The following is a 114,477-nucleotide window of genomic DNA, read 5'->3' as shown; positions in this document are numbered from 1 at the left end:
GTAGTCCGGCGAGACCGGCGAGGCCAGATCCTGTCCGACGTCGACGGTCTCGTCGAAGGTGAACTGGAACGGGATAGTCCGCTCCACTCGCCCCTCGCCGATCTTCTCCTCGCCCGCATAGAGCGACGCGGTGCCCCCCTTGCCCAATCCCCCACCGTCGTAGGCGAAGTGCAGGCGCAGTTCCTTGGTGCCCGCCGGCACCGCGGCCTCCGATCGCACGATGTCGGTGTTGATCCCGAGCAGGTTGTACGCGAACGCGAGTTTGCCGTCGACGGTGTAGAGGGACCACCCGCCGTAGGCGCCGCCCTGCGCGACGATGACCCCGTTCACCGAGTCGTCCGGCAGCTCGACCGCGGCGGTCACCGTGAACGACTTGTTCTTGATGTTGATGGCCGAGTTCTCGGTCAGGCGCTTCATGCCCCGGTAGAGCGTCTGGCTCTGCGCGGTGATCAGCGCCGGACGGCCCGCGAGGTCGGGGTTGAACCGTTCGGCGGTGCGGATGTCGAGCGGCAGCACGTTGAACCGGGCCGCCTGGATCAGGAACAGCCGCTGCAGGTGCGCGAGCTTGTCCGGGTGCTCGGCGGCGAGGTCGTTGGACTGGGTCCAGTCCTTCTCGATGTCGTAGAGCTCCCACACGTCGTCGTCGAGGCCGTGGTCCGAGCCGGCCCAGGGATCCTTGTGCTTGGCGACCGCCGTCCAGCCCTTGTGGTAGATCGCCCGGTTGCCGACCATCTCGAAGTACTGCGTCTCGTGCTGCTCGGCCGCGTCGGCGTCGTCGAAGGAGTAGTTCATCGCGGTGCCCTCGTACGGACGCTGCGTGACCCCGTTGACCATCGTCGGCTCCGGAATGCCCGCGGCCTGCAGGACGGTCGGCGCGACGTCGATGACGTGGCTGAACTGGCTGCGGATCTCGCCGCGCGCGGCAATCCCGTTGGGCCAGCTGACGATGGTGCCGTTGCGGGTGCCGCCCCAGTGCGAGGCCACCTGCTTGGTCCACTGGTACGGGGTGTCCATCGCGTGCGCCCAGCCGACCGCGTAGTGGTTGTACGACTTCGGAGTGCCGATGTCGTCGATGTGCGCGGCGACGTACTCCTCGGTCTCGATGTCGTTCATGTGGTTGATCGTGAAGCCCTCGTTGGTGGTGCCGTGCATCGAGCCCTCGGCGGAGGCGCCGTTGTCGCCGATGATCACGTAGACGAGGGTGTTGTCGAGCTCGCCGAGGTCCTCGAGCGCGTCGAGGAGGCGGCCGACGTGGTGGTCGGCGTAGTCGAGGAAGCCCGCGTAGACCTCCATCTGACGCACGAGGGCCGGCTTGATGGTCTCGCTCATCTCGTCCCACGCGGGGATGCCGGGGCTGCGCTCGGTGAGCACCGCGTCCTGCGGGATGACGCCGAGCGCCTTCTGCCGGGCGTAGGTCTCCTTGCGGAGCTCGTCCCAGCCCTGGTCGAACTTGCCCTTGTACTTGTCGGCCCACTCCTTCGGCACGTGGTGCGGGGCGTGGGTGGCGCCGGGCGCGAAGTAGGTGAAGAACGGCTTGTCGGGGGCGAGGGACTTCTGCTGGCGCGTCCAGTCGATGGCCTTGTCGGTCATGTCGCCCATGAAGTGGTAGCCCTCTTCGGGGGTGCCCCACGGCTCGATCGGCGAGGTGTTCTCGTAGATCGCCGGGTACCACTGGTTGGTCTCGCCGCCGATGAACCCGTAGAAGTACTCGAATCCGTTGCCGGGATGCGGCCAGTGGTCGAACGGGCCGACCGGCGAGGCCTCCCACACCGGCACCTCGTGGCACTTGCCGAACTGGGCGGTGCTGTAGCCGTTGAGCTTGAGCGTCTCGGCCAGCGGCGCGCAGTTGTTGGGGCGCAGCGAGCTGTAGCCGGGTGCGCTGGTCGCGAGCTCGGTGATGGCGCCCATGCCGACGGTGTGGTGGTTGCGGCCGGAGAGCAGCGCGGCCCGGGTCGGCGAGCACAGGGCGGTGGTGTGGAAGCGGGTGTACTTGAGGCCCTGCGCCGCGACCCGCTCGAAGTTCGGGGTCTCGATCGGGCCGCCGAACGCACTCGACGCGCCGAAGCCGACGTCGTCGATCAGGACCACGAGGACGTTCGGGGCGCCCTCGGGGGGCAGCAGCCGGCGAATTGGCGGGAACTTGGTGTCGGGGTCCGTGGCGTCGTATGTGACGGTGCCGGTGTAGGCGAGGTCCGCAATGGGAAGTGCTCCGCGCTGAAGATTATTCGAGTCGTTCGTCATGTCACACGAACCTTCCGTCGTATTTCCGCAGTCGAATCCGAACGTATGAGGAGTGGCACTGTGGGGAATCATCCACAGCGGGTGACTCCGCGGGCGCCGCGTCGGTTCCCGCACCACCTCAGGCGTCCGAATCCCTTTCGGCCAGCGCCTCGCCGACCGTCGGGTACACCCCTACCGCCCTCCCGTCGGACGAGGCCTTCGTCAGCGTGTCCCGGAACTGTCCGATGTCCCGGGCGATGCGCAGCTCTATTCCCCTGCGCCCGAGAACGTCCCGCAATTGGACCAGCATCTGCGCCGCGCTCACGTCGACGAAAGGTGACGTCTCCGCATCGAGCACCACCACTCGCGTCGCGTCGGTGCACAGGTGTTCGATGCATTCCTTCACGTGGTCGGCATTCGCGAAGAACAGACCGGCCTCGACCCGCACCACAACCACGTCAGGTCGAGTCGAGAGATCGGGATGGCGCTCCGCGTCGACCCACAGCGACCCCTCCTTCGCCAGCGCCGCGACGTGCGGGCGGGACGCGCGGTAGAGCAGCAGCAGCATCGACACCCCGATGCCGATCACGAGACCGGGCAGGGTGTCGAACAGCAGCACGCCCATCATGGCCGCGAACGCACCCGCGAAATCCGCCCTGGCGGCAGGTCCGTAGATGCTGCCGAGTCGCTGCGTCCACACACCGTAGAGCCGCTTCATGGAGGAGACGTCGACCAGTTCGACGACAGCGGCTATGACGACTGCGGCCAGCGTTGCTTCCGGAAGGTTCTCGAACAGCCCGGTGAGGAACAGCAACGTCACCACCGTCAGCGCCGCCACGACCAGCCCGCTGACCTGCGTCTTGGCACCTGCTCCACCGTTGACGGCGGTCTTCGACAGGCTGCCGTTCACCACCATCCCGGACATGAACCCGGCACCGAGGTTCGCCGCTCCCATGCCCATGAGTTCGCGATTGGCGTCCACCTCGTAGCCGGCCTTGACGGCGTAGGTCTTGGCCGCACCCAGACCCTCGGCGAAGCCGATGAGCAGCACGCCGACGGCAGGCCCGAGCAGGCCGACGTAGTCGTCGAATCCGACGCCACCGGGCAGTCCGACCGACGGCAACCCGGAATCGATGTGCCCGACGATCTCGACGCCCTTGTCGTCCAGCCCGAACACCGACACCGCCGCGATACCCAGCAGGACCGCGAGTAACGACCCCGGAATCAACGGCACCCAACGTTTGAGTCCGAGGACCACCGCGAGGCTGAGCAGTCCGACGACCAGGGTCCGCCAGTCGGTGTCACCGAGATGTGTGACGACGCCCCAGGCCTGCTCGAAGAAGTTGCCCTCGGACTTGTGCACCCCGAACAGCTTGGGCACCTGACCGATGATGATGGTCAAGGCCAGACCAACGATGAAACCCTTGAGGACCGGTTCGGATATGAACGAGGCGATGAAGCCGAGCCTGATCAGCCCGGCGAGCAGCCCCACGATGCCGGTCGCGATGGCGAGCACCGCCGAGAGCGCGACGTACCTCCCGCCGTCGGCCCCGGCGAGCGGGGCGATGATGGCCGCCGAGAGGGCTGCGGTCGCGGACATCGGCCCGACCACCAGATGTCGCGAACTGCCCACCGCGGCATACAGGATCAGGGACGGAATCGCGGCGTAGAGGCCCACCACCGGAGGGACACCGGCAATGGTCGCGTAGGCCAGCGCCTCCGGCACAAGTACAGCCCAGACGGTCAGTCCGGCAATGACATCTGGCCGGATCCACTTCGCTCGATAGTCCTGCAACGATCCGAACAGAAACCAGGATTCACGCTCGTTCCGCGTCGTGTTCACAGTCCGTTGGCTCCCCTCGATCGCGGTCCGTCCAGTGTTCGACGATCTGCCGCGTGTTCGCTTCACCTGGCGCGGGTGAAGCGACGCCCGGCGTCCGGCGCGACGATCGACCGTGACGGAGTTTCTTACGAGCAAGGAGCGATCGTGGCCAAGGAATTCAAGGGCGACATCAAACTCGACGTCCGCGACTCGGTGTCGGACTGGGATGCCTTCCTCCCCGAGAAGGCGCCGCAGGGCGCACCGAACGTGCTGGTTGTGCTCTACGACGACACCGGTCAGGCGTCCTGGTCGCCCTACGGCGGCCGGATCAACATGCCGACGATGGACAAGCTGGCGCAGAACGGCCTGACCTACTCGCAGTGGCACACCACTGCGCTGTGCTCGCCCACCCGGTCGACGTTCCTCACCGGGCGCAACCACCATCTGAACGGCTTCGCGACGATCTCGGAGTCCTCGACGGGATTCCCGGGATACAACTCGCACATTCCGCCGTCGAACGCGACGATGGCGAACGTGTTGCGGGACGCGGGCTGGTCGACGTTCTGGGTCGGCAAGAACCACAACGTCCCGATCGACGAGTGGACCGCGGGCGCGTCGAAGAAGAACTGGCCGCTCGCGCAGGGCTACGACCGCTTCTACGGGTTCATCGGCGGCGAGACGAACAACTGGTATCCGTCACTCGCCGAGGACAACCACTACATCGAGCAGCCGTACTCGCCGGAGGAGGGCTACCATCTCTCGAAAGACCTTGCGGACCAGGCGCTGAAGATGATCCGCGACGTCAAGCAGACCGAGCCGGAGAAGCCCTGGTACCTGTGGTTCTGCCCGGGTGCGAACCATGCCCCGCACCACGCTCCCGAGGAGTACATCGCCAAGTACAAGGGCATGTTCGACGACGGCTACGAGGCCTACCGCGAGTGGGTGCTCGGCCGCATGGTGGAAAAGGGCATCCTCCCCGAGGGCACCGATCTGACCCCGCTGAACCCGATGCCCGAGGGCACCTTCTCCCCCACCGACGAGGTACGGCCCTGGGCCGAGCTGAATGACGAAGAGAAGCGCATGTTCTCGCGCATGGCCGAGGTGTTCGCCGGATTCTCCGAGTACACCGACGCCCAGGTCGGCCGGATCGTCGACTATCTCGAGGAGTCGGGCCAGCTCGACAACACACTGATCATCTACTGCGCCGACAACGGCGCCTCCGGTGAGGGCAGCCCGAACGGCTCGGTGAATGAGGGGAAGATCTTCGGCGGCTACCCCGACGACGAGGAACAGAACCTCACCATGGTCGACAAGCTCGGCAGCCCCGACACCTACAACCACTACCCCACCGGCTGGGCGGCCGCATTCTCCACGCCGTACAAGATGTTCAAGCGCTACACCTATCAGGGCGGCGTCTGCGACCCGATGGTCATCCACTGGCCGGCAGGCATCAAGGCCAAGGGCGAGGTCCGTCACCAGTACCATCACTCGACCGACATCGTGCCGACGATCCTCGAGGCATGCGGCGTCACATTCCCCGACACCTACAACGGTGTCGAACAGACCCCGCTCTCGGGCGTCTCGATGAAGTACTCGTTCGACGCTCCGGCCGACGGACCCACAGCGAAAGAGACGCAGTACTACGAGATGCTCGGCAGCCGCGGCATCTGGCACCGAGGCTGGAAGGCCGTCGCCGTGCACGGACCGGTCTCGGGGATCAGCAACTTCGACAAGGACGTGTGGGAGCTGTACCACGCAGACGTCGACCGCGCCGAAGCGCACGACCTAGCGGCCGACCATCCTGACAAGCTCGCGGAAATGCAGGCGCTGTGGCTGGAGGAAGCCAAGGCCAACAAGGTCCTGCCACTGAACGACCTGCAGATCATCGGCAACCCGAAGGACTACGAGACCTTCGTGGGCATGGAGTTCCACCAGCCGGTGCCGCCGAGTGGGCAGTTCGTCTACTACCCCGGCACCTCCGAGGTGCCGGAGCGGTCGGCGGCGAACGTGCACGGCGTCTCGTACAAGATCCTCGCCGAGGTCGACCTCACCCCGGACTCGCAGGGCGTGATCTTCGCGCACGGCTCGCGGTTCGGCGGCCATTCGCTGTTCATCAAGGACGGCGTCGTCACCTATGCCTACAACTTCCTCGGCATCCCTCCGGAGGACCGGATCTCGGCGCCGGTGCCGACGTCCGGGAAGCACATAATCGGCGTCGAATTCGTCAAGGAGGGCATGGGCCAGTACCGAGAGGGCATCGGACCGCTGAAGCTCTACATCGACGACCAGCAGGTCGGAGAGCAGAAGATCCGCACCGTGCTCGGCCACTTCTCACTGTGCGGCGAAGGGTTGTGCATCGGCTACGACAGCGCCGACCCGGTGTCGAGCGCGTACCCGGAGCCCCGCTTCGAGTTCCGCGGTGGCGAGATCACGAAGGTGGTCTTCGACATCGCTGACGATGCGTATGTCGACGTCGAGGCGCATCTGGCTGCTGCAATGTCGCGCGACTGACTGACACAGTTGGGGCAATCGTGACCGGCATACCGCGCGAATCCCCTGCGCCGCAGTTACGATCCCTTTACTGGCCCCCGACGGTCCGCCGTTCGGGGGCGCGTCGGCGCACGGGCACCGGCGTGGTCACTCGTGGGGAAGAGGCCAGATGTCCGTAGCGAATTGGGATACGTACCGGGTGCGCGCACAGGTTCCGACCTACGCCCACCCGGTGATTCGACGCCAACGACTCCTCGACGAACTGACTGTCGCGATGACGACGCCGGACGCGACCGCCACGACCGTCGCATTATTGTGCGCCCCGGTCGGTTCCGGAAAGACGATGCTCCTCGCGGACTGGGCGAGGTCCGCCGCAGCCGAGGGCCCGACGGTCGCGTGGCTGACGGTCGAGGAACACGACAATGGCCGGATCGCCTTTCGCGCCGCCGCCCGTGCGGCGCTGGAGAACTCAGGCAACATCCGCGTCGCCGAGGCTCTGCGCGCAGTCCCCCCGATCGAATCCGACCAGTTTCCGGCGGCAGTCGCGGAGGTCCTGGGCGCTCTGAGCGAGCCGATCTGGATGGTGCTCGACGACGCCCATCTACTGCACGATCCCGAAACCTTGGACGAGCTAGGCACTTTCCTGCGGTGGGCGCCCACCACGCTGCGCACGATCGTCGCCGGCCGGTACGAGCCTCCCATTGCCCTGCACCGCCTCCGACTGGAGGGACGCGTCCGCGACTTCTCAATTCACGAACTCGCCTTCACCGAGGAGGAGTCGTCGATCCTGTTCTCGGAACACGGTCTTGCGCTGGATTCCGAGGACCACACCCGAATTCACGCATGCACTCAAGGATGGGCAGCTGGTCTCCGACTGGCCGCAATCAGCCTCGCGCAGCATCCCGACCCGTCCGCCATGATCGCCGACTTCACCGGGGACAGCAGGATGGTCGCCGACTACCTGGTCAACGAAGTGCTCGACTCACTCGCCGACGAGCAGCGCAACTTCGTCGTCGAGACCTCGATTCCCGATACCTTCACCGCCGAACTGGCCGAGCAACTCACCGGAAAAGTGAATGCGCACAGGCAGATCGAAGCCCTCGAGCGTGCCAGCTTTCTGATCGAGCGGGTGCCCGGATCGGCCGGCTGGTATCGATACCACCCACTGCTACGCGAGTACCTGCGAGCCGAGGTGGGACGCCAGGGACGGTGCGCCGTGGCAGACCTGGAGCTGACCGCGGCGGCCTGGTTCGCGGACGCGCACGACTCGGTCAGCGCGCTCGAGCACACCCTCCATGCCGGCGACGGACCCGCACTGATCGCGCTGCTCGAACAGTGCGGCCTACGACTGGTTCTCGGCGGTCGGGGGGACGTCGTCATCGACATACTCGACCGGGCATCTCCGTCCGTGCGCGACGACGCGTCGATGCGACTGCTGCGAGCGGCCGCCGAACTCGCCCGCGGAAATGACGCGGCCGCGACGTCCAGTCTCGGTGTACCGCAGCGCATCAACGACGACCCACCCCTCCAGCATGCGGTGCTGGAGGACTGCCTCCGACTCCAGGTCTCCATTCATTCGGGCGGGATCGAGAACGCACTCGAGGTACTCCAGGCAGATCCGGTCGGCGCGACGGGCAATCCCGAACTCGATGCTTTCGCATTGCTGCAGGAGGGAATGGCCGAGGTGTACCTCGGCAGGCTCGAGCCCGCCCGTCGTCATCTCGAGGACGCCCTCTCCACCGCTGCCGCCGCCGAGGTTCCCGCGGTCACTCTGCAGACCCTGGCCGCGCTGACCGCGGTGGCCTGCTATCAGGGTCGGTTCACCGACATGGCAGACCTCGCCCAGCGCGCAGACGCCTATGGCCGCGACCATGCGCTCACCGGCGACGTCTACTTCTCGCTCGCCCAACTGTTCGCCGCACTCGGCCACTACCTGCGAGTGGAACCCGAGTCAATGGCCCTGCTGACCTCGGAAGCTGTTCCTGCCCTGTTGATCTGCCCCGATCCCACCATAGTCCGAGCCGCGGCGTGCTTCGGCGCGGTCTTCGACTTCGAGACCTCCGGGGACCAGCACTCGGTGGCGAGTACGATCCGCGACCATGCCGGCCCGGAAGGATCGCGACCGATCCCTCCCGGCGCCACCGCCATCGTGGCGCCGTCGGTCCAGCGGGCCTTCCTCCAGGTCGGCGAGACAAGTTGGGCGGGGCGCGTCGCTGCGTTCACCGCGGCCGAGTTGGGCACGTGCGGTGAGGTGGTACTTCTCGACGGTGCCATGGCGCTGCACAACCGGCGCGCCGACGCGGCCCGGCGCGCGCTCGCGCCCGTCCTCAGCGGTGCCGTCGCCTGCGTCGCGGACACCACCAGGATCCGCGCCTGGCTGATGGAGGCACTGATCGCGCACGGGCGGCACGAGTCCGGTTCTGCCCGTGCGGCATTGGCCGAAGCCATGACGATCGCCGAGCCGCAGGAGATCCTGCGACCGTTCCACGACGGCGGCGAACCACTCCGGGACCTGTTGAACCATCACCACGGCCGCCTCGGCGCGCTCGACGACTTTGCCACCCGGGCGCGGTCGGTGATCCCGCATGCGACGGTCGCAACCGGCCTGCTCACCGCCCGGGAACTCGAACTGCTGCTCGAACTCCCGTCGTGGCGTACGGCCGAACAGATCGCGGCGGATCTCTTCGTCTCGGTCAACACCGTCAAGACCCACCTCCGGGGCATCTACCGCAAACTCGACGTGAGCAGCCGGCGGGACGCCATCACCGAGGCCCGGGTCCGCGGACTGCTCTGACCGACGCACCTTTTCACCACCGACGGGTGAGGCGCCGAACACCTCTCGGGCCGAGACTGAGTCGAATACCAGCCGGCGCGTCGCCGGCGATAGTCGACAGCAAGGAGGCTGCGTCGGTGACCCACCCCCAGCCCGCCCGTATCCGGTACGAGTTCCTCGTCCGCGGTGACCTGTCGGAACGCGTCCTGGCCGCCTTTCCCGAGCTTTCGGTGTCACAGGCGCCGCACGCATACACCGCCCTGTACGGGCCGATCGACGACGACACCCAGCTGCGCGGAATGCTCGCGCGATTCGACGCGCTCGGCATCACCGTCGTCGAGATGCGCCGCCTTCCGGATTGACGCGGCCGCATTCGGACCGGTACTTCGGCCAGTTCCAGGTACGCAAGAACTCAGTACCCGCCGACACTCCCCTGTCGTACAGCGCAGACGACTGCTCCGGACTGATCCGGAAGTCGATCGCGCTCACCACGTCGGCGGGCACGAAGACAGTCCGGCGAACGGTGCACGGATCGTCGATGTACGCAGAGTCCTGATTGCTGAGCAGGGTGTCGAGCATCGCGAGCGACAGCGAGAGCGGCCCTCCCACCGGATGAGTGGGGGGCAGGCCGGGTGGAGCGACGAGCCGGATCCCGAACGTCGGCCAGCGCGCCGCCAGGTTGTCCGGCCGGTCGAACAGGTCGATCGGGAAGTTCGACAGCAGACCGCCGTCCACCCACGTGGCGCCTCCCACGCGCACCGGCTCGAACAGGAACGGGATGGCCGCCGACGCCCGCACCGCACGTGCGATCGGGAATTCGTCGGGGTCGAGTCCGTACAGCGGGAGGTCCCAGGGGATCCGGACCAGCCGGCGCCGTGACAGGTCGCTGGCAGTGACCACCAGCGACCATTTGTACCGGATCGCGCTCTCGTCGGTCCGCAGGTCACCGAAGGTACGCACGCCGAGGTCCGCGAGGGTGCCTGCGAGGAACTTCTCCAGGTAGGCGCCCTGGTAGCGACCGTCCCACAGGATCAGTGACAGTGGTCCACCCACGAGTGGGATCCGACCGATCAGGCCCGGGTCCTCGAATTTTCGGTAGTCGAGGGTGGCCATGATGTCGTGCAGACGGGAGATGGGCTCGCCGGCATGCTGCAGGGCCGCGACCAGTGCGCTCACGATCGCCCCCGCACTGGATCCGGCGATGCGCGGGAACGTGTAGCCGGCCATGCCGAGCGCCTGTACCGCACCGACGAGCCCGATGCCGCGCACGCCGCCGCCCTCGCACACCAGATCGGCCCGCAGTGTCGCCGTCACGGGTCAACGATAGGCGCGGGTGCCCGCTGTCCGGGCGGTGTTCGGGGTTAGTTCATCCCGCTGATGTTGGTGGAGCCGGTCACGGCGGAACCGATCAGCGGCTGCAGCGGCGCAGGAACCTGGGCGGTGTTGCCCATGCCACTGATGTTGGTCGAGCCCGTCACGGCCGAGCCGAACAGCGGCGAGTTCGGGTCCCGCTCGGGGGTCGTGGGTGTGGTCGGAGTGCTCGGCGTGGTCGGGTCGGTGGCCCCGGTGATCGCACCGGTCAGGTCCGCGGAGTCTGCGCCCGTCAAGGTCGCGCCGACCACATTGGCTCCGTGCAGGTTCGCGCCCTTGAGCTTGGCACCGGTCAGGTTCGCGTCGGTGAGGGTCGCGCTGAGGAGGGTCGCAGACTCGAGGTTCGCCCCCGACAGGTTCACCTTCGGCGCGTAGGCGAGGTAGAGGTAGGCGCCGGACAGGTTCGCCCCGGACAGGTTCGCGCCGGACAGGGTGGCCCCCAGCAGGTTGGCGCCGGACAGGTTCGCCCCGGTCAGGTCGATCCCGGCGAGACTCGCGCCGGCCAGGTTCGCACCCGCGCAGTTCGTGAAGTGCGCGGCGGTCGGCGCCGAGACGATGGTGCAGGTGCCGACGACGGTGTCCGCGCTCGCGGCCGGTGCCGCCACGGCCGCTGCGGCCAGAGCCAGGCCGGCACCCGCCACTACTGTGCCGATGTGAGTCGCAACGCGACGTCGCCGAGAGCCGATCCGAACTGTGCCGTTCACCAACGCCGACATACACAACTCACTTCCGCGAAAACCACCGGTCAGGGGGCCGAATCCACCCTGACCGGCACACAGTAGCCAACGGACCGGGCGGCTGCTTGTGTTTTGTGAAACAAGCGTCCAGGACTTGGACAATCGCCCAGATCGGACGGTGATCCAGGCTCAGATCTTGCGCACCAGCCGCCGTTCGGCGGCCTCGAAGGCACTGAGCGTGGACTCGCCGAGACGACTCGTCGCCTCGAAGGTCTCGAGGATGACCCCCTGACTGTCGAGGCGCTCCTGGTCCCAGTACGCGAGCGCCTCGGGGGTGAGTCCGCTGAGGTAGAGCCGTCCGCCACGGCGGTCCAACTTCGCGGAGTAGTCGGCGATCACCTTGAAGAAGGTCGCCCCCAGCGTGGTCCTCCCCCGCAGCCGCAGGACTACCTCCGGAGACTCCGCCTCGCCGGGGTCGGGCAGTCGGACCTGGAGGGTCTTGGCACCAGCGTAGAAGAGGCTGCCGTACACGTCGAGCACCACAACCTCTCTGCTGCGCAACATCTTCGGGGCCGCTTCCTCGCCGAGCCCACCGCCGTCTGCCGGCACCAGTCGCACCACCTTCAGGTCCACGGCCTCCTGGTTCAGTTGCAGCAACAGCGACAGCGCGACGCCGATACCCACTGCCGCGGTGACCGGAAGCAAGAGCGTCGCAAGGAATGTGGTGACCAGAGCGATGATCGAACTCGGCCCGCTCCGCAGGATCGACGTGATCTGGGCGGGCCGGATGGACCCGACGGCAGCGAAGATCAACACCGCCGCGAGCGTCGGCATGGGCACCTTGCCGACCAGTCCCGAGAACACCACGAGGATGATCAGCATCCACACTCCGGACAGCACTGCCGCCCAACGACTTCGGGCCCCGGCGGTCTCGTTGAGGGCCGTCTGCCCCACCGACCCGCCGACCGGCATGCCCCCGAACAGGGCGGAGCCGATGTTGCCGATTCCCTGTGCGGAGAAGTCCTGATTGGTTCGTGAGCGGGTGCCGTCCCGGTTCGGTGCCGCCTCCGCCACGCCCGCACCCTGCACCAGCACGATGGCCGCGACCGCCAGCCCGCCGCCGATCAGCGACGGCGAGAGCAGTCCGAGGTCCGGGATCTGCGGCAGCGGGATCCCGGTCGGGATGGCCCCGACGTCGGCCACCCGCGCCACGCCGTCGAGTCCGAACCCGATCACCACGAGGCAGGGCACCACCAGCGCGATGAGCGCGCTGAACAGTGCCAGCCGGGTCCGGGCCAGCCCGACCAACAACAGCAGCGCGAGAACTCCCGTCACCAGCGACGCCAGGTCGATGCGGGTCGGGTTGGTGATCACGTCGAAAGCCTTCGCGATCGCGACCGACCCGCTCGCACTCGCCCCGGTGAAGTCCGCGATCTGGCCGAACATGATGTTGACCGCGATACCGGTGAGAAATCCGGTCATCACCGAATGCGAGACGAATCGGGTGTACCGGCCGAGCCGCAGCAGTGCGGCCGCGATCATGACCAGGCCCGCGACCAGGGTGAGCAGGATCAGCGCATCCGAGCGGTCCGCCTCCGGCACCTCGGCCAATGCCGAACCGGCCGCCAGCGCCGACGCGCTGGTCGTGGTCACCACCATGAGCTTGGTGCTGGTCTGCATGCCCCCGAACAGTGGTCCGGCGAAGCTGGCGTACAGCCCGTGCACCGGACTGACGCCGGCCAGCACTCCCGACGCCATTCCGTCGGGAACGCTGCTGATCGCGCCGGGGATCGCGGCGACCACGTCGGCCTTGAGGAACTTCCGCTCCGGCATGCGGTCGCGGAGCCACCCGACCACCGCGGGGCGTATCGACACCATCGCCTCAGCCTGGTGGTTCGTGCGACGCCGGGCATCATTCGTCGCGGGTGAAGGCCCGGCAGATCGCGGTGGCAGGTAGACTGCCGTACATGCAGCGGGCGCTCCTTCTTCATCGCCGCGACGGGGTCTGATCCAGACTGGCTTCCCGTCGCGGGGTTCAGTCGCGCCGGTCGATTCACCTTTGGACTACCCGTCCCCTCATTTCGGAGATTCGTCAATGTCACCCGCCGACGCTTTTACATCCGGATCGCGCACCATCACGCCGCCGTCCAAGCCCGCACCCGCCGATCAGCCCGGGTGGAACACGCAGAAGAACTCGTCGATGCCGACGTTCCGGTACCGCCCGTTCGCCGAGGAGGTCGAGGCGGTCACGCTGCCCGACCGCACCTGGCCGGACAAGATCATCGACCGTGCACCGCAGTGGTGCGCCGTCGACCTGCGGGACGGCAACCAGGCCTTGATCGACCCGATGAGTCCGGCCCGCAAGCGCCGCATGTTCGACCTGCTGGTGCGGATGGGCTACAAGGAGATCGAGGTCGGGTTCCCGTCGGCGAGCCAGACCGACTTCGACTTCGTCCGCGAGATCATCGAGGACGGCGCCATTCCGTCCGACGTCACCATCCAGGTGCTGACCCAGTCGCGGCCGGAGCTGATCACCCGCACCTTCGAGGCGTGCGAGGGCGCCGAGAACGTCATCGTGCACTTCTACAACTCCACCTCGATCCTGCAGCGCCGGGTGGTCTTCCGCGCCGACAAGGACGCGATCAAGAAGATCGCCACCGACGCCGCCGCGCTGGTCCTGGAGGAGGCGAAGAAGTACCCGGACACCAACTGGCGGTGGGAGTACTCGCCCGAGTCCTACACCGGCACCGAACTCTCCTACGCCAAGGAGGTCTGTGACGCGGTCACAGAGACCCTCGGCGCCACCCCGGACAAGCCGGTCATCCTGAACCTGCCCGCCACCGTCGAGATGGCGACGCCGAACGTGTACGCCGACTCGATCGAGTGGATGCACCGCAACCTGGCGCGCCGCGACTCGGTGATCCTGTCGCTGCACCCGCACAACGATCGGGGCACCGGCGTCGCCGCCGCCGAGCTCGGCTACCAGGCCGGTGCCGACCGCATCGAGGGCTGCCTGTTCGGCAACGGCGAGCGCACCGGCAACGTCTGCCTGGTGACGCTGGGTCTGAACATGTTCACCCGCGGCGTCGACCCGCAGATCGACTTCTCGAACATCGACGAGATCCGTCGCACGGTCGAGTACTGCAACCAGCTGCCCGTCGCCGAGCGGCACCCGTACGGCGGCGACCTGGTCTACACCGCGTTCTCGGGCAGCCACCAGGACGCGATCAACAAGGGTCTCGACGACATGAAGTTCTCGGCGGACGCGCAGGACGCGGACGTCGACGACATCGTCTGGCAGGTGCCCTACCTGCCGATCGACCCCAAGGACGTGGGCCGCACCTACGAGGCCGTCATCCGGGTCAACTCGCAGTCCGGCAAGGGCGGCGTCGCGTACATCATGAAGGCGGACCACGGTCTGGTGCTGCCCCGTCGCCTGCAGATGGAGTTCTCGCAGTCGGTGCAGAAGATCACCGACGGTGAGGGCGGCGAGGTCTCGCCGAAGGAGATGTGGGACGTCTTCAACGAGGAGTACCTCGCCCCGATCGTGCCGCTCGAGCGGATGCGGCAGAAGGTGACAGCCTCCGAGGTGGACGGCGGCACCGACGCCATCACCGCGGTGGTCAAGGTCGACGGCAAGGAACACGAGATCTCCGGCACCGGCAACGGCCCGCTGGCCTCCTTCGTCGACGCCATCTCCACGATCGGGTTCGACGTGCGGGTGCTCGACTACAGCGAGCACGCCATGTCGGCCGGCGACGACGCGCAGGCCGCCGCCTACGTGGAGGCCGCGGTCACCACCCCCGACGGCGGCAGCAAGGTCGTCTGGGGTGTCGGCGTCGCCACCTCGATCACCACCGCGTCGCTGCGGGCGGTCGTCTCGGCGGTCAACCGGGCGTACTGAGCTCACCTGTCCAGTGAGGGGCCGCACCCGTTGGGTGCGGCCCCTCACTGCGTTGCGAACTGGTCCCGTTGACCGGGAAGTCGGCACACACCGTGCACACCTGTCAATAGCTTCGACTCGTGACGACCGGCAACCAGACATACACGCATCTCCTCGCACCCGGCACGATCGGGCCGATGACCCTCGACAACCGGGTCGTCCTGCCCGCGATGGACATGAACCTGTGCGAGGACGGCGAGATCCACCAGGGCGACATCGACCACTTCGTGGCGCGCGCTGCCGGCGGCACCGGACTGATCATCACGGGTTGCGCCGCGGTGGCCTACCCGATGGGCTGCACCAGCCGCAAGGAGCCCGGCCTGTCCGAGGACCGGTTCATCCCCGGACTCAAGGCCCTCGCCGACGCGGTCCACGAGGCCGGCAGCAAGCTCTGCGTGCAGATGGTGCACCACGGCAAGGTCGCCCGCATCGACAACCTCGACGGCCGCCCCCAGCTGGTGCCGTCCAAGCCGAAGCCGCCCGGCGACATGAGCGCCATGGCCGACTGCACCCCCGAGGAACTCGGGAAGATGGCCGCCATCCAGGAGGGCAAGCGGGCCACGTACCACGAGGCCACCCAGGAGGACCTCGACTGGCTGGTCGGAATGTTCGCCGACGCCGCGGGCCGGGTGCTGGCCGCCGGAGGTGACGCGGTCGAGATCCATTGCGCCCACAACTACATCCTCGGCGGGTTCCTGAGCCTCTACTCGAACCAGCGCACCGACGAGTACGGCGGATCGCTGGAGAACCGCGCCCGGCTCGCGTGTGAGGTGATCCGCGCGGTCAAGGAGAGGGTGGGCGACGGCCTTGCGATCATCGTGCGCGTCGCCGGCCAGGAGTACGGCGAGTCCGACGGCCTGACCCCCGCCGAGGCAGCCGCCGCGGCCGCCCTGTTCGAGAAGGCCGGCGCGGACGCCATCCACGTCACGGGGACCGCGCTGAACGCGTTCGCGAACTTCACCGACGGCCCGCTGCCCAACACCGTCGGCTACTACACCGCCAACGCGGCGGTCGTGAAGCGCGCGGTGTCGATTCCGGTCATCACGGTCGGCCGGATGCTTCCCGAGGTCAGCGAGAAGATGATCGCCGAGGGCCACACCGATTTCGCCGCGATGGGCCGCCAGCTGCTGGCCGACCCCGGCCTGGTGAACAAGCTCAAGGCGGGCCGCGCCGAGCAGGTCCGTCCCTGCATCAACTGCTACGTGTGCGTGCAGGAGAACTTCTGGGACGAGGCACCGCTCTGCGCGGTCAACCCCACGCTCGGCAACGAGACCCTGCTGCCGTTCCCTGCGATCAAGGCCCGCAAGCACGTGGTCGTCGTCGGCTCCGGCCCGGGCGGCCTCGAGTCCGCCCGTGTCGCCGCCGAGCGGGGCCACCGCGTCACGGTCCTCGAGAAGTCCGACCGCCTCGGCGGCACCCTGTGGTTCTCCAGCCTCACCACCCCCGACAACGGACGCCTCCTCGACTGGCTGGTGGGCGAGACCAAGCGGCTCGGCGTCGAGGTCCGGCTGAACACCCCGGCCACGGCCGCGTCGGTCCAGGCGCTCGCACCCGACGCCGTGGTCGTCGCGACCGGAGCGGTGCGCGACCGCCCGGACGTGCCCGGCGGCAACCTGCCGCACGTGCAGACCGGCGACACCATGCGCGCGCTGATGACCGGATCCGGTGACGTCTCCGACCAGTCACCGCTCTTCCGGGTCCTGGGCCAGGTGGCCGGCCTGACCGGAATCACCAAGAGCGCGCCGCGGATTCGTGACCTCAGCGGCCGGTTCCTCAGGTTCCTGCCGATGGCCCGCAACGTCGTGGTGATCGGCGGCTCCCTGGTCGGCCTCGAGCTCGCCGAGTTCCTGGCCGAACGCGGCAGCCGCGTCACCCTGATCGAGGAGGGCCAGCAGCTCGGCATCCCGATGGCGATGCCGCGCCGCTGGACCGCCGTCAAGCACGCCCGCGAGGTGGGGGTGAACATCCACCGCAAGGCGACGGTCACGCGCATCACCCGCAAGACCGTCGAGTTCACCGCCGGCGGCGAGACCCTCACCGTGCCGGCCTCGCTGGTCGTGGTGGCCACCGGGGTGTCGGCGGCGGCACCGCTGGCCGACGCCCTCGCCGCGGCCGGCGTCGACGTCCGCGTCGTCGGCGACGCAGGCTCGGTCGACTACATCGAGGGCGCAATGCACTCGGCGTGGAAGGTCGCTGCCACGCTCTGAGCGGCTCCGCCGCCTGTGCGCGCGGTGTACCCCGGTTGGGGTACACCGCGCGCACAGTTCGTTCAGGCCAAGGACTTCAGCATCCCGCCGTCGATCACGTAGTCGGCACCGGTGATGTTCCCGGCCCGGTCGGAGGCGAGGAACAGCACCAGGTCCGCCACCTCCGACGGCTCGCTGATCCGGCCCGTGGTGATCCCCATCGTTTCCGGCAGCATCCGGTTCATGACGTCGTCCACCGTGGTGCCCGCCTGGTCCGCGAACATGTGGGCGAATCCGCCCGGCGCGGTCCACAGCGGAGTACGCACCGGTCCCGGCGAGACTGTGTTGACCCGGATGCCCTTCGGCGCGAACTCCTCCGAGAGGGCCTTGCCGAAGTTGCTCAGGGCGGCCTTCGCCGCGCTGTAAGGCGCGATCATGCCTGCGGGCAACCGGGCGTTGAGCGACCCGATGTTGACGATGGCGCCGCCCCCACGGCCCTCCATGGCCGGGATCGCGGCACGCACCGACCGCACGGCACTGAAGAAGGTGACGTCGAAGATCCGCTGCCACTGCTCGTCCGTGAAGCCGACGATCGACTCCGCCGGTTCGCTGGCGCCGACGTTGTTCACCAGGATGTCGACGCCGCCGTATGCCTCCTGCGCCGCTCGGATCAGTTCCGCGGGTCCGTTCGCGGTCGCGAGATCGACGGGTACCACCGTGACCCCGCGCTCCGCGACGAGCACATCGAGCTCCGGAGTGCTGCCCCGCGATCCGACCACCACGCTCGCACCTTCGGCCGCGAGCGCCGCGGTGATCGCGAGCCCAATTCCCTTGCTACCACCGGTGACAACCGCTGTCTTGTTCTTCAACGTGAGTTCCATGAGAACTAATCTCGCAGCACTCGACGCACCTGTCTGGCGGCTTTCGGACACCGCGTTTCGGCCGACTCCTCAGCAGGAACGATCGCGCGTCGCCCCCACGACCCAGCGCCCTACGGGGTCACGATGGCGAAATCCGGGTCCGGGTCGTCGAGGTAGCCGGCGAGTTCCGCCAGCTTCGCCAGGTCGCCCTCGGCGACGACGCTGCCGTCGCCGATCGCCGTCGGCAGGTCCACGCCGCCTACCAGGACACCGAGCAGCATCGGCCGAGCCAACGTGAATGTGGCGTCGGCAGCGGTGGATTCGCCGTCGACTCCCGCATCGTCGACGTCCCAGTGCACCAGCAGCCCGTTGCGCAGTTCGGTCCGGTGCACGACGTTCTCGTCGGTGATCTTCCAGTCGATGACGATGCGCGCCGACCAGGCCCGCGGTCCGTCGATCCGCAGTGACATCGCGTCGAACACCTGCTCCACCGTGAGCGCGGCTGCGATGTCCTGCGCCGAGGTCGTGGTCGGCGTCCCCACCGGACCGTTGCGCAGCTCGTATGCTCCCGTCAGGAAGAAGTTCCGCCAGGTGCCGTTCTCGGCTCCGTAGCCGAGCTGTTCGAGGGTGTCGGCCTGCAGCGCCCGCGCCTCCGCGTTGTCGGGCTCCGCGAAGATCACGTAGTTCACCACCTGCGCGGTCCAACGGAAATCCCCGGCCGCGAACGACTCCCGGGCCTTGCGCAGCACCTCGGGCGATCCGCCCATGAACTCGACGTGCCGCTTCGCCGACTCGACCGGAGGATGTTCCCACAAGTGTGCGGGATTACCGTCGAACCAGCCCATGTAGCGCTGGTAGATGGCCTTGACGTTGTGACTGATCGAACCGTAGTAGCCGTGCGTGTGCCAGGCCTGTGCCACGGCGGGCGGCAGCTCGAACTCCTCGGCGATCTCGATTCCGGTGTGACCCTTGTTGATCCGGCGCAGCGTCTGATCGTGCAGGTAGCCGTAGAGGTCCCGCTGCACGGACAGGAACTCGGTGAGGCGCTCGGTGCCCCAGGTCGGCCAGTGGTGCGAGGCGAACAGGACGTCCGACTTCGCGGCGTATTTGTTGATCGACTCGGTCAGGTATTTGGACCACACGTGCGGGTCGCGGACGACCGCGCCGCGCAGGGTCAGCAGGTTGTGCAGCGTGTGGGTCGCGTTCTCCGCCATGCACAGCGCGCGCAGGTCCGGGAAGTAGAAGTTCATCTCGGCGGGCGCCTCGGTACCCGGCGTCATCTGGAACTCGATGCGCACCCCGTCGATGGTGTCCATCTGGCCCGTCTTCGACACGTGCACAGTCGGATTGATGAGTGTCGGAGTTCCGGTGGAGGTGGTCTGCCCGAGGCCGGCGCCGATCGCGCCGCGAGGTCCGCGGGGCAGCGCTGCGCCGTACATGTACGCCGCTCGCCGACCCATTGCCGTTCCCGCGTAGACGTTCTCCGCGACGGCATGCTCGACGAGCCCGGCCGGGGCGACGATCACGCAGCGGCCCGCCGCCACGTCCTCCGCGGTGGTGACGCCCTTGACTCCGCCGAAGTGGTCGATGTGCGAGTGGGTGTAGATCACGGCGACGACCGGCCGGTCGCCGCGATGCTCGCGGTAGAGCGCGAGCGCCGCCGCGGCGGTCTCTGCGGAGATCAGCGGGTCTATGACGATGACCCCGGCCTCGCCTTCGACCAGAGTCATGTTCGACAGGTCCAGTCCGCGGACCTGGTAGATCCGCTCGGTGACCTCGTACAGTCCCTGCTTCGCGACCAGTCCGGACTGACGCCAGAGGCTCGGATTCGCGGTCGGCGGGCACGGTTCATCCAGGAATGCGTAGGAGTCGTTGTCCCACACCACCGTTCCGTCGTCGGCCGTGACCACTCCGGGGACCAGCGCAGCGATGAACCCGCGTTCGGCGTCCGCCAGGTCGGACTCGTCGGAGAACGGAAGACTGCCCGCCACTGCCGAATTGCCTGTTTCGATCGCCGTGGTCGCATCGTGAGGAGTCGTCATCGGTGAATACCTCCCGCTCAGGGTGCCTGCGCTTCGAGGAACTGTGCGCGCCCTGCACCCCAGGCGGGGTACAACGCGCGCACGGGCGGCGGAGCCGCGACTATCCGAGCAACTTCGCCTTGGCTGCGGCGAACTCGTCGTCGGTCAGCACACCCGACTGATGCAGCTGCCCTAGTTGCTGCAGCTTGGCGATGAGATCGTCGCCAGCGGGCGCCGCCGTCTCGGGCTCGGGCGGCAAGGGCGGGTAGTTCTGCTGCTGTGCCTGCGCCTGCTGCTGCGCATAGGCCTGCTGCTCCGCCGCCTTCTGCTGCGCCCGACGGTCGACTGCATTCGCTGTCGCACGCGCCGTCCCCGCGACCACCGCGGTACGCGCGACCGTGCCGAGCAATCCGGGACGTCCGACGCGTCCTGCCCTGAAAACCATGGGAATCTCCTGTCGAGAAATGAGTGAGTCGGTGTCGTGGTCAGAGCGCCGCGTCGAGCGCGGCGAGGACGTCGTCCCTCGGGATCTGCACGTGCAGCGCCACCTCCCCACCCGCCGCGCCGACGGCGGTGGCGACGTTGCGGGCCCAGGACTCCTCGTAGACCACCACTGCCGCCGAGGTACCCGGTTCGAGCGAGTCGCGAACCACGTCGAGGTCCTCGTCGCTGATCAGCGCCTTCGCCTCGATCGACAGGATCGCGAGTCCGATGTCGTCGAGGTCCTCGTCGACGTCAACCTGGGTGACGTTCCCAGCCTCGTCCTTGGCGATGTAGACGAGGTCGAGGAGGGTGACGTACCCCTGTGCCACCACCTCCTGGATGGCCTGAATTGTCGCCTCGTCCACCCGGGAGCCGGGAAAGGTCAGTACGACCAACTCCACCGGACCGATGTTCACTGCCTGAGTCATGTGGTCCATTCTGCGTGATTCCGCGGCGCAGGGTGCGGCTAAATCCCACGAACATCGGGTTTTTCACCTCCGAAGAGTGAGGCGAACTCCCCTTCGATCTGCAATCCTCAGGCGAACAATCGAATCGAAACGTGAAGCGAGGACGCACATGTCTTTCTGGGACATCATCTGGTACATCATCGTCAGTTTCGCGTTCATCGCGTACCTGATGCTGCTCTTCTCGATCATCGGCGACCTGTTCCGCGACGAGAAGGCCTCGGGCTGGGTCAAGGCGATCTGGGTCGTCTTCCTCATCTTCGTGCCGTTCCTCACCGCACTCGTCTACCTGATCGTCAACGGCGACAAGATGACGAAGCGTTCGGTGCGAGCGGCGCAGCACGCCAAGGACCAGCAGGACGCGTACATCCGGCAGGTCGCTGGGAAGTCGCCCGCCGAGCACATCGCGGACGCGAAGGCACTGCTCGACAACGGCACCATCACCGAGGCGGAGTTCCAGGCACTCAAGGCGAAGGCACTCGCGTAGCGACCGCCGACCGTCGCGACGAGAACTCCGGGTGCTTCGGCGCCCGGAGTTCTCTCGTTCTCGGTCGCTAACTCGCGGTGGAGACCCCGGCGGCCGCGGACCGGAATGCGTCCAGCACCGCGAGCACGGCCGGCCGCTCGACCGCCGCCGGGCGGGTCGCGAGCTCGTAGATCCGGGCCGCGCGCACACCTGCCAGACGCTTGCTCACCAGGCCGCGATGGGACGGCACGTACCGGGGCATCAGCGCGACGCCGTGACCGCCGAGGACGAGTTCCTCGATCACCCGAAAGTCGTTGATCCGCTGCACGACCCGCGGTTGCACGCCGGTCGCGGCGGCCACCGACTGCAGCACGTCGTCGACGGGGAATCCGCCGCGCACGCTGATCCAGCTCTCCTCGGCCAGCTCGTCGAGGCCCACCGCGGGCCTGCCCGCCAACGCGTGGTCCGGCGGCAGCACCAGGTCGATCGGTTCGCGCAGGATCGGCTCGAGCCGCACCCGCGGTGAGATCAGCGACGGCGCGCGCTCGTCGCGGTGCGTGAGGATCACGTCGAAGTCCGCCAGCAACTGAGGCACCGACGAGGCGGGCTCGTCCACGTCCTGCGCGTCGATCTCGACTCCCGACTCCGCGATCCGGGACAGCACCCGCGGCAGCAGCAGCGCCGCACCGGACGGGAACATCGCCACCCGAACCCGACCCCGCGGCGAGCGGCGGTACGACGCCATCTCCGCGTCCGCCCGGGCCAGCGCCGCGAGCACGTCCTCCGCGCGCAGGACCAGGGCCTGGCCGGCGTCGGTCAGTCGCAGGCGCCGGCCGTCCGGCTCGAGAATCGGCACCCCGGCCTCCCGCGCGAGGATCTTGAGCTGCTGGGAGACCGCCGACGGCGTGAGCGACAGGGCCGCCGCGGTGGCGGAGACGGTGCCGCGATCGGCAAGCTCGCGCAACACTCGCAAGCGTTCGACATCCATGTAGGAACGCTACAACAATGATGTGTGAATATTCGATTGTTCTGACGCTTACGACCACCCACGATGGATCGCATGACCAACCGCGACCGCCTGCTCGGACTCACCGTCGCGCTGCTGTGGGGGCTGAACTTCCTGGCCATCCGCATCGGCCTCGACCACTTCCCGCCGTTCTTCTTCGCGGCCCTGCGGTTCCTGGTCATCGCGATCCCGGTGGTGCTGTTCGTGCCGCGCCCGAACGTGCCGATCCGCTGGCTCCTGCTGTACGGGGTCGGCTTCGGCGTGCTGCAGTTCGCGTTCCTGTTCTGGGCGATGAACACCGGCATGCCCACCGGACTGGCCTCGCTGGTTCTGCAGTCGTCGGCGCCGTTCACCGTGCTGCTCGGTGCGGCGCTGCTCGGCGAGCGGGTCAGCCGCAGGCAGGCGCTGGGGATCCTGGTCGCGATGGCGGGCATGGCGACCATCGGCTGGGACCGACTGCACACCGCCGGGAACGCGTCGACCGCCCTGCTTCCGGTGCTGCTCACGCTGCTCGGCGGCCTCGGCTGGGCGCTGGGGAACATCGGCAGCCGCCAGGCCAGGCCGGACAACCCGATGCGCCTGACGCTGTGGATGGCGGTGATCCCGCCGCTGCCGATGCTCGTGGTGTCCGCCGTCGTGGAGGGTCCGACCGCCGGCGTACACGCGCTGCGCGACTCCCTCAGTGTCAACGGTTGGCCCGCACTGGCCGCGCTCGCGTACATCGCCGTGCTCGCGACCGTCGTCGGGTCCGGATTGTGGACCTATCTGATGAGCCGCCATCCCGCCGGGGTGGTCGCGCCCTTCTCACTGCTGGTGCCGATCGTCGGGATCGCGGCGGCCTGGCTGGTGCTCGGCGAGCGACCCAGCGCGTTGTCCCTGGTAGGGGCGGCGGTCGTGGTGGTGGGCTGCCTCGGCGGGATGGCCCGCGCGACCGTGTCGACCGCACCGAGGCCCACTCCCCCGATCGCCGCCGTGACGCTGCCCACCCCGGTGGCGGCGCGCCCCTGAGCGCCGACGGCCGGTGTGGAAAACTCTGCCCGTGGCACTTAGCGATCATGGGGCGAGCAGCCCGAGCAGTCCTGGGACGACCGGCCCCGGAACCCGATTCTCCGCGCGCGGACGCCTCGCGCTGCGCGTCGCCGCGCTGGCCGCCTGGGCCTCGCAGAAGGCCGGCCGCGGCAAGGGCTCGATGATCGGCGGCCTGATCGCGCTCAAGATCGACCCGACTCTCATGGCCCAACTGGGGCGCGGCAAGCGAACAGTGGTCATCACCGGAACCAACGGCAAGTCCACGACCACCCGGATGACCGCCGCCGCACTGGCCACCGTCGGCGACGTGGCCACCCAGGCCGACGGCGCGAACATGGACGCAGGCATCGTCGCGGCGCTGAGCTCCCATGTCGACGCCCCGCTCGCCGCCATCGAGGTCGACGAGCTGCACGTGCCACACGTCTCCGACGCCCTCGACCCCCAGGCGGTCGTGCTGCTGAACCTCAGCCGCGACCAGCTCGACCGGGTCGGCGAGATCAACATGATCGAACGCAAGCTGCGGGCGGGCCTCGCCCGGCATCCCGACGCGGTGGTGATCGCCAACTGCGACGACGTGCTGGTCGCCTCCGCCGCGTACGACGCCCCGAACGTGGTGTGGGTCGCGGCGGGCGGCGGCTGGGCGGGCGACTCGGTGAGCTGCCCGCGCAGCGGCGAGCCGATCGTCTGGGAGGAGCGGACGGGCGACGCGACGGGCATCGCCTACAACCACTGGCGCAGCACCGGCACCGACTTCGAGAGGCCCACCCCCGACTGGTGGCTCGATGACGAAAATCTGTACGGCCCTGACGGATTGAAGATCCCGATGACGCTGACGCTGCCGGGCAAGGCGAACCGGGGCAACGCCGCGCAGGCCGTGGCCGCGGCGGTCACGCAGGGTGCGATGCCGGCGGACGCCGTCGCAGCGGCTGCCGCGGTCCGCGAGATCGCCGGCCGCTACGCCGCCGTCCAGGTGGGTTCGCACTCGCTGCGCATGCTGCTGGCCAAGAATCCGGCCGGCTGGCAGGAGGCCCTCTCGATGATCGACCCGACCGTCGACGGACTGGTGATCGCCGTCAACGGTCAGGTGCCCGACGGCGAGGACCTGTCCTGGCTGTGGGACGTGCGGTTCGAGCACTTCGAGGGCGTCAAGGTGGTGGCCTCGGGCGAGCGTGCCACCGACCTCGCGGTCCGGCTGACCTATGCGGGTGTCGAGCACACGCTCGAGCCGGATCCGTTGCGGGCCATCGCGTCCTGCCCGCCCGGGCGGGTCGAGGTGCTGGCCAACTACACCGCGTTCCGTGACCTGAACACCGCCATCGCGAAGGAGAACCGGGATGCCTGAGTCCACCGTGCGGATCGGCCTGGTGCTGCCCGACGTGATGGGCACCTACGGCGACAGTGGCAACGCCCTGATCCTGCGCCAGCGGCTGCGGATGCGGGGCATCGACGCGGAGATCGTCGAGATCACCCTGGCCGACCCGGTTCCCGACTCGCTGGACGTGTACACCCTTGGTGGAGCAGAGGATTCCGCCCAGCGCCTCGCGACCCGTCACCTGATCCGCTACCCAGGACTGCAGAAGGCCGCCGAGCGGGGCGCGCCCGTGCTCGCGATCTGCGCGGCCATCCAGGTGCTCGGGCACTGGTACGAGACGTCGGCCGGCGAACGGGTCGAGGGGGTCTCACTCCTCGACGTGACCACCTCCCCGCAGGCGACGCGCTCGATCGGCGAGGTGATCACCCGACCACTGATCGACGGCCTCACCCAGCCGCTGACCGGGTTCGAGAACCACCGCGGCGGCACCGCGCTCGGGCCCGACGCGACCGCGCTCGGCGCCGTCACCCACGGCGTCGGCAACGGGGTGGGCGACGGACGTGAGGGCGTGGTGCAGGGCTCGGTGATCAGCACCTACATGCACGGCCCGGCGCTGGCGCGGAACCCGGAACTCGCGGACCTGCTGCTGGCCCGCGCACTGGGAGTGACGGCGCTCGAGCCGCTGCACCTCGACGAGGTGGACCGGTTGCGGCGCGAACGGCTCGCGGTCGGGCGCTGACGCTCGGATACCCGTTCCCCCGAGCCCGGATCGGTGTAGCTTCCGAAGTACACCCGACTCCGGGAGGACATATGTCAGCACCGAGTCCGTGGCCGGTCATCCACGCCGAACGGGCGGCCCTCGCCGACGATCTCGCCTCGCTCACCGACGACCAGTGGTCCAGCCCGTCGCTGTGCCCGGGATGGTCGGTGTGGGAGACGCTCGGTCACATGACGGCGACGGCGAAGATGACGCCACCGAAGTTCTTCCTGAAGATGCTCGGGACCGGATTCCGCTTCGAGTCGTTCGCCGCGAAGAACATCGCCGCCGAGACCAGCCGCACCCCCGCCGACACCCTCGCGGAGTTCCGCCGGGTGGCCACGTCCACCTCCGCGCCGCCCGGACCGGTCGACTCCTGGCTCGGGGAGACCATCGTGCACGCGGAGGACATCCGCAGGCCGCTCGGCATCGCGCACACGTACCCGCAGGACGCCGTGGTGCGGGTGGCGGACTTCTACAAGGGATCGAATCTGCTGATCGGCGCCAAGTCCCGGATCGAGGGGCTGACGCTGCGCGCCACCGACACCGCCTGGACGATCGGATCCGGCCCCGAGGTCAGCGGGCCGATCCTCGCGCTGCTGCTGGCGATGACGGGTCGATCCGCAGCGCTGGACGAGTTGTCGGGCGAGGGCCTCGCGACCCTGCGCGAGCGGGGCTGACCGGGAATTCGACACCGGCGGCTCGACACGGGCAAAGACTCCCCAGACAGGGGTTCGGCCGGGGATGTAGCGATTAATCGCATCCTCGGCCGGATCTCTGCTTCTCAAGTTGTTCAGACCGTTACCGATCCGCTTTCCTTGATCCGCACCACTCACGGTACGCCCGGGTTGCCACGGTTCGCAATAGTCCTGACCAGCAAAGTCAGCAGAATTTCGGGGCACATCGGGCGCCTCCGGTACCCACCCCGCGCGGAGCCGGGGCGGGTACCGGAGCAAGCCGCCTGAAGGGGGAGTCCTCGGCCGGGCGGACGACGGTAGCTCAGCACTCGTTCGGCGCCGGTTCCCCGCGCAGACGCGCGTCGACCCAGTCGAAGGCGCCCGACTTGCCGGTGATCTCGGCGACGAAGTGCTCTCCGGGAACCTGGCGGTACACCGCGCGCACCCCGTGCCCGCACTGCTCCTCGTACAGGTTGCGCCCACCGAGCGCGGGGATCCAGAACTCCTGGCCCCCGGCGTAGATGTACAGCGGGGTCCCGGATGTCAGGTCGGCCATCTTCAACTTCTGGTAGAGCTCGTGTGCGACAGGGGAATCCAGCGCCTGTTTGACGTTGGCCAACGCCTCGGCCGGAATGCCCGGGATACCGGCGAGACTGAGGACGCTGGAGCATTGATCCTTGAGCTTGGAGACACCCAGTCTCTGCGCGAGGTGGTTCGCGAGGGGGAGAATCTCGGCACGCTCGCGGGAGATCCCGAACAGCGCGGCCAGGAACAACCCACCGGCCAGGTTGCCGTCCATGGTGCGGGTGAGCATCTCGAAGTCGGCGGGTACGCCGCCCAGCGCGGCACCGACGATGTCGCCGGCGAGTTCGGGGGCGTAGCTGTTCATCAGCTTGAACGCGCCGTGGGTGGCGATCGACCCGCCCGAATAGCCCATCATCGCGAGCTTGCTGGTCCCGAATTCCGCGGGATACAGGTTCCGCATGCCACGGATCGTGTCCAGGATCGCGTGCCCGGCAACGAACGGTTCCCCGTATGCCATCCGGGGACCCTCGTGATCGGGTACCAGCACCGCGTAGCCGCGCTCCTCGGCCATCGAGGTGACGGGGCGGAGGAGTTCGATCGGGTTCGTCGACGGCGTCAGGCCGTACGCGAGGGTGTAGGACGGGGTGCAGGCCCGCCCGAGTCCGTTGATCGGGACGTTGTTGACCAGGACCGGTCGCGGCCCCGGGCCCGGCCACGGCGTCGCCGGCACGACCAGGCTCGCCGTCGCGAACGCCGGTGCGCCGACCGCGTCGGTAGTCCTCACCTTGAACTGGCGGACCTCACGCATCGGCGCACGAAGGAGCTGGCGGGCGGTCGCCGTCACGTCTCGAGCCTCGATGACCTGGCCGTTCGCCATACCGGGCAGCTCCGGCGGGTACTCGTCGAAGAACGGCTCCCCCAACGGGGCCGGCAACATCGCGGCCCGCAGCGCATCCATGTCCGGGTTGCCCGACGGTGGCGGCACCACCCCGTCGACCACTGCCGGAATCCAGGACCCCAACGGGGATCCGGCGAAGGAGCCGGTCCCCAGCGAACCGGTGATCAGCGTGGTCCCGTTGAGCGGCGTGCCGTCCGAGGCGGTGCCGTCGGTCAACGACCCCGTGCCGACCGACCCCTCCCCACCGGCGCTACCGGTGGACTGCGCCGCGGCCGTCGAGACACCACCGCCGATCGCGACCGTCACCGTGAGTGCGGCGACACACATTCGAACCCAGAAACCCCCGTGCTGGATTGGCATGGGCGGGACGCTAGCACCGGCGGACCGATACCGCCCGGTGCACAACGGGCACGTATTACGTGTCGACACTTAGGAATTCGAACTTACGAGCGTCGGCAGTCTTCCCGATCCGGTCAGCACTCGTCGGGCGCAGGGAGTCCGCGGAGCCGTTGGTCGAGCCACTCCACCGACCCCGGGAATCCGGTCACTGCTGCGACACCGTGCTCGCCGAGCACCTCGCGGTACACCGCCCGGACGCCGAGACCGCACTGCTCGGCGAACAGGTTACGGGCGCCCTGCGCCGGGATCCAGAACTCCTGGGCGCCGTTGTAGATGTAGAGCGGAGTTCCCGACTTGACGCCGGCCATCGCCGTGGTCCGGTAAATATCTTGTGCAACAGCAGAATCCAATGGATGCGGAACGGCCGACATCGCCTCGATCGGCATGAAGGTGGCGCCGGCCGCGGCGAGGGTGTAGTCACAGTGGTCACGCAGCGGGGACATCGCCACCCGCAGAGCCAGATTGTTGGCGAGGTCGAGGATCTGCGGCCGCTCCCGCGCAATCCCGAAAACCGCACCGTGGAACAGTCCGGTCGCCAAGTTCCCGTTCATGCTCCGCGTGAGCATCTCGAAATCGGCCGGGACGCCGCCGAGTGCCGCTCCGGCGATGTGGTCGGCGAGTTCCGGTGCGTACGAGTCGATCAGCTTCACGGCACCATGGGTGGCGATCGCACCGCCGGAGTAGCCGACCATCGCGATGCGGCTGTCCCCGAATTCGTCGGGAAGCGAGCGACGCATTCCGCGGATCGAGTCCAGTACCGCGTGCCCGGCGACGAACGGCTCGGCGTACGCCATCCTCGGCCCCTCGTGGTCGGGGATCAGCACCGCATAACCATGCTGCGCGGCCAGCGCCGTGGTCGGCGGCACGAAGTCGGTGACGTTGGCTGACGGTGTCAAACCGTGCGAGAGAAGGAAACTCGGCGTGCAGGCGCGACCGAGCCCGTCGATCGGCACATTGTTGACCAGCACCGGGCGCGGGCCGGGTCCCGCCCATGCCGCCGCCGGCACGATCAGCGTGGCTGTCGCGAACGAGGGGTTTCCGGTCGCGTCCGTGGTCCGCACCTTCAGCTGTCGCACCTCCCGGACCGGCGCCCCTACGAACGGTGCAGCGACGCCTGTGACATCCCGGGACTCCAGGACGTCCCCGTTGGCGCTGTCCCCCAACGCGTTCGGCCACCGGTCGAAGAACGGGTCGCCCACGTCGGACGGCATGATCGCGGCTTGCAGGTCGGACGGAGACCCGACCGGTGGCGGCACCACCGAGTCCACGACGGCGGGAAGGTTGTCGGCAGAGCCGGACTCGGCGGCCGAGGCGGTACCGTCCGACTGCGCAGCGGCAGTGCCCACCGCCCCGACCACGCCCATTCCGACCACGCCTGGACCGACCACGAGGCCGAGTGCGAGGCACAACCGAACACACGACCTCCGGTACTGGATCGCCATGGCTCCGACGCTAACAGCGAAGACCGTGGCCGCCCGGGAGGGCGACCACGGTCTCTTCTGTGTTTGCGTTCCGGATGCCTTGCGGGTCAGGCGACGGCGACCTTCTCCTTCGGCCCGGCGGGCACGCTCGCGATCACCTCGGTCTCGATGGCCTCCGGAGCGGAGTCCGGGACCTCCTCGACGGCAAGGGTTTCGAGGACCTTCTGCGGCTCCTGCGCGTAGTAGAAGTGCGGGCGACGGTGACCGAGGAACGATCCGAACCACGACATCACCGCGACGTAGCGGTTGCGGAAACCGACCAGGTAGACCATGTGCACGGCCAGCCACAGCACCCACGCGACGAAGCCGGTGAGCTCGATGCTCTTGACCTTCGTCACCGCGCGGAAGCGATTGATGATCGCCATGCTGCCCTTGTCCTTGAACTGGAACGGAGTGCCGCGCTTTGTCTTGCCGATGATGGTCTTGGCGACGTGCCGTCCACCCTGCATCGCCACCGGCGACTGCCCGGGCAGCTTGTTCAGCGAGGTCATGTCTCCGACCGCGAAGATGTCGGCCCGACCGCCCACGGTGAGGTCCGGGTTGACCAGCAGGCGTCCGGCCCGGTCGGTCTCGCAGCCGGTGCGCTCGGCGAGCACCCCGGCGAAGTCGTTGGCCTGCACGCCCGCCGACCAGACGACGGTCTCGGCCGTGCGCCGCTCGCCGGAATCACTGCCGTGCGCCTTGAAGGTCGCGCCGTGGTCGTCGATGTCGGTGACGAGCGTGTTCAGCACCACCTCGACCCCCGACTTCTCGAGCGAGGCCTTCGTGTACTCGCTGAGCTTGCCGCCGTAGGCCGGCATCGCGACGCCGGCACCCTCGACCAGGGTGACGGTGACATCATCCGCGGTGACGCCGCGGATCGCCTGTTCGAAGTAGCGGCCCGCGAGCTCCTTGATCTGCCCGGCCAGCTCGACGCCGGTCGCGCCGGCACCGATCACGATGAAGCTGAGCAGATTCTTGCGCCGCTCGAGGTCGGTGGTGGTGTGCGCCTCCTCGAAGCAGCGCACGATCTGCGCCCGCAGCCGCTCCGCGTCGTCGACTGTCTTGAGCGCGTAGGTCACCTTGGCGAACTCGTCACGGCCGAAGTACGACTGCCGCGCGCCGGTGGCGGCGATCAGCGACTTGTAGCCGAGGTCGTGACGCTGACCGGCCGCCTCGTAGACCAGCACCTGCTCGTCGGGTCGCACGTCCACCACGCGGCCGAGCCGGACGTCGGCGTTGGGGTACTTGGCGAGGATCGCGCGCACCGACGGGGCGATCTCGCCCGCCGCCAGGACGCCGGTCGCCACCTGGTAGAGGAGCGGCTGGAAGAGGTGTTCGGTGGTCTCGGAGATGAGCACGAAGGGCGTGCCCGCCTTGGCCAGCTTCTTCGCTGCCGCCAGGGCACCGAAGCCCGAGCCGACGATAACCACCTCGGTGCGGTCCAGTACTGCCTCGCCCACAACGACCTCCTGCTCGATCTCAATCAGATGTATGAGAGCAACGCTAAGGATCCGGGGCGTGTTTGCGCCAGTCAGCTGGGATATTCGGAAAACAGTTATCTGGATTGCTCATAAGTAGTATGTGGATATGGACTTCCGTCAGCTGCGGTACTTCCTGGCCGTGAGCGAGGAACTGAGCTTCAGCCGCGCCGCGCAGAAGTGCTTCATCTCGCAGTCGGCGATCAGCCATCAGGTGACCCGGCTCGAACAGGAACTCGGAGCCTCGCTGTTCGAGCGGTCGACGCGAGTGGTCCGCCTGACCAATGCGGGTGCCCGGCTGGTGCCGATCGCACAGGAGGTACTCAGCCTCGAGACACAGGCGTACGCGGTGGCCAAGGAGCCGCGCAACCGGATCCGGATCAGCGCGAACATGAGCTTCGCCCCGCATGCCCTGGACGCGGTGGCCCGGGTCCGCGAGTTGCATCCCGACCTCGACATCGAGTTCGTGATCAAGAGCTTCACCGAGCGCATCGACGCGGTGACCTCCGGCGACGCCGACATCGCATTGATCCGAGGGGCGGTGGACCGGCCGGGACTCGAGACGGTCGACCTCGGCGTCGAGGACCTGCTGATCGTGACCTCGAGCCAGCACCCGCTGTCGGCGTTCTCGACCGTCGAACTCGGCGAACTCGCCCCCTACCCGCTGCTGCTGCCGCCGCGGCACAGTCAGGTCCTGATCCACTCCGTGGTCGAGGACGCGTTCGTCGAGGTCGGACGGCGGGTACAACTCGGACCGCCGATCGCCAGGGACCACACCGCCACCCTCGACGTGATCAACCATCCGCGGGCGTGGACCGTCCTCTACGCCAGCACCGTCACCGGCGTCCCCCGCGCCGGCCTGCGGATCATGCGCGAGGCGCGCGGCAGACTGCGCGTCCCGGTATGCGGCGTGGTGCGCAGCGGCGGCGCCGACTCACCCACGATGGCGCAACTGGTGGACTCACTGCGCCAGACGATGAATCTCGAGGCCGCGATCGGACCCGCGCCGGAGCAGTCCGGATAGTCGGCCACGGCGCTACTGTTCCCGGCATGCCGGGCAGACGACAGCGCGCGCGGGTCGAGGACGTTCACGAACTCGCCCTGGGTATGCCACACGTGACCGTCGTGCCCGGACCGCTCGGCAACCCGGTCTACCAGGTCGGGGGAAAGTCGTTCGTGTTCTTCCGCAATCCGCGGCCCGACGCGTTCGATCCCGAGACGGGTGACCGCTACGACGACGTCATCGTGCTGTGGGTCGGCTCCGAGTCCGACAAGCTGGCGCTGATTCAGGACGCGGCGTCGCCGTTCTTCACCACAGCGCATTTCGACGGCCACCTTTCGGTGTTGGTGCGCGCGAGCCGACTCGATGAGCTGACCCGAGAAGAACTGGCGGAAGTCGTCCAGGATGCGTGGCTTTCCCGCGCCTCGGAGCGCAGGTGCCGAACCTGGCTCGAGGAGCGGGCCGGCGAGTAGATCCAGCCGCTACCGCCCGCCGCGAGCCGGCAGACCCACGGTCGTGATCCCGGTGACGGGTCGCACGCCCACGGTCAATCTGCTGGTGTCGGTTCCTCATTGAGGAGACCGCCCACCGCGTCAAAGCTCCTCGGATACGGTCGCTCCGCGACCACCTGGCGGGATGAAGCAATACCCACCGAGGGGGTGTATTCGGGGCAACCGATTCGCGCGACTCTGGTTGAGCAATCACAGCCGCCGAACCCGGGGGCGTTGCACGAAGTATGACCCGAGAAAGGCAAGAACAATGTTTACTACCAAGAAGATTGGCATTTCGGCAGCACTGATCGCGGCGGGAACGGCCACGGCGGCGGTCGCACTGATCGCAGCGCCGATTGCCAGCGCGGATGTCGCCGTCAGTGGAACGGTCAAAGGGGCTGGAGTCGGAAAAGCCAACTGCGCCACACAACTTGACTTCGACCCCTTGTCCGGATACATAACCATCACGAATCAAACAAACGTTGTCAGTACCGCCGGCCTCAGCGCGGCGAATACGTTCCAGCTTCCCGCAGGGGGGCCAGCTGCGGTCACCAAGGCCGGCAAGGTCGTGAAAGTGACTACCGGTCCGAACCCACCTGTCGGATTCGGGATCGGCAGCATCACCGGCAGCTACACCGTCGTTGGTGGTGGCACCTGCACCGTCAACGCTCCCCTGGTCATCGAACCCTGATCAACGGTCGACGCCCCACAACGCGGCCTCAGGTTCTTCCGACCCTGAGGCCGTGCCGGGTGTCGGATCGGCACACACCCGCGCGTGTACTGGCCTTCGCGATGGCCGGGCGCGCACCCAGGTCATCAGTTGCCAACCTCGGTGGCTTTTTCCGTGCATACGGTCTGGGTCCTGAGCGGTCGCAAGTAGCGCACTACTCCATATCGCACACCCAGTGACCGGCACCCTGAGGGCGCCGCAACCAATTCATCGAATGATGTCATGCGCCACTCGGCCGACGGGCTTGTGGGATGAATCAATTCCAACTGAGGCGATTTATCAGGAGGCCGATAAACGCGACTCTGGTTGGGCAATCACAGCCACCGAACGCAGCTCATTGTGCATCAGAACCGAGAAAGGTACGAACCATGTTTACAACCAAGAAGATTGGCTTTTCGGCCGGACTGCTGGCAGCAGGCGTGGCGACGACATCTGCGGCACTGATCGCCGCCCCCATCGCCAACGCGAACGTGATGATCCCAGGCGAGATCTCGGGAGGCAACGGTTGCGCCACGAAGTTCGACACGACGCCTGGCGGAAAGATCACGATCACGAATCCCGGGCCAGTCGACCCCGCTACCCTCAACGGCATCACCGTGACGCCTCCCTTTCCACCAGGGTCGGCTCCTAGCCTCCCCATGGCAACCGGCGGCGTGATCACCGTGAACACAGGCACGCCCAACTTCAGCGTCGGCGTCGCCAGTATCGGCGGCACATACGACATCACCAATGGAGGTATTCACACCACCTGCACGATCGTCCCGAGTCTCGTCATCGAACAGTGATGCCGCATCCCGGTTCGTGACGGGCACCGAGGCGCTTCCCCATCGTCCGGACGGCCCCAAGCCAGCGAGGCACCGGTCAGTCCGGGGACGTCGCGCAGAACCCGGCCCCTGTAGGTCGACAGCAATGGCTTCGCCCGCGATGCCTGGCGCGTCAGTGTGATCACCTCTGAGACGTCTACCCTGCGTCCTGATGGCAGATGCGGCAGCACCTCCCGCTCCGCAACTGGTCCGAGCCGATGCCGCTCAGGGGGTCCAGCGCGGCGCCGAGTCGGTGGCAGTGCGAATGAACTACTGAACTACGAAATCGGCGGCACCATCAAGTATGGGAATCTGTACCGGCTCACGCAGGGAGGTCCGCGCGCGCCGTGAGGCCAAACTTCGCCTACTGACACGGGTGCGGCGCGGGCCGGCAGTCCCCCAACCGACAGACAGGACGTCGCCGGATGCCCTACCCTCCCGATGACCAATCGACTGAAATGGCGTGAAGCATGATGAAAATGGCGGCTGGACGTCAGCCGAAGACCTTTGCCCTGCTGACCCTGACGGCCTCCGTCGGGGCGGTGCTCGTGTCACTGACCGGCTGCTCGTCGAGCAGCGACCAGCCCACCGACCAGGACCAGATCCGCGACGTCACGAAGCAGGTGACCGAGGCCTACACGGCCAAGGACGTGGACCGGTGGGCTGCCGGGTTGTGCGCTCAGACCGCGGAAAAAGTCCGGGCGACGAAGCTCGAGGAGAACCAGCCCGGCATGAAGCTGGTCTCGATCGACTCGATCACGGTCGACGCCGACAAGGCGACCGCCATGGTGACCGTCGACAAGGGCGGTCAGAACGCCACCGAGAAGGTCGGCTACGTCCGCGAGAACGGCGACTGGAAGTTCTGCACCCAGGAGAAGTGACGCAGCGGTCCGCCCGGCCCGGCCGCCGATCGTCGGCCGGGCCGGGCCCGCTACATCGTTCGGCGGCCCGAGAGCGCGCGTCCGAGGGTCAACTCGTCCGCGAACTCGAGGTCGCCGCCCATCGGCAGCCCCGAGGCCAGCCGGGTCACCGTCAGGCCGGGGAAGTCACGCAGCATCCGCACCAGGTAGGTCGCGGTGGCCTCGCCCTCGGTGTTGGGGTCCGTCGCGATGATCACCTCGGAGACGTCCACCCCGTCGTCCTGATTGCCGATGCGCGCCAACAACTCCCGGATCCGCAGCTGGTCGGGCCCGATGCCGCTGAGCGGGTCCAGCGCACCACCGAGCACGTGGTAGCGACCCTTGAACTCGCGAGTGCGCTCGACGGCCTGCACGTCCTTGGGTTCCTCGACCACACAGATCATCGTGCGGTCGCGGCGCGAGTCCGAACAGATCCGGCACATCTCCTTGTCGGACACCGTCCCGCAGACGACGCAGAACTGCACGCCGTCGCGGACCCGCTGCAGCGCGTTCTGCAGCCGGTCGATGTCCGGCGGCTCCACGCTGAGCAGGTGGAAAGCGATCCGCTGGGCGCTCTTCGGCCCGATGCCGGGGAGCTTGCCGAGCTCGTCGATCAGATCCTGAACTGGACCTTCGTACACGTCTCGCCTCTAGAACGGGAGTCCGGGCAGGCCGCCGAGGCCACCCGCGAGCGGTCCGAGCTTGCCCGCCGCGACCTCCTGCGCCTTGGCCGACGCGTCCGCGATGGCGCCGATCACCAGGTCCTGCAGGGTCTCGACGTCGTCGGGATCGACGACCTTCGGGTCGATCGCCAGGGCGACCACCTCACCGGTGCCCTTGACGGTGGCCGTCACCAAGCCGCCTCCGGCCTGGCCGGTCACCTCGGCCTGGGCGATCTCCGCCTGCGCCGCCATCAGTTGCTGCTGCATCTGCTGGGCCTGCGCGAGAAGTTGCTGCATATCGGGTTGTCCACCAGGCTGCACGTCGATAGTCCTTTCTGCGTGTTGCCCCGTCAGCGTAGACGCATCGGGCTACGGTGGGCGTCGTGCGAGCGACGATGCGGCTGCGCCTGCTGCCTGTCGTGGCGGCCGCGTTGGTCTTGACCGGGTGCACCATCCCCACCGAAGGCGCCGCCGCGGCGGACCGCCCGGACACGTCCGCGCCCGCACCCCTGCTCTCGGCCGCACCGGTCGCGGAGGGCGGACTGCACGGCCGGACGATCTTCCTCGACCCGGGCCACAGCGGGTCGCACGACGCGGCGATCACCGCGCAGGTGCCCACCGGGCGCGGCGGCACCAAGGACTGCCAGACCACCGGCACCAACACCGACGACGGCTATCCCGAACACACCCTCGCCTGGCAGGTGGTCGGACTGATGCGCACCCAGCTCGAAAGCCTCGGTGCCCGTGTCGTTCTCAGCCGCACTGACGACACCTCCGTCGGCAGCTGCGTGGACGAGCGGGCCGCCGCGGCCAACGCCTCGGGCGCGGACGCGGTGGTCGCAGTGCACGCCGACGGTGCCGCACCGGACGAGCACGGCTTCCACGTCTGCTACTCGGCGCCGCCGCTCAATCCCGTCCAGACCGGGCCGTCGGTCGCGTTCGCCACCGCCATGCGCGACGCCATGACGGCCTCCGGATTCACGCCGTCGACCTATGTCGGCAACCGGGGCCTGAAGGGCCGCGACGACCTGGCCGGCCTGAACCTCGCGACCCGGCCGTCGGTGCTGGTGGAACTGGGCAACATGCGCAATCCCGACGAGGCCCGCGCGATGACCGGCGACGACGGCCGGGCGCGGTACGCCCGAGCAGTGGTCGCCGGCATCGTCGGTTTTCTCGGCGGCTGATACCGCCCTAGGTGTAGTTCCCAGGGACGTTGTGAACGCCAACGCGCTCGATGGGTGACTTCCCGCCGATCCCGGTGTGGGGTCGGTGGTGATTGTAGTGATGGATCCACTGTTGATAGGTCGCTGCACGGGCCGTTTCGGACGGGTACGTCTGCGCGTAGGCCCATTCGGCGGCCAGGGTGCGGTTGAATCGTTCAACCTTGCCGTTCGTCTGCGGCCGGTACGGGCGGGTCCGTTTGTGGACCACCGCCCTGAGTGCGATCGCGAAATCCTTTGATCGGTAGCAGGATCCGTTGTCGGTGAGAACCCGTGTGACGGTGATCTGGTGGGCGGCGAAGAAGGTGCTGGCACGGTTCCAGAACCCGGCGGCGGTCTCCTTGCGTTCGTCGCAGAGAATCTCGGAGTACGCCAGGCGGGAATGATCGTCGACGGCGTGGTGCAGGTAGGCGTAGCCCATCCCCGAGCGGTTCCGGCGGCCTGCCTGGCGGCCGAGTTTGCGGTGCCCGCCGCCGTCGGGGATACGGCCGAGTTTCTTGATGTCGACGTGGACCAGGTCGCCCGGCGCCTTGTGTTCGTAGCGTCGGGCGGGATCGCGTCGGATGGGCAGTCCGGTGGCCTGGTCGAGGTGGGCGAGTTTGGGCATCTTGTAGCGCCGCAGCACGGCCTCGACCGTCGATTTCGCCAGGTGCAGGTGGTAGGCGATCCGGTGCGGTCCCCACCGGCGGGTGAAGCGCAGCCCGATGATTCGTCGCTCGGTGCGGGTGGGGGTCTGGTGCGGGCACGAGTGCGGGCGTGACGAACGGTCGACCATGCCGGCTTCCTGCTCGACGCGGTATCTGTCGGCCCAGACTTTCGCCGTCGACGGTGAGCACTGGAATCGTTCGGCGGCGCGGCGGAAGGACCAGCCGTCGTCGACGACGAGCTGTGCGAGGGCCAAACGGCCACGGGGAGACAGGAAGGCGTTAGCGTGTGACACGAGGACCTCTCGGTGGTCGGGGTGTGTGTGGTAACCACACCGATACCGGAGGTCCTCGCCTACTTCGTCATGGCACGCCGTTCGCAACCTGCCTGGGAACTACACCTAGGCCAGTTCGCGGGCCAGGTTCGCCAGTACGGCCGCCTGGATCTTCTTGAGGCCCAACGGCGCAAAGGTCCGCTCGAAGAATCCGCCGATGCCGCCCGCGCCGTTCCACGCGGTGGTCGTGCTGACGGTGGAGCCGGCCCCGTTCGGGGTCACGGTCCAGGTGGTGACGAGGCTCGAGTTCGCGTCGGTCTCGGTGATCGTGTTGCCCCCGACGGTGACGGTCGCTTTGATGTTGCGCGAACGCTTTTCGGTGGCCTTGAGAGTCCACTGGGCGACGGTGCCCGCCCCCTGGCCGCCCTCGACCACCTTGTAGTCGAGGTACTGCTCGCTGAGGATGCGGGGCCGCACCGTCTCGTAGTCGGAGAGAGCCGCGAGCACCTTCTCCGGAGCCGCCGTGACCTCGACCGAGCTGCTCGCGCTGACCTGTCCCACCGTGAATCTCCTTCGCCATGCGGGCGGCGCTGCGCCGTCCCGACTCGTGATGACGTTGCCGTCGGCACCATCGTGCCCGCTCCGTCGGCGACGGGGAAGTCCCGCAGTGAGACCTGTGCCCTGGATCACGAAGCCCGACGACGAGTCCAAACAGAGGTGCGCTCGCAACGTTTTCGTGACGTTTTCGGACTCGGCCGCAACCTGCTGTCGCAGCGATCGTCGGCAAGGGATAGCGTCGGAGGGTGGCTGTCACTTCGAGTGCATTGCGCAAACGAGTTGGTCGACGATCGTCCACACCGCGCGAGGTCGGGGCGCCCGCCCACCGCGCGGGGGTCGAACGTCTGCTGGCGAGCTATCACGCCATCCCACCCTCCGCGACCGTGCGACTGGCAAAGAAGACGTCCAACCTCTTCCGGGCCCGGGCCCGGACAAACGCGCCCGGCCTGGACGTTTCCGGCCTGTCCGGCGTGATCTCGGTCGACCCGGTGGCACGCACCGCCGACGTCGCCGGCATGTGCACGTACGAGGACCTGGTCGCGGCCACGCTCCCCTACGGCCTTGCGCCACTGGTGGTGCCGCAGCTCAAGACCATCACCCTCGGCGGCGCCGTAACCGGGCTCGGCATCGAGTCCACCTCGTTCCGCAACGGGCTACCGCACGAGTCGGTGCTCGAGATCGACGTGCTCACCGGCAGCGGCGAGATCGTCACCGCCACCCCGGACGGCGAACACGCGGACCTGTTCTGGGGTTTCCCGAACTCGTACGGCACGCTCGGCTACTCCACCCGGCTGCGGATCGAACTCGAGCCAGTCAAACCCTTTGTCGCACTACGCCATCTGCGCTTCGACGATCTCACCGAACTGCAGACCACGATGGACGCCGTCGTGGAGTCGCGCAGCCACGACGGGATCGCGGTCGACTACCTCGACGGTGCGGTGTTCTCCGCGTCCGAGAGCTACCTCACCCTCGGTGTGCAGACCGACGAGCCCGGGCCGGTCAGCGACTACACCGGCCAGGACATCTACTACCGGTCGATCCAGCACGAGTCGGTCACCCACCCGAAGACCGACCGTCTCACCATCGCCGACTACCTGTGGCGCTGGGACACCGACTGGTTCTGGTGCTCGCGCGCGTTCGGTGCGCAGAACCCGCGGATCCGGCGACTGTGGCCGAAGCGCTACCGCCGCAGCAGCTTCTACTGGAAGCTCATCGCCCTGGACCAGAAGTACGACATCGGCGACCGTCTCGAGCGGCGCAAGGGCAACCCCCCGCGCGAACGGGTCGTGCAGGACGTCGAGGTGCCGATCGAGCGGACCGCAGACTTCGTACGCTGGTTCCTGCGGGAGGTCCCCATCGAACCGCTGTGGCTGTGTCCGCTGCGGCTGCGCGAACCCGGTCCCGCCGGGGCCTCCGCCGTCCGTCCGTGGCCGCTGTACCCGCTCGAACCCAAGCGCACCTACGTCAACATCGGCTTCTGGTCGTCGGTCCCGATCGTGGCGGGCGAACCCGAAGGCGCCGCGAACCGGCTGATCGAGCGCACGGTCACCGAGTTCGACGGACACAAGTCGCTCTACTCCGACTCCTACTACTCGAAGGACGAGTTCACCGCGCTCTACGGCGGCGAACGATACGACGAACTGAAGAAGCGATACGACCCCGACTCACGTCTCCTCGACCTGTTCTCCAAGGCGGTGCAACGCAAGTGACGACATTCAAAGAAGACAAGACCTCGACCGGGAACGGCGTAGGCAAGCTCTCCATCGCGGAGATCCTGGAAGCCGTTGTCGGCGAAGATATTCCGGTGCGCTTCTCCGCCTACGACGGCAGCAGCACCGGCGCGCAGGACGCCAAGTACGGACTGGACCTGAAGTCGCCGCGAGGCACCACCTACCTGGTGACTGCCCCCGGCGACCTGGGCATGGCCCGCGCGTACGTCTCCGGGGACCTCGAGGCCACGGGCGTACATCCGGGCGACCCGTACGAGATCCTGCGCGTCCTCGGCGACCAGCTGCACTTCAGCCGTCCGTCCGCGAAGGAGCTGGCGGCCATCACCCGGTCCCTCGGCTGGGAACTGCTCAAGCCGGTCGCACCGCCGCCGCAGGAGCACCTGCCGCGGTGGCGCCGGTTCGCGGAAGGCTTGCGGCACTCCAAGACCCGCGATGCCGAGGCCATCCACCACCACTACGACGTCTCCAACGCCTTCTACGAGAAGGTCCTCGGCCCGTCAATGACGTACACCTGCGCGGCCTACGAGTCCCCGGACCAGAGCCTCGAGGACGCCCAGGACAACAAGTACCGGCTGGTGTTCGAGAAGCTGAACCTGAAGCCCGGCGACCGGCTGCTCGACATCGGCTGCGGCTGGGGCGGAATGGTGCGTTACGCGGCACGGCACGGCGTCAAGGCGATCGGTGCGACGCTGTCCGCCGAGCAGGCGGCGTGGGCACAGAAGGCGATCGCGGACGAGGGACTGTCCGAGCTGGCAGAGGTCCGGCACTCCGACTACCGCGACATCACCGAGACGGGCTTCGACGCGGTGTCCTCGATCGGCCTGACCGAGCACATCGGCGTGCACAACTATCCGGCCTACTTCGAGTTCATCAAGGGGAAGCTGCGCGAGGGCGGTCTGCTGCTCAACCACTGCATCACCCGACCGGACAACAAGCACAACGCGCGGGCCGGCGGGTTCATCGACCGCTACGTCTTCCCGGACGGCGAGCTCACCGGGTCAGGACGGATCATCACCGAGATCCAGGACGTCGGGCTCGAGGTGCGGCACGAGGAGAACCTGCGCGAGCACTACGCGCTCACACTGGCCGGCTGGTGCCGCAACCTGGTCGACAACTGGGACGCCTGCGTCGCCGAGGTCGGCGAGGGCACCGCGCGGGTGTGGGGCCTGTACATGGCAGGTTCGCGGCTCGGCTTCGAGCGCAACGGGATCCAGTTGCACCAGGTGCTCGCGGTCAAGACGAGCCCGAAGGGCGACGCGGGTGTTCCGCTGCGTCCGTGGTGGAAGGCGTAGCCGGCAGCGACGAGGTACATCGGATCCGATCTGTGAAGGATTCCTCTCGGATACCGAGACGAATCCTTCACAAAACACAAAACCGCCCCCGACACCAGCACGGTGTCGGGGGCGGTTTTGCGTCGGATCAGGCCCTGAGCGAAGCGGGCGGGGTGAATCGCTCGCCGTACTTGGCCGCGAGCTCTTCGGCGCGCTTGACGAAGCCGGCCTTGCCGCCCTCGTAGCCGACGATGTACTGGTGCACACCACCGGTCCAGGCCGGGAAGCCGATGCCCATGATCGAGCCGATGTTGGCGTCGGCGCTCGTCATCAGCACACCCTCGTCGAAGCACTTCTGCGTCTCGATGGCCTCGACGAACAGCATCCGCTCGATGAGGTCGTGGATCGGGGCCTGGCTCGAGCCGGAGTTGAACTGCTCACGCAGGCCCGCCCACAGGCCGGTGCGCTTGCCGTCGACGTAGTCGTAGAAGCCGGCGCCGCCGAGACGGCCCTTGCGGTCGTTGCCCTCGACGAGGAAATTGATGACGTCTCCCGCCGGGTCCGCGGGCAGTTCCTTGCCCTCGGCCAGCGCCGCGGCCTTGGACTCCGCACGGATCTTCTGCATCAGCGTCAGGTTCAGCTCGTCCGAGAGCTGCAGCGGCGCCGCCGGGTAGCCGGCCTGCATACCGGCCTGCTCGATGGTGGCCGGCTCGATGCCCTCGGCGACCATGCCGATTGCCTCGTTGATGAAGGTGCCGATGACGCGCGAGGTGAAGAAGCCGCGCGAGTCGTTGACCACGATCGGAGTCTTGCGGATCGCCTGGACGTAGTCGAACACCCGGGCCAGCGCCTCGTCGGACGTCTTCTCACCGCGGATGATCTCCACCAGCGGCATCTTGTCGACCGGCGAGAAGAAGTGGATGCCGATGAAGTCTTCCTGGCGCTTGACGCCGGTCGCGAGACCGGTGATCGGCAGGGTCGAGGTGTTCGAGCCCAGCAGCGCGTTCGGCTCGACGACGTCCTCGATCTCCTGGAAGACCTTGGCCTTGAGCTCGGGGCTCTCGAAGACGGCCTCGACCACGAAGTCGACTCCCGCGAAGTCCGCGGCGTCCGCGGTCGGGGTGATGCGCGCGAGCAGTGCGGCCGACTTCTCCTCGGTGGTCTTGCCACGCGAGAGCGCCTTGGCCTCGATCTTCTCGGAGTACGCCTTGCCCTTGGTCGCCGCCTCGATGCTGACGTCCTTGAGGACGACCTCGAAGCCCGCCTTCGCGGAGACGTACGCGATGCCGGCGCCCATCATGCCGGCGCCGAGCACGCCGATCTTCTTGATCTCGCCCTTGGGGATGTCCTTCGGACGCGAGGCGCCCGAGCCGATGGCCTGGATGTCGAAGAAGAACGCCTGGATCATGTTCTTCGCGACCGGCCCGGTGACCAGCGAGGTGAAATAACGCGACTCGATCTTCAAGGCGTTGTCGATGTCGACCTGGCTGCCCTCGACGGCGGCCGCGAGGATCGCGCGCGGTGCCGGCATGTTCGCGCCCTTGAGCTGCTTGCGCAGGTTCGCCGGGATCGCGGGCAGGTTCGCCGCGAGCGCGGGGGTGGCCGGAGTGCCGCCGGGGATCTTGTAGCCCTTGACATCCCACGGCTGAACGCCGGACTCCGGGTTGGCCTTGATCCACGCCTTCGCGGCCGGGACCAGCTCCTCGACCGAGGACACGACCTCGTCGACCAGACCGGCTTCCTTGGCCTGCTGCGGCGCACGCTGCTGGCCCTGCAGGAGGTGCTGCGTCAGCGCGGTCATGATGCCGAACTTGCGGACGGTCCGGACGATGCCACCGCCACCGGGCAGCAAGCCGAGCGTGACCTCGGGCAGGCCGATCTTGACACCCTTGACGTCCGCGGCGATGCGGTGATGGGTGGCCAACGCGATCTCGAGGCCGCCGCCGAGCGCGGCACCGTTGATGCAGGTGACGACGGGCTTGCCGAGGGTCTCGAGGCGGCGCAGGTCGGCCTTGAGGGTCAGGCTGTGGTTGTAGATCTGCTCGGCCTGGTCCGGCTGGACGGCGAGGAGGTTCTTCAGATCGCCGCCGGCGAAGAAGGTCTTCTTGCCGGAGGTCAGCACGACGCCGGTGATGGCGTCCTTCTCCGCGTGCAGCCGGTCGACGGTCTCCTTCATCGAGGAGATGTACCGGTCGTTCATGGTGTTCGCGCCCTGGTTGGGGTCGTCGATGGTGAGCACGACGATGCCGTCGGCGTCCTGCTCCCAGGCGATGATGTTCTGTTCGCTCACTGTTTCGTCTCTCCTGATCGGTTCGTGAGCGTCAGACGCGCTCGATGATGGTGGCCACGCCCATGCCGCCGCCGATGCACAGCGTGACCAGGGCGTACCGGGCGTTGCGGCGCTCGAGCTCGTCGACCATGGTGCCGGTGATCATCGCGCCGGTCGCACCGAGCGGGTGGCCCATCGCGATTGCGCCACCGTTGACGTTGAGCTTCTCGTCCGGGATCTTCAGGTCCTTCTGGAACTTCATCGCGACCGACGCGAACGCCTCGTTGATCTCGAACAGGTCGATGTCGTCGACGGTCAGGCCGGCCTGCGCGAGCACCTTGTGAGCGGCCGGCGTGGGGCCGGTGAGCATGATGGTCGAGTCGGCGCCGGAGGTGGCGGTCGCGACGATGCGGGCGCGGGGGGTCAGACCCATGTCCTTGCCGGCCCGCTCGGAGCCGACGAGCACCAGCGCGGCGCCGTCGACGATGCCGGAGCTGTTGCCGCCGTGGTGGACGTGGTTGATCTTCTCGACCCAGTGGTACTTCTGCAGCGCGACGGCATCGAAGCCGCCCATGTCGCCGATCCCGGCGAACGCGGGGGCCAGGCCGGCCAGCGACTCGAGGGTGGTGCCCGGACGCATGTGCTCGTCCTGGTCGAGGACGGTGACGCCGTTGATGTCCTTGACCGGGACGACGGACTTGGCGAAGAAGCCGCCCGCCCACGCCTTCGCGGCGAGATCCTGCGAGCGGACCGCGTACGCGTCGACGTCCTCGCGGGTGAAGCCCTCCATGGTGGCGATCAGGTCGGCGCCGATGCCCTGCGGCACCAGGTAGGTGTCGAAGTTGGTGGCCGGGTCCTGCATCCAGGCACCGCCGTCGGAGCCCATCTTCACGCGTGACATCGACTCGACGCCGCCCGCGATGACCAGCTCGTCCCAACCGGAACGCACCTTCTGCGCGGCCATGTTCACGGCCTCGAGACCGGAGGCGCAGAAGCGGTTGATCTGCACGCCGCCGACGGTCTCGGGCAGGCCGGCGACGGTCACCGCGGTGCGGGCGATGTCGGCACCCTGATCACCGAGCGGCGAGACGACGCCGAGAACCATGTCGGAGATGCGATTCTCGTCGAGGTTCGGGAATCGGGTGCGCAGCTCGGCGATCAGCCCGGTGACCAGGTCGATCGGCTTCACGGAGTGCAGCGAGCCGCTGGCCTTTCCCCGTCCACGTGGGGTTCGGATGGCTTCATAAATGAATGCCTCTGTGGTCACGGTGTTCCTTCCTGTGCACGGCTGCGCCGCGTGCGAGCGGTTCGCTCTCGATCAGACGTCTGCGCCCGACGCCCCCGTTGACCGGCGCCTGGCCCGAGGCATACGCCTCGACGTGAGCCATACTAGAACGTGTTCCAAAATGGGGTCTAGGACCGAACCGATCGACCTGTGTGACCATTGCGATCACCGCGGCCGGCGTCGCGCGGCCGGTTCGCCCGATCAGCCCAGCCCGGCCTCGCGGGCCAGCACGATGACAGCCGCGCCAGTCCGGCCGCGAACACCAGCAGCGCCAGCGCCGCCACCGCGAACCCCATGTGCTCGACGAGGATCAGCATTCGCTGCTCCGTGAGCCGGTTCACGATCGCGACCGGGTCGCCGGCGGTCGACTCGTCGTAGACGGCGGTGACGCGGGTGCTCGCCTGGATTCCGACGATTCCGGCGAGCCCTGCCACGACACCTGCGGCCGCCCACGCGGGACGCCGGTTCGACGACTGCACCGGATCGGCGGCCGCCGCCACGGAACTGCTGATGCTCATCTGCGGACTCCTTCACTGCCCGCCTTCCGGCGGATCGACTGCAGATCAGGATTCGCCGCCCGGTGTCCCGACCACCAGGGTCGCGTGACCCGACCGGCCGGGAATTCACGGGCGAGACAGATCTGGATAAAGCGGACCGAAATCCTCGACAAGCTGGAACGGCCGCGGGTCGCGGTGTTGAATTGACGGGGCACGACTCCGGGCACCACGACGCGGGCGGCGGATCCACTCGGTCCCCAACGCCCTGGGAGTTCACATGGCGATGTTCTCGACTCCGGCACAACTCGACCTGCTCCGGGAGCTCGAACCCACGGTCGAGGCGAATCTCAACCGACATCTGTCGATCGCCAAGAACTGGAATCCGCACGACTACGTCCCGTGGGACGAGGGCCGGAACTTCGCCGCGATGGGCGGCGAGGACTGGGATCCCGATCAGTCGAGGCTTTCCGAGGTCGCGAAGGCCGCCATGATCACGAACCTGCTCACCGAGGACAACCTGCCCTCGTACCACCGGGAAATCGCGGCCAGCTTCTCCCGCGACGGGGCGTGGGGCACCTGGGTGAACCGGTGGACCGCCGAGGAGAACCGGCACGGCATCGTCATGCGCGACTACCTGACGGTGACCCGCGCGGTCGACCCGGTCCAGCTCGAACAGTTCCGCCTCGAGCACATGACCAACGGGCTCGTCTCGCCGATGGAAGGGTCGTTCCTGCATTCCGTCGCGTACGTGACATTCCAGGAACTGGCGACGCGACTCTCGCACCGAAACACCGGCAAGGCGTGTGAGGACGACGTCGCCGAGCGGATGCTCGACCGCGTCGCGGCCGATGAGAACCTGCACATGGTCTTCTACCGGAACCTCGCGGGCGCCGCGCTCGACGTGGCCCCCGACCCGGCGATGGAGGCACTCACCGAGGTGGTGACCAATTTCCAGATGCCCGGCTTGACGATGCCCGGATTCCGGCGCAACGCGGTGCTGCTGGCCAAGCACGGGATCTACGACCTCCGCCAGCACCTGGACGAGGTGCTGCTCCCCGTGCTGCGCATGTGGAAGGTGTTCGAACGCAACGACTTCACCGGCGCGGGTGAACGCGCCCGCGACCAGCTCGGCGACTACCTCGAGACGCTGCAACAGTCGGCGACCCGGTTCGAGGAGTCGCGCGAACGCACGCTCGCCAGGGAGGCTGCGCGCGCCTGACAGGTCGGTCGACCCGTCGAAGCTGATTCTTGCGGATGGCCAGCGCGCTTGCCGCCACCGTCCTATCGTATCCGTGACACGCGGTTACGGTCAGGGCAAAGGGGTCGGGATGCGAACGGGCGAATCCACGGTGTGGCACTGGAACACCAGCCTGCGGGCTCACGTGATCTCTGCTTTCGCGCGGACTGTCGTCAAGCCGTTGTTCACGATCTGGCCGACCACCGACCGCGGGATCCTGGCGCTCGCCGGACTCGAGACGTACCTCGACCGGCTGCCCGCACCGCCGAACGTCACCGTCGAACCGCTGCTGCTGGGCGGGGTGCGCTGCGAGCGGGTCACCCACCCGCGCCACGCGACCGACTCACTCGACGGCGCGACCATCCTGTACCTGCACGGCGGCGGTTTCGTGTTCTGCGGTCTCGGCACGCACCGTGCGGCGTGCGCTCTGCTCGCGGCGCGCGCCGGTGTTCCCGTCGTCTCGGTCGAGTACCGCCAGCTCCCGCACGGCGGCGTCGGGACCTCGATCGCCGACGCGATGTCCGCGTACCGGGCACTGCTCGACTCCTGCGAGGACCCGTCGAAGATCATCGTCGCGGGTGACTCCGCCGGCGGCTACCTCGCGATGAAGGTCGCCGAGATCGCCGCACTGCAGGGCCTGCCCACTCCGGCCGCCGTGATCGGGTACTCGCCGCTGCTGAATCTGCACCTCGAGAAGCACGACCCGCAGTTCATGCGCAAGGACGCGTACCTGCCGATGAGCCAGGTGCACAAGCTCAAGGACCGCTGGCTCTCCGGCCCGGACGCGATCATCGGGGCGGACTCCCCCGTCGACGCGGACCCGGCGCTGTTCCCGCCGGTGTTCCTCGCCGCCGCGGAGTACGAGCTGATGCGGCCCGACGTCGAACTCCTCACCGAGCGCTTCGAACGGGCCGGCCGTCCCATCGAGACACACCTGTGGAGCGGGCAGATCCATGCGTTCCCGGTGCTCGGATCGATCCTGCCGGAGGGCCAGGAGATCGTCGGGCTCAGCGTGGACTTCGTTCGCCGCAACATCGGCGCCAGGCGCAAGAAGTCCGCCTGACGAATCGGACCCGCGAGCCGGACGGTCGGCGGCACTGGCGCCGCCGGGGCATAGTGGATTCATGACGGACGAACGAGACTCGACCGCCCAGTCCCCCACCGTGCGCGACGCCGGGCATCGGTACGAGGTACGGCTCGGCGACGAACTCGCGGGCTTCACGGAATACCTCGACCGGGACGGTCAGCGAATCTTCTTCCACACCGAGATCGACGACCGGTTCGCCGGGCGAGGCCTGGCCGGAATCCTGGTGCACGACGCGCTCACCGCGACCGTCGCCGCAGGCAAGCGGATCGTCCCGATCTGCCCCTACGTGGCGAAGTACCTCGGCAGGCACGACGAGTTCGCTGCCAGCGTCGATCCGGTCACCCCTGCGGCGTCGGAGGCGGTGCGGTCGGCCCGTCGCTGACTTCGCAGAGGCGGATCCGGCCGTCGCCGAAGCCGAACCAGGTCGGCCCGACTATCCGTCGATTCGCTTGGCGCCCAACTCGGACTCGAGCAGCTCGAGTGCCATCTCCTCCGGGTCACGGCGCACGGACGGGTCGGCCGGCTGCGCGGCCTGCGCCATCATCTCTTCCTCGTCCTCGGGCGTCACCGAGTCCGGGGTGGACGGCTCGACCGGCGGCGGGCCCGGGTCGTCCGGGTAGTCCGGGTAGTCCGGCGGTGGGATGTCGTCGACTGGCGGTCCCGCTGTCGGCTCGGGCCGCGACGACGCCTCCGGAGCCGGCGACGCGGCGGGAGCCGGCTGGGCCTGGCCCTGACTCGGTCGCGAGAACCGAGGTCCACCAGTCGCTTTCGGCTGTTGACGAGGAGTCTGCGCTCTGGGCTGCTCGACCGGTTCAGCCGTGCCGACCTCGCAGTCGATCGCCCAGTCCACCCCGAACACGTCGCGCAGCGCATCGCGGATCACCTCGGCGTTGCGCGGTTCCACCAGCCGCTTGGCCAGCGGGGCGGAGGCATGGCTGAGGATCAGGCGATTGTTCTCCACCGCGCGCACAGTCGCGCCGGAGAGCATGACCTCGACGGTGCGACTGCGGTCGCGCACCTTCGCGCGCACCTCGGACCAGACCGTCCGGACGGCCGCGGCGTCGGGCTGCCCGGCGGTCGTCGTGGGTGCAGCCTCGAGCTCGGGCTCGGGCTCGGGCTCGGGTTCCGGCGGCGCACTGGACTCCGGCTCCGGGAGTGCGGGTTCGACTGCCGGAGCGACGAATTCGGGCTCCACCGCAACGGAATCGACGGCAGCCGGCTCGGGCACGATCACCGGGTCTGGAGCCGTCGGTTCGGGCACGCTCACGGGCTGGGCCGCGATGGACTCCGCCGCGGGCGGCACCTGCGGAGGCTCCGACATAACCGGCACCGCCGCAACGGGTTCCACCGCAACGACGGGTTGCGGCGGCGAGGTCACGGGCTCCGGGCTCACGGGCTCCGGGTTCGCAGGCGGGGCCGGCTCCGGATGCCGCGAGGGTGCCACGGCAGCCCGCTGCGAGGGTCGCTGGTACATCGGCGCGGGCCCCGGATCGGTCGGCGCGCTCAGTCGCTGGGGCGGCTCCACGGGTTCGGCCAAGCGCGCCGCCGTCGCCTGTTCTCCCGCGGGGAGGCTGACGTCCGCACGACGCTCGAGACGTTCGAGTCGTTGCAACACAGCCGATTCCGCATCCGTGGCCGAGGGCAACAGCATCCGCGCGCACATCACCTCGAGGAGCAGCCGCGGCGCGGTCGCACCACGCATCTCGCCGAGCCCCGAGTGCAGCAGCTCCGCGTACCGAGCCAGCGTGGCAGGCCCGATCCGCTCGGACTCCTCACGCATCCGTTCGAGCACGTCTCCCGGCGCGTCGACGAGCCCGCGTTCACCCGCGTCCGGCACCGCCCGCATCAGGATCAGGTCGCGGATGCGCTCGAGCAGGTCCACCGCGAACCGGCGCGGATCGTGGCCGGCATCCATCACCTTGTCCACGGTCCCGAACAGCGCGGCGCCGTCACCTGCCGCCAGGGCGTCCACCGCGTCGTCGATCAACGCGACATCGGTGACGCCCAGCAACGCGAGCGCGCGGGCGTAGGTCACGCCCTCCGGCCCGGCCCCGGCGAGCAGCTGGTCGAGCACACTGAGCGAGTCACGGGGCGAGCCGCCGCCGGCGCGGATCACCAGCGGGTACACCGCGGGCTCGACCGTCACGTGCTCCTGCGCACAGATCTTCTCGAGCAGACCGCGCATCGTGTTGGGCGCGAGCAGCCGGAACGGGTAGTGGTGGGTGCGCGAGCGAATGGTCGGCAGCACCTTTTCCGGTTCGGTGGTCGCGAACACGAAGATGAGGTGCTCCGGCGGCTCCTCCACGATCTTGAGCAGGGCGTTGAAGCCCTGTGTGGTGACCATGTGGGCCTCGTCCACGATGAAGATGCGGTATCGGGACTCCGCCGGCGCGTAGAAGGCCTTGTCCCGCAGCTCGCGGGTGTCGTCGACGCCGCCGTGGCTGGCCGCGTCCAGTTCGATCACGTCGAGGTTGCCCGGACCGCCGGGGCCGAGCGCGATGCAGGAGTTGCAGACCCCGCACGGCGTGGACGTCGGGCCCTCGACACAGTTGAGCGAGCGGGCGAGGATGCGGGCGGAGGACGTCTTGCCACATCCGCGCGGGCCCGAGAACAGGTACGCGTGGTTGATGCGTCCGGCGTCGAGTGCTGTGCTCAGGGGCTCGGTGACGTGCTCCTGCCCCACCACCTCAGCGAAGGTCGCCGGTCGATACTTCCGGTAGAGGGCCACGCCGTGAGGGTACCGGCGGACCCCGACACCGCGGTGACGGACCCGAACTGCAGTGTGTCTCACATCACACCCGAGGAGCGAGTGGGCGACGATGACTTCGGAGTCGTGCGACGGTCTCCACTACCGCACACCCCCAACCGAACAAGAGGAGCGAGACCCATGCGCATCGTGATCAGTGAGTTCATCAGCGTGGACGGCGTGGTGCAGGCGCCCGGTGGACCCGACGAGGACACCACGGGCGGCTTCGCACACGGCGGCTGGTCACACCCGTTCTTCGATCCGGAGGTGGTCGGCGGCGCCTTCGACGACGCGCTGTCCACGGCCGAGTCGTTGCTGTTCGGGCGACGCACGTGGCAGACGATGGCGGCGGCCTGGCCCGAACGTGCAGGCGACCCGTTCGCCGACCGGATGAACGCCATCCCGAAGTACGTCGTGTCCGACACCCTCACCGACGACGGGATGACCTGGGAGAACACCACCCGCATCCCCGGCGGCGAGGCCGTCGCCGGCATCCGGACGCTGCGCGCGACCGACGGCGGCGACCTTCTCGTGATGGGGAGCCCGACGCTGGTCCGCACCCTCCTGAGCGAGGGCCTGGTCGACGAACTCCGGCTCATGGTCATGCCGGTACTCCTCGGCGGCGGCAAGTCGATCTTTCCCGAGGACGGTGGGCTGCACACCCTCGAACTGGTCTCCACGACCATCAGCGACGCGGGCGTGCACGTCTGCACCTACCGGCCGGTCGCCACGGGGTAGGCCGAGCGGTCGGTGAGGCGGGGGCCTCGTCGGGCCGGCAGGCCGGAATGCCGCCCCGGTTCGGGGCGCCGCGGCGGTGAACGACCCGGCACTCGGGATGAATCGGGCGTGGTGAGGATCGTGAAACACAGCCGCAACATGCCTGCAGTGCGGAGGAAACCCCAACCCGCCATCGTCAATCCCCGGGCGCGGCTCGGGCCGCGCGTGAGGAGAGTTGACGTGCATTCGATCGACACCGGGGACACCGCCTGGCTGCTGGTGAGTACCGCACTGGTCCTGTTGATGACGCCCGGCCTTGCCCTGTTCTACGGCGGCATGGTGCGCTCGAAGGGCGTCCTGAACATGATCATGATGAGTTTCGTCGCGATCGCCCTGGTCACGGTGGTGTGGCTGGTCCTCGGGTACAGCCTCGCCTTCGGTGACGACATCGGCGGCGGCCTGCTCGGCGGGTTCGAGCACGTCGGCATGGCCGGCATCAACCCGGACACCGTGCACGGCACCGTGCCGGAGTTCCTGTTCGCGACCTTCCAGCTCACGTTCGCGATCCTCACAGCCGCACTGATCAGCGGTGCGATCGCCGACCGCGCCAAGTTCTCGGCCTGGATGGTGTTCGTCCCGGTCTGGGCGCTGGTCGTCTACGTTCCGGTCGCGCACTGGGTGTGGGGACCGGACGGCTGGATCGCCAAGCTCGGCACCCTCGACTACGCGGGCGGGCTGGTCGTGGAGATCGTCTCCGGCGCCTCCGGCCTCGCGCTGGCCCTCGTCCTCGGCCCGCGCATCGGCTTCCGGTCCGAGCCGATGCGCCCGCACAACCTGCCGTTCGTGCTGCTCGGCGTGGGCCTGCTGTGGTTCGGCTGGTTCGGCTTCAACGCCGGGTCCGCCCTGTCCGCGAACGGCACCGCGGCGGCAGTGTTCCTCAACACGCTCGTGGCCGGCTGCACGGGCATGCTCGGCTGGGTACTCGTCGAGTCACGACGCGACGGGCACCCGACAACCTTCGGTGCGGCCTCCGGTGTGGTCGCCGGGCTGGTCGCCATCACTCCGTCCTGTGGCTGGGTGACGGTCCTCGGCGCCGCGGTCGTCGGCACGCTCGCCGGCGTCGTCTGCTCCTTCGCGGTCGGCTGGAAGTTCCGTTTCGGTTACGACGATTCCCTCGACGTGGTGGGGGTGCACCTGGTCGGCGGCATCGTCGGCACCATCCTCATCGGCCTGCTCGCCGCGAAGGTGATGACACACGGAGCTGCGGGACTCCTCTTCGGCGGCGGGCTGGGTCAGCTCGGTAAGCAGGCCCTCGCGATCGCGGTCGTCGGGCTCTACGCATTCGGCGTCACGTACGGCCTCGGCAAGCTGCTCGACCGCTACCTGGGATTCCGGGTGACGACCGAAGAGGAGATCGGAGGCGTCGACCTGGCCCTGCACGCCGAGTCCGCCTACGAGCACGCGGTGCTCGCGCACGGCGGTCCGACGCCGGGACTGCTCGGCCATCACCCGGGCCTGTTCCCGCCGCGCCACGAGGAGCGTCGCCATGGCGACGAGGAAGACGACCAGACCGCGGACATACGGGAGTAACCCGGCAACCGGTCGGCTACCATCCCCGGGGGTCCTGCCCCCGGACCGCGCCGCCTCACCGCACAAGGATGCCGATGACCACCACAGTTTCGGCGGCCGAAAGCCTGCCGGGCTCGCCCGCACCGGTTTCGGACCGCACGACAGGTCGCCTCGACGGCGTCCGGCGATACGGGCGATCGCTGCATCCCGTCGGCCTGGCGGTCGCGCTGCTGTTCTTCGTCTGGTCCATGACGCCGTCCCTGCTGCCCCGGGCCTGGTACCTGCAGGCGGTGGCGACCGGCATCAGCGTCGCCATCGGGTACGGGATCGGCTGCCTGGCAGCATGGCTGGTCCGCAAGTGCGGCATCGCCCCCGACTACGCCGCGCGCACCCGCCGGATCGGCTGGTGGTCGCTGGCGATCGTCGCTGCGGTTGCGGTGCCCACGTTCCTGATCCTCGGGTCCTGGTGGCAGCAGATCGTGCGCGACCTCGTCGGAGTCGAACGGATCAACCGCGCCAACTATCTGCTGATCCTGCTGATCGCGCTCGCGATCGCAGCGCTGATTCTCGCGATCGCGCGTGGGATCCGGGCCGGCACCAACGGCCTCACCCGGTTCGGTCTGCGCTACGTACCCGCGCCGGCAGCCCGGCTCGCGAGCCTGGTGGTCGTGGTGATCCTGGGCGCACTCGTCGTGAACGGTGTTGTCTACCAAGGCCTGATCGGGATGGCGAACCGTTCCGCCCAGGCGTCGGACCACAGCACCGCGCCGAATGTCGAGCAGCCGCAGATCCCCGAACGATCCGGCTCCCCCGCCTCCGCCGAGGCCTGGGACAGCCTCGGTCGCGAGGGCCGTACCTTCGTCGCCGGCGGCCCGACCGCCGAGCAGATCACCGCCGTGACCGGTCGACCCGCGCGCACCCCGATCCGGGTCTACGCGGGCCGCGAATCCGCGGATTCCGTTGCCGCCACGGCAGATCTGGTGGTGGCCGAACTCGAGCGGACCGGCGCATTCGACCGCAAGGTCCTCGCCGTCGCCACCACCACCGGACGCGGCTGGGTCAACTCCCGCGTGGCGTCGTCACTCGAGTACACCGCCGAAGGCGACTCCGCGATCGCGGCCATGCAGTACTCATTCCTGCCGAGTGCACTGTCATTCATCGCTGACCGCGACACCCCGCAGCAGGCAGGTCGGGCACTGTTCGAAGCGGTGCACACCGCATGGGAAGCGCGCCCCGAAGGGTCGCGACCGAAGCTCGTGACCTTCGGCGAGAGCCTCGGGTCCTTCGGCGGCCAAGGCGCATTCAGCGGCGCCCAGGACATGCTGGCCCGCACCGACGGCGCGCTCTGGGTGGGCACGCCGAACTTCGCACCGCAGTGGGCGCAGATCACCGCCGACCGCGATGCCGGTTCCCCGGAGCGACTTCCGGTGGTGGACGGCGGCACGAATGTCCGGTTCGCCGCGTCCGCATCGGACCTCGACCTCGACGGCGCGCCGTGGGGCACACCGCGAATCGTGTACTGGCAGCACGCAAGTGACCCGATCACCTGGTGGTCGTTCGACCTGCTGCTGCACCAGCCCGACTGGTTGCGTGAGCCACTCGGAGCCGACGTGGACCCCGGCATGCGGTGGATCCCGTTCGTGACCTTCTGGCAGGTCACCATGGACATGGTCTTCTCCGCGGACGTTCCGGCGGGCCACGGCCACACCTTCGGACCCGATGCGGCGAACATGTGGGCCGCGATCCTGCACCCCGAGGGCTGGACGGACGCCGACACCGAGCACGTGCGGGCGGTGCTGGCCGAGTAGCCTGCGGCGCTCGGCTGTCCGGCTTGGCTGCGTCACACAGCTTTTCGCGCGGCCGCACCCACACTGCACGCCGAACGGGTGCGAGCCGGCGGCAAGCGGTGTGAGACGGCCGGCTACCCCTTCGCGGCCTTCGCCGCCGCCTTCGCGGCCTTCTTGAACTCGCGCACCTCGGTCAGCGTCTTGTCGTCGACCACGTCCGCGATCGAGCGGCGGGACCCCTCGTCCCCGTACGCGCCGGCCGCCGCGCGCCATCCCGGCAGCTCGACGCCGATCTGCTTGCCGAGCAGGGCCAGGAAGATGCGGGCCTTCTGGTCGCCGTACCCGGGCAGCGCCTTCAGTCGCTTGAGGACCTCTTTGCCGTCCGGGTCGCCCTCGGTCCAGATCGCCTCGGTGCGGCCGTCGTAGTGCTCGACCAGGTACACGCACAGGTCCTGGATCCGCTTGCCCATCGACCCCGGGAACCGGTGCACGGCAGGCGGGGTGGCACACAGCGCGAGGAACTTCTCCGGGTCCATCTCCGCGATCTTGTGCACGTCCAGGCCGTCGAGGCGCTGGTCGAGTTTGCGCGGTCCCGCAAACGCGACCTCCATCGGAATCTGCTGGTCCAGCAGCATTCCGATGAGCAGTGCCAGCGGATCCGCGGCGAGCAGCGCGTCAGCGTCAGCGTCTCCGGCGAGGTGCAGCGTCAGGGCCATGCCCCGATCCTGCCACCCACCCCGACCTGACGGCGACCTACAGGTTGTCGAGCGCCTGTTCGGCGGCGGCCAGCAGGACGCATGTCGCGACGCCGTCCATCGCCGTCTCGAGGTCCTCGATCGACGGGAAGCTCGGTGCGAGCCGGATGTTCTTGTCTTCCGGGTCGGTGCCGTAGGGGAAGGCGGAACCCGCGGCGGTCAGCGCGATCCCGGCGTCCTCGGCGAGCCCGATGACGCGCTTCGCGGTGCCCTCGACCACGTCGAGGCTGATGAAGTAGCCGCCCTTGGGTTCGGTCCAGGACGCGACCTTCGACGCGCCGAGGCGATCCTCGAGGATCCGCAGCACCAGCGCGAACTTCGGCGCCAGGATCTCTCGATGCTTGGCCATGTGTGCACGCACGCCGTCGGCGTCGCCGAAGAATCGCAGGTGCCGCAGCTGATTGACCTTGTCCGGGCCGATGCTCTTCTTGCCCACGTACGACTGGTACCAGGCCAGGTTCGCGTCCGAGCTGCCGAAGAAGCTGACGCCTGCGCCGGCGAAGGTGATCTTCGACGTGGACGCGAATACGTACGGCCGGTTGGGATTTCCGGCCTCGGCGGCAATGCCGAGAATGTCGTACGCGGGCGCGAACTCGTCGGCGAGCGGGTGCACCGCGTAGGCGTTGTCCCAGAACAGCCGGAAGTCCGGCGCCGCCGTCGGCATCGAAGCCAGTGCGCGCACGACCTCCTCCGAGAACACCGCACCGGTGGGATTCGAGTAGGTCGGTACGGCCCACATCCCCTTGATCTGCGGGTCGGTGGCCACCAGGTGTGCAATCGCGTCGACGTCCGGGCCGTCGTGACGCATGGGGATCGCGACCATCTCGATGCCGAACGACTCGGTGATCGCGAAGTGCCGGTCGTAGCCGGGGCTCGGGCACAGGAACTTGACGGTCGGTTCCTGGGTCCACGGCCGCGGCGAGTCGACGCCGCCGTGCAGCAGGGAGAACACGATCAGGTCGTGCATGATCTCGAGGCTCGCGTTGTTGCCGGCGAGCAGGTTCGAGGTCGGGATGCCGAGCAGCTCGCCGAAGATCGCACGGAGTTCCGGCAGTCCGGTCAGGCCGCCGTAGTTGCGGCAGTCGGTGCCGTTGCCGTCGCGGTAGTCGCCGTCACCGGGCAGGGACAGCAGGGCCGCCGAAAGATCCAGCTGCTCGGGTGCCGGCTTGCCACGCGTGAGGTCCAGAACAAGTTTCTCAGCCTTGAGCTGCGCGTACTTGGCGGACTGCCGTTCGTGCTCGGAACGGAGTTCCTCGTGGCTCATCAACCCAATCTGGGTTTGGGTAGGCATGCCGGAAGACCTTTCACACCGTGGCAGCGGGGGCGGGACCGAGAAAATATAAGGGGACCCCGCGCACCCGGCAGAGCCCATTGACCCTTGCTGCCTTCCGGCCCTGGGGGAGTTCACAGGATGCGCGCCGCGCGGGATCCACCATGAGTGTAGCGAGCCCTCGCCACCGGTGGACACCGGGTCGGGTTTACCGCTGCCGCGACGGCCCCGTTTTCGTCCTGCGCCGGCGAGCCGGTATGGTTGCCCACGGAGGATTCGCCTAGTGGCCTATGGCGCTCGCCTGGAACGCGGGTTGGGTTAACGCCCTCAGGGGTTCAAATCCCCTATCCTCCGCCACACGATGGCCCCCGATCTCCGGATCGGGGGCCATCGTCGTCTTCGTCACCGTCGCCGATCGCGGGTACCGCCGGCACGTCATGACCACAACCCGTATCCCGGCGGTTGGGATGCTGTTAACCGAACAGAAACCTAGCCTGACCTGCGACGTATCCGTCCGTGCGCGCACCGCCAACGTCGGTTACAGTCCCCGTGCGCCGATCCCCGGCCGCACCACTGTCTACGTGAGAGGCCACCATGGCAAACCTCGGCTCCAGCAACATCCCCGGCACCGTCAACGGCACCACGGCGGGCATTGCCGACATCATCAACGTCACCGCCAAGGCGCTGTCCAGCATCGTGAACAACATCAGTCTCAGCTGACTCGTCGCCCCGAACGGCCGCACCCGAGTCGTCGGGTGGGGCCGTTTCGCGTTCCGGCCCCATGACGCGAATGTTCAAGACGAAGCCCAGCGCGCACCGCACCATGAAGTGATGAACACCACAGATACTGCCGCGCGCTACCGCCGCCTTGCCGAGACGTTCTCCCGCACCGTCGAGAAGGTGCCTGCGGATGGCTGGGAGAACCCCTCCCCATGTGAGGGGTGGACCGCACGGGATGTGGTCCGCCACGTCGTCGAGACGCAGTCGTATCCGCTCACTCCTGCCGGACTGAAGCTGCCCGCGGTTCCGGAGGTCGACGTCGATCCGGTCGGCGCTTGGACGCAGACCCGTGACGCGGTGCTTGCCATCCTCGACGACCCGGAGCTGGCGAGCCGCGAGTACGAAGGCCAGCTCGGCCGCACCTCGGTCGCGGCCACCTTCGGCACCTTCTTCTGCTTCGACTTGGTGGTGCACCGCTGGGATCTGGCGCGTGCGACGGGTTCGGACGAGGAGATTCCTGCGGACGACCTCGCACTCGCCCGCGGCTTCGCCGACCAGGCCGGCGAGCAGATCCGTACGCCCGGGGTCTGCGGACCGGCCGTCGAGGTGGCCGCCGGCGCCAACGAGCAGACCCGGCTGCTCGGCTGGCTCGGAAGGCGCGCCTGAGTTCGACCCGAAACCGTTGCCGAACAGCCGTTTTCCCGTTCAGTGAGACACCTGTTCACGTGGCTGACACCCGACTGTCATCCTCGCCTCCTACGGTTTGGCGCGCACGGATTCCAACCCGTGTGCAGGCCGATCCATTCGGCTACGTTTCCTGTGCACAACGAACCTGACACTCCACGGAGGACCCCATGGCAGACACCACCCCGAAGCCCTTTCCGACGACCGGCAGCACCGGAGCGGATGTCACCGGCACGCTCCTGACGAGCGTCGCCCAGATCTTCGGCAAGCTGGTCGGCGGCTTCAGCAGCTGATCACGCGCTCCCTCCGGCGGCCCCCGACCCTGACAGTCGGGGGCCGTTGCCGTGGATGCCGCCGCCCGCGTCCGGCGAAAGTGCACCTGCCGACGCCCGCACTCTGGGGATGCTCCGGAAACTGCACACTCGGCGGAGGGAGCGGAGCGACCGACCCGACGTCAGGAGTCCACGGCGGCTTGCCCGGCCGCGAACGCCCGGTCCGCCACCGTCCGCACCACCAACGGCAGCCCGAGTGCGATCTTGCGGCCCGCGACGAACCCGAACACGGTTGCCAGCGGCCCGAGGAAGCGGACCCCGTGGGTGACCCGAATGCCCTCCGGGAGCTCCTCTATCGCGTGCGGGAACGACAGTGTCGCGCCCGGCAGCCGGATCTCGAAGTTCATCACCCGCCCGGGCACCAACTCGGTGAAGGTGATGCGCTGCGCGGGCCCACCCGTCTTCACCTTGCCGGTCGCGCCCACCCGTACCGGGCCGTCCACCCGCACCCACTCGAGGTCGGCGTCGTCCTCGGCCCAGGTACCGATGTCCGTCCACCGACGGTAGATCTCCTCCGGCGCCGCCGCGGTGACGACGCTGTAGCTGCGGTACCACTCCATCCGACTGTCCCTCTCCCTCACTCGACAGCGACCGAGGCCGCGGCGCGCAGCGCGGCGAGGCACTCGTGCGAGGCCCGCTCCCCCGCGCGGACCGCGCCGTCCATGTACCCGGCCCATTCCGTTGCCGTCTCGGTGCCCGCCCAGCGAATCGGTCCGACCGGCGCGGCCAGCGTGCGCCCGTAGCGGGTGAGCACACCCGGTGGGACCACCGCGGTCGGGCCGCCCCCGACCCACGGCTCCGCGGCCCACCGCTGATCGACGAATCCCGTTGACTGCAGGGCCTCGTCGCCGAACATCGACGCGAGCGAGGACAGCGCGCGCAGCCGTCGCTCGTGGTCGGGCAGCCGGTCGAACTCCCGTGCGTAGTCGCCGCCGATGAACCCGAGCAGGATGCCGGGACCGTCTGCGGAGGGGCTGGTGTCGAAGGTCGCGAAGATCGGACCGGCGTCGGACAGGACCTGGCCGTTGAGTCCGCGCTCGCGCCAGAACGGCCGGTCGTACTTGGCGTAGATCTTCGTCAGCACGCCCTGCGGCCAGCGCTGGATCAGGCTCCGATGTTCCTCCGGCAGAGGCGGATCGAAGGCGATGGACGAGCGCAGCGCGGGCGGGACCGCGACGATCACGGCCCGGCACGCGAGCGATTCGGTGTCCGTGTGGACCACGGCGCCGCCCTCGCGCCACTCGATCCGGCGGACCGGCGACCCCACCGTCACCCGGTCGCCCAGCTCCTCGGCCATCCGCACGGCGATGGTGTGTGAGCCGTCCGGGAAGTGGTCCTGCTGCGCTCCACCCTCGGTGTCGAGCATCCGGTCCAGCCCGCCGCAGCCGCGAATGTAGTCCAGCGCGTACAGCATCGAGATCTCGTCCGGTTCGCATCCCCAGGTGGTCTTCGCGACGATCGAGAACAGCGCGTGGCTCGACTCCAGCGCGCGCCGCGACCGTAGCCAACTGGTCAGGGTGTGCGAATCGAGGTCGGCCGCGTTCTTCGCCTCCCACGGCGCGCCCGCCGGCATACCCGCGACGATGCGCCCGACGATCAGTTGCAGCCGGCCGATGTCGGCCAGTTCGATCGGACCGAGCGCGGGAATGGTGCCGTCGTACTTGCGCAGTGTGCCGCGCCAGGAGATCGCGCTCTGCCCGGCGGTGTGGGTGCGGTGGTAGTCGCATCCGGTCTCGTGCGCGAGGGCGAGGATTCGGTCCTGGCCCGGCCCGACGAAGGTGCCGCCCAGGTCGACATTGACGCCGTCGAGTCGGTGGTTGCGGATGCGCCCGCCGACCTGACCGGCGGCCTCGAGGACCCGGACCGAGCGTCCGCGTGCCGTCAGGTTCCGAGCCGCGGCGAGCCCGGACAGGCCCGCCCCGACCACCACCACGTCCACCGCGCCGGTTCCCGACACCGCGGTCCGCGCCGCCTGCGCGGACGTCGTGGCCCCGTTCGTCGACGGCGCGCCGTTGGCCGATGGGGCCCGCCTGGTCGCCGCGGGCCGCTTGGTCGCCGCGGGCCGCTCGGTCGCCGTGGCCCTGTCGGTCACCGCGCACCCGCGGCTTCGGTCGCGACGAACTTCCGGAGGCTCTCCAGGTCGAAGTCGCCGTGGTCGCTGCCGAGCCCGGTCGCAACCTGTGCCGCTGCGGCGCAACCGAATTCGGCCGCCTCGGCCGCAGTCATCCCGAGCCCGACACCGCGCACGAATCCCGCCGAGAACGCGTCGCCGCACCCGGTCGTGTCGACGACGTCGACGGGGTACGCGGGCACGGTGATGTGCGTGCCCGCCTCCACCACGACGGCGCCGTCCGCGCCCGCGGTCGCCGCCACGCAGCCGACGCCGCGCTCGAGCAGCGCCCGGCAGCCGTCGAGGAGGGTGTCGGCGCCGGTGAAGCCCAGTACCTGTTCGTCGTTGGGCAAGAGGTAGTCCAGGTGCGGCAGGGCCGGCGCGATCCACTCGAGCAGTCCGGGGTTGCCCTCGGCGAGGATGTCGGCGGAGGTGGTCACGCCGTTGGCCCGGGCGTGCGCGAGGATCTTCGCCGCGACCTCGCCACCGAGAAACTCGGGCGCACCGAAGTGCAGGTGCGTCGCGCCGGCAATGAGATCGAGCGGGACGTCGTCGACGGTGAACCCGGCGGTGGCACCGATGACATGGAACGCAGGGCGGTCGCCGTTCGGCCGGATGGGCAGCACCGTCGCGGAGGTCTGCAGTTCGGGCTTGCGGACCAGGTGTTCGCAGGAGATGCCGTAGTCCTCGAGCATCATCGTCAGCATCCGGCCCGCGTTGTCGGCGCCGATCGCGCCGACGGAATGGACCTGTGCGCCCAGCTTCGCGAGCGTGACGGCCGTGCCACCCGCAGCACCCGCGGCGGTGATCTTGATCTGCTCGACGAGCTGAGATCCCTGTCCGTCCGGGATCTCGGCAACGGGCCGGGCCAGGACATCGAGGATGTGCACTCCCAGCGCAACAACTTTCACGGTCTTGCTCCAGTGTGGTCGTAGGGTTTCAGGATGGTCGGGTACTGCCGTACTTCGATTCCACGGCCGCCCGGATCACGGCGGCCTGCGCCTGTTCGTCGAGGGTGCGCACCTCACCCATGGACCGGGCGCGCCAGTACACCGTCGCCGCCCACTCGAGCAGGCGCGTCGCGTCCATCGCGGCGGTCAGGTCGGCGCCGTACGTGACCGTGCCGTGGTTGGCCAGCAGCGCGGCGGTCTTCCCCTCCAACGCCTCGGCCACGTAGTCGGCCAGTTCCGCACTGCCGAACGGGGCGAAAGGAGCGACCTTGACCGCGCCGCCGACGGTCAGCATCTGGTAGTGCACGACCGGCAACTCGTCGGTGACGCACGTGACCGCCACGCAGGTCGGGGCGTGCGTGTGCACCACCGCCCCGGCCCCGTACCTGCGGTAGATCTCGAGATGCAGGTCGAGTTCCGACGTGGGTGCGAGCTCGCCGTCGACCACGCGACCGTCCAGGTCGACGAGCGTGACCTGCTCGGGGGTGAGGGTCTCGAATCGGGCCCCGGTCGCGGTCACCGCGATCCGGTCGTCGAGGCGGACGCTGACGTTGCCCGCGGAACCGAGCACCAGACCCTCGTTCGCCAGCTCGCGAGCGACGGTGGCGACGGACGTCCGAGCCTGCTCGAACGTGAAGTTGGACATTCGTCCAAAATAATGGACGGGCGCCCGATTCGTGCACTCTTTCACGACCGAATTCCTGACCCTCGATAGGGTGACGCCATGAGTGAACGGGCGCCGGGCGCGGGACGATTCGCCCCCAGCCCGTCCGGCGACCTGCACCTGGGCAACCTCCGCACCGCGCTGCTCGCCTGGCTGTTCGCCCGCTCCACCGGCCGGCGCTTCCTGATGCGTGTCGAGGACCTCGACCGTGTCCGGCCGGGCGCCGAGGCCCGACAACTCGACGACCTTGCCGCACTGGGGCTGGACTGGGACGGTGAGATCGTCCGCCAGTCCGAGCGGCTCCCGCTGTACTCCGCGGCCCTCGAGACGCTCACCGACGCGGGCCTGACATACGAATGTTTCTGCACCAGAAGGGAAATCCAGCAGGCTGCGACGGCGCCGCACGGCCCCGACGGGCACTACCCGGGCACCTGCCGCGACCTCACCGAGGCGCAGCGGCAGGCCAAACGGGACGCCGGACGACCACCCGCGGTACGGCTGCGGGCCGCGGCGTCGGAGTTCACCGTCCACGACGAACTGCACGGCAGCTACACCGGCGCGGTCGACGACGTGGTGCTCCGCCGCGGCGACGGCGTCCCCGCCTACAACCTCGCGGTGGTGGTCGACGATGCCGACCAGGGCGTCGACCAGGTGGTCCGCGGCGACGACCTGCTCAGCTCCGCTCCCCGGCAGGCCTATCTCGCGACTCTGCTCGGGCTGCCGGTGCCGCGGTACGCGCACGTGCCACTCGCACTCAACGACGAGGGCAAGCGGCTGGCCAAACGCGACGGCGCGGTCACCCTGGCCGACCAGCGGGCCGCCGGGCGCTCCCCCGACTGGGTACTCGCAGCGCTGGCCCGGTCACTCGGAATGGCCGCCGACGGTGAGGCGCCGACATTGTCGGAACTGCTCCCCCGATTCGACCCGAGCAATCTGCCCCGCACGCCCTGGATATTCACGCGGGGTTAATAGTTGTGGCCGAATTGGTACGACTCGCCTGATCGTCAAGGTCTGCCGGCAAACCCGAACGCACGTAGTGTCGTCGCCAGCACTGCCAAAATGGCGACCATTTCGACCATGACGGAAGTACGAGGGAAACCAAGTGAGCGAGAACCCGCCTCCCGGAGGTTCCGGACCCGGGCAAACCCCGGATCCCAGTTACCCGCAGAATCCGCAGCAGCCACCCCGGCCCCAGCAGCCTCCGAATCCGGCCGGCGGCTACCCGCCACCTCCACCGGGCCCCCCGCCCGCCGGCGGCCAGCCCGGCTACCCGCCGCCCCCGCCCGGCTACGGCCCGCCCCCGCAGCAGGGCGGCTACCCGCCGCCCCCGCCGCCGCCCGGCGGCTACGACGCCCCGAACTACCCGGCCCCCGGCTACGGCGGTCCCGCCGGCCCGGCGCAGCTGAGTGTCGGCAACGCCATCAGCTACGCGTGGAGCAAGTTCAGCGCCAACGCGGGCGTGTGGGTGGGCATCGTCCTGATCGCCGCGATCATCCAGGTCGTGATCAGCCTCATATTCGGCGGCACCTCGACCGACGAACTCTCCGACGTCTACTCGGTCGTCCGGATCATCGGGTCGATCGTCGCCGCCATCGTCGGTTACCTCATCAACGCCGCACTGGTCCGCGGAGCACTGCACGAGGTGGACGGCAACCGCCCGGGCTTCGGTTCCTTCTTCCAGTTCACGAATGTCGGCGCGATCATCATCGCCAGCATCGTCGTGGGCGTGCTCACGTCGATCGGCTTCTTCCTGCTGATCATCCCGGGCATCATCGTCGCGTTCCTGACCTGGTGGACTCTCCAGTTCGTCATCGACCAGGAACAGGACGCGATCACCGCGATCAAGTCCAGCTACCACGCCATCTCGTCGAACGTCGGCACCCTGGTCCTGCTCGCGCTGGCGCTGGTCGGTATCAACATCGTCGGTGCGCTGCTGTGCGGCGTCGGACTGCTCGTGACCATCCCGCTCACGGTCATCGCCTCCACGTACGCCTACCGCGTCGTGGTCGGGGGCCGAGTGACGGCCTGATCGGACAATCCACGCGAAAGCATCGGGCGCGAACTCCTCCCATCAAGGTCGAGTTCGCGCCCGACCTCGTATCGGTGCTTGGATGGCCGACGTGACAGTGTCAGAACCGGTCGAGAAGGATTCCGAGGCCACCGTCTTCGCCCACGCGGGACGCGGCTACTACCCGACCTTCGTGGCGCTCTTCACCGCCACACTCTTGATCTCCAATATCTGCGCCACCAAGGGGGTGGCATTCTTCGCGGACTCCGACCTGAGCGTCGGTCCGTTCCAGGTCCTGCCGATCATCACCGACGGCGGATTCTTCCTGTTCCCACTGGCCTACGTCCTCGGCGACGTACTCAGCGAGGTGTACGGGTTCAAGTCGACCCGGCGCGCGATCTACCTGGGCTTCGGGGCCATGATCCTTGCGTCGGCCTGCTTCTGGGTGCTCATCGCGCTGCCCTCGGCGGACTTCTACGAGCACCAGGACGCACTGGCCTCGGTGGTCGGGGTGTACCCGCGACTGCTGCTCGCCGGCCTCGCCGGCTACCTCGTCGGGCAGATGCTGAACTCACTGGTGATGGTGTCGATCAAGGAACGCACCAAGGAGAAGCACCTGTGGGCCCGGCTGATCGGGTCCACGATCGTCGGCGAATTCGCGGACACCCTGATCTTCTGCTCCATCGCGGCCGGCGCGATCGGGATCAGTACCTGGAACGACTTCGTCAACTACGTGATCGTCGGCTTCGTGTGGAAGACGCTGGTCGAGGTGATGGTCATGCCGATCACCTACCGGGTCATCGCCTACGTCAAGAAGCGCGAACCGACCTACGTGCTCGCGACCTGACCTCACCGGCAGCTCCGGCCCACCTTTCCCGAATGGCCCATTCGTTCAGTTGATCTGACCGAATGGGCCATTCGGGAATGAGAAAGGGGTGGTCAGGCGCGGGCAGTGGCGTAGAACCGGCCCAGGGTCTGCGACTTCAGGTCGTCGAAGTAGCCGCCGTCGATGCTGTCCCGAATCCGGTCCACCAGGCGGATCGTGAAACGCTCGTTGTGAATCGTCGCCAATGTGGACGCGAGCATTTCCTTCGCCTTGAACAGGTGATGCAGATACGCCCGCGAATAATTGCGGCAGGTGTAGCAGTCGCAGTTCTCGTCGATCGGGTTGAAATCGCGCCGGAAACGGGCGGTGTTCACGTTGAACCGACCGTTCTCCGTATACATCGCGGCATTTCTCGCCACCCGCGACGGATTGACGCAGTCGAAGGTGTCGGCGCCGTTCTCGACCGCCACGAACAGGTCGTCCGGTTCGCTGATCCCCAGCAGGTGCCGGGGCTTGTGCTCGGGCAACTCCTCGTTGCACCACCGGACGATGGTGCCGAGGTTCTGCTTCTCGAGCGCACCGCCGATGCCGTATCCGTCGAACCCGCGGCCGGACTCCCCCACGATGGACTCGAGCCCGCGGCAGGCCTGCCGGCGCAGGTCCTCGTACTGCGCGCCCTGCACCACCCCGAACAGCGCCTGGTACGGCCGGTGCGTCCGCTCGGCGGTGAGCCGCTCGTGTTCGGCAATGCACCGCACCGCCCAGGCCTGGGTGCGCTCGACGGATTCTTCCTGGTAGCCGCGGGTGTTGAAGAGCGTGGTCAGCTCGTCGAAGGCGAAGATGATGTCCGCCCCGAGCTGATGCTGGATGCCCATCGAGACCTCCGGCGTGAACCGGTGCCGCGAGCCGTCCCGGTGCGACTTGAAGGTCACCCCGTCGTCGTCGACGTGCGCGAGCCGTTCCTTGCCCGCGGCGATCACGTCGTCCGACTGCACGCCGACGGAGTCCATCGACAGCACCTTCTTGAAGCCGACGCCGAGCGACATCACCTGGAACCCGCCGCTGTCGGTGAAGGTCGGGCCGGACCAGTTCATGAACCGTCCCAGCCCGCCGGCCTCGTCCACGATGTCCGGACCCGGCTGCAGGTACAGGTGGTAGGCGTTCGCCAGGACCGCCTGCGTACCAAGGTCTTTCATCGTCTCGGGCAGCACCGCCTTGACGGTGGCGTTGGTGCCGACCGCGATGAACGCGGGGGTGGCGATGTCGCCGTGCGGGGTGTGGATGGTGCCGGTGCGACCCAGCTGACCGGGTAACCGGGTACCGACCGTGAAGAACGGGTCGGACGGGGCCGGCACCGGGCCCTTGCCGTCGGTCGTTCCTGCCACACTGCTCACCTGCTCATCCAATCAGGCCGCTCACGCCGGAGCCGCGACCGGCCCGACGAACTGGCTGTTGTAGAGCTCGTAGTAGGACCCGTGACGCTCGAGCAGTTCCTCGTGCGTGCCCTGCTCGACGATGTGCCCGTCCTCCATCACCACGATCAGGTGGGCGTCGCGGATGGTCGAGAGCCGGTGCGCGATCACGAAGGCGGTGCGGTCGCTGCGCAGCGCCGCGGTGGCGTGCTGGACCAACAGTTCGGTGCGGGTGTCCACGGAACTGGTCGCCTCGTCGAGGATCAGGATCGACGGCTGCGCCAGGAAGGCGCGGGCGATGGTGATCAGCTGCTTCTCGCCCGCGCTGACGTTGTTGCCCTCCTCGTCGATCACCGTGTCGTAGCCGTCCGGCAGCGAGTGCACGAACCGGTCCACGTAGCTCATCCGGGCCGCCGCGACGATCTGCTCCTCGGTGGCGTCCGCCATCCCGTAGGCGATGTTCTCGCGGATGGTCCCGCCGAACAGCCAGGTGTCCTGCAGCACCATGCCGATCCGGGACCGCAGGTCGTCGCGGGTCATCTGCGCGATATCGGTGCCGTCCAACAGGATCCGGCCGGAGTCGACTTCGTAGAACCGCATGATCAGGTTCACCAGCGTCGTCTTGCCCGCACCGGTCGGGCCGACGATGGCAACCATCTGACCGGGGTGGGCGGTCAGCGACAGCTCCTCGATCAGCGGCTGATCCTCCTTGTAGCGGAACGACACCCGGTCGAAGTCGACGCGGCCTCGACTGGTCGCGGGGCTGACCGCCGGGGACCGGTCCGGACTCTGCTCCTCCTCGTCGAGCAACTCGAAGACGCGCTCGGCCGACGCGACGCCGGACTGCATCAGGTTGGCCATCGAGCTGACCTGGGTGAGCGGCTGGCTGAACTGGCGCGAGTACTGGATGAAGGCCTGCACGTCGCCGAGGGACATCGTGCCGGAGGCCACCCGCATGCCGCCGATCACCGCGATCGCGACGTAGTTCAGGTTGCCGAGGAACATCACTGCCGGCATCACCAGTCCGGAGATGAACTGCGCCTTGAAGCCCGACTGGTAGAGGTCCTCGTTCCGCTGGTCGAAGGCGGCCTCGACCTCGCGCTGACGCCCGAAGGCGGTGACCAGTTCGTGCCCGGTGAACGCCTCCTCGATCTGGGCGTTGAGTGCGCCGGTCGTCTGCCACTGCGCGACGAAGTGTTTCTGCGACCGCTTCGCGATCACCGCGGTGACTGCGATCGTCGCGGGCACGGTCAGGATCGCGATCAGCGCGAGCAGCGGCGAGATCCAGAACATCATCGCGAGGATGCCGACCACCGTGAGCAGCGAGGTCAGCAGCTGGCTGATGGTCTGGTTCACGGTCTGCGCGACATTGTCGATGTCGTTGGTGACGCGGCTGAGCAGGTCGCCGCGCTGGTTGGTGTCGAAGTAGTGCAGCGGAAGCCGGTGGATCTTCTCCTCCACGTCCGTGCGCAGCCTGCGGATGGTGCCCTGCACGATGTTGTTGAGCAAGTAGGCCTGCAACCAGGCGAACAGCGACGACAGCACGTAGAGCCCGAGCACCAGGGCGAGGACCTTGGTCATCGCCCCGAAGTCGATGCCGGTGCCCGGCACCACGTCCATGCCGGACACCATGTCGGCGAGCGTGCTCTGACCCTGTTCGCGCAGGCTGGCGACGGCCTGGTCCTTGGTGATGCCCGCGGGCAGCTGCTTGCCGACGATGCCGTCGAAGATGATGTTGGTGGCGTGGCCGAGGATCTTCGGACCGATGACGCTGAGTACCACGGAGGCCGCGGCGAGCACGACGACCAGGACGAGTTCGAGCTTGTGCGGCGCCAGCCGCGCGAGCAGTCGCTTCGCGGACGGACCGAAGTTCATCGCCTTCGTCGACGGACCGGCGGCCTGCGCCATCGGGCCTCGCATTGCACTCATGACGCCTCCTGTGCGGCAAACTGGGAAGCGACGATCTCCGCGTAGGTCTCGCAGCGTTCGAGCAGTTGGTCGTGGGTGCCGGCGCCGACGATCCGGCCGTCGTCGAGGACGAGGATCTGGTCGGCGTCGATGATGGTGGAGACGCGCTGCGCGACGATGATGACGCAGGCGTCGCGGGTGACCGGCCGGAGCGCGGCCCGCAGCCGGGCGTCGGTACCGAGGTCGAGCGCGGAGAAGGAATCGTCGAACAGGTAGATCTCCGGCTCCCGGACCAGGGCCCGTGCGATCGCCAGCCGCTGTCGCTGACCGCCCGAGACAGTGGTGCCGCCCTGCGCGACCGGGGTGTCGAGGCCCTCGGGCATCGCGCGCACGAAGTCCGCGGCCTGCGCGATCTCCAGACATCGCCACAGCTGCGCGTCGGTGGCGTCGGGTTTGCCGTACCGCAGGTTGGTCGCGATGGTCCCGGAGAACAGGAACGGTTTCTGCGGGACCAGCCCGATCGAGGCGCGCAGCCGCTCGGGGTCGACGGAGCGGACGTCCGCGGCGCCGACCCGGACCTGGCCGTCGGTGACGTCGATCAGTCGGGGGATCAGGTTCAGCAGGGTCGACTTGCCCGAACCGGTGCCGCCGATGATCGCCGTCGTCATGCCGGGTTCGGCGAGGAAGTTGATGTCGCGGAGCACGGGCTCGTCGGCGCCGGGGAAGGCGAACGTCGCGTCGCGCATCTCGACGATGCCGCGTTCGCGCCAGCCTTCCAGCAGCCACGTCGGAGTCTGCACCGACGGGACGGTGTCGAGGACCTCGCTGATTCGCTCGGCGCAGACGGACGCGCGCGGCAGCAACACCGTCATGACGGTCACCATCATCACCGACATCAGGATCTGCATGATGTACGACAGCACTGCGGTGAGCGAGCCGATCTGCATCTGCCCGTTGTCGATCAGGTGGGCGCCGAACCACAGCACCGAGACGCTGGTGAGGTTCGCGATGAGCATCACCGCCGGACCCATGAACGCCATCAACCGGCCCACCTGCAGCGAGGTGTTCACCAGCTGGTCGTTGGCGCCCGCGAAACGCTCGGCCTCCGAACGTTCCCGGACGAACGCCCGCACGACGCGGATGCCGGTGATCTGCTCGCGCAGCACCCGGTTGATGGCATCGATGCGGACCTGCATGGACCGGAACAGGGGGACCATCTTCCGGATCACCAGGCCCATCGTCAGCGCCAGCACGGGGACCGCGACGGCGAGCACCCAGGCCAGTCCCTGCGACTGCCGGATCGACATGATGATGCCGCCGATGCACATGATCGGCGCCGAGACCAGGATGGTGCAGCTGATCACGACGACCATCTGGATCTGCTGCACGTCGTTGGTGTTGCGGGTGATGAGCGACGGCGCCCCGAAGAAGCCGACCTCTCGGGCCGAGAAGTCGCCGACCTTGTGCATCACGGCGGCGCGCAGGTCGCGACCGAGGCCCATCGCCGCCCTCGCACCGAAGAAGACCGCGCCGATGCTGCACGCGATTTGCAGGACGGTGACCAGCAACATGACGCCGCCGGTGGAGAGGACGACGCCGGTGTCGCCCTTGGTGACGCCCTTGTCGATGATGTCGGCGTTGAGGCTGGGCAGGTACAGCGAGGCGATGGTGGAGATGAACTGGAGCGCGATCACACCCACCAGGTCGGCCCGGTACGGCCGCAGGTATGTGCGCAACAGTGAGTACAACATAGTGACCGAGGCTACCAACCAGGTGATTTACCTGACGTCGGGCGCGCAGGGGCACTGTCAGCGGCGGCGCCAGGCGTCGGGGTCGGCGGTCAGGTCCGCGACGAACGCGGGCAGCTTCCCCGTGGCGATGTCGGCCACGGTGACCGACTCGAGTACGGCACGCAGATTCACCCGCACCGCGATCCACACGTCCAGTAACGGCTCGGCGGCCCCGGAGTAACGGACCTCCTCCGGCCGTTGGCCGCGCACGGATGCGAGCGGGCCCTCGACGGCGCGGATCACGTCGGCCACCGCGATCTCCTCCGCCGGGCATGCCAGCCAGTAGCCGCCGTCCGGACCGCGCCGGCTGCGGACCATGCCCGCGCGACGCAGGTCGCCCAGCACGGCCTCGAGAAACTTGTGCGGAATGGTCTGCGCCGCGGCGAGGTGCTCGGCCTTGACCGGCGCCCGCTCCTCTGCGGCGGCCAGCTCGACGAGCGTGCGCACGGCGTAGTCGACCTTCGCGCTGATGTGCACGCCACGCCTCCCCCGCCACCGAAACCGTCCGGCGCTAATTCCTATCACCAGGGTATGAAATCGACAAGGAATACGTTGACAACGCCCTCGCCCGGCTGCGAACCTGGATCCCATGTCCGGCAGTCCCGCGCTCACGGTGCGACGTCACGTCGACCTGCTGCGCGTTGCCGGTGCGCTGTGTCGGTAGCGGCCCCGCCGCCTCCCCTCCTCACCCACCGCGCCGAATTCCCTTCGGGCGCGGTGCCACTTGCGGTCGTTCGTACCGCGCCGACACACCCGGAGACTCCCCATGAGCGTCGATCTGCACTGGTTCCTGCCCACCGCCGGCGACGGCCGCGGCATCGTGGACAACTCGAACTCGTCCAACGCCGATCCCCGCACCGCGGGCAACCGGGCACCGACCCTCGACTACCTGACCCAGGTGGCGCGGGCCGCCGAGGCCGCCGGCTTCACCGGGGTGCTGACCCCGACGGGGACGCACTGCGAGGACGCCTGGCTGACGACGGCCGCGCTGATTCCGCTGACGACACAGCTGAAGTTCCTTGTGGCGTTCCGACCGGGCGTCATCTCCCCGACCCTGGCCGCGCAGATGGCGTCGACCTTCCAGCGACTGTCCGGGGGGCGCCTGCTGCTCAACGTGGTGACGGGCGGGGACTCGATCGAGCAGCAGCAGTTCGGGGACTGGCTGACCAAGGACCAGCGCTACGCACGCACCGGCGAGTTCATGCAGGCGCTGCGCGGCGCGTGGGGCGAGGCGCCGTTCGACTTCGCCGGCGAGCACTACAACCTCGTCGGCGCGACGACGTCGGCGCCGCCGAACCCGGTGCCGCCCTTGTACTTCGGCGGGTCCTCCGCGGCCGCACTGCCCGTCGCGGGCGAGAACGCCGACGTCTACCTGACCTGGGGTGAGCCACCCGCCGCGGTGGCCGCCAAGATCACCGCGGTCCGTGAGCACGCCGAACGCGCCGGGCGCACCGTCCGATTCGGCATCCGACTGCACGTCATCACCCGCGACACCTCCGCCGAGGCGTGGGCGGTGACCGAGAAGATGCTCGCCGGCCTCGATCCCGACGCGATCGCGGACGCCGCCGCGCGCTTCGCGAACGCCGAGTCGGAGGGGCAGCGCCGGATGACCGCGCTGCACGGCGGGAGCACCGCGAATCTCGAGATCGCACCGAACCTGTGGGCCGGCGTCGGCCTGGTCCGAGGGGGCGCAGGTACGGCTCTGGTCGGCAGCCACGTGGAGGTGGCGGACCGGATCGAGGAGTACCACGCGTTGGGCATCGACGAGTTCGTGCTGTCCGGGTACCCGCACGTCGAGGAGGCCTACTGGTTCGGCGAGGGCGTGCGCCCGATCCTGGCGCGTCGCGGACTGCTCGCGGGAGAGCGCGAACTGGTCAGCATGTAACACCGGAGGCGTTCGGCACCCACTCCACGGGTGCCGAACGTGCCGGGCCGCGACGAAGCGGGCTCCTCGACGAGCACCGATCCCGCCCCTGATGGATCAGCAGGCCGAAGAAGTCGTGGCGCAACAGCTCTCGCACACCATCCGCACCCTGTCAATTGCTGTTGCCCGGCACCTCGGCACCTGGCAGTCTACAAACCGCACGGTACGTAGATTCATGAACGGGTGTGGAGGGGCACATGTTCGGAAGGCTTGCTCGGTTCGTCGTACACAATCCATGGAAGATCATCGCGGCGTGGATCGTCGCCGCCGTCGCGGTGGTGGCCTTCGCGCCCACGCTCAGCGACGTACTCAACAAGGAGCAGTCGGGATTCCTCCCGGACACCTACGAGTCCATCCAGGCTCAACACCTCGCGCAGGACAAGTTCGCGAAGACGGACGACGCCACCGCGACCATCGTGATCAAACGCGCCGACGGACAGGCGCTCTCCGCCGACGACCAGGCCAAGATCGAGGGTCTGGCCGGGACTGTGAACTCCGCCGGCATCGAGCGGGTGGTCACGGTCACGACCGGGCCACAGGCGGTCTCCGAGAATCGACAGGTCCAACTGGTCAACGTCGGACTCCAGGGCATGGCCGACGAGAAGCCCGTCGGTGAGGCGGTGAAGCAGATCCGCGAGATCGGCTCGACCTCGCTGGGCGGCAGCGACCTGCGGATGTCGGTCACCGGCGACGCGGCACTCATGGTCGACAACGAGGAGGCCTTCGCGAACGCCGAGTCCATCATCGGCATCGTCACGGTCCTGCTGATCATCGGCCTGCTGCTGATCATCTACCGCAGCCCCATCGCCGCGCTGCTGCCCATCGTCTCGGTCGCGATCGTCTCGTCCATCGCGCCGGGCATCATCGCGCTCGTCGCCAAGGCGACCGGACTGCAGGTCGACCAGTCCCTGCAGATCATCCTCACCGTGGTGCTGTTCGGCGTCGGCACCGACTACATCCTCTTCCTGCTGTTCCGCTTCCGGGAGCGCCTGCGCGCCGGTGAGGACAAGACCTCCGCACTCGTCCACGCGGTCGAGCGGGTCGGTGAGGTCATCGCGTCCGCGGCCGGCGCAATCATCGTCGCGTTCTGCGCGTTGTTGCTCGCGGTGTTCGGCGCGTTCCGCAGCCTCGGGCCGGCCCTGGCGATCGGCGTCGGAATCATGGCGCTGGCCTCGCTGACCCTGATCCCCGCGATCGTGTCGCTCATCGGCACCAAGGTGTTCTGGCCGTCGAAGTCGTGGCAGAAGGAGCCGAACGGCACCGTCTTCGCCAAGCTCGGCGCCTTCACCGGGCGGCGTCCCGGGGTGGTCGCTCTGATCTCCGGCGGGCTGCTCGTCGTGCTGGCGCTCGGCATGTTCGGTTTCAAGACGGACTACGACCAGCTCGGCCAGCTGCCCTCGACGACCGAGTCGGCGCGCGGCATCAAGGACCTGCAGTCCGGCTTCCCGGCCGGCGCGCTCAACCCGACCCTGGTGTACCTGCACGCCACCGACGGGCACCCGCTCGACCCGGCCGAGGCAGAGCGGGTGGCACACGAACTGGCGTCCTCCGCCGGCGTCGGCGGCGCCATGCCCGCAGGACCGGGTGGGGGCCTCGCGCTGATCTCCAAGGACGGCAGCACCGCCCAGATCAACCTGCTGCTGAACTACAGCCCGCAGTCCAACGAGGCGCTCGACGCGATCGACCCGCTGCGCGACGCCGCGCACGCCGCCGCCCCCGCGGGGACCGAGGTCCTCGTCGGCGGCCCGACCGCCGCGTTCACCGACATCCGCGACGCCAACAATCGCGACCTGTCGGTGATCTTCCCGGTGGCGGGCGTGCTGATTGCGCTGATCCTGGCACTGCTGCTGCGGTCGCTGGTGGCGCCGATCTACCTGATGGCGGCAGTGGTGCTGGTGTTCTTCTCCACCATGGGCGCGACCGCGTTCCTGTTCACAGTGGTCGGTGATCGGCCGGGCATCTCGTTCTCACTGCCGATCATGCTGTACCTGTTCGTGGTGGCGATCGGCACGGACTACAACATCCTGATGATCGCCCGACTGAGGGAGGAGGCCCGCGAGGGCCGCGATCCGCGGGAGGCCGTGCGACTCGGCATCGAGCACGGCGGGCCGTCTGTCGGTGCGGCCGGAATCATCCTGGCCGGCACCTTCGGGTCGATGCTGCTGTCCGGGATCGCCTTCATGACCGAGATGGGTTTCGCGGTGGCGCTCGGCATCCTGCTGTCGTCGTTCGTGATGTCGATGTTCCTGGTGCCCGCCATCACCGCGCTGCTCGGGCACAAGGCCTGGTGGCCCGGACACGGCGACGCCACTGCGGCGCAGCCGCGTCCGGACGAGGAGGCAGAGCCCGCGCGCGTGTGACGCGGACTGCGGAAAGCTGGGGCGCGTCTCTCACATCCCTCGGGGTGCGAGAGACGCGTCCGTTAGCTGGTCCAGGTCTGGAAGTCGCTGCTGTGGAGGGACTCTCCGCCGACCACCGCGACGTTCAGCACGCCGAGCGAGTTGGCGAGAAGCGATCCCTTGACCGGGGCCGCAACCGCGTTGGCGGCGTTCTTGAGGGCGTCACCCGTCAAATCGCTACCGCACAGGCGCACGGTGACCTGGATCTTCTCGCCGTCGATCTTCGTGGAGGCGCCGTCGACGGTGACCCCGGCGGGCAGTGTCGCGGTCTTGGCGATGACGGTCGCCGTCGGATCGTCGTTGGTGGCGTCCGCGGGACAGGTGGCGGCGGGCGCCGCGGAGGTCTCGGCGGCGGCGGATGAGGAGCTGTCGTCCGAGCTGCAGCCGGCGAGCAGGAGGGTGGCCCCCAGGGCGAGGGCGGTCACGGTGCGTTTCACCCGGTAATTGTGGGGTCTGACCCCATTCTCCGCACGCCAGGGGGTGAATATCCGGTGTCGCAAGGCCGAATTCAGTCCTGCCGGCGTCCGAGCGGGTCCACCAGGAAGCTCGTGCGACTCCCCTCACAGACCTCCCCCTCCCCCGCGGCGGACCCGTTCGCGGCGGGCTGCGCCAGGTCGAGCGCGCGGGCGATCGACGGGTCGCCGGTCAGCTCGCCGAGCACCTCGTCGGCCGCGCGGCGGACGGAATCGCGCGCACTCTCGTGTGCCTGCGTCACCAGGGCAGCCACCCGCTGTGCTCCGAGGTCGAGCGCGCGAGGGTCGATGTCGAGCGCGACCAGTCGGCAGTCTGCGGTGAGCCTCAGCCGGACGACGCCACCTCCGGCCTCGCCCATCGCATGTAGGCCGTCGAGGCGACTCTGGGCTCGAGCGACCTTGTGGCCCAGCTCATTCGACGTCATTTCGAACTCCCCGCGGCAGCAGACCGAGGGCGCTTCGAGTCGGGCAGGTGGCATCCGGTGGCCACGTCCAGCACCGCGTTCGCCCCGGAACCGAACCAGAGGTACGCGTCGTCGGGTCCGTAGATCCGCAAGGCGTGGTCGTTCCGGCGGTCGACCGCGACGATCGGGGCACCGTACCCGCGCCGGTCGATGACCGAGCGCAGCGCGGCGAGGGCGGCCGGCCACCGTTCGTCCGGGATGCCGCCCTCGAGGACCCAGGTCCCGGTGGTCCGCGACTGCCCCGCGGTGTGGGTGAAACCCTCGCAGTTCCCGGCACCCGAAGGGGGCCGGTTCGGCCGCCAGGATCCCGCGGGAACCGCTGCCGCGACGGCGATGCGAATCTCCTGCCCCATTGACGCGGCACGCGCGACCGCCTCCTCGAGCGAGACCCTGGCCGCCAGGATCTCGGTGCGACGCGCGGCCTCCGAGTTGCCGACTCGCTCGCCGGTACCTGTCGACGCGCACGCCGCTCCCGCAGTCATCGCGGCGACCGCGAGCACCGCGACCACTGCGGCTCGACCGCCAGATGTCATGGCTGCTCTCCTCTCTCGTCAGCCTGTGGGCAGGGAAGTCGAACCCCGCCGGGCAACCCGAGGAGGTCGCCCAGGTCGAGTCCGGCGCCGAATACCTTGTCCCGCAGGTCGTTCAGGATCGATCCGGGCACCCAGTCCGCGATCCCCGCATCGGTTCCCTCGACGACGTGCCCGGGCAGAGCGCCGACGACGGCACCGAGGTTGTACTGGCTCAGGGTGTTGTCGTCGAGGTACTGGCTGTGCCCCCGCGCACCTGCCCGCTCCTGCCCGTCGGAGGTCGTTCCCGCCGCGGTGGACAGCGAGGTGACTCCGGCCATCCGGTTCGGGTCGGCGCCGAACGCGGCGAGGTCGGCGATCGGATCCCCGTGGGCCTCAGCGACGTACACGCGGCCGGGCGCGAGCCCGAGGTCGCCGACGTCGTCGGTGCCGATGCCCGGTGAACCGAGGAAGACCACGTCGTCCACGCCCGTACCGCCGTGGCGTAGGGCCAGTCCGGTGGTGGTCGACCCGTACGAGTGCCCGAGCGCAGTCAGGTGCGGCGCATCCGCGCGGGAGGCGGTGATGCCGGCCAGGAAAGCTGCCAGTCGCTCGCCACCTGCCTCGGCGCCGTGCAGGCCGCCGAGATCGCGAACCGCATCGACCGCAGCGGCGAGCGGATGGTCCGGGTCCAGTTGCGGGGCACGGTAGTCCAGCCACGCGATGGTCGCGACGTCCTCGTCGCCGCGGCCGGCGGCGTCGAGTTGGCGTGCCGTTTCGGCCCGGAGCCGCTCCACCGCCGAGGTGTAGCCGTCGAGACCGTCCGCGACGTTCGCGTTCACCCCCGGCGTGTACACCGCCACATGGTCGGCGATGTCCACATCTCCGACCGCGACCGCGGCCTGCAGGTGTCGGCCCGCGTCCCGGTACACCAGCAGTTGCCGGTCCGGTCGGTCGACGGTCCGCTCCACCGCCGCAATCTCTGCCAGCCGGGACCTGGCGTCGGCAAACTCCGCCCACGCCAGCTGTCCCGCGATACCGGACCGGCCGAATTCCACCGCACCGGACCGCAACTCCGCGATTCGCTGTTCGATTCGCCGCCGATCGGCCGCGAGCACCGACCGGTTCGCCGCGTCGCGCACCCGCGCCGGGATGCCGTCGCTGGTGCCGACCCAGTCCGGATGCTCGGCGAGCACCCACCGTCGCTGCTCCTGCGACAGGCCCGACCAGTAGCGCGAATTCTGCTCGGGTGTAGCAGTTTTCGGTGGTGGTGTGGCGGCTGCGGTCGGGGCGGCCGGGTGGTCCGTCAGATCGGCCGCACCACGCCGCAGTTCCCGGGCAAGCGCCCGATCCGCCTCGTCCACCGAGTCGAGGGCTGCCGACAACCGGGCCTGGCAGACCCGCGCCGACTCGTTGAGGCGTGCCTGAACCAGGGCGCCTGCCACCAATCCGCTCGTCCACGGCACCCGCGGCGCGTTCACCCGACCGTCGTCCGTCACGTGCAGCCCGAGGTCCGCGCTCGCATGGTCGGCCACCTCCAGCGCGGCCGCACGAGCGGCGCCGATCGACGCCGCGCCCGATTCCAGGGCGGTGGCGATTCGCTCGGAGACTCCGGAAACAACTGTCGCCGAGGCGAACTCACGCCCGGATCGGGCCACGGCCGCGTCCGCCGCCGCACCGGTCCAGTACCGCGCCGCATCGCGGACCAGACGATCCGCGGCGGCGACGGCAATGGCGTACGCGCGGCTGCCCGCGGCCAGTCGGGTCGCGGCGGCGGCGAGCGAATCGGGGTTCCAGCCGCGCAGTCGGCCCAGGGTGGGGCGCATCAGTGTCCGCCGGCGGTCGCGGCGAACCCGGCGGCGGTACCGGCGTCGGTGCCCGCGTAACCCGCCGCGGAAGCGGACGCGGCCCGGGACATCGACCGGATCCCGGTGGCGGTGCGACCGTAGGCGCCGGCGAGCGCATCGGGCAGGCCGGTCAGCGCGGCCTCGGCCTCCGACCCCGGCACCGCCACGTCGGCCGACGCCGACCTCGGGTCCACCACGGCAATGGCTGACGCGGCCGACGCGAGGGCCGTCCCCAGCGCCGTCACGGCGTCGACGTCGACACTCATTCCCTCAGACATTCGATCCCCCCGGATGGTCCGACTCCCCCTGTCGATGGGCCGACGCTAACAGCGAGAAGAGCACGTCAGAGGGAGTGCACAGGCGGTTGTGCACAGCGGAACCAGCGACCGCCGCCGTGCGTCCACGCGACTTCCCGCAAGGTCGGCGGCCCAAAGCTCTGGATCGAGACGCGGCCGGAGGCCACACTGCAGTGATGTTCGATTTCGTCCCGGAGTTCTGGAACTCGCTACCGCAGCCGCTGCGCGACCCGGTCTCGCTCGCCATTCCGTTCTTCGTGCTGTTCCTCGCGCTCGAATGGGGCGCGGCCCGGTTCCTGGCCGAACCCGAGTACGACGCCGACGGTCGGGCACACCCGCCGCGCGCGGGCTACGCCGGCCTGGACGCACGCACCAGCATCTCGATGGGGCTGGCATCCATCCTCACCACCGCCGCCTGGAAGGCGCTCGCGCTCGTCGGGTACGCCGCGATCTACGCGTACCTCGCGCCGTGGCACCTGCCGGTCGACGCCTGGTACACCTGGGTGATCCTGATCGTCGGCGTGGACCTGCTGTACTACTGGTACCACCGGATCGCGCACCGAGTCCGGATCATCTGGGCGGCACACCAGGCGCACCATTCGAGTGAGTACTACAACTTCGCGACCGCGCTGCGCCAGAAGTGGAACAACAGCGGCGAGATCGTCATGTGGATCCCGTTGCCGCTCATCGGCATTCCGCCGTGGATGGTGTTCGTCGGATTCAGTCTGAACATGGTCTACCAGTTCTTCGTCCACACCGAGCGGATCGACAAACTGCCCCGACCGATCGAGTTCGTGTTAAACACGCCCTCGCACCACCGCGTGCACCACGGCTGCGACCCCCAGTACCTCGACAAGAACTACGGCGGCGTCCTCATCCTGTGGGACCGCATGTTCGGCACCTTCGAACCCGAAACCCACCGGCCGACATACGGTCTGACGAAGCCCGTCGGCACCTACAACATCCTCACCCTGCAGACCCACGAGTACGCGGCCATCGCCCGCGACGTGCGGGCGGCGGGGTCGTGGCGAGAGCGGATCGGGTACCTCGTCGGTCCGCCCGGGTGGACGCCCTAGCTTGTGGCGAGGTGCACCAGGAAGTCGACGGTGCCGGCGTCGTCCACAGTGACGAACCCCAGCGACGGTGGCTGCACCCCGAAGTCCTTCCACGTCACCGGGATCGAACCGGACGCGATGAGCGCCTGACCCGAGTGCAGCACCTTGACGTCGACGGTGACCGGGCGGGTGACGCCGCGCAGTTCGAGTGTGCCGGTCGCGGGAAGGGTCGCGGTGGTCCCGTCCGTCGGCAACGCGGACAGGTCGACCGGCCGGTCGAGGGTGAAGCGGGCGGTCGGGTAGGTGCCGACCGCCATGACGTTGCCGGCGAACTGGCCGTCGCGGCGCGCGTTGTCGATCTTGATGCTCTCGACCCGCACCGTGACGGTGGCGGCGGTCAGCTTGTCCGCGTCGATCGTGACCTGCCCGTCGACCTCGCCGGTGGACCCGACGACGGTGACGGAGGCGCCGTTGAGGACCTCGTGCACGGTGTAGCCGGCCGCGGTCGCGTTCGGGGCGGTCCCGGGGTCGACCCGCCAGGTCCCGTTCACGTCACCGGTCGCGGCCTGCGCCCCGGAGGTCGAGACGGAGGCCGCCGGGGCGTCGTCCGTCGCAATCCACGTCCCGTACACCCACGGGCCCGCGACCAGCGCGAGCACCGCGACAACCACCACCGAACCGAGTACCCACCAGCGCCTTCGCATAGTCGGAGGGTAGGCGACGGCGTACGCGAACTGGGGTCCGTCGACATGCACGGCCGGACTATCCTCGGCTGCGAGCATCGAGAGCGAGGCAACCACGTGAAACACAGCGGCACCACCCGCGACCGGATGCTGGCCAGCGCGGTGACGCTGTTTCGGGAACGGGGCGTCGACGCCACCTCGTTCGCCGACGTCATCACGCGCTCGCAGGCGCCGCGTGGCTCGATCTACCACCACTTCCCGGGCGGCAAGACCCAGCTCGCCGAGGAGGCCACGCTGCTCGCGGGCCGGCTGATGGGCTCGATGATCGCCGCGAACCTCGAGGAACGCGGACCCGGCGAGACCCTGAAGGCGATCGTCGACCTCTTCCGCCGCCAGCTGCTGGACTCCGACTTCGACGCGAGCTGCCCGGTCGCGGCGGCCGCACTCGCCGGCGGGGACTTCGACGCGGCCCGAACCGTCGCGGGCGCGGCGTTCACCGCCTGGGAAAGCGACATCGCAGCGGAGCTCGAACGTCGCGGGCTGGCCCCGGACCGCGCCGAGTCCGTCGCCACCACCGCGATCGCGACCGTCGAGGGCGCCATCATGGTCGCCAAGGCGCAACGTGACGTGCGGGCCCTCGACCGGGCCGGCACGGAGGTGGTCCGCTGGATCGACGCCGCGCTCGCCGAGGTCGCGTAGTTCGCGACCGCCCGCTCACCCCTTCTGCCGCCGTCGCGCGGGCGTTGGACGTGCAGCGTCGTTGTGACAGCGGGGGTGTGCGGGACGACCCCGAACGCAGAAGACCCCCGACCGGTAATCGGTCGGAGGTTTTCGTGGCGGTGGCGGAGGGATTTGAACCCTTCCAGACCTCCTGGCCAGAGGGTTGATATCGCGCTGACCTGCATAATCACATCAGTGCGAGTCACCACAGCTCACCGGGTTTCGTGGGCAAGTGTGGGCAATGTGTGGGCACTACTCAGAAGAGGGCATGTCGATTCGGAACACCTTCCTCGCTGTCTCAATCTTCATGATGAGACGCCGAGGGGTGTTCTGGACGGGAATGAAGTCGTACTTCTCATAGAAGGACGCAGCGGCGTCATCGATCGCATCTACGACAATGAGCCGGCCGCCGCCCAGCTGAGCTACGCCGACGATCCTTCCGATGGCATCGAGCAATAGCTGCTTACCGTTGCCGTCACCTTGGATGGATTTTTCCACGGCCAACTTCGCAATGAGGAACGCCGGTACCCGATCCAGACGGGCAGCAACCGTTTTGCTGATCCCATCTTCCTCGCGATTTACCTGCGTCGGAGTGATGGCGAAGTACGCCATCACCCGACTATCGCCACGCTGAGTCCAGACGTAGGTCCGTGCGGTATCGCGTTTATGTGCCTGCCAAGCACTCTGGATCAGCCATCGATTCAGAGGATCGACGCCGCAGTCAAACTCGTCGACGTCATGCTCTGCTGTGAGGCCACTGGAAACCCATGTCATTGCCTGGCGAACCGCCTCGGTTCCGCTGCAAGCTTCTCGAGGTTCGGGGCGTCATCAGCGACGTCTAGTGCGTGGATGAGCGCATCGAACTGCTCTGCTGGCATCAAGGTACGACTCGACAGAGCCAGTACCCTGTCAGCCCTATCCAAAGCCGCGTTCCGAACGAATTCAGATGTCGATTCGTTGACTCGTTCCGCTGCTGCTTGTATCTGTTCGTGACTCTGCGGCGCTACCCGCAGCTCAACTCTCTCAGTCTTGGTAGTCATGGGGTGGTGCCTCCCTCCGTGGTGTTCACTAACGAATGTACGGCGTTTGTCCGGTAGTGCAAGACCTATTTCGAAATAACACCCATGTCGTTACGTGCCCCTGACCTGCAAGTTCACCCCTCAGCTGCCCAACATTACGCACAGTGCGCGATCGGTCCCCGTCATATAGGCAAGCGTCCGGTAGTGCCTCCCAGTGGACGTGAGCGGCCTCTAATACCGCAGCTGCGACAGCTGGCGCGCGATGGGCAAACCGTACGTACGCATGTGGTGCAGGTCATAGTCGATTTGACCACGCCTACCACCGCAAGGGGTGCATGCCCTCCCGCGCCTCTCGGTCGCCTCTCACTCACCGGCAGATGTGGGCAAAGTGTGGGCAGACGGGGCCAATCAGAGCGCATCCGGGCACGAAAAAAGCCTCCCACCTGTGTAAACAGGCGGGAGGCTTTGGCGGTGGCGGAGGGATTTGAACCCTCGGACGGGGGTTACCCGTCACACGCTTTCGAGGCGTGCTCCTTAGGCCGCTCGGACACGCCACCGCCGGTGACTTTACCCGACTCCGGCGCTGACGCTAAATCGCGTGGTCAGCGCTGCAGACGGAAGAACTCCTCGAGCAGTTCGGCGCACTCGGGTTCGAGCACTCCCCCGCGGACCTGCGGCCGGTGGGTGAGCCGCCGGTCGCGGACGACGTCCCACAGCGACCCGACCGCACCCGTCTTCGGTTCCCATGCGCCGAAGACCACCCGCGACACCCGGGCGAGCACCAACGCACCCGCGCACATCGTGCACGGTTCCAGGGTGACCGCGAGGGTCGCGCCCTCGAGCCGCCAGCCGTCGCCGTGCACGCGGGCCGCCGCCCGCAACGCCACGATCTCGGCGTGCGCGGTGGGGTCGCCGGTCGCTTCCCTGGCGTTGGCGGCGCGGGCCAGTTCCACGCCGTCCGCGTCGAAGATCACTGCACCGACCGGAACGTCCGCCGCGTCGGCGGCGCGAGCGGCCTCGATCGCCGCACGGACCATCGCCTCGTCGCGGGTCCTCGGGCCGAGGTCCGGCGTCATCTACCGGGGCAGCACGTCGAGCACAGCGGACAGCTCGCCCGCGAACCCGAGGCGCTGCGCGATCATGCCCAACTGCTCGTCCGGGTACAGCTCGGTCTCCGCGAGGATCACCCCGAGCACCGGCTCCGGCAGACCGAGGTCGGCGAGCAGGCTCAGGTCGCCCTCCTCCCACGGCTCCACGTCGTCGATCTCGTCGACGTCGAGGTCGGGGATGTCGATGTTGAGGGCCTCGAGCACGTCGGCGGCGATGTCGTAGTCCAGGGCCATCGTGGCGTCGGAGAGCAGCAGCCGGGTCCCCGACGGCGCGGGACGCAGGATGACGAAGAACTCGTCGTCCACGTCGAGCAGGCCGAACACGGCACCCGAGCTCCGCATCTCGCGCAGCTCGGTCTCGGCGGCCTCGAGGCTGGTCAGTGCCGCCGCGGTCAGTGCCGTGCACTTCCACTTGCCGTCGTCGAGGACGACCGCGACACCGAAGCCTTCGAGATCCTCGAACTGGTCCGAGGGGGCGCTGTTGTTACCCGCGCGCTGAGCAGCCATGCGGCAACCGTAGTCCGCTCGTGGCCGGTACATGAAGTCCGGCGGCAAATGTGCCAACCTGTCCGAGTGTCTGCTGAATCGACTGACCCGCCGGTGTGCGTGCTCGGGCTCGGGCTGATCGGCGGTTCGCTGCTGCGTGCCGCGGTCGCGGCGGGCCGCACGGCCTGGGGCTACAACCGATCCGCGGGCGCCGTCGACGAGGCAGTCGGCGACGGATACGACGCCGGCACCGATCTGGCCGCGGCCCTCGAGCGGGCCCAGACCGAGGGCGCCGTGGTGGTCGTCGCGGTTCCCGAACCCGCACTCGACGCGGTGCTCACGCAGGTCGCGCTGAGCGCACCCGACTGCACCCTGACCGACGTGGTCAGCGTCAAGGGCGCGGTGCTCGCCGCGGTCCGACGACACGTACTCGCCGCCCGGTTCGTGGGCGGGCACCCCATGGCGGGCACCGCGCACTCCGGGTGGTCCGCGGGCGACGCCAGCCTGTTCCGCGACGCGGTGTGGGTGGTCGCCGCCGAGGACGACACCGATCCGGAGGCGTGGCGGCAGGTCGCGCACCTCGCGCTGGACTGCGGCTCGGTCGTGGTGCCCGCGGGGGCGCGTGAGCACGACGCCGCGGTCGCTCGGATCTCACACCTACCGCATCTGCTGGCGGAGGCACTAGCGGTGACCGCGGCAGCGGGCGGCGACCTCGCGCTCGGCTTGGCCGCCGGCTCGTTCCGGGACTGCACCCGGGTCGCGGGCACCGCACCCGACCTGGTGCGGGCGATGTGTGAGGCGAACTCGGAGGCGTTGACGGTGGCCCTCGACGAGGCACTGCGGCTGCTGTCCGAGGCCCGCGACGCGCTCGCCGAGCATCGGAGTACCGAGACCCTGGTGCACGCCGGGCACGCAGCGCGGCTGCGCTACGAGAACCTGCAGCGCTGGGAGATCACCGACATCACGGTCGGCGAGCCCGGCTGGGCCCCGGCGCTGCGCGAGGCCGGCCGGAATGGAGGCGCGTTCCGCGACCGTGAGTCCTTCCGGCCCGCATAGGGGCCACAAGGACTCACGGGCGGCGGAGCCGCTCAGATCCGTTCGGCGAGACCGGGGTAGTTGAGGATGAAGCCGTCGGCGTCGACGGTGATCGACGAGCTCGACACCGGCGAGAGCACGTGGATCCCGTCCGGTCCGCTGCTGTAGGTGAGGTCCGCGGCCCGCACGCGCAGGTCGGGCAGGTGCACGTAGACGACCGGGACCTGGATGTCCTCCGAGTCGTGCTGCATGCCGTAGCGGCGGATCGGCAGCGTGTTGAAGAACGGGCTGAGCACCACGTCCACGTCCAGCGCGCCCCCGAAGGTGGAGCGGGTGTGGGTGGTGCCGTCCTCGACCATCCAGTAGCCCTCCTCGTCGCGGCTGATCGAGATCTGCCGCTCACGGGAGGCGAGGCTGGTCCGCAGCGAGAGCCTGCGGGTCACGCCGTTCTCGTCGGTGACCAGGTCGTAGGAGGCGCTGAAGGCGGGATGCTCCTCGCATTCGCCGCCGATGATCCGGCCGGCCGCCTTGATCCGATTTCCGAGCAACTGCACCCGCACCGACTCCATGCGGGGCGCGGACTGCGCACGCCAGGTGAGGATCGTGGGCCAGGTCGAACCGGTGGCCGCGGCGTCCTGAGCAGGATTGGTCACTCAACTACGGTAAGCGACGCGGCCCGGAACAGCAGCCGGGGCGACGAACCCGCGCCCGCGCGTCACCTTGGCGACCTCGGTCGGATTCCCCAGTCCGACGTTCGCCCACCGCGATTCGGCGAGAGAACACCGGGCCGACCTCATCGCCCTGCGAACCCACGACGTGATCGCGGTAACACTCCGATAACGCAAATGGATGAACTGGGCAACGGACCGAGGAGGTACCCATGGCCGACAACCAGGAGATCTGGGCTGCCGAGGCGCGGCGCGCGCTGATCGATGTCGCAGGCAGCTACCGGAGTACGACCACGTACCCGGAGCTCGCCGAGACCATCCAGTCCGCCTCCGGCGTACGCACCAGCAACCTCCTCCAGAACTGGATCGGCAAGACCCTCGCGAAGGTCGCACTCGAGTGCAGCCGTCGCGGCGAACCGCTGCTCTCCGCGTTGTGCGTGAGCAGCGTCGACGGCCGCGTCGGCGACGGATACGCGAAGGCCGTCGAGTCGACCTACGGCGAGCTGCCCGCGGACGTCGAGTGGCACGCCGCCGAGGAGAGGTTGCGCTGCTACCGGCATTTCGGCGCTCCGGACCTGCCGGCCGACGGCGGCATCGCGACGCTGACCCAGTCGGTCGTGGCGATGCGGGCGAAGGCGCAGAAGCGCGACCGCAGTCGACGCCGCGAGCACGGCCAGGCGTGTACCGAGTGCTACCAGGTGCGGTCGCTGGCGGGAGTCTGCGGCTGCAGCTGGTGAGCCCGAGCCGAGGGAGATCGAGAAGCCGAAACCTCGTCCGGCGCACGAACGGGCAGTTTCCTGGGTGGTCTCTCGGCCGATGCCCCGGGAATCGCCCGTTCGCGACATGAGTTCAGTTGCGCAGCGCGTCGCCCAGGTCGCGCCGGGACAACCGCCGCGACTTTCCGAGCTGCCTGACGACGGCGACCGGTTCACGCCGGGCACGGCCCTGGCCGCGGCGCTTGTGCGGCTTGCAGAGGGCGCATCCGCGCCAAGTCCGGGAAGGGTGCTGATTCGACACTGGCGAACCTCCGGGAGGTACTCCGCGCGAGGCGAAGAGGAGAGCGTATCGCCGTTGTCCAGCCAGACCGAAACACCCCGCCACCAATGGCTGGTGACGGGGTGTTTCACTGTGCGCCCGAAGGGATTCGAACCCCTAACCTCTTGATCCGTAGTCAAGTGCTCTATCCGTTGAGCTACGGGCGCATGTCTTCAGTTGTGCTGGCCTACGTGCACCAGCGTGGCGGAAGCGAGAGGATTTGAACCTCCGGTCCCCTTTGAGGAGGACAACTCATTAGCAGTGAGTCCCATTCGGCCGCTCTGGCACGCTTCCTAGGCTCAGGTCCTTTCGAACCGCCGGGCGAAAGATTACACAGGACCGGACGGTTTAGGCAAAACGGCTGGTCAGACGGGCGTTATCGGAGGTTGCTGTCGAACCAGTCGAAGATCCGGCGGGTCGCGTCCATGATCGCCTGCGTAGTCGGGTCGGCGTCGTCGCCGTCGGCGGGCAGGGTCGGCGGCTCGTCGGCGCGGTGCTCGAGGCCGCGGTAGCTGACCACGTGGGTTGCGACCGGCGCGCGGGCGACCGCCTCGCGCAACCGCTCGACCTGATCGGGCGGGGTGCACGGATCGTCGTCGCCGTACAGCCCGAGCCACGGCGCCTGCAACGACGCGGCCGCGTCGACCAGGGCGGGCGCTTCCGGATCGAGCGGCTCGAGGATCCCGCGCGCCGACACGCTCACCGCCGCGCCGATCGGACGGTTCGTCGCGACCAGGAGCGCAGCCGTGCCCGCGTCGTCGAACCCGAGCACCCCGACGCAGTCGGCGTACACACCCCGCGCGACCAGCCAGTCGAAGGTGGCGTCGAAGTCCGCGAACAGGCTGTCGCCGAACACTTCCGCGGCACTGTGCGCGGACTGCCGGTGGAACAGGTGCGGCGCGACCGTCAGCCAGCCCTCCCCGGCCAACAGTCGCATCAGGTCCAGCAACGTCTCGGTGAACTGCCGCGACTCGTGCAGGACGACGATGCCGCCGCGGGCGGGACCGTCCGGTTCGACGGCCGTCAGGGGCACGTGTTCGGGAGCGTCGTCGGGGCGCTCGAGGACTGCGCGGAGCACCGCACTGTCAGCGAAGATTCCCGCCATACCGTCTACTGTGGCACGGTCCGGGCGGCCCTGCCCGATTTTCTTTTCGGCCGCGAACGGCAATCGCTACCGGCCGGTAGATGGACGGGCGCATAATGGGCAATCGTGACTGCCCGAACGCGCCCAGACCTCGCCGACATCAGCCCCTACGTGCCCGGACGCACGTTTCCCGGCGCCATCAAGCTGGCGAGCAACGAGACCACGGCAGGCCCGCTGCCGAGCGTGGCCGCCGCGATCGCGGAGTCCGCGCTCGGCGTGAACCGCTATCCCGACAACGGGTCGGTGGCCCTGCGCGAGGCCCTCGCAGCCAGCCTCGGTGTCAGCGTCGACCGTGTGGCCGCAGGCTGCGGATCGGTGAGCCTGTGCCAGGAACTCGTGCAGATCACCGCGGGCCCCGGCGACGAGGTGCTCTTCGCCTGGCGCGCGTTCGAGGTGTACCCGGTGGTCGCCATGGTCGCCGGCGCCACCCCGGTCCAGGTGCCCCTGACCGCCGACCACGTGCACGACCTCGACGCGATGCTCGCGGCGATCACCGACCGGACCCGGGTGATCTTCGTCTGCAACCCCAACAACCCGACCGGAACGGCCGTCGGGCAGGACGCACTCGAGCGCTTCCTCGACGCCGTGCCCACCGACGTCCTGGTGATCCTCGACGAGGCGTACATCGAGTACATGCGGCCCGGCGACCAGGCCGGTCCGGAGATCCCGAACGGCGTCGCCCTCACCGAGGGCCGGCCGAACGTCGTTGTGCTGCGAACCTTCTCGAAGGCGTACGGCCTTGCCGGCCTGCGGGTCGGGTACGCGGTGGCGGACCCGGCGATCGTCGCGGCACTGAGCAAGGTGCACATCCCGTTCGCTGTCAGCACGGTCGCACAGGCCGCCGCGATCGCCTCGCTGGCCGCCGCGGACGAACTGCTGGCCCGCACCGACGGGATCGTCGCCGAGCGCCGCCGGATGCGCGCGACCCTCCTCGAGGCCGGCTACGAGGTGCCGGCGTCCAACGCGAACTTCGTCTGGCTGCCGCTCGCCGACCGCTCGTCCGAGTTCTCCGAGGCCAGTGCGGCGGCCGGCGTGCTGGTCCGCCCCTACGGCACCGACGGCGTGCGGATCACCATCGGCGATCCCGACGAGAACGACGCGTTCCTCGCATTCGCCACCGGCGACGGTCTGACCATCTGGAAGTCGCGCACGGTCTGACTCGCGTCAGCGTCCCAGCGCCCGCGCCAGCGTCGGCCACGAGTCGTGCAGGTCCTGCTGCCAGTAGGGCCAGGAGTGTGTGCCGTTCGGCCGGTAGTGGACGGTCGCGGGGATGCCCAGTTGACGTAGCCGCTCGTCGAACAGCTGCGTGCAGTGCAACGCGGCGGCCTCGAGCACCGCGCCGAGAGTGATCGCGCTGAGGCCGGCTGTGGTGGTCGGATCGTCCGCCGGCCCGACGACGCCGTTACCCACCGCTAGGTAGATCGCCTTGCCGCGCAACGCCTCCGCGTTGCGCAGCGGGTCGTTGGCCGCCCAGGCCGGATCGCCGTCGGGACCCCACATGTTGTCGGCGTCCCCGCCCTTCCACGCGACCGTCGCGCGCACCGAGAGCTTCGAGTTGGACTGGCTGTTGTCGGCGCACCCGCTGAAGGCCGCGACGCCGCCGTACAAACTCGGATGGCGGGTGACGAGGTTCAGCGCGGCGTGCGCGCCCATCGACAGTCCCGCGATCGCGTTGACCCCGTTGCCGTGGAAACCCGCGTCGATCAGCGGGGGCAGTTCCGCAGTCAGGAACGTCTCCCACTCGTCGACGCCGAGCGCAGGGTCGGGTCGCTTCCAGTTGGTGTAGTAGCTGCCGGTGCCGCCGACCGGCAGCACCACGTTGACGTCCTTGTCGGCGAAGAAGCCGACCGCGTCGGTCTTCTGCGTCCAGGTGCTCTCCCGGAAGGCCGACTCCTCACCGCCGCCCGCGCCGTCGAGCAGGTACAGGGTCGGCCGCGGCGCCGAGCCGGCCGGCAGCAACACCTGGACCTGCACCACCCGACCCATCGCCGGCGAGTTCACGAACACCGCGGCGCGGCGGTCCGTGAGCATGGTGACGTGGTCCACCGATGCCGCCTCGGGCCCGGGGGCGGGGCCCCGAGGTCCGGCCGACGCGGCCGGGGTGATCAGGCCGCACAGGGCCACCGAAAGAGCCATTGTCGCAAGCAGCTTCATGGGCCCACCTCGGGCGGCTACCCACGGGTTGCGGGCGTACCGCTGCTCGTCAAGGTAGCCGAAGATGGCCGTCAGTGAAGGCTCGACACGGAAATCGGCTGTCGCGCCGCCCCACTCGTGACGTGAGGTAAGCGTCAGAGCCCGAGGGCGCCGCTCAACGTCGGCCACGATGCGTGCAGGTCGTCCTGCCAGTACAGCCAGGTGTGCGTGCCGTTCGGCCGGTACACGACGGTCGCCGGAATGTTCAACTGGCCCAGTCGCTGCTCGAAGCCCTGCGTGCAGTGCAGCGCGGCGGCTTCGAGGGGGGGCGCCGATCACGATGATCAGCGGGAGGTCGGGATCGTCCGGGCGGTCGTGCGGCCCGAGCAGACCGTTGCCGACCGACGAGTAGACGACCTTGCCCCGCAGCGCCTCGGCGTTGCGCATCGGGTCGTGCGCGGCCCAGTCCGGGTCGGTGTCGAGGCCCCACATGTTGTCGGCGTTGCCCTTCTTGAACCCGACCGTCCGACGAACCACGAACTGCGCCTCCGGGGTGCTGGAGGTGTCCGCGCAGCCGCTGTACGACGCGACGCCCGTGTACAGGTCGGGATGGCGCGTTATCAGGTTCAGCGCGCCGGTGCCGCCCATCGACAGGCCCGCGACCGCGTTGACGCCGTTGCCGTGGAAGCGAGCGTCGACGATCGGCGGCAGTTCCTCGGTCAGGAACGTCTCCCACTGGTTGACGCCGAGCACGGGGTCGCGGCGCTGCCAGTCGGTGTAGTAGCTCGCGAGGCCGCCGACCGGCAGCACCACGTTGACGTCCTTGTCGGCGAAGAAGTCGACGGCGTCGGTCCTGTCAGTCCAGGTGCTCTCGGTGTCGTCGGTGTCCTCGCCGGCTCCGACGCCGTCGAGCAGGTACAGCGTGGGCCGCGCCGTCGACCGGTCGGCCGGCAGCAGCACCTGGACCTGCACGACCCGGCCCATCGACGGCGAGTTCACGAAGAGCGCGGCGCGCTGGTCGGTGAGCATCGTGACATGGTCGATGGTCGCGACCTGCGCGCTGGTGGGGGCTGTGATGCCTCCGGCCGAGGCGGTCGACGGGAGCAGCGCCGCCGTCGCCATGGTGAGGGCCGTCGCCGCGAGCAACTTCATTGATCCCACTTTCACACCGGGCCGACCGCCGTGGTCGCCCGTCACACCTGGCCGCGGAGAAGATAGCCGAGCGCACCCGGACGTCACATCTTCGCTGCTCGGAAGTCTGATTCGCCCTGACTCGGCAGCCGTCGGCGGTAGGCTGTTCAGCCCGGCCACATCCAGACGAGGTGCATCATGCACGCTTCTCGACGGTCCCCGACAGTCGGCCTGACCCTCGCTGTCTGCGCGAGCCTGAGCGTCGCGACCGGGTGCATGGCGGACTCCTCCGCCGCCACCCCGACCTGGTTCGGACCCGCCGTGGACGTCGGCGGCGGCACAGCGCGGTCCTTCGTGACGCTCGACGAGAACGGCACACCGGCCGGCGTCGGGATCCGCCTGTCCGCGTCCGCCCTGGACGGACTGACCGATGCCGCCGACGTGGAGATGCAGACCTTCCCGCTCGAGCTGCCGGACCAGACCCCGCCGACGGCCTTCGAGTACGTCACGCTGGACTGGAACCCGCACGGGCACGGGCCGTTGGGACTGTTCGCGAAACCGCACTTCGACATGCACTTCTACATGATCGATGCAAGTGCGGTCGACGAAATCGACCCCGCGCGTGCGGATTTCCAGTCGCGTGCATCGAAACTGCCACCGGCGCAGTACATGCCCGTGGACTACATTCCCACACCCGGTCCGCCCGAGATGAACACCTCGCCGAAGATGGGCCTGCACTGGGCGAACCGGGCCGACGGCATGATCCCGGGCCTGTACAACTTCGACCAGGCAGTGCTCGCCGGCTCCTGGGACGGGGCCTACACGTTCACGGAACCGATGATGACCCGCCAGTGGCTGCAGACCCGCCCGACACTGACCGAGGACGTCAGGCAACCGCAGGCGTATGCGAAGTCCGGCTACTACCCCACCACCTACAGCGTGACCTACGACGACGCCGCCGCCGAGTACGTCGTGGAGCTCGCCGGCATGCAGCTCCGGCAGGCGTCCTGACCGATCATCCCGCTCGACGTGTGACGCTTCTCGCTGGCCACATCGATACCCCTGGGGGTATCGTCGAGCGCATTGCCTAATACCCCATGGGGTATCTACGTAAGGAGTCGAGAGTGAGCAGCAGGAAGCTGGCGACCGCGGACCGTCCACCGTCACGGGCGTCCGCCGCCGCGCCGACCAGTGCCGACTTCGGGGGCATCCTCGGCAGACTGGGCGCGACCATGGCCGGTCGTGCGGGATGGGTGTTCGGGGTGTGGCTGATCGCGCTGGTCGCGCTCGGTGCCGCCGCACCGTCGGTGTTCAGTTCTCTGGCCGGCGCCGGCTGGCAGGCCAACGGCTCGGAATCGGTGCAGGTCCGCGAGTTGGCGCAGGAACACTTCGGCGGCAATTCCTCCGCCTCGGTGCAGGTGGTGGTGCACTCGGACACCGAGCAGGTGACCGATCCCGCCGTCGCCCGCGTCCTCGACGAGGCCACCGCGGTGTTCGCGGCCGACCCACGCTTCGGCGAGGTCATCGCGCCGCAGCCCGGGATGACGATCAGCCCCGACGGGCACACCGGCATCCTGATCGCCGGCGCAAACGCGAGCACCGACGACATGGTCAAGGCCGTCGACGACGTCAAGGGCGAACTCACCGCGCTGTCCGGGGACGGCGTGGAGGTCTACCCGACCGGCGCGTCCGCACTGTGGAGCGACTTCAACAAGGCCAACCATGACGCGATGATCAAGGCCGAAATGGTCTCCTGGCCGGTGACCATGGCGATCATGGTGCTCGCCTTCGGCTCCCTCGTCGCCGCCGGACTGCCGCTGCTGCTCACCCTCGCCGGCCTCGTCGCGTCCGCGGGCGGGCTGGTCCTACTCAATACCGTCACCCCGATCTCGGTGTGGGCCATGAACTTCGCGATGATGTTCGCCCTCGCACTCGGCATCGACTACGCCCTGTTCCTCGTCTCCCGCTTCCGCGACGCGCTGGGCAAGACCGGCGATCCCCGCCTCGCGGTCGCCGAGACCATGGACACCGCAGGCAAGGCCGTGGTGCTGTCGGGCGTCACTGTGCTGGTGTCCCTGTCCGCCGTGCTGCTGGTCCCGGCCCCGGCCGTGCGGACCATGGCCGTCGGCATCATGCTCGCGGTCGCCTTCGTCCTCGCCGCCACCCTGACGCTGCTCCCCGCCGCTCTCGGGAAGCTCGGACCGAAGGTCAACGCCGGTTCGCTCCCGTTCGCCAAGCGACAGCAGCACCGGTCCCCGCGGTTCGCGGCCTGGGGCACCCTGCTGCACAAGCACCCGTGGCCGTTCGCGATCGGCGCCGTCGTCGTGCTGGTCGGGCTGTCCATCCCGGTGTTCGGACTCAAGGTCGCGATGCCGTCGATCCAGGTCGTGCCCACCAACGCCCCCGTCCGCCAGGGCTACGAGCTGGTCCAGGCTCAGATGGGCGAGGGCGCACCCGGCATGCTCCAGATCATCGCCCCCACCTCGGAAGCCGACGCGACCGCGGCGGCCGCCGCGGCGACCGAGGGCATCGCCATGGTCACCCCGCCGATGCCTGCGATCGACGGCTCGGACTACGTGATGCTGCAGGCGATGCCGAACGTCGACCCCTCCGACGACTCGATGGGCTCGATCGTGGACCGGCTGCGCGCCGACCTGCCCGAGCAGGCCCGCGTCGGCGGCGCGCCCGCGGAGAACCTCGACCTGCAGCAGGCGCTGAACGACTACCTGCCGATCATCGTCGCGGTCATCCTCGCCCTCGGATTCCTGCTGCTGCTGATCGCGCTGCAGGCACCGCTGATCGCCATCCTGGGCACCGTGGTGAGCCTGCTCTCGACCGCCGCGGCGTTCGGCGTGGCCAAGCTGATCTTCCAGGACGGTCACGGGGCGAGCCTGCTCGGCTTCACCCCGCAGGGCTTCCTGGACGGGTGGGGTCCGGTGTTCTTCTTCGCGATGATCTTCGCCATCGCGATGGACTACACGGTGTTCCTGCTCTCGACGGTCAAGGAACAGTACGAGCGCACCGGTGACGCCGCCGCCGCGCAAGTCGAGGGCATGGGGCACTCGGGGCGGGTCATATTCGCGGCCGCCGCCGTGATGGTCGGGGTGTTCTTCAGCTTCGCACTCGCAGATCCGTTGCCGCCCAAGGAGATGGGCGTCATCCTCGGCGTCGCCGTACTGCTCGACGCGATCCTGGTCCGACTGGTGCTGCTGCCGGCGCTGCTGCGCCTGACCGGTCACGCCGCCTGGTGGTCGCCGGCCTGGCTTCGCCGGATCCTGCCGAAGATCAGCTTCTCGCACGGCTGATCCGTTCCGACTCCGCCTACCTACCAAGGAGATTCACATGAAAACTCTTCCCCGCCACCAGGGCTGGACTGTCGAACGCGTTGTGCCACTCATGGCCGGAGTGATGATCCTGCTGAGTGTGGCCCTGACACTGGCCTTCTCGGCGTGGTGGCTGCTGCTCACCGGTTTCGTCGGCGCCAACCTCGTCTTCTACGCCGCGATCGGATGGTGCCCAGCCAGCCTGGCCATGGAGAAGTTCGGGCTCGAGCGCGCGAGCTGCCGCACCCCGGCCGGGGTCTGAAGCAGGCACGGAACGGAACCGTACGGTCGGCAATCGGGTAGGCGAGCGACACGCAGAAAATTGCCGCCGTTCCCTCGCCGCGGGCGCGGTCGACGATTACAGTCGGTCGCGAACTCTTCCTTCGTCTGCAAGGTGAGGATCGCCATGAACCTGATAACCAGAGGATCGGCATCGGCGCTGATTGCCGCGGCAGTGATCGCGGGCGCCGGGACCGCACAGGCCAACGCGGCCACCCCGGCGGACGGTCCACCCGGCCTGACGGTTCCGGGAGTGCACCAGGTCGACTCTCCCGCCAAGGAGGCTGCGCTCGCGAACATGCTCAACCAGCTCAACCTGGGCTGGGCGAACGGCGGCGCGGCCGGGACGGCCATCGGCGCGGTGGTCGGGCTGGGCATCGGCTGCGTGTCGATGTTCCCCGGCAGCCTCGCCGGCTGCATGATCGGCAGCCCGACGGGCGCGATCATCGGTGGGCTCGTCGGCATGGGCAACGGCAACCCCCAGGCGCAGCAGGCGATCCAGGACTACCTGAACACGCCGTAGCGGTCACGGATACGCAAGAAGGCTCTGACCTGGCGACTGTCGCCGGGTCAGAGCCTTTCGTGTTGGCGGGCGGTCGATCGGGTCCGCGCGGGAGCCGACGCCTCAGCGGTGCACCGTCCGGCGTGGCGGCTTCATGGCGTTGTGGTCGAGTGGTTCACCGCTGAGGTTCCAGCTCCACGAGATGTCCGGCGTGACACGCAGATACGGCTGCTCGCCCTCGACTACCTCCGCGGTGCCGTACACCCGCAGGTATCGCGGGGTCCACGGCTGAGTCGACACCAGGTCGTCGACCACCAGGGCAATCTTGTCGTTGCCGGCGAGGACGTTGTGGTGACGCCTGGTCTTGGCCGGAGCGATGCCGCCGATGTTGATGTACGTCCCGTCGAATTCGAACCCGACCGGCACCACATCCGGCTGCCCGTCGGGGTCGGTCGTCGCGATCCGTGCCAGTGGTTGCGAGCGAAGGTAGGCGATCTCCTCGTCGGTGAAACTCATGGCGTGACCTTTCTGCAGGACCGGGAGGGCACTTTCCGCGGTCACCGGGGATTAGTGGTCGTGACCCGATTCATTGTCGGGGAGAAGGGGGTTCGAGGGGAGAAACGGCCGGGATCTCGGCCGTTCGCCGCCCCGGTCACCCGTCGAGGGCGGGACAGTCGCTACAGCCGTCGCAGCGGGCTCCAACGTGAAACAAACAAGGCCCCGACCTGCACGAATCAGGTCGGGGCCCTTGGCGGAAGCGGAGGGATTTGAACCCCCGTTGGTTTTACCCAAGCTCGCTTTCAAGGCGAGTGCATTCGGCCGCTCTGCCACGCTTCCGTGGCGAATCCTATCGTCCGCATCCCGCGGGTGATGAACGCCCCGCTGAGCTCAACCTTCCATCCGCCGATCGAGGGCGCCGTCGACCTTGTCGAAGACGGTCGCCACGCCGAGCAACTCGGCGGGCTCGAGAAGGTCGATCAGGTACCGGCGCACCCCCCGCACGTGCGTGGGTGCGGCCTCCGCGAGCCGCTCGCGACCGCCCTCGGTGATCACGGCCAGCACCCCCCGGCCGTCCTCGACGCAGGTGCTCCGGGCCACCAGGCCCTCCACCTCCATGCGCCGCACCTGGTGCGTGAGCTTGCTGCGCGAGGACAGCACCCCGTCGGCGAGATCGCTCATCCGCGCCGCGCCGTCCTTCGACTCGGAGAGCATCACCAGAATTCGGTAGTCGTCCAGCGAGATTCGATGTCGGGTCTGGAGCTCCCTGTTGAGGACCTCCATCAGCCGCTGGCTGCCCTCGATGAATCCGCGCCACGCACGCATTTCCGCGCCGTCGAGCCACCTGGGCGTGTCGCCCGACTCGTCCCCCATCGCTGCACTCACACCCGCATTATGCCAGCCGGGGCCGATTACATACCGATTGGTATTGAATTGCGGACCGGCCGGCACACCCGGCCGACCCCGATCAGCCGGTGACCGACCGCAATGCCGAGGCGTCCACCTCCGCCACACTCGCGAACCCGGCGAGCCCGAGCGTGATGTCGAGGTCGGCCAGCAGCATCCGCAACGCGTGCCGCACCCCCTCCTCGCCCGCGACGCCGAGTCCGTACACCCACGGCCTGCCGTACAGCACCGCGTCCGCGCCCAGGGCCAGCGCCTTGATCACGTCTGCGCCGCAACGGATTCCGGAGTCCAACAGCACGCTCGCGCGGTCACCGACCGCCGCGGCGACTGCGGGCAGCGCGTCGAGCGCGGCAATCGCGCCGTCCACCTGCCTGCCACCGTGATTGCTCACCACCACACCCGACGCACCGGAGTCCACCACCGCGCGCGCGTCATCGGGGTGCACGACGCCCTTGACCGCGATCGGCAGATCCGTCCACTCCCGGAGTCGCGCAACATCCGCCGCGCGCACCGAATGGTTGCCGAACATGCCGACCCAGGCGAGCACCGCCATCTGCATCGCCTCGACGCTCTCCTCGGGCGGCGTCGCGAGGCGGGAGCGGAACACCGGATCCGACAGGTAGTTCGCGATGCCCTTGCCCTGCAGGAAGGGCAGGTGGCCGAGTTCGAGATCCCTGGGCCGCCAGCCCATTCCGGGCGTGTCCGCGGTCAGTACGATTGCCTTGCCTTGGCGCCGGCCGCGGTCGCGCGCCGCACCAGCGACTCCGCGACCTCGTCGTCCGACGGCCAGTACAGCTGGTACCACCAGTTCTCCCCCGACACCTCGGCGACCTGCTCGATCGGTGTGGACGCCGCGGTCGAGAGCACCGACCCGACGCCCAGTTCCGCGGCCACCGCCCCGACCGCCGGTTCCGCGTCGGGGTGCACCAGCTCGAGCACCCCCACCGGCGCGGTCAGCACCGGCGCCGCCAGTCGGGTTCCGAGCACCTCGACGCTCAGGTCCCTGGCATCAGCGGCCGCGGTCCCGCGCAGCATCCGCGGCACGATGGCGTGACGGTCGAAGGCGGCCAGGTTCGCGGCCGCGGTCCGCTCGCTCGACGCACTGCCCGCGATGTAGCCGAACGCGGCCGGGGACAGCGTCACGCGGGCGAGCTCCTCGAGACCGGCCGCCGTCATCGGGAGCTGCGGCACCGCGCCGCCGAGGCCGGAGAAGTAGATCTCGTTCTGCAGGTTGCCGAAATTGGTCACCGGCGTGACGGTAGCCGCTCCGCCCCTCCGTGGGAACGACCTCGCCGGGGGCTAGCGTCGATGCATGCACGCGATCACTGTCACCACCCCCGGCGGACCCGAGGTCCTCGAGTGGACGCAGGTCCCCGATCCGCGACCCGGACCCGGCGAAGTCCTCGTCGACGTCGCGGCCACCGCCGTCAACCGTGCCGACGTGCTGCAGCGCCGCGGCTTCTATCCGCCGCCGCCCGGCGCCAGCGACATCCTCGGACTCGAATGTTCCGGCACGGTAGCCGAACTCGGTGAGGGAGTCCGCGGCTGGCGGGTCGGCGATCGCGTCTGCGCACTGCTCGCGGGCGGCGGCTACGCGGAGAGGGTCGCGGTACCCGCCGGCCAGCTCCTCCCCGTCCCCGACGGTCTCGACCTCGCCGCAGCCGCCTCGCTACCCGAGGTCGCGTGCACGGTGTGGTCGAACCTGGTGATGATCGGCGGGATGCGCGCCGGGCAGCTGTTGCTGATCCACGGCGGCGGGGGCGGCATCGGCACCCACGCCATTCAGGTCGCCGTCGCCCTCGGAGCCACCGTCGCCGTCACCGCCGGGTCCGAGCACAAGCTCGCCGCGTGCCGGGACCTCGGGGCGAGCATCGCCGTCAACTACCGCGAGGACGACTTCGTCGCCGCGGTGCGCAATACACCGCAGGGCGGCGCCGACCTGATCCTCGACAACATGGGCGCCGCATACCTGGACCGCAACGTCGACGCCCTCGCCGCCGACGGGCAGCTGTGCGTGATCGGCATGCAGGGCGGCGCGACGGGCGAACTGAACCTCGGCAAGCTGCTCGCCAAACGGGGCCGGGTGTTCGCGACCGCCCTGCGCACGCGGCCCGAGACTGGGCAGTCGGGCAAGGCGGAGATCGTCGCCGAGGTGACGCGGCGGCTGTGGCCGCTGATCGCGGACGGGACGGTGCGACCGGTCGTGCACGCGGAACTGCCGATCACCGAGGCCGGCGCCGGGCACGCCCTGCTCGACTCGGCCGAGACGATCGGCAAGGTGGTCCTGACCCTCGGGTGAGGGGAACCATCAGCCCGTCAGACCGAGTGAAGGTTCCCCTCACCAGGGACAGCGCGGGCGTTAGCCGTCGGTCGGGGTAGGTCGGGAGTGGGGCAGGCAGCAGTCAGCCGAGGGCGGCGACGGCGCGGACGAGCTGGTCGATCTCGTAGCGGGTGGTGTACGGCGCCAGCCCGACCGTCACGGCGCCGCCCTCCTCGTTGACCCCGAGCGAGTCCAGCAGCCTGCTGCCCTTGCCCCCGACGACGGTGCCGATCCGGCGTTCGGCGAAGTGCTCCGACACCTTCTCCGCCGGCACCCCGGCGACGGTGAAGCTGATCGTGGGCACCCGACTGTGCGAGGTTCCGATCAACGTCACCTGCGGCAGCCGGCGCAGCGCCGCCATCAGATGGTCGAAGAGCCGGTCGTGGTAGTCCTGCAGCGAACTGATCGACGTCTCGAGCCGTTCCCGACGGGACCCGCGGGCGCTCTCGTCCAGCCCGGCCAGGTAGTCGACGGACGCGGTGAGCCCGGCGAGCAGCGAGTACTGGTGTCCGCCGATCTCGAGTCGTTCCGCACCACGCGCGTGCGGGTTCAGCGAGATCGCCGGGATCCGGTCGAGCAGGGTGGGGTCCCGGAAGACCAACGCCCCCACCTGCGGACCGCCCCAGCTCGGCGCGTTCACCGCGACCACGTCCGCGCCCAACTCGTGGATGTCCACGTGCGCATACGGTGCGGCGGCGACCGCGTCGGCCACCAGCAGTCCGCCCATCTCGTGCGCCCGGTCCGCCGCGACCCGCACATCCGGGGCCGACCCGACGATCGGCGAGGCCGCCGTCAACGCGACCAGTCGGGTGGTCGGCCCGATCAGCTCCGCGAACTGCCAGCTCGGCAGGTCGCAGGTGTCGATCTCGACCTCGGCCCACCGCACCTGGGCGCCGTACCGGTTCGCGACGCGCAGCCACGGCGCGACGTTCGCCTCCTCGTCGAGCCGGGACAGCACCACACCGGTGCCGAGACCGAGTCGCGAGCTCAAGGCCTCGGCCAGCCACGCCAACAGGGACGCGCGGTCCGGCCCGAGGACCACGCCCGCCGGGTCGCCGCCGACGAGATCGGCGACCGCCTCGCGGGCCGCGTCGAGGATCGCGGCGCTGCGCCGGGAGCTCACGTGCCGGCCGGAATGCGAAGCGGCAGTACCGCGGAACGCCGTCGACACCGCGGTCGACACCGAGTCGGGATGCTGCATTCCGGACTGCGGATCGAGATGGATCCAACCGTCTCCGAGCGACGGGATCAGTCCCCGTACCCGGGCGACGTCGTAAGCCATGACCGACAGCCTAGGTGCTGATTTCCGGACCGCGCGATGGGGTTGCGCCGATTGTGAGAAGTCACAACCAGCGTGAGCTGGTACGACACAATGTCTTGCGACAAGATGGACCCATGACTCAACCGGAGAATGAACACGTGCTCGTGATCGGACCCGACGGTCGGCCCGTGCTGGGCAACTCCTCCGGGTCCCCCGTCGACCCCACGGGCCTCCCGGGCGAGGGCACCGGAACCGGCAACGGCAACGGCGAGCCGGACGAATCGCTCGCCGACATGGTCGAGCAGCCGGCGAAGGTGATGCGGATCGGCACGATGATCAAGCAGCTCCTCGAGGAGGTGCGCGCGGCGCCGCTCGACGACGCCAGCCGCGCCCGGCTCAAGGAGATCCACAAGTCGTCGATCCGGGAACTCGAACAGGGCCTGGCGCCCGAGCTGCGGGAGGAACTCGAACGCCTGACGCTGCCCTTCACCGACGACTCGGTGCCCACCGACGCGGAGCTCCGCATCGCGCAGGCCCAGCTGGTCGGCTGGCTGGAGGGACTGTTCCACGGCATCCAGACCGCGCTGTTCGCCCAGCAGATGGCGGCGCGGGCGCAGCTCGAGCAGATGCGCCAGGGTGCGCTGCCGCCCGGGCTCGGCGGGCAGGGCCCCGGGCACCCGGGGCAGCAGTCCGCACCGGGTACCGGGCAGTACCTGTAGGCCGCGGGCCGGTCGGGCCCGACGGCCCGACCGGTAGGCTCGGGCACCGTGTCAGCATCCGCCCTCGAATCCGAGGCCGCCGCGAGCGCTTCTCCGCCGGCCTCCGACTCGCAAACCTTCCGTCGTGCGTTCCAGGACCTCCGCGACGGCTTCGCGCAGCGCGAGCTGTGGCTCCACCTGGGCTGGCAGGACATCAAGCAGCGCTACCGCCGCTCGGTGATCGGTCCGTTCTGGATCACCATCGCCACCGGTGTCCAGGCCGCGGCGATGGGCCTGCTGTACTCGGCGCTGCTCGACATCCCGATCGACGAGTTCCTGCCGTACGTGACGGTCGGCCTGATCGTGTGGAACCTGATCAGCGCCTCGATCCTCGAGGGCTCGGACGTGTTCGTCGCCAACGAGGGCCTGATCAAGCAGCTCCCGTCCGCGCTGAGCGTGCACGTGTACCGCCTGGTGTGGCGGCAACTGCTGTTCTTCGCGCACAACCTGCTGATCTACGTGGTCATGGTGTTCGCGTTCGGGGTGTGGCGGCACCTGACCTGGCCGGACCTGTCGGCGATCCCCGCGCTCGGGCTGATCGTGCTCAACGCACTGTGGGTGTCGATCGTCTTCGGCATCTTCTCCACCCGCTACCGCGACATCTCGCCGATCCTCGGCAGCCTGACCCTGCTGCTGTTCGTGCTGACGCCGATCATGTGGACCACCGAGAGCCTCAAGAGCCAGGGCGGCCAGGCCGCCGACCGCGTCAAACTGGCCGAGCTGAACCCGCTGTACCACTACCTCGAGATCATCCGCGCCCCCATGATCGGGAAGCCGCAAGAGGCGTACCACTGGTACATCGTGCTGGCGATTACCGTCGTCGGATGGGCCTTCGCACTGTTCGCGCTGCGCAAGTACCGGGCCCGTGTGCCCTACTGGGTTTAGGGAGATCGGCCACACATGACAGAGCACGTCAGCATCGACACCCATGACGCCTGCGTCGACTTCCCGATCTTCGACGCGAAGTCCCGGTCGCTGAAGAAGGCGTTCCTCGGCAAGGCAGGCGGAACGATCGGCCGCAACGACTCGGACGTCGTCGTCGTCGAGGCCCTGCGCGACATCACCATGTCGCTGAAGGAGGGCGACCGGATCGGGTTGGTCGGCCACAACGGAGCCGGCAAGTCGACGCTGCTGCGCCTGCTGTCGGGCATCTACGAGCCGACCCGCGGCAGCGCCCGGATCCGCGGTCGCGTCGCGCCGGTGTTCGACCTCGGCGTCGGCATGGACCCGGAGATCTCCGGCTACGAGAACATCATCATCCGAGGCCTGTTCCTCGGGCAGACCCGCAAGCAGATGCTCGCCAAGATGGACGAGATCGCGGAGTTCACCGAGCTCGGCGAGTACCTGTCGATGCCGCTGCGCACCTACTCGACCGGCATGCGGGTGCGCGTCGCGATGGGCGTCGTCACCAGCATCGACCCCGAGATCCTGCTGCTCGACGAGGGCATCGGCGCGGTCGACGCGGAGTTCATGAAGAAGGCCCGCATCCGTCTCCAGGCGCTGGTGGAACGGTCCGGCATCCTGGTCTTCGCCAGCCACTCCAACGAATTCCTCGCGCAGCTGTGCAACAGCGCGATGTGGATCGACCACGGCCAGATCCGCATGCAGGGCGACATCGAGAGCGTGGTGCGTGCCTACGAGGGCGACGACGCCGCCGACCACGTCCGGCACGTCATCGCCGAGATGGAACGCGAGCAGAGCGCGTGAGCGAGTTCATCGTCGGCGTCGTGGTGACCCACCAGCGGCGCGAGCTGCTGGCGGAGTCGCTGAAGGTGCTCGCCACCCAGTCCCGGCCGCTCGATCACCTGGTGGTCGTGGACAACGCCGACGAGGACGCCGTCCGCACGCTGGTCGAGGGCGCCGACGTTCCCACCACCTACCTGGGGTCCAAGCACAACCTCGGCGGCGCCGGCGGCTTCGCGCTCGGCATGCTCTACGCGCTCTCGCTCGGCGCGGACTGGGTGTGGCTGGCCGACGACGACGGCAGGCCCGAGGGCCCCGAGGTGCTGGCCACCCTGCTCGACTGCGCCACGCGCAACGGCCTCGCCGAGGTCTCGCCGGTGGTCTGCGACATCGACGACCCGGACCGGCTGGCGTTCCCGCTGCGCCGCGGCGTCGAATGGCGGCGGCTGCGTTCCGAGCTGGGCGAGGACGATCTGCTGCGCGGCATCGCGTCGCTGTTCAACGGCGCCCTGTTCTCCGCGGCCGCCATCGACGCGGTCGGCGTGCCGGACCTGCGACTGTTCGTGCGCGGCGACGAGGTCGAGGTGCATCGGCGGCTGGTGCGGTCGGGGCTGCCGTTCGGTACCTGCCTGCAGACCGCGTACGTGCACCCCAACGGCGCCGACGAGTTCAAGCCGATCCTGGGCGGCCGGATGCACACCCAGTACCCGGACAACGAGACGAAGCGGTTCTTCACCTACCGCAACCGCGGCTATCTGATGGCCCAGCCCGGCATGCGCAAGCTGCTGCCGCAGGAGTACGCGCGGTTCGGCTGGTTCTTCCTCGTCCAGCGCCGCGATGTTCGCGGATTCCGCGAGTGGATGAGGCTGCGCGGCCTGGGCCGGCAGGAGAAGTTCCGGCGACCCTGACGCTGCGCGTCGCCGTACCGTTCGATCACGTTGCGGTCGAACGGTTTTCGTCAGCACGGCCGGCACAGTAGCCGTCGTGGCGCGGCGGCATCTGCGCGACAAGACGACGCTCGTCGTCGACAACTGGCAGCATGGGGTGGACTCGACGTCGTAGATGAGGGGTGTCCCGCATGCTCGCTCGGTTCCGCAGATCGGCTCGACTGAAGCTGCAACGAGCCGTGGCCGAGGTGGTGCACGAGTCCGACCGGCAGACCCGCGTGGAGCAGGAGAACCGTCACGACCAGCTGATGGCCGAGCTGTCCGCCGTCAACGGCGAGCTGTCGCGCGTGCTCGGCGAACTGGCCCTGGCCCGCACCCAGGTCGCGACGGTCGGGGAACGACTGACCGAGCTCGAGCAGCGGGCGCGCCGCGACATCTCCCGCGCCCTCGACGTGCGCGCCGCCGCCGAGGCCGCCGAGTTCGTGCTCGACCGGATGCCGACCGCCGAGGTGCGCCGGGACCCGCACGAGACGCTGCGCTACGCGCTCGACCTGGTGCGGGGCGACGGTCTCGCGCTCGAGTTCGGCGTCGCGGGCGGCACCACGCTCTCGATGATCGCCGCGGCCCTGCGACCGGCCGGCCACGAGGTGGTCGGCTTCGACGTGTTCACCGGGCTCCCGGAGACCTGGCGTACCGGGTTCCCGGTCGGGGAGTTCGCGCAGGAGTCGGTGCCGGTGGTGCCGGGCGCGCAACTGGTCGCGGGCCTGTTCGAGGACACGCTGCCGGACTTCCTCGCCGAGCACCCCGGGCCGATCGCGTTCGCGCACCTCGACGCCGACCTGCACTCCTCCACCGCGACCGTACTTCGCCTGATCGGCGAACGGTTCGTGCCCGGCACGGTGCTGGTGTTCGACGAGTTCTTCAACTATCCGGGCTGGCGGCAGCACGAGTACCGGGCGTGGGCCGAGTTCGTCGAGAGCACAGGACTGCGATTCGAGTACCTGGCGTACACGGCCGACCACGAGCAGGTGGTCGTGCGGATGACGGAGTGACCGGTCACCGCTGCGGGCGCAGCAGCACCACCTGAGTGACGTTGAACGACCACCGGTCCTCGATCCGCAACCCGGCGCGGGTGAACTCGGCGAACTGCGCCGTGTCCTCGAAGTGGTGCGGTGGCAGCGTCCACAGCTCGTTCGAGGTGTGCCTGACGGTGCGGGTGGCGTCGCGTTCCTGATCGGTGAAGTACCAGAGGGCCTGGCACGAGGCCAGCGGTTCCACGGGGTCGGTGACCGCGCGTTCCAGTTCCCACAACGAGCCCTCGCTCGCGGCGGTGCGGCCCGCACCGAGGTCGCGGACGCCGTCGAAGGCCGCGGGCCGCACGTCCTCGACGAGTCGCTGGGACGCCGGGTTCCACGCCGCCGCACCGAACAGCACGCAGTCCCCCGGCCTCAGGTGCTCGCCCGCGAACCGGTTGACCTCGGAGAAGTCCATGCCGCTCGGCTTGGCGTACGGTCCGCGCTGGGCGAGGTAGCCCGGCACGACGAGCGCCGCGAACACCGCGACCGTCAGCGTCGTCGTCCACCAGCGCGCGGTGATCCTGGTCAGGGCGAGGCCGCCGAGCAGCGCGGCCGCGGGGGTGGTGAAGGCGACGTACCGATCCAGGTACATCGGCGACTCGACGACCGAGTAGATCAGCAGCGCGGCCGTCGGCACCACGGTCCACGGCACCGCGACCGCCAGTACCCGGCGCCAGGTCCCGTCCCCGCCGCGGGTAGCGGTGACGACCGCCGCGACGACGAGGAGGACACCGAACGCGACCGCGAACCCGGGGGCACCGACGAACCACTGGTACTCGGCGAGGGCGCGGGGCAGATGCGAGTCCAGCGGCGGGATCCAGCCGACCTGGCCGGACTGCGCCCGCACCACGGCGAGGAACGGTGCCGCGCCGGCCGTGCCCGCGGCGGCCGCGACCGACCAACCTCGCCAGGAGCTGCGAACTTCCTTGCGCGCCAACAATGTCAGCAGGTGTGCGGCAATCATGGTCGCGAGATACGCGAACAGCACGATCGACACGGCAAGGGCCACCGCATATCCGGACCACGCCGCGGCCCGCCGCCATCTGCCCCGAACCGTCGGCGCCGCAACGAGAATCACCGTCAGCCACACCGCGGCGGCGACGGTCAACGCGTAGCCACGGGCCTCCACCGCCGCCCACCCGACGCGGGGCAGCAGCACGAACACCACACCCGAGACCACTCCCAGTCGACGCGTGCCGAGCCGAGCGCCGAGCACCACGACCCCCGCCGCGGCGGCACCGACGGCGAGGGCGCTCGGCAGACGGGCCGAGAACTCCGACGGCCCGAAAGCCCCCAGCCAGTAGTGCATTCCGGCGTAGTACAACCCGTGCACCGCGTCGATGTTGCCGAGCATGCGCCAGAGGTCACTCGGCGAACGACCGCCCGAATGAAGCGTCGCGACCTCGTCGTACCAGAACGACGGGATCCAACTTCCGGCCGCACCGAGCACGACGGCAAGGACGCCCACCAACAGGGCGTCCCACCGTCGGGTCCGAACGGACTCGGGCAAGGACTACTTGCCGTACAGGCGAGCCCAGTTCTCCCGGCTGGTCAACTGCGGCAGGGCCGAACGGAACTGCTCCTGCGTCGCGGTCCCCTGCTCCCGGAATCGCTTCATCAGCTTCGCGGTGCGGGCCGTCAGCTCGCGGGCGGTCTCCTTGTCGCGGCGCCGAACTCGAACCCCGGACTGCGAGGCATCGGTGACAACCGCGGTGTCGAACAGCGAGACGTGCCACCAGTGCGCCTCCCCCGCCGGGATGTTCGCCACCCCGTGCTGGGTCCGGCCGAGCCACTGGTAGGCGGCCCGCTTCGCGAGCACCGCGTCCAGTCGGGTCTTCTCCGGCTCGAACCCGGCGCGACGGACCACCATGTCCGCCTGGCGCACCCCCGGGATGTCGTTCGCGGGATGCTTGACGGTCTCGGGGAACCGGGCACGTTCCTTGCGGATCGACGCGAGCACCGCCTGACCGCCGTCCTCGAGCACCGACGGCCCGGCGAGGAAGTCCTCGATGCCGCGAATCATGGTGTACGCCAAGCCGTACTGCATCGAGACCAGGTACTGGGTGATCTCACGGGTCATCAGCTTGCTGAGGTTCTTCACGTCGAAGTCGCTGTGCAACGCCGCCGCGATCAGCGAGTTGCGGATGGAGAAGTACTTCGCCCAGTCGTCGCGGTCCTTCCAGTGGAAGTCCGCGTGCCACACCCCGGCGTTCGGCAGGGTGACGGTGACGAAGCCGGCGCCGCGGGCTCGCAGGCCGTACTCGATGTCGTCCCACTGGAAGAACATCGGGATCGGCAGGCCGATCCGGGAGACGACCTCCGCCGGGATCAGGCAGGACCACCAGGCGTTGTAGCCCGCGTCGACCCGCTTGTTCTGCTTCTTCTTCAGCAGGTTCGCGTCGTGCAGCGAATTCGCCGCCCAGCGACCGGCTTTCAGCTTGGACAGGTCCGCTTCCTCGGCGCTGACGTGCAGGTTCTGCGGGTTCATCAGGTAGAGCATCTGCGCGCCGACCAGCGTGGGCTCGGCAGTGACGTTGGCGAAGGCGTTCATCCGCAGCACCGACTCGGGCTCGCAGAGGATGTCGTCGTCCATCAGGATCACGTTCGCGTGCTCGTTGATCTCGGAGACCTCGTACATGCCGCGGGTGAAGCCGCCCGCACCACCGAGATTCGGCTGCCGCAGGTACACCAGCTTGTCTCCGAGGGTCGCCGCGACCTCCGCGAAGAGGGGTCGGTCGGACACCGGGTCCGAGCCCTGGTCGACGACGTAGACCGCGTCGATCCCGGCGGACATCTCGGCGTCACCGGCGATCGCCGCGACGGTCTGCGCGCAGTCGTCGGCGCGGTTGAAGGTGCAGATGGCAATCGCGGCCGGACGGATCACCTCGGGCGCGGGCACTGTCCACGCCAGCGAGCGCACCGTGAGTCCGCCGTCGACCGCGGTGAACTCGAGCCACAGCGAACCGCCGTCGAGGTACGCGTCGAGCGTCGCGGTCAGGCTGACCGACCCGGTCCCGGAGAACTCGCGGGTGCTCAGCGTGCGAGCCTTGCCTTCGGCGTCGGAACCGCGCAGCAGCACCAGCGCGGCGCCCTCCGCCTCGTGCGCGAAGGAGACCGTCACCTCGGTGACGGTGGTCCACCGCTGGAAGTAGCTCGCCGGGAAGTCGCCGAAGTAGGTGTCGGTGGAGACCGTCGCGCCCTTCTCCAGGTGCACCGAGAACCGCTCGCGGTGCGCCTTGCCCGCCACGATCTTCGCGTAGAGGGCGTCCTTCACGCGGGCGGTCGGGCCCGTGAAGACACCGCGCGCCAGCACCAGTCGGTCGAGATCTCGATGCTCGTGGAGTGCGCTGCGGACAGCGGCAGTGCTCCCGTCCACAGGCGCGACCGCCGCTGACTCGTTCATAGTGCTCCTACCGCTTTCCACAACCGCATGTACGGATCGAACTCGGGGTTCTCCCTGGGTGGCAGGGTATCAACCGCGGGCGGTTCCGCCTCGACGCGGCGAACGCGTGGGACGCCGCCAGAACCACACCGCCGTCTGGACCAGCGCGGCCAGCACCGCTCCGACCAGTGCCGCGAACCCGAGCCGCAGGCCCGGCGTGGCGAACTCGACGACGAGCGTGTGCTCACCCGCCGGGACGTCCACCGCGAGCAGTCCGGCCGGGCCCTGCGCCAACTCGACGTCGCGGCCGTCGACGGTGGCGGTGTACCCGGGCCAGGCCAACCGGGCGAACGCGATCCGGCCCGGCTCCGCGGCGGTGTAGTGCACCGCCTCCCGCTGCGGCGCGTACTCCGCGGTCCGCGCCTCGACGCCCGGGGACGTCCAGGTGAGACGGCTGTCGGCCGGCAGCACCTCGTCGCGGATCCACACCGCGCGCACCGGGGTGTCGTAGGCGCGATGCCAGCCCGGCGGCGGTTCCGCGGCCGCGGCCTCCGGCAGCAGCGATCGCTGCAGGACGAGCGTGGACACCCCCATCACGTCGATCAGCGGGGCCGGCGTCGACGCGTCCGCGGGACGCCAGACCCGGTCGAAGGCGTCGCGGCAGGTGGCACCGCGGTAGTCCATGCACAGTTCCTTGGCGAAGTCGACGAAGCCCATGCCGGTGTAGCTCGCGACCGACTGGATCCCCGCCGCCCGTGGCAGGTTGCCGAACAGGATCTCGCCCCTGCGCATGTCCTCCGAGGAGGTGTTCTCGAGTGCGGCGATCTGCAGGACGGTGCCCCGGTAGTCGGCGGTGCCCGCCGCGATCCGGTTCAGGTCGTACGCGGGGTAGGACTTTCCGCCGTCGGTCGCGCTCGCCGGGAAGGACGACGCCTGCATGAACAGCACGGCGGCTGTACCGACGACCGCGACCACCGCCGCGGTCGGCAGTCCGCCCCGGCGGTACGCCACCAGCAGTGCGGCCAGCAGCGCCGCGACGACCAGCAGACCCAGGGCGTGGACGGGGAACTCGTCGGGGCGCACCGCCCATCCGAGGTAGAAGCCGACCACGACCAGCGCGGCGGTCGCGCCGGCCCGCCTACGCACATTGTCCCTGGCCAGCCCCGCCGACAGCGCCACCGCGAACAGCACGCCGACGGCGAGGTACAGGTACTCGACCAGGCGCACCGGCCAGCGGAACAACCACAGATTGGACGGAGCGAGGGTGGCGAGGAGATAGAAACCGCCCACCCCGAACAGGCTGGTCAACGCGCCCGCCCTGGCCCGCGCGGTACGCCACCGCAACCAGGGCAGCAGCGGCACCAGGAACCAGGCGAAGTAGGTGGTCGGCACGGACTCGAGCCGGCCCCCGGCCCACGTCGACATCGACGGCAGGTAGGTGGGCACACTGCCGGTCACCAGGTCGCCGACGTCCGGCACCAGGAAGGTGTCGTTGGACAGCGCGGCCAGCGACTCCCGGGTGGTGACCTCGCTCGTCCCGAGCAGCGGCAGGAACACCAGCAGCGCGACCGCGCCGACGCACGCACCCAACACCACCAGGTGAGCGAGCCGGACGTACCGCCGCCGGACCGCCAGTTCGACCGCGATCGCAGCCAGCACGACCACCAGTCCGAGCGGCGCGTACGGGTTGCCGGTGGTCATGGCGAGCGCGCCGAACAGGAAGGGGACGAAGGGGTTCATCGCACCGCGCGAGTGCCGGCGCGCGGACCACCAGAAGTGGGTGACCCAGGTGAACGCCATCAGGCCGGCGGGCCAACCCGACGCCTCGTACCAGAGCGTGAACCCCGACACCGGCAGCGCGGTCGCCACGATCACCGCGGCCGCGCGACGGGACCCGTACTCGCGGGCCAGCAGGTAGACGCCCGCACCGAGGATCGCCAGCATCTCGACCATCACGACGAACGCCGCCAACGACAGGTTGTCGAAGTGCGAGACGAGCATGAAGTTGAGCAGGTTCACCGGGTTCCAGATCCCGGTCAGGGCCTCGGCGGCATAGTTTCCGCCCATCCAGCCCGCGGGATCCATCGTCGGCCACTGCCCGGCCCGCAGGCTCGTGCCGAACACGTGCCACAGCGGCGCGAACTGCTCGTGCTGATCGCCGACGTAGTAGAAGAAGTGTCCCCGCCACTGCGCGATCGTCGCGATCAGCGCGGTCAGTAGTCCCACCGCGAGCGCGATCAGCCAGTCCGGCAGTCGCCGGCACCGTTGCACAATGCCCGTCGCTGCTCCGTTGGTCTGCGCTGTGTTGCCCGACGTCACCGTTCGATCCCCTCCAAGGTCCCGAGAGAGCATAGGGCAGCGTCGTGGCGGGCCCGAAACGGTGAAAAGGGTCAGTGTGTCTCGACTGCCTCCGGAACCGGGACGGTCGGACTCGGACGGGTGAGGATGCGGCGGGACAACAGGAACGTCACCGGGATCGCGGCGACCGCCGCGATGAGCGGTGCGATCCGGTCGTCGACGTGCAGGGCACTGACGAGCAGGATCATGCCGACGGTGGTGACGATATAGTTCGTGGCGTTCGTGAGGGGGAACAGGGCGAACTTGCGCCACGTCGGCGGGGTCCGGAAGGTCCAGTAGCAGTTCAGGAAGAACGAGCCGACCATCGAGATCGCGATGGCGAGCAGGTGCGCCGCGAGGTACGGCATCACCGTGTTGAACGCGAGGTAGAGCCCGTAGTAGACGGCGGTGTTGATCAGACCGACGACGCCGAACCGGAGGATGTGTCGGATCATCGGATCGAGCCACCCTCGCGCGCGCCCGGTTCGGTCTCGGCGACCAGGTAGTGCGGCCTGCGCTTCGCCTCGTAGTAGATCCGCCCGACGTACTCGCCGATCACCCCGAGGAACAGCAACTGCAGCCCACCCATGCCGGTGATCGCGGCGATCAGGGTGACGTAACCGGGGGCCGTCACGCCGTGCATCAGCGCGGCGACGATCAGGCCGATGACGTACACGAACGACAGCCCTGTGACGATCGCGCCGATATAGATCGACAGCCGGAGCGGGGCGTTGTTGAACGACATGATGCCGTCCAGTCCGTAGTTGAGCAGCCGACGGAAGGTCCACTTGCTCTCGCCGCCGCCCTGCCGGGCCACGTTGTGGTAGTCCACGGTGATCGTGGGGAAACCGATCCAGGAGAACAGGCCCTTGGAGAAGCGGTTGTATTCGCGCATCCGGAGCAGGGAGTCGACCGCCCGGCGGCTGAGCAGGCGGAAGTCGCCGGCACCGTCCTGCATGTTGACGTCGACCATCGCGTTGACCAGGCGGTAGTACAGACGCGAGAGGACGGTTCGGGTGAACGCGTCGCCCTCCCGGGTTCGGCGCGCGATGACCTGGTCGTAGCCCTCGCCGTGCAGGCGGAGCATCTCGATCAGCAGGTGCGGCGGATGCTGCAGGTCCGCGTCCATGATGACGACGGCGTCGCCCTGCGCGTAGCCGAGGCCGGCGAGCATTGCCGCTTCCTTGCCGAAGTTGCGGCTGAAGGAGACGAATCGGCAGCGCGGATCCCGCTCGTGGAGTTCGCGCATGATGCGGACGGTGTCGTCCCGGCTGCCGTCGTCGACGAGCACGAGTTCGACGTCCACGTCGGCCTGCTCGAGGGTGCTCAGCACCTCGCGTACCAGGTCGGCGAGAACGTCCTCCTCGTTGTGACACGGCACCACGACGGACAACAGCATTTCGTCAATCTCCTAGATGAACCCGCGCACCCGACTTCCGCGAGGACGGCCCCCTGCCGGTGCGTGCGAGTTCTCAGCTTAGGCGGTCCGGTGTTGCGCCTCCGGCCGCGCACCCGCTACCTCGGCACATGGGTGCGCGAGCTCAGTTCCAGCCGATGCCCAGCGGCCCGATCCCGACCGACCCGATCCCGGTTGTCGCCGAGCCCTCGACCAGCGAGCCGGTGTTCAACGATCCGGTGTTGCTCGAGCCGGTGTTGGCGGACCCGACGTTGGTCGAGCCGGTGTTCGCGGATCCGAGGTTCAAATTTCCGGTGTTCGCGGACCCGGCGTTCGCCGTTCCGGTCTGCGCGGACCCGACGTTGCCGGAACCGGTGTTGGCAGACCCGACGTTGCCGGAGCCGGTGTTGGACGACCCGACATTGCCGGAGCCGGTGTTCGTCGAGCCGACATTGTTCGAGCCGGTGTTCTGGGAGCCCGCGTTGTAGGAGCCGGTGTTGTCCGGGCCGACGTTGAGGGACCCGAAGCTGCTGCCGCCGCCGGAGGAACCGGCGCTGCCCGAGCCGAGGCCGCCGGCCACGTCGCGACAGGGCAGCAGGATCGCGACATCGTCCGGCGCCAGGGACCGGACCAGCACCGCGACGTCGGCCAGTCCGGCGTCCGCGCAGGACGGCCGGGCGGCGGCCACGGCGGTGTGCGCACCCACGAGATCGCTCACGGGATCGGCGTTCGCGAGGCCGACGCCCGCGTAGCCCGTCGACAGCGCGGCGAGCGCGGCGGCGACGGCGAGGGTCCTGACCGTGGTGACCCGGCGAACAACGTTCATGGAGTGCTCCTTCTCAACCCGTAAGGCGCGAGCGAACTCTCAGAATGGGTGTTGCGGTCGTGACGGTACCGCCGCGCGGGCGGGCCCGCGCGTCAATCGGCGTTTGTCGGCGCGTTCTACGAGAGCGGGCCGACCGCGGCGGAGCCGACACCGGTCTCGAGGGATCCCGTGGTCCCCGACCCGGTGTTCGCGGACCCGGCGTTGCCGGAGCCGGTGTTCGCCGACCCGACGTTGGTCGAGCCCGAGTTCGCGGATCCGAAGTTCCCGGAGCCGGTGTTCGACGAGCCCACGTTGAACCAGCCGGTGTTGGAGGAACCGAGGTTGAACCCACCGGTGTTCGACGAGCCGGCGTTCGCGGAACCCGTGTTCAGCCAACCGATGTTGTTCCAACCGGTGTTCCCCAGCCCCGAGTTGGCCGAACCGGTGTTCCCGAAACCGTCGTTGTTCCAGCCCGCGTTCACCGAACCCGAGTTCGCCGAACCCGTGTTCGCGAAGCCGTCGTTGTTCCAGCCCGCGTTGGCGGATCCCGAGTTGGCCGAACCGGTGTTCGCCCACCCGTCGTTGTTCCACCCGGCGTTGTCCGAGCCGGTGTTGGAGGATCCGACGTTGCCGGGACCCAGGTTCGAGGAGCCGAGTGCGCCGTCGTTCACGGCGTCGCCGACGCTGCCGAGGCCGACGAACCCGATGAAGCTGTCGGCGGTGTCGGTCAGCTGGCACGGGAGCAGGGCGGCCAGTTCGCCGCCGGCGGATCCGGTGGCCAGATCGACGAGGTCTGCGCCGAGGCCGCTGCACGCGGTACCGGTGACCGGCTCGGCGGCCGCGACGCTGGGCGCGGCGATCGCGGCGGTGCCGAAGGTGGCGGCCACCGCGACGGTCCGCAGTGCCGCACCTCGTCGTGCGGTGTCCCAGCGGGTGGGGGCCCGATGCGCGCCGGCCATCACAGATCCTTCCCTGGCACAGGGCCGAGACGAACGGTAGAACACCGTGTCGTCAATCGAACACCGTGCTACAGGGACGATTTCGCACCCGCGGGCAGCAGCGTAGCGGAGTCGCTAGGACCCGGCGGGGAAATCATGCTCAACTTTCCAAATCCTGCTCATTGTTCGCATAGATGGCCTCGGTCGCGGCCTTCTGCGGGCGCCACCACGCCTCGTTGTCCCGGTACCACGCGACCGTCGCCTCCAGCCCGGCGCGGAAGTCCCGGAACCGCGGCGCCCAGCCGAGCTCGGTGCGCAGCCGCGTCGAGTCGATCGCGTAGCGCAGGTCGTGCCCGGGCCGGTCGGGCACGAAATCGAAGTCCGCCCGGTCCCGGCCGAGGATCTCCAGGACGGTCTCGACCACCGTCCGGTTGTCGGCCTCGCCGTCGGCACCGATCAGGTACGTCTCGCCGATCGCGCCCCGGTCCAGGATCTCCCACACCGCGCGGTTGTGGTCGTCCACGTGGATCCAGTCCCGCACGTTCGCGCCCGCGCCGTACAGCTTGGGTCGTCCGCCGTCGAGGACGTTGGTGATCTGGCGCGGGATGAACTTCTCCACGTGCTGGTACGGCCCGTAGTTGTTGGAGCAGTTCGACAGTGTCGCCCGAATTCCGAAGGACCGGGTCCAGGCACGCACCAGCATGTCGCTCGACGCCTTGGTCGAGGAGTAGGGACTCGACGGGTTGTAGGCGGTCTGCTCGGTGAACCGGGCCGGGTCGTCGAGCGCGAGGTCGCCGTACACCTCGTCGGTCGAGATGTGGTGGTAGCGCACGTCGTACCGGCGGACGGCCTCGAGCAGGGCGTAGGTGCCGACGACGTTGGTGTGCACGAACGGCCACGGGTCGGCGAGCGAATTGTCGTTGTGCGACTCCGCCGCGAAGTGCACCACCGCGTCCGAGTCCGCGACCAGCCGGTCGACCACCTGGACGTCGGTGACATCGCCGTGCACGAACTCGATCCGGTCCGTCACCGGGTCCAGCGAGGCGCGGTTGCCGGCATAGGTCAGAGCGTCGAGGACGGTGACACGAACGTCGGGTCGCTCCGTCACGGTCTGGTGCACGAAATTGGCGCCGATGAATCCGGCGCCCCCGGTGACGAGAAGCCTCATATCCTCGAACTCTACTGTGCGTCGCCGCCCCCGGATCCGGGTGCGTGGGACACTGCACGGCATGCGCGGAATCATTCTGGCCGGTGGGACGGGGTCACGGCTGCACCCGATCACCCTCGGGGTGAGCAAGCAGCTGGTGCCGGTCTACGACAAGCCGATGATCTACTACCCGCTGTCCACCTTGATGCTGGCCGGCATCCGCGACATCCTGGTCATCACCACCCCTGAGGACGCGGATGCATTCCGCCGACTGCTCGGCGACGGCTCCCAGTTCGGCGTGAACATCGGCTACCGCGTGCAACCGAGTCCCGACGGCCTCGCGCAGGCGTTCGTCATCGGCGCCGACCACATCGGTTCCGACACCGTCGCACTGGTGTTGGGAGACAACATCTTCTACGGCCCCGGCCTGGGCACCCAACTGACCCGATTCGAATCACTCACCGGCGGAGCGGTATTCGCCTACCGGGTCTCCGAGCCCGGCGCGTACGGCGTGATCGAGTTCGACGCCGACGGGCGTGCGGTGTCGCTGGAGGAGAAGCCGAAGTCGCCGCGGTCGCAGTTCGCGGTGCCGGGACTGTACTTCTACGACAATGACGTCGTCT

106 protein-coding genes, 5 tRNA genes, 1 other RNA gene and 1 pseudogene (2 of these 113 running past the window's edge) are annotated in these 114,477 nt (G+C 68.7%); 50 read left to right on the top strand and 63 right to left on the bottom strand.

Going from position 1 to position 114,477, the window contains the following annotated elements:
• Positions 1-2,241 carry the 5' portion of an arylsulfatase gene (locus tag FK531_RS02330; protein ID WP_142095005.1) on the bottom strand. It extends 123 nt beyond the left edge of the window, so the window shows 2,241 of its 2,364 coding nt (coding positions 1-2,241); the start codon lies at positions 2,239-2,241; the stop codon falls past the left edge of the window.
• Positions 2,242-2,359: 118 nt separating this feature from the next.
• Positions 2,360-4,063 (bottom strand): SulP family inorganic anion transporter, encoded by a 1,704-nt coding sequence (locus FK531_RS02325; protein ID WP_435531000.1) that lies wholly within the window; start codon positions 4,061-4,063, stop codon positions 2,360-2,362.
• A 144-nt stretch (positions 4,064-4,207) separates the two neighbouring features.
• Here FK531_RS02325 and FK531_RS02320 point away from each other — a divergent pair, with 144 nt between their 5' ends.
• The 3 genes from FK531_RS02320 to FK531_RS02310 all read left to right on the top strand — a co-directional run bounded on the left by FK531_RS02320 (position 4,208) and on the right by FK531_RS02310 (position 9,667).
• Positions 4,208-6,553, top strand: coding sequence for an arylsulfatase (locus FK531_RS02320; RefSeq protein WP_142095004.1), 2,346 nt, complete (start codon positions 4,208-4,210; stop codon positions 6,551-6,553).
• 148 nt (positions 6,554-6,701) lie between these two features.
• The gene (locus FK531_RS02315) at positions 6,702-9,326 is read left to right on the top strand and encodes a winged helix-turn-helix domain-containing protein (RefSeq protein ID WP_142095003.1); all 2,625 of its coding nucleotides are present in this window, start codon (positions 6,702-6,704) and stop codon (positions 9,324-9,326) included.
• Positions 9,327-9,442: 116 nt separating this feature from the next.
• On the top strand, positions 9,443-9,667 hold the full coding sequence (locus tag FK531_RS02310) for a DUF8691 family protein (RefSeq protein ID WP_142095002.1): 225 nt from the start codon (positions 9,443-9,445) through the stop codon (positions 9,665-9,667).
• Here the strand turns inward: FK531_RS02310 and FK531_RS02305 are convergent.
• The 3 genes from FK531_RS02305 to FK531_RS02295 form a co-directional block, all read right to left on the bottom strand.
• Entirely contained in the window at positions 9,633-10,619 is a 987-nt protein-coding gene (locus tag FK531_RS02305; RefSeq protein ID WP_181762782.1) for a patatin-like phospholipase family protein, read from the bottom strand. The two genes, FK531_RS02310 and FK531_RS02305, sit on opposite strands and share 35 nt — an antisense overlap.
• A gap of 47 nt (positions 10,620-10,666) precedes the next feature.
• Complete coding sequence (locus FK531_RS02300) at positions 10,667-11,317, bottom strand: pentapeptide repeat-containing protein (RefSeq protein ID WP_220126918.1); 651 nt, start codon at positions 11,315-11,317, stop codon at positions 10,667-10,669.
• 225 nt (positions 11,318-11,542) lie between these two features.
• Positions 11,543-13,231 carry a SulP family inorganic anion transporter gene (locus FK531_RS02295; protein WP_181762781.1) on the bottom strand — a complete coding sequence of 563 codons (1,689 nt, stop codon included), beginning with the start codon at positions 13,229-13,231 and terminating at the stop codon, positions 11,543-11,545.
• A 217-nt stretch (positions 13,232-13,448) separates the two neighbouring features.
• On the opposite strand from FK531_RS02295, the gene leuA reads away from it, so the two are divergent.
• Both leuA and FK531_RS02285 read left to right on the top strand, forming a co-directional pair.
• Positions 13,449-15,257: a 2-isopropylmalate synthase gene (gene leuA / locus FK531_RS02290; protein WP_142095000.1), complete on the top strand. Its 1,809-nt coding sequence runs from the start codon at positions 13,449-13,451 to the stop codon at positions 15,255-15,257.
• A gap of 119 nt (positions 15,258-15,376) precedes the next feature.
• Positions 15,377-17,503: an oxidoreductase gene (locus FK531_RS02285; protein WP_142094999.1), complete on the top strand. Its 2,127-nt coding sequence runs from the start codon at positions 15,377-15,379 to the stop codon at positions 17,501-17,503.
• A 62-nt stretch (positions 17,504-17,565) separates the two neighbouring features.
• On the opposite strand, the gene FK531_RS02280 is transcribed toward FK531_RS02285, so the two are convergent.
• The 4 genes from FK531_RS02280 to FK531_RS02265 all read right to left on the bottom strand — a co-directional run bounded on the left by FK531_RS02280 (position 17,566) and on the right by FK531_RS02265 (position 21,274).
• On the bottom strand, positions 17,566-18,363 hold the full coding sequence (locus FK531_RS02280) for an oxidoreductase (protein ID WP_142094998.1): 798 nt from the start codon (positions 18,361-18,363) through the stop codon (positions 17,566-17,568).
• 110 nt (positions 18,364-18,473) lie between these two features.
• Entirely contained in the window at positions 18,474-20,384 is a 1,911-nt protein-coding gene (locus FK531_RS02275; protein ID WP_142094997.1) for an alkyl/aryl-sulfatase, read from the bottom strand.
• A 100-nt stretch (positions 20,385-20,484) separates the two neighbouring features.
• Positions 20,485-20,808: an SHOCT domain-containing protein gene (locus tag FK531_RS02270; protein ID WP_142094996.1), complete on the bottom strand. Its 324-nt coding sequence runs from the start codon at positions 20,806-20,808 to the stop codon at positions 20,485-20,487.
• Positions 20,809-20,848: 40 nt separating this feature from the next.
• Positions 20,849-21,274 carry a DUF6325 family protein gene (locus FK531_RS02265; RefSeq protein ID WP_142094995.1) on the bottom strand — a complete coding sequence of 142 codons (426 nt, stop codon included), beginning with the start codon at positions 21,272-21,274 and terminating at the stop codon, positions 20,849-20,851.
• A gap of 148 nt (positions 21,275-21,422) precedes the next feature.
• On the opposite strand from FK531_RS02265, the gene FK531_RS02260 reads away from it, so the two are divergent.
• Entirely contained in the window at positions 21,423-21,797 is a 375-nt protein-coding gene (locus tag FK531_RS02260; protein WP_142094994.1) for an SHOCT domain-containing protein, read from the top strand.
• Positions 21,798-21,864: 67 nt separating this feature from the next.
• On the opposite strand, the gene FK531_RS02255 is transcribed toward FK531_RS02260, so the two are convergent.
• Positions 21,865-22,764 (bottom strand): LysR family transcriptional regulator, encoded by a 900-nt coding sequence (locus FK531_RS02255; RefSeq protein WP_142094993.1) that lies wholly within the window; start codon positions 22,762-22,764, stop codon positions 21,865-21,867.
• 72 nt (positions 22,765-22,836) lie between these two features.
• Here FK531_RS02255 and FK531_RS02250 point away from each other — a divergent pair, with 72 nt between their 5' ends.
• From FK531_RS02250 to FK531_RS02235, 4 genes are all read left to right on the top strand, one after another.
• Complete coding sequence (locus FK531_RS02250) at positions 22,837-23,790, top strand: EamA family transporter (RefSeq protein WP_142094992.1); 954 nt, start codon at positions 22,837-22,839, stop codon at positions 23,788-23,790.
• Positions 23,791-23,911: 121 nt separating this feature from the next.
• Positions 23,912-25,153: a Mur ligase family protein gene (locus tag FK531_RS02245; RefSeq protein WP_142095333.1), complete on the top strand. Its 1,242-nt coding sequence runs from the start codon at positions 23,912-23,914 to the stop codon at positions 25,151-25,153.
• Positions 25,146-25,862, top strand: coding sequence for a type 1 glutamine amidotransferase (locus tag FK531_RS02240; RefSeq protein WP_142094991.1), 717 nt, complete (start codon positions 25,146-25,148; stop codon positions 25,860-25,862). Before FK531_RS02245 ends, FK531_RS02240 begins: the two co-directional genes overlap by 8 nt.
• A 71-nt stretch (positions 25,863-25,933) precedes the next feature.
• Positions 25,934-26,560, top strand: coding sequence for a maleylpyruvate isomerase family mycothiol-dependent enzyme (locus FK531_RS02235; protein ID WP_142094990.1), 627 nt, complete (start codon positions 25,934-25,936; stop codon positions 26,558-26,560).
• A 319-nt stretch (positions 26,561-26,879) separates the two neighbouring features.
• On the opposite strand, the gene FK531_RS02230 is transcribed toward FK531_RS02235, so the two are convergent.
• From FK531_RS02230 to FK531_RS02220, 3 genes are all read right to left on the bottom strand, one after another.
• The gene (locus tag FK531_RS02230; RefSeq protein WP_246097773.1) at positions 26,880-28,340 is read right to left on the bottom strand and encodes a lipase family protein; all 1,461 of its coding nucleotides are present in this window, start codon (positions 28,338-28,340) and stop codon (positions 26,880-26,882) included.
• A gap of 113 nt (positions 28,341-28,453) precedes the next feature.
• A complete protein-coding gene (locus FK531_RS02225) occupies positions 28,454-29,821 on the bottom strand; it encodes a lipase family protein (protein WP_142094989.1) in 1,368 nt (455 codons plus the stop codon).
• Positions 29,822-29,907: 86 nt separating this feature from the next.
• Positions 29,908-31,287 (bottom strand): NAD(P)/FAD-dependent oxidoreductase, encoded by a 1,380-nt coding sequence (locus FK531_RS02220; RefSeq protein WP_246097834.1) that lies wholly within the window; start codon positions 31,285-31,287, stop codon positions 29,908-29,910.
• Between the two features lie 142 nt (positions 31,288-31,429).
• On the opposite strand from FK531_RS02220, the gene FK531_RS02215 reads away from it, so the two are divergent.
• The 5 genes from FK531_RS02215 (at position 31,430) to FK531_RS02195 (ending at position 35,225) form a co-directional block, all read left to right on the top strand.
• Complete coding sequence (locus FK531_RS02215; protein WP_142094987.1) at positions 31,430-32,344, top strand: LysR family transcriptional regulator; 915 nt, start codon at positions 31,430-31,432, stop codon at positions 32,342-32,344.
• Between the two features lie 26 nt (positions 32,345-32,370).
• Positions 32,371-32,793 carry an MmcQ/YjbR family DNA-binding protein gene (locus tag FK531_RS02210; protein ID WP_142094986.1) on the top strand — a complete coding sequence of 141 codons (423 nt, stop codon included), beginning with the start codon at positions 32,371-32,373 and terminating at the stop codon, positions 32,791-32,793.
• 286 nt (positions 32,794-33,079) lie between these two features.
• Positions 33,080-33,502: a hypothetical protein gene (locus FK531_RS02205; RefSeq protein WP_142094985.1), complete on the top strand. Its 423-nt coding sequence runs from the start codon at positions 33,080-33,082 to the stop codon at positions 33,500-33,502.
• A gap of 407 nt (positions 33,503-33,909) precedes the next feature.
• Complete coding sequence (locus FK531_RS02200; protein ID WP_142094984.1) at positions 33,910-34,326, top strand: hypothetical protein; 417 nt, start codon at positions 33,910-33,912, stop codon at positions 34,324-34,326.
• A 497-nt stretch (positions 34,327-34,823) separates the two neighbouring features.
• On the top strand, positions 34,824-35,225 hold the full coding sequence (locus FK531_RS02195) for an Rv0361 family membrane protein (protein ID WP_142094983.1): 402 nt from the start codon (positions 34,824-34,826) through the stop codon (positions 35,223-35,225).
• A gap of 50 nt (positions 35,226-35,275) precedes the next feature.
• Here FK531_RS02195 and recR read toward each other — a convergent pair whose 3' ends face one another.
• Together recR and FK531_RS02185 are read right to left on the bottom strand one after the other, a co-directional pair.
• On the bottom strand, positions 35,276-35,884 hold the full coding sequence (gene recR / locus FK531_RS02190) for a recombination mediator RecR (protein ID WP_142094982.1): 609 nt from the start codon (positions 35,882-35,884) through the stop codon (positions 35,276-35,278).
• Positions 35,885-35,893: 9 nt separating this feature from the next.
• On the bottom strand, positions 35,894-36,202 hold the full coding sequence (locus FK531_RS02185; protein ID WP_220126917.1) for a YbaB/EbfC family nucleoid-associated protein: 309 nt from the start codon (positions 36,200-36,202) through the stop codon (positions 35,894-35,896).
• A 98-nt stretch (positions 36,203-36,300) separates the two neighbouring features.
• Between FK531_RS02185 and FK531_RS02180 the strand changes: the two genes are divergently transcribed.
• The gene (locus FK531_RS02180) at positions 36,301-37,089 is read left to right on the top strand and encodes an Rv3717 family N-acetylmuramoyl-L-alanine amidase (protein ID WP_142095331.1); all 789 of its coding nucleotides are present in this window, start codon (positions 36,301-36,303) and stop codon (positions 37,087-37,089) included.
• Between the two features lie 7 nt (positions 37,090-37,096).
• Here FK531_RS02180 and FK531_RS02175 read toward each other — a convergent pair whose 3' ends face one another.
• Together FK531_RS02175 and FK531_RS02170 are read right to left on the bottom strand one after the other, a co-directional pair.
• Positions 37,097-38,065: an IS481 family transposase gene (locus FK531_RS02175; protein WP_142094980.1), complete on the bottom strand. Its 969-nt coding sequence runs from the start codon at positions 38,063-38,065 to the stop codon at positions 37,097-37,099.
• A 105-nt stretch (positions 38,066-38,170) separates the two neighbouring features.
• On the bottom strand, positions 38,171-38,605 hold the full coding sequence (locus FK531_RS02170) for an SRPBCC family protein (protein ID WP_142094979.1): 435 nt from the start codon (positions 38,603-38,605) through the stop codon (positions 38,171-38,173).
• Positions 38,606-38,868: 263 nt separating this feature from the next.
• On the opposite strand from FK531_RS02170, the gene FK531_RS02165 reads away from it, so the two are divergent.
• Both FK531_RS02165 and FK531_RS02160 read left to right on the top strand, forming a co-directional pair.
• Positions 38,869-40,311 carry an FAD-binding oxidoreductase gene (locus FK531_RS02165; protein ID WP_142095330.1) on the top strand — a complete coding sequence of 481 codons (1,443 nt, stop codon included), beginning with the start codon at positions 38,869-38,871 and terminating at the stop codon, positions 40,309-40,311.
• On the top strand, positions 40,308-41,624 hold the full coding sequence (locus tag FK531_RS02160) for a class I SAM-dependent methyltransferase (protein WP_142094978.1): 1,317 nt from the start codon (positions 40,308-40,310) through the stop codon (positions 41,622-41,624). Before FK531_RS02165 ends, FK531_RS02160 begins: the two co-directional genes overlap by 4 nt.
• A 127-nt stretch (positions 41,625-41,751) precedes the next feature.
• Here FK531_RS02160 and FK531_RS02155 read toward each other — a convergent pair whose 3' ends face one another.
• From FK531_RS02155 to FK531_RS02145, 3 genes are all read right to left on the bottom strand, one after another.
• Complete coding sequence (locus FK531_RS02155; RefSeq protein WP_142094977.1) at positions 41,752-43,893, bottom strand: 3-hydroxyacyl-CoA dehydrogenase NAD-binding domain-containing protein; 2,142 nt, start codon at positions 43,891-43,893, stop codon at positions 41,752-41,754.
• Positions 43,894-43,924: 31 nt separating this feature from the next.
• Entirely contained in the window at positions 43,925-45,139 is a 1,215-nt protein-coding gene (locus FK531_RS02150; protein WP_142094976.1) for an acetyl-CoA C-acetyltransferase, read from the bottom strand.
• A gap of 146 nt (positions 45,140-45,285) precedes the next feature.
• Complete coding sequence (locus tag FK531_RS02145) at positions 45,286-45,675, bottom strand: hypothetical protein (protein WP_142094975.1); 390 nt, start codon at positions 45,673-45,675, stop codon at positions 45,286-45,288.
• Positions 45,676-45,937: 262 nt separating this feature from the next.
• On the opposite strand from FK531_RS02145, the gene FK531_RS02140 reads away from it, so the two are divergent.
• The 3 genes from FK531_RS02140 (at position 45,938) to FK531_RS02130 (ending at position 48,360) form a co-directional block, all read left to right on the top strand.
• The gene (locus FK531_RS02140) at positions 45,938-46,873 is read left to right on the top strand and encodes an acyl-ACP desaturase (protein WP_142095329.1); all 936 of its coding nucleotides are present in this window, start codon (positions 45,938-45,940) and stop codon (positions 46,871-46,873) included.
• Positions 46,874-46,982: 109 nt separating this feature from the next.
• Positions 46,983-47,954 carry an alpha/beta hydrolase gene (locus tag FK531_RS02135; protein ID WP_142094974.1) on the top strand — a complete coding sequence of 324 codons (972 nt, stop codon included), beginning with the start codon at positions 46,983-46,985 and terminating at the stop codon, positions 47,952-47,954.
• Positions 47,955-48,015: 61 nt separating this feature from the next.
• Positions 48,016-48,360 (top strand): GNAT family N-acetyltransferase, encoded by a 345-nt coding sequence (locus FK531_RS02130; protein ID WP_142094973.1) that lies wholly within the window; start codon positions 48,016-48,018, stop codon positions 48,358-48,360.
• 51 nt (positions 48,361-48,411) lie between these two features.
• On the opposite strand, the gene FK531_RS02125 is transcribed toward FK531_RS02130, so the two are convergent.
• Positions 48,412-50,706, bottom strand: a complete 2,295-nt coding sequence (locus tag FK531_RS02125; RefSeq protein WP_142094972.1) for a DNA polymerase III subunits gamma/tau — start codon at positions 50,704-50,706, stop codon at positions 48,412-48,414.
• 159 nt (positions 50,707-50,865) lie between these two features.
• Here FK531_RS02125 and FK531_RS02120 point away from each other — a divergent pair, with 159 nt between their 5' ends.
• The 3 genes from FK531_RS02120 to FK531_RS02110 all read left to right on the top strand — a co-directional run bounded on the left by FK531_RS02120 (position 50,866) and on the right by FK531_RS02110 (position 54,818).
• Positions 50,866-51,462, top strand: a complete 597-nt coding sequence (locus FK531_RS02120) for a dihydrofolate reductase family protein (RefSeq protein WP_142094971.1) — start codon at positions 50,866-50,868, stop codon at positions 51,460-51,462.
• Between the two features lie 219 nt (positions 51,463-51,681).
• Positions 51,682-53,031, top strand: a complete 1,350-nt coding sequence (locus FK531_RS02115) for an ammonium transporter (protein WP_181762779.1) — start codon at positions 51,682-51,684, stop codon at positions 53,029-53,031.
• Between the two features lie 74 nt (positions 53,032-53,105).
• On the top strand, positions 53,106-54,818 hold the full coding sequence (locus FK531_RS02110) for an alpha/beta hydrolase (RefSeq protein ID WP_181762778.1): 1,713 nt from the start codon (positions 53,106-53,108) through the stop codon (positions 54,816-54,818).
• Positions 54,819-54,931: 113 nt separating this feature from the next.
• Here FK531_RS02110 and FK531_RS02105 read toward each other — a convergent pair whose 3' ends face one another.
• The 3 genes from FK531_RS02105 to ffs form a co-directional block, all read right to left on the bottom strand.
• Entirely contained in the window at positions 54,932-55,513 is a 582-nt protein-coding gene (locus FK531_RS02105; protein WP_142094969.1) for an HhH-GPD-type base excision DNA repair protein, read from the bottom strand.
• Positions 55,514-55,550: 37 nt separating this feature from the next.
• On the bottom strand, positions 55,551-56,843 hold the full coding sequence (locus tag FK531_RS02100; protein WP_142094968.1) for an aspartate aminotransferase type Ic: 1,293 nt from the start codon (positions 56,841-56,843) through the stop codon (positions 55,551-55,553).
• Positions 56,844-56,891: 48 nt separating this feature from the next.
• Positions 56,892-56,986, bottom strand: an RNA gene (gene ffs, locus FK531_RS02095) — signal recognition particle sRNA small type.
• Positions 56,987-57,091: 105 nt separating this feature from the next.
• On the opposite strand from ffs, the gene FK531_RS02090 reads away from it, so the two are divergent.
• From FK531_RS02090 to FK531_RS22830, 4 genes are all read left to right on the top strand, one after another.
• Positions 57,092-57,179: transfer RNA gene (locus FK531_RS02090), tRNA-Ser, on the top strand.
• A 237-nt stretch (positions 57,180-57,416) separates the two neighbouring features.
• Positions 57,417-57,542 carry a hypothetical protein gene (locus FK531_RS22835; RefSeq protein ID WP_290367592.1) on the top strand — a complete coding sequence of 42 codons (126 nt, stop codon included), beginning with the start codon at positions 57,417-57,419 and terminating at the stop codon, positions 57,540-57,542.
• Between the two features lie 111 nt (positions 57,543-57,653).
• Positions 57,654-58,208, top strand: coding sequence for a TIGR03086 family metal-binding protein (locus FK531_RS02085; protein WP_142094967.1), 555 nt, complete (start codon positions 57,654-57,656; stop codon positions 58,206-58,208).
• A gap of 188 nt (positions 58,209-58,396) precedes the next feature.
• Positions 58,397-58,519, top strand: coding sequence for a hypothetical protein (locus tag FK531_RS22830; RefSeq protein ID WP_290367591.1), 123 nt, complete (start codon positions 58,397-58,399; stop codon positions 58,517-58,519).
• Between the two features lie 161 nt (positions 58,520-58,680).
• Here FK531_RS22830 and FK531_RS02080 read toward each other — a convergent pair whose 3' ends face one another.
• The 4 genes from FK531_RS02080 to FK531_RS02065 form a co-directional block, all read right to left on the bottom strand.
• Entirely contained in the window at positions 58,681-59,118 is a 438-nt protein-coding gene (locus FK531_RS02080) for an SRPBCC family protein (RefSeq protein WP_142094966.1), read from the bottom strand.
• Positions 59,119-59,135: 17 nt separating this feature from the next.
• Complete coding sequence (locus FK531_RS02075; RefSeq protein ID WP_181762805.1) at positions 59,136-60,515, bottom strand: flavin monoamine oxidase family protein; 1,380 nt, start codon at positions 60,513-60,515, stop codon at positions 59,136-59,138.
• A gap of 131 nt (positions 60,516-60,646) precedes the next feature.
• Positions 60,647-61,579 (bottom strand): carbohydrate kinase family protein, encoded by a 933-nt coding sequence (locus tag FK531_RS02070; protein WP_142094965.1) that lies wholly within the window; start codon positions 61,577-61,579, stop codon positions 60,647-60,649.
• A 28-nt stretch (positions 61,580-61,607) separates the two neighbouring features.
• Positions 61,608-62,264 carry a class II aldolase/adducin family protein gene (locus FK531_RS02065; protein WP_142094964.1) on the bottom strand — a complete coding sequence of 219 codons (657 nt, stop codon included), beginning with the start codon at positions 62,262-62,264 and terminating at the stop codon, positions 61,608-61,610.
• Between the two features lie 78 nt (positions 62,265-62,342).
• Between FK531_RS02065 and gluQRS the strand changes: the two genes are divergently transcribed.
• The 3 genes from gluQRS to FK531_RS02050 all read left to right on the top strand — a co-directional run bounded on the left by gluQRS (position 62,343) and on the right by FK531_RS02050 (position 65,137).
• Positions 62,343-63,251, top strand: a complete 909-nt coding sequence (gluQRS, locus tag FK531_RS02060; protein ID WP_142094963.1) for a tRNA glutamyl-Q(34) synthetase GluQRS — start codon at positions 62,343-62,345, stop codon at positions 63,249-63,251.
• Between the two features lie 133 nt (positions 63,252-63,384).
• Positions 63,385-64,311, top strand: coding sequence for a DUF2189 domain-containing protein (locus FK531_RS02055; protein ID WP_142094962.1), 927 nt, complete (start codon positions 63,385-63,387; stop codon positions 64,309-64,311).
• A gap of 82 nt (positions 64,312-64,393) precedes the next feature.
• Entirely contained in the window at positions 64,394-65,137 is a 744-nt protein-coding gene (locus FK531_RS02050; protein WP_142094961.1) for a queuosine precursor transporter, read from the top strand.
• Between the two features lie 92 nt (positions 65,138-65,229).
• On the opposite strand, the gene tgt is transcribed toward FK531_RS02050, so the two are convergent.
• From tgt to FK531_RS02030, 4 genes are read right to left on the bottom strand one after another with little or no spacing between them, the layout of a single operon-like run.
• Complete coding sequence (gene tgt, locus FK531_RS02045) at positions 65,230-66,471, bottom strand: tRNA guanosine(34) transglycosylase Tgt (protein ID WP_142095326.1); 1,242 nt, start codon at positions 66,469-66,471, stop codon at positions 65,230-65,232.
• 60 nt (positions 66,472-66,531) lie between these two features.
• Positions 66,532-68,457, bottom strand: coding sequence for an ABC transporter ATP-binding protein (locus FK531_RS02040; RefSeq protein WP_181762776.1), 1,926 nt, complete (start codon positions 68,455-68,457; stop codon positions 66,532-66,534).
• Positions 68,454-70,187, bottom strand: coding sequence for an ABC transporter ATP-binding protein (locus tag FK531_RS02035; protein ID WP_142094960.1), 1,734 nt, complete (start codon positions 70,185-70,187; stop codon positions 68,454-68,456). The genes FK531_RS02040 and FK531_RS02035 overlap by 4 nt, the downstream gene beginning before the upstream one ends.
• A gap of 57 nt (positions 70,188-70,244) precedes the next feature.
• On the bottom strand, positions 70,245-70,703 hold the full coding sequence (locus tag FK531_RS02030; protein ID WP_142094959.1) for an RrF2 family transcriptional regulator: 459 nt from the start codon (positions 70,701-70,703) through the stop codon (positions 70,245-70,247).
• A 112-nt stretch (positions 70,704-70,815) separates the two neighbouring features.
• On the opposite strand from FK531_RS02030, the gene FK531_RS22935 reads away from it, so the two are divergent.
• From FK531_RS22935 to FK531_RS02020, 3 genes are all read left to right on the top strand, one after another.
• Entirely contained in the window at positions 70,816-70,890 is a 75-nt protein-coding gene (locus FK531_RS22935) for a putative leader peptide (RefSeq protein WP_354003501.1), read from the top strand.
• A 102-nt stretch (positions 70,891-70,992) separates the two neighbouring features.
• A complete protein-coding gene (locus tag FK531_RS02025; protein ID WP_142094958.1) occupies positions 70,993-72,111 on the top strand; it encodes an LLM class flavin-dependent oxidoreductase in 1,119 nt (372 codons plus the stop codon).
• A 236-nt stretch (positions 72,112-72,347) separates the two neighbouring features.
• On the top strand, positions 72,348-74,510 hold the full coding sequence (locus FK531_RS02020; RefSeq protein WP_142094957.1) for an MMPL family transporter: 2,163 nt from the start codon (positions 72,348-72,350) through the stop codon (positions 74,508-74,510).
• Positions 74,511-74,572: 62 nt separating this feature from the next.
• Here FK531_RS02020 and FK531_RS02015 read toward each other — a convergent pair whose 3' ends face one another.
• The 5 genes from FK531_RS02015 to FK531_RS01995 form a co-directional block, all read right to left on the bottom strand.
• The gene (locus FK531_RS02015; RefSeq protein WP_142094956.1) at positions 74,573-74,986 is read right to left on the bottom strand and encodes a hypothetical protein; all 414 of its coding nucleotides are present in this window, start codon (positions 74,984-74,986) and stop codon (positions 74,573-74,575) included.
• 71 nt (positions 74,987-75,057) lie between these two features.
• Positions 75,058-75,447: a YbaB/EbfC family nucleoid-associated protein gene (locus FK531_RS02010; protein WP_181762775.1), complete on the bottom strand. Its 390-nt coding sequence runs from the start codon at positions 75,445-75,447 to the stop codon at positions 75,058-75,060.
• Positions 75,444-76,019, bottom strand: a complete 576-nt coding sequence (locus FK531_RS02005; protein ID WP_142094954.1) for an LppA family lipoprotein — start codon at positions 76,017-76,019, stop codon at positions 75,444-75,446. Before FK531_RS02005 ends, FK531_RS02010 begins: the two co-directional genes overlap by 4 nt.
• Positions 76,016-77,821, bottom strand: coding sequence for an alpha/beta hydrolase (locus FK531_RS02000; protein WP_142094953.1), 1,806 nt, complete (start codon positions 77,819-77,821; stop codon positions 76,016-76,018). The genes FK531_RS02005 and FK531_RS02000 overlap by 4 nt, the downstream gene beginning before the upstream one ends.
• A complete protein-coding gene (locus tag FK531_RS01995; protein ID WP_181762774.1) occupies positions 77,821-78,108 on the bottom strand; it encodes a hypothetical protein in 288 nt (95 codons plus the stop codon). Before FK531_RS01995 ends, FK531_RS02000 begins: the two co-directional genes overlap by 1 nt.
• Positions 78,109-78,314: 206 nt before the next feature.
• On the opposite strand from FK531_RS01995, the gene FK531_RS01990 reads away from it, so the two are divergent.
• The gene (locus FK531_RS01990; RefSeq protein WP_142094951.1) at positions 78,315-79,214 is read left to right on the top strand and encodes a sterol desaturase family protein; all 900 of its coding nucleotides are present in this window, start codon (positions 78,315-78,317) and stop codon (positions 79,212-79,214) included.
• Here the strand turns inward: FK531_RS01990 and FK531_RS01985 are convergent.
• Complete coding sequence (locus FK531_RS01985) at positions 79,211-79,897, bottom strand: YceI family protein (protein WP_142094950.1); 687 nt, start codon at positions 79,895-79,897, stop codon at positions 79,211-79,213. The two genes, FK531_RS01990 and FK531_RS01985, sit on opposite strands and share 4 nt — an antisense overlap.
• A 96-nt stretch (positions 79,898-79,993) precedes the next feature.
• Here FK531_RS01985 and FK531_RS01980 point away from each other — a divergent pair, with 96 nt between their 5' ends.
• Positions 79,994-80,575 carry a TetR/AcrR family transcriptional regulator gene (locus tag FK531_RS01980; protein ID WP_246097772.1) on the top strand — a complete coding sequence of 194 codons (582 nt, stop codon included), beginning with the start codon at positions 79,994-79,996 and terminating at the stop codon, positions 80,573-80,575.
• A 273-nt stretch (positions 80,576-80,848) separates the two neighbouring features.
• Here FK531_RS01980 and FK531_RS01975 read toward each other — a convergent pair whose 3' ends face one another.
• The 5 genes from FK531_RS01975 to FK531_RS01955 all read right to left on the bottom strand — a co-directional run bounded on the left by FK531_RS01975 (position 80,849) and on the right by FK531_RS01955 (position 83,231).
• A complete protein-coding gene (locus FK531_RS01975; protein WP_142094949.1) occupies positions 80,849-81,370 on the bottom strand; it encodes a GNAT family N-acetyltransferase in 522 nt (173 codons plus the stop codon).
• On the bottom strand, positions 81,367-81,636 hold the full coding sequence (locus FK531_RS01970; protein WP_142094948.1) for a type II toxin-antitoxin system TacA family antitoxin: 270 nt from the start codon (positions 81,634-81,636) through the stop codon (positions 81,367-81,369). Before FK531_RS01970 ends, FK531_RS01975 begins: the two co-directional genes overlap by 4 nt.
• A 445-nt stretch (positions 81,637-82,081) precedes the next feature.
• Positions 82,082-82,172, bottom strand: a tRNA-Ser gene (locus FK531_RS01965).
• Between the two features lie 45 nt (positions 82,173-82,217).
• Complete coding sequence (locus FK531_RS01960; protein ID WP_142095323.1) at positions 82,218-82,652, bottom strand: nucleoside deaminase; 435 nt, start codon at positions 82,650-82,652, stop codon at positions 82,218-82,220.
• Between the two features lie 39 nt (positions 82,653-82,691).
• Positions 82,692-83,231, bottom strand: coding sequence for a tRNA adenosine deaminase-associated protein (locus FK531_RS01955; protein ID WP_142094947.1), 540 nt, complete (start codon positions 83,229-83,231; stop codon positions 82,692-82,694).
• A 48-nt stretch (positions 83,232-83,279) separates the two neighbouring features.
• On the opposite strand from FK531_RS01955, the gene FK531_RS01950 reads away from it, so the two are divergent.
• Positions 83,280-84,266 carry a prephenate dehydrogenase gene (locus FK531_RS01950; RefSeq protein WP_142094946.1) on the top strand — a complete coding sequence of 329 codons (987 nt, stop codon included), beginning with the start codon at positions 83,280-83,282 and terminating at the stop codon, positions 84,264-84,266.
• A 32-nt stretch (positions 84,267-84,298) separates the two neighbouring features.
• Here the strand turns inward: FK531_RS01950 and FK531_RS01945 are convergent, their stop codons facing one another.
• Entirely contained in the window at positions 84,299-84,898 is a 600-nt protein-coding gene (locus FK531_RS01945) for a putative glycolipid-binding domain-containing protein (protein ID WP_142094945.1), read from the bottom strand.
• Between the two features lie 227 nt (positions 84,899-85,125).
• Here FK531_RS01945 and FK531_RS01940 point away from each other — a divergent pair, with 227 nt between their 5' ends.
• A complete protein-coding gene (locus tag FK531_RS01940) occupies positions 85,126-85,650 on the top strand; it encodes a hypothetical protein (protein ID WP_142094944.1) in 525 nt (174 codons plus the stop codon).
• A 392-nt stretch (positions 85,651-86,042) separates the two neighbouring features.
• Here FK531_RS01940 and FK531_RS01935 read toward each other — a convergent pair.
• From FK531_RS01935 to FK531_RS01925, 3 genes are all read right to left on the bottom strand, one after another.
• A tRNA-Arg gene (locus FK531_RS01935) sits at positions 86,043-86,115 on the bottom strand.
• A gap of 35 nt (positions 86,116-86,150) precedes the next feature.
• Positions 86,151-86,242: transfer RNA gene (locus tag FK531_RS01930), tRNA-Ser, on the bottom strand.
• An 82-nt stretch (positions 86,243-86,324) separates the two neighbouring features.
• Positions 86,325-87,053: a dienelactone hydrolase family protein gene (locus FK531_RS01925; RefSeq protein WP_142094943.1), complete on the bottom strand. Its 729-nt coding sequence runs from the start codon at positions 87,051-87,053 to the stop codon at positions 86,325-86,327.
• A 105-nt stretch (positions 87,054-87,158) separates the two neighbouring features.
• Here FK531_RS01925 and hisC point away from each other — a divergent pair, with 105 nt between their 5' ends.
• The gene (hisC, locus tag FK531_RS01920; RefSeq protein WP_142094942.1) at positions 87,159-88,250 is read left to right on the top strand and encodes a histidinol-phosphate transaminase; all 1,092 of its coding nucleotides are present in this window, start codon (positions 87,159-87,161) and stop codon (positions 88,248-88,250) included.
• 6 nt (positions 88,251-88,256) lie between these two features.
• Here hisC and FK531_RS01915 read toward each other — a convergent pair whose 3' ends face one another.
• Positions 88,257-89,246, bottom strand: coding sequence for an alpha/beta hydrolase (locus FK531_RS01915; protein ID WP_142094941.1), 990 nt, complete (start codon positions 89,244-89,246; stop codon positions 88,257-88,259).
• Between the two features lie 134 nt (positions 89,247-89,380).
• Positions 89,381-90,377 (bottom strand): annotated as a pseudogene (locus FK531_RS01910) (alpha/beta hydrolase).
• 177 nt (positions 90,378-90,554) lie between these two features.
• On the opposite strand from FK531_RS01910, the gene FK531_RS01905 reads away from it, so the two are divergent.
• The 4 genes from FK531_RS01905 to FK531_RS01890 all read left to right on the top strand — a co-directional run bounded on the left by FK531_RS01905 (position 90,555) and on the right by FK531_RS01890 (position 94,481).
• Positions 90,555-91,367, top strand: a complete 813-nt coding sequence (locus FK531_RS01905) for a DUF5602 domain-containing protein (protein WP_142094940.1) — start codon at positions 90,555-90,557, stop codon at positions 91,365-91,367.
• Positions 91,368-91,588: 221 nt separating this feature from the next.
• Positions 91,589-93,661 carry an MMPL family transporter gene (locus FK531_RS01900; RefSeq protein WP_246097830.1) on the top strand — a complete coding sequence of 691 codons (2,073 nt, stop codon included), beginning with the start codon at positions 91,589-91,591 and terminating at the stop codon, positions 93,659-93,661.
• Between the two features lie 37 nt (positions 93,662-93,698).
• Positions 93,699-93,941 (top strand): YgaP family membrane protein, encoded by a 243-nt coding sequence (locus tag FK531_RS01895; protein ID WP_142094938.1) that lies wholly within the window; start codon positions 93,699-93,701, stop codon positions 93,939-93,941.
• Between the two features lie 144 nt (positions 93,942-94,085).
• Positions 94,086-94,481 (top strand): hypothetical protein, encoded by a 396-nt coding sequence (locus FK531_RS01890; protein ID WP_142094937.1) that lies wholly within the window; start codon positions 94,086-94,088, stop codon positions 94,479-94,481.
• 102 nt (positions 94,482-94,583) lie between these two features.
• Here the strand turns inward: FK531_RS01890 and FK531_RS01885 are convergent, their stop codons facing one another.
• From FK531_RS01885 to FK531_RS23025, 5 genes are all read right to left on the bottom strand, one after another.
• Positions 94,584-94,976 carry a PPOX class F420-dependent oxidoreductase gene (locus tag FK531_RS01885; RefSeq protein ID WP_142094936.1) on the bottom strand — a complete coding sequence of 131 codons (393 nt, stop codon included), beginning with the start codon at positions 94,974-94,976 and terminating at the stop codon, positions 94,584-94,586.
• 233 nt (positions 94,977-95,209) lie between these two features.
• Positions 95,210-95,297 (bottom strand) — tRNA-Ser (locus tag FK531_RS01880).
• A 51-nt stretch (positions 95,298-95,348) separates the two neighbouring features.
• Positions 95,349-95,831 carry a MarR family winged helix-turn-helix transcriptional regulator gene (locus FK531_RS01875; protein WP_142095322.1) on the bottom strand — a complete coding sequence of 161 codons (483 nt, stop codon included), beginning with the start codon at positions 95,829-95,831 and terminating at the stop codon, positions 95,349-95,351.
• A gap of 94 nt (positions 95,832-95,925) precedes the next feature.
• A complete protein-coding gene (locus tag FK531_RS23030; protein ID WP_435530999.1) occupies positions 95,926-96,555 on the bottom strand; it encodes an alpha-hydroxy-acid oxidizing protein in 630 nt (209 codons plus the stop codon).
• 17 nt (positions 96,556-96,572) lie between these two features.
• Positions 96,573-97,112, bottom strand: coding sequence for an alpha-hydroxy-acid oxidizing protein (locus FK531_RS23025; protein WP_435530998.1), 540 nt, complete (start codon positions 97,110-97,112; stop codon positions 96,573-96,575).
• Positions 97,113-97,176: 64 nt separating this feature from the next.
• Here FK531_RS23025 and FK531_RS01865 point away from each other — a divergent pair, with 64 nt between their 5' ends.
• Entirely contained in the window at positions 97,177-98,163 is a 987-nt protein-coding gene (locus tag FK531_RS01865; RefSeq protein WP_142094935.1) for an NAD(P)H-quinone oxidoreductase, read from the top strand.
• Between the two features lie 103 nt (positions 98,164-98,266).
• Here the strand turns inward: FK531_RS01865 and FK531_RS01860 are convergent, their stop codons facing one another.
• The gene (locus FK531_RS01860) at positions 98,267-99,466 is read right to left on the bottom strand and encodes a cysteine desulfurase-like protein (RefSeq protein WP_142094934.1); all 1,200 of its coding nucleotides are present in this window, start codon (positions 99,464-99,466) and stop codon (positions 98,267-98,269) included.
• A gap of 113 nt (positions 99,467-99,579) precedes the next feature.
• Between FK531_RS01860 and FK531_RS01855 the strand changes: the two genes are divergently transcribed.
• The 5 genes from FK531_RS01855 to FK531_RS01835 all read left to right on the top strand — a co-directional run bounded on the left by FK531_RS01855 (position 99,580) and on the right by FK531_RS01835 (position 103,825).
• Entirely contained in the window at positions 99,580-100,164 is a 585-nt protein-coding gene (locus FK531_RS01855) for a bacterial proteasome activator family protein (protein WP_142094933.1), read from the top strand.
• A 48-nt stretch (positions 100,165-100,212) separates the two neighbouring features.
• On the top strand, positions 100,213-101,088 hold the full coding sequence (gene wzm / locus FK531_RS01850) for a galactan export ABC transporter permease subunit Wzm/RfbD (protein WP_142094932.1): 876 nt from the start codon (positions 100,213-100,215) through the stop codon (positions 101,086-101,088).
• Between the two features lie 15 nt (positions 101,089-101,103).
• On the top strand, positions 101,104-101,910 hold the full coding sequence (gene wzt, locus FK531_RS01845) for a galactan export ABC transporter ATP-binding subunit Wzt/RfbE (protein WP_142094931.1): 807 nt from the start codon (positions 101,104-101,106) through the stop codon (positions 101,908-101,910).
• Positions 101,907-102,794, top strand: coding sequence for a galactofuranosyltransferase GlfT1 (glfT1, locus tag FK531_RS01840; RefSeq protein WP_142094930.1), 888 nt, complete (start codon positions 101,907-101,909; stop codon positions 102,792-102,794). Before wzt ends, glfT1 begins: the two co-directional genes overlap by 4 nt.
• 170 nt (positions 102,795-102,964) lie before the next feature.
• Positions 102,965-103,825: a class I SAM-dependent methyltransferase gene (locus FK531_RS01835; RefSeq protein ID WP_142094929.1), complete on the top strand. Its 861-nt coding sequence runs from the start codon at positions 102,965-102,967 to the stop codon at positions 103,823-103,825.
• A 4-nt stretch (positions 103,826-103,829) separates the two neighbouring features.
• On the opposite strand, the gene FK531_RS01830 is transcribed toward FK531_RS01835, so the two are convergent.
• The 8 genes from FK531_RS01830 to rfbB all read right to left on the bottom strand — a co-directional run bounded on the left by FK531_RS01830 (position 103,830) and on the right by rfbB (position 113,875).
• Entirely contained in the window at positions 103,830-105,359 is a 1,530-nt protein-coding gene (locus FK531_RS01830; RefSeq protein ID WP_142094928.1) for a glycosyltransferase family 39 protein, read from the bottom strand.
• Between the two features lie 3 nt (positions 105,360-105,362).
• Positions 105,363-107,252: a glycosyltransferase gene (locus tag FK531_RS01825; RefSeq protein WP_142094927.1), complete on the bottom strand. Its 1,890-nt coding sequence runs from the start codon at positions 107,250-107,252 to the stop codon at positions 105,363-105,365.
• 69 nt (positions 107,253-107,321) lie between these two features.
• Positions 107,322-109,550 (bottom strand): glycosyltransferase family protein, encoded by a 2,229-nt coding sequence (locus FK531_RS01820; RefSeq protein ID WP_142094926.1) that lies wholly within the window; start codon positions 109,548-109,550, stop codon positions 107,322-107,324.
• Positions 109,551-109,621: 71 nt separating this feature from the next.
• A complete protein-coding gene (locus FK531_RS01815; RefSeq protein ID WP_142094925.1) occupies positions 109,622-110,023 on the bottom strand; it encodes a GtrA family protein in 402 nt (133 codons plus the stop codon).
• Complete coding sequence (locus FK531_RS01810) at positions 110,020-110,967, bottom strand: glycosyltransferase family 2 protein (RefSeq protein WP_142094924.1); 948 nt, start codon at positions 110,965-110,967, stop codon at positions 110,020-110,022. Before FK531_RS01810 ends, FK531_RS01815 begins: the two co-directional genes overlap by 4 nt.
• 142 nt (positions 110,968-111,109) lie before the next feature.
• Complete coding sequence (locus FK531_RS01805; RefSeq protein ID WP_142094923.1) at positions 111,110-111,790, bottom strand: hypothetical protein; 681 nt, start codon at positions 111,788-111,790, stop codon at positions 111,110-111,112.
• A 116-nt stretch (positions 111,791-111,906) separates the two neighbouring features.
• Positions 111,907-112,728, bottom strand: coding sequence for a hypothetical protein (locus tag FK531_RS01800; RefSeq protein ID WP_142094922.1), 822 nt, complete (start codon positions 112,726-112,728; stop codon positions 111,907-111,909).
• A gap of 139 nt (positions 112,729-112,867) precedes the next feature.
• Positions 112,868-113,875: a dTDP-glucose 4,6-dehydratase gene (gene rfbB, locus FK531_RS01795; protein WP_142094921.1), complete on the bottom strand. Its 1,008-nt coding sequence runs from the start codon at positions 113,873-113,875 to the stop codon at positions 112,868-112,870.
• 61 nt (positions 113,876-113,936) lie between these two features.
• Between rfbB and rfbA the strand changes: the two genes are divergently transcribed.
• Positions 113,937-114,477, top strand: partial view of a glucose-1-phosphate thymidylyltransferase RfbA gene (rfbA, locus tag FK531_RS01790; RefSeq protein WP_142094920.1) — the 5' portion only. 335 nt of this gene lie beyond the right edge of the window; 541 of the gene's 876 nt are visible here — the first part of the coding sequence; its start codon is at positions 113,937-113,939; its stop codon lies beyond the right edge, outside the window.

This window comes from Rhodococcus spelaei (assembly GCF_006704125.1).
Lineage (GTDB): Bacteria > Actinomycetota > Actinomycetes > Mycobacteriales > Mycobacteriaceae > Rhodococcus_G > Rhodococcus_G spelaei.
This window is presented reverse-complemented; position numbering and strand designations above follow the sequence as displayed.

Coding starts and splice junctions, on each gene's coding strand:
- FK531_RS02315 (WP_142095003.1), top strand. CDS start 6,702: ATGTCCGTAGCGAATTGGGATACGTACCGGGTGCGCGCACAGGTTCCG.
- FK531_RS02295 (WP_181762781.1), bottom strand. CDS start 13,231: ATGGTGTCGATACGCCCCGCGGTGGTCGGGTGGCTCCGCGACCGCATG.
- leuA (WP_142095000.1), top strand. CDS start 13,449: ATGTCACCCGCCGACGCTTTTACATCCGGATCGCGCACCATCACGCCG.
- FK531_RS02280 (WP_142094998.1), bottom strand. CDS start 18,363: ATGGAACTCACGTTGAAGAACAAGACAGCGGTTGTCACCGGTGGTAGC.
- FK531_RS02275 (WP_142094997.1), bottom strand. CDS start 20,384: ATGACGACTCCTCACGATGCGACCACGGCGATCGAAACAGGCAATTCG.
- FK531_RS02270 (WP_142094996.1), bottom strand. CDS start 20,808: ATGGTTTTCAGGGCAGGACGCGTCGGACGTCCCGGATTGCTCGGCACG.
- FK531_RS02265 (WP_142094995.1), bottom strand. CDS start 21,274: ATGACTCAGGCAGTGAACATCGGTCCGGTGGAGTTGGTCGTACTGACC.
- FK531_RS02260 (WP_142094994.1), top strand. CDS start 21,423: ATGTCTTTCTGGGACATCATCTGGTACATCATCGTCAGTTTCGCGTTC.
- FK531_RS02255 (WP_142094993.1), bottom strand. CDS start 22,764: ATGGATGTCGAACGCTTGCGAGTGTTGCGCGAGCTTGCCGATCGCGGC.
- FK531_RS02250 (WP_142094992.1), top strand. CDS start 22,837: ATGACCAACCGCGACCGCCTGCTCGGACTCACCGTCGCGCTGCTGTGG.
- FK531_RS02240 (WP_142094991.1), top strand. CDS start 25,146: ATGCCTGAGTCCACCGTGCGGATCGGCCTGGTGCTGCCCGACGTGATG.
- FK531_RS02235 (WP_142094990.1), top strand. CDS start 25,934: ATGTCAGCACCGAGTCCGTGGCCGGTCATCCACGCCGAACGGGCGGCC.
- FK531_RS02230 (WP_246097773.1), bottom strand. CDS start 28,340: ATGCCAATCCAGCACGGGGGTTTCTGGGTTCGAATGTGTGTCGCCGCA.
- FK531_RS02225 (WP_142094989.1), bottom strand. CDS start 29,821: ATGGCGATCCAGTACCGGAGGTCGTGTGTTCGGTTGTGCCTCGCACTC.
- FK531_RS02215 (WP_142094987.1), top strand. CDS start 31,430: ATGGACTTCCGTCAGCTGCGGTACTTCCTGGCCGTGAGCGAGGAACTG.
- FK531_RS02210 (WP_142094986.1), top strand. CDS start 32,371: ATGCCGGGCAGACGACAGCGCGCGCGGGTCGAGGACGTTCACGAACTC.
- FK531_RS02205 (WP_142094985.1), top strand. CDS start 33,080: ATGTTTACTACCAAGAAGATTGGCATTTCGGCAGCACTGATCGCGGCG.
- FK531_RS02200 (WP_142094984.1), top strand. CDS start 33,910: ATGTTTACAACCAAGAAGATTGGCTTTTCGGCCGGACTGCTGGCAGCA.
- FK531_RS02195 (WP_142094983.1), top strand. CDS start 34,824: ATGGCGGCTGGACGTCAGCCGAAGACCTTTGCCCTGCTGACCCTGACG.
- FK531_RS02185 (WP_220126917.1), bottom strand. CDS start 36,202: ATGCAGCAACTTCTCGCGCAGGCCCAGCAGATGCAGCAGCAACTGATG.
- FK531_RS02180 (WP_142095331.1), top strand. CDS start 36,301: ATGCGGCTGCGCCTGCTGCCTGTCGTGGCGGCCGCGTTGGTCTTGACC.
- FK531_RS02145 (WP_142094975.1), bottom strand. CDS start 45,675: ATGAGCATCAGCAGTTCCGTGGCGGCGGCCGCCGATCCGGTGCAGTCG.
- FK531_RS02140 (WP_142095329.1), top strand. CDS start 45,938: ATGTTCTCGACTCCGGCACAACTCGACCTGCTCCGGGAGCTCGAACCC.
- FK531_RS02135 (WP_142094974.1), top strand. CDS start 46,983: ATGCGAACGGGCGAATCCACGGTGTGGCACTGGAACACCAGCCTGCGG.
- FK531_RS02130 (WP_142094973.1), top strand. CDS start 48,016: ATGACGGACGAACGAGACTCGACCGCCCAGTCCCCCACCGTGCGCGAC.
- FK531_RS02120 (WP_142094971.1), top strand. CDS start 50,866: ATGCGCATCGTGATCAGTGAGTTCATCAGCGTGGACGGCGTGGTGCAG.
- FK531_RS02110 (WP_181762778.1), top strand. CDS start 53,106: ATGACCACCACAGTTTCGGCGGCCGAAAGCCTGCCGGGCTCGCCCGCA.
- FK531_RS02105 (WP_142094969.1), bottom strand. CDS start 55,513: ATGGCCCTGACGCTGCACCTCGCCGGAGACGCTGACGCTGACGCGCTG.
- FK531_RS02100 (WP_142094968.1), bottom strand. CDS start 56,843: ATGCCTACCCAAACCCAGATTGGGTTGATGAGCCACGAGGAACTCCGT.
- FK531_RS22835 (WP_290367592.1), top strand. CDS start 57,417: ATGGCAAACCTCGGCTCCAGCAACATCCCCGGCACCGTCAACGGCACC.
- FK531_RS02085 (WP_142094967.1), top strand. CDS start 57,654: ATGAACACCACAGATACTGCCGCGCGCTACCGCCGCCTTGCCGAGACG.
- FK531_RS22830 (WP_290367591.1), top strand. CDS start 58,397: ATGGCAGACACCACCCCGAAGCCCTTTCCGACGACCGGCAGCACCGGA.
- FK531_RS02080 (WP_142094966.1), bottom strand. CDS start 59,118: ATGGAGTGGTACCGCAGCTACAGCGTCGTCACCGCGGCGGCGCCGGAG.
- FK531_RS02065 (WP_142094964.1), bottom strand. CDS start 62,264: ATGTCCAACTTCACGTTCGAGCAGGCTCGGACGTCCGTCGCCACCGTC.
- gluQRS (WP_142094963.1), top strand. CDS start 62,343: ATGAGTGAACGGGCGCCGGGCGCGGGACGATTCGCCCCCAGCCCGTCC.
- FK531_RS02050 (WP_142094961.1), top strand. CDS start 64,394: ATGGCCGACGTGACAGTGTCAGAACCGGTCGAGAAGGATTCCGAGGCC.
- FK531_RS02040 (WP_181762776.1), bottom strand. CDS start 68,457: ATGAGTGCAATGCGAGGCCCGATGGCGCAGGCCGCCGGTCCGTCGACG.
- FK531_RS02035 (WP_142094960.1), bottom strand. CDS start 70,187: ATGTTGTACTCACTGTTGCGCACATACCTGCGGCCGTACCGGGCCGAC.
- FK531_RS02025 (WP_142094958.1), top strand. CDS start 70,993: ATGAGCGTCGATCTGCACTGGTTCCTGCCCACCGCCGGCGACGGCCGC.
- FK531_RS02020 (WP_142094957.1), top strand. CDS start 72,348: ATGTTCGGAAGGCTTGCTCGGTTCGTCGTACACAATCCATGGAAGATC.
- FK531_RS02010 (WP_181762775.1), bottom strand. CDS start 75,447: ATGACGTCGAATGAGCTGGGCCACAAGGTCGCTCGAGCCCAGAGTCGC.
- FK531_RS02005 (WP_142094954.1), bottom strand. CDS start 76,019: ATGACATCTGGCGGTCGAGCCGCAGTGGTCGCGGTGCTCGCGGTCGCC.
- FK531_RS02000 (WP_142094953.1), bottom strand. CDS start 77,821: ATGCGCCCCACCCTGGGCCGACTGCGCGGCTGGAACCCCGATTCGCTC.
- FK531_RS01995 (WP_181762774.1), bottom strand. CDS start 78,108: ATGAGTGTCGACGTCGACGCCGTGACGGCGCTGGGGACGGCCCTCGCG.
- FK531_RS01990 (WP_142094951.1), top strand. CDS start 78,315: ATGTTCGATTTCGTCCCGGAGTTCTGGAACTCGCTACCGCAGCCGCTG.
- FK531_RS01985 (WP_142094950.1), bottom strand. CDS start 79,897: ATGCGAAGGCGCTGGTGGGTACTCGGTTCGGTGGTGGTTGTCGCGGTG.
- FK531_RS01975 (WP_142094949.1), bottom strand. CDS start 81,370: ATGACATGGGTTTCCAGTGGCCTCACAGCAGAGCATGACGTCGACGAG.
- FK531_RS01970 (WP_142094948.1), bottom strand. CDS start 81,636: ATGACTACCAAGACTGAGAGAGTTGAGCTGCGGGTAGCGCCGCAGAGT.
- FK531_RS01960 (WP_142095323.1), bottom strand. CDS start 82,652: ATGGTCCGTGCGGCGATCGAGGCCGCTCGCGCCGCCGACGCGGCGGAC.
- FK531_RS01955 (WP_142094947.1), bottom strand. CDS start 83,231: ATGGCTGCTCAGCGCGCGGGTAACAACAGCGCCCCCTCGGACCAGTTC.
- FK531_RS01950 (WP_142094946.1), top strand. CDS start 83,280: ATGTGCCAACCTGTCCGAGTGTCTGCTGAATCGACTGACCCGCCGGTG.
- FK531_RS01940 (WP_142094944.1), top strand. CDS start 85,126: ATGGCCGACAACCAGGAGATCTGGGCTGCCGAGGCGCGGCGCGCGCTG.
- FK531_RS01925 (WP_142094943.1), bottom strand. CDS start 87,053: ATGGCGGGAATCTTCGCTGACAGTGCGGTGCTCCGCGCAGTCCTCGAG.
- FK531_RS01915 (WP_142094941.1), bottom strand. CDS start 89,246: ATGAAGCTGCTTGCGACAATGGCTCTTTCGGTGGCCCTGTGCGGCCTG.
- FK531_RS01905 (WP_142094940.1), top strand. CDS start 90,555: ATGCACGCTTCTCGACGGTCCCCGACAGTCGGCCTGACCCTCGCTGTC.
- FK531_RS01900 (WP_246097830.1), top strand. CDS start 91,589: ATGGCCGGTCGTGCGGGATGGGTGTTCGGGGTGTGGCTGATCGCGCTG.
- FK531_RS01895 (WP_142094938.1), top strand. CDS start 93,699: ATGAAAACTCTTCCCCGCCACCAGGGCTGGACTGTCGAACGCGTTGTG.
- FK531_RS01890 (WP_142094937.1), top strand. CDS start 94,086: ATGAACCTGATAACCAGAGGATCGGCATCGGCGCTGATTGCCGCGGCA.
- FK531_RS01885 (WP_142094936.1), bottom strand. CDS start 94,976: ATGAGTTTCACCGACGAGGAGATCGCCTACCTTCGCTCGCAACCACTG.
- FK531_RS01875 (WP_142095322.1), bottom strand. CDS start 95,831: ATGGGGGACGAGTCGGGCGACACGCCCAGGTGGCTCGACGGCGCGGAA.
- FK531_RS23030 (WP_435530999.1), bottom strand. CDS start 96,555: ATGGGCTGGCGGCCCAGGGATCTCGAACTCGGCCACCTGCCCTTCCTG.
- FK531_RS01865 (WP_142094935.1), top strand. CDS start 97,177: ATGCACGCGATCACTGTCACCACCCCCGGCGGACCCGAGGTCCTCGAG.
- FK531_RS01860 (WP_142094934.1), bottom strand. CDS start 99,466: ATGGCTTACGACGTCGCCCGGGTACGGGGACTGATCCCGTCGCTCGGA.
- FK531_RS01855 (WP_142094933.1), top strand. CDS start 99,580: ATGACTCAACCGGAGAATGAACACGTGCTCGTGATCGGACCCGACGGT.
- wzt (WP_142094931.1), top strand. CDS start 101,104: ATGACAGAGCACGTCAGCATCGACACCCATGACGCCTGCGTCGACTTC.
- FK531_RS01835 (WP_142094929.1), top strand. CDS start 102,965: ATGCTCGCTCGGTTCCGCAGATCGGCTCGACTGAAGCTGCAACGAGCC.
- FK531_RS01825 (WP_142094927.1), bottom strand. CDS start 107,252: ATGAACGAGTCAGCGGCGGTCGCGCCTGTGGACGGGAGCACTGCCGCT.
- FK531_RS01815 (WP_142094925.1), bottom strand. CDS start 110,023: ATGATCCGACACATCCTCCGGTTCGGCGTCGTCGGTCTGATCAACACC.
- FK531_RS01810 (WP_142094924.1), bottom strand. CDS start 110,967: ATGCTGTTGTCCGTCGTGGTGCCGTGTCACAACGAGGAGGACGTTCTC.
- FK531_RS01805 (WP_142094923.1), bottom strand. CDS start 111,790: ATGAACGTTGTTCGCCGGGTCACCACGGTCAGGACCCTCGCCGTCGCC.
- FK531_RS01800 (WP_142094922.1), bottom strand. CDS start 112,728: ATGGCCGGCGCGCATCGGGCCCCCACCCGCTGGGACACCGCACGACGA.
- rfbB (WP_142094921.1), bottom strand. CDS start 113,875: ATGAGGCTTCTCGTCACCGGGGGCGCCGGATTCATCGGCGCCAATTTC.